Source organism: Pseudomonas sp. YuFO8 (assembly GCF_035065025.1).
In the GTDB taxonomy this organism is placed as follows: domain Bacteria; phylum Pseudomonadota; class Gammaproteobacteria; order Pseudomonadales; family Pseudomonadaceae; genus Aquipseudomonas; species Aquipseudomonas putida_AE.
The window spans coordinates 1-115,343 of record NZ_JAXDEQ010000013.1; the positions used below are offsets into that span (position 1 = coordinate 1).

Genomic DNA, 115,343 nt, shown 5'->3' on the forward strand with positions numbered 1-115,343 from the left:
GACTGCCACCGTGGCGCATTGACGCCTCGGCTGGGGCGAGTCCATCCAATTACAGAGAGCGCGCTGTACCTGTAGGAGCTGGCTTGCCAGCGATAAGGTCCGCAGGACCTTCAAAATCTCGCGGGCGGCGCTAACTTTTGTCCTTGCTCCACCGCCCACGCCACCACCTGCGTCGTGATCTGATCACTGGCCTGGCCAAACCCGGCCACCACCGCCGGCACCTTCAAATCGCTCAACGGCTGGCGCACTTCAAAGCGTTTGCTGGCGAGGATTCGCTGGTCATACCCACGCACCAACAAGGCATCCAGGCGCACGACCACGCTGGCGCTGGTGCCCTGATACTCAGTCTGAAACGCCTGCAAGCTGCCGCCCAGCTCCAGATCCGCCTGGAAGTTGCTGTCATCGGTACTCAGCAGCGTCACCCGACCATCACGCTGGAAACCATCGAGCAGCCGGTTGCGCAGCAATACCGGCGCCGGGTCGCTCCAGCGCGAGCCCTTGTAGCTGCTGATCACGTCGCCCTGGGGGATGACGGCAATGTTCGGGCTGTTCAACGCTTCGCTGGCCTGGGGTTTGTTCAGGCGCAACGACCAGCGCTGCGGTGTGACGTGACTGGCCGGTATGCTGCTTTGCGCCGACGGCAATCGATAAAGATCGAAGGGTTCCGACTTGGGCAGGATCGAGCACGCGCTGATCAGCGTGAAGCTGGCGAGGAGGGCGAGGCGGGTCAGCGTCATGGAGTGAATTCCTTACTCTTGTCACGGCCCAGCAGGTAGCCGCTGGGGTTGGATTCCAGGCGTTGGGAAATAGCCCGCAACGAGGTGAGGGTCTCGCGCAGCTCACGCACCGCCGGCGCCAGGCCATTGAGACCCTGCATGCCGTTGTTGAGCGACTCCTGATTGGTGCTCAGCAGCTGGTTGATGGTCGCGGTGCTCTGTTCCAGCGACTTCATGGCCTGTTCGGCGCTGCCGAACATCTGCTTGCCCTGGTCATTGAGCAAGCCGTTGGCGTTGCGCATCAACGCCGACGTCTGCTCCATCATGGTACCGGCCTGCTTGCCGACCGAGGCCAATTGCTGCATGGCCTGGCGAATGTCGCCGCGCTGGTCGGCAATGACCCCGGTGGTTTGCTCCAGATGCTCCAGGGTCTTGCTGATGCGCTCGATGTTTTCCGTGGAAAACATCAGGTTGGCGTTGTGCATCAAGGTGTTCACCCCGGCCATCAAGTCGTTGCTGTCATTGAGCAGGCGAGCGATGGGCGAGGGCGACGCAATGATGGTCGGCAGCTTGCCGTCCTTGCCCTTGAGCGTCGGGCTCTGAGGCGTACCGCCGCTGAGCTGGATGATCGAGGTGCCGGTGACCCCGGTCAGCGCCAGTTTGGCCTGGGTGTCTTCCTTGATCGGGGTATCGCCGCCCAGGCGGATCCGCGCCAGCACCCGGCGCGGGTCTTTCGGGTCCAGGCGCAGGGTCACCACGTCACCGACCTTGATCCCGCTGTACTGCACCGAACTGCCCTTGGACAGGCCGCTGACCGCCTCGTTGAACACGACTTCGTAATCCTTGAACTCGGTGTCGACACTGGATTTGGCCAGGAACAAACCAAAGAGAAGGGCGCCCGCCACCACGATCACAGTGAACAGGCCGATCAATACATGATGGGCTCGGGTTTCCATGTCAGACCTCGTTGAGCTGTTGAGCGGCACTCAGCGCCGCGCGGCCGCGAGGGCCATGGAAGTATTCGTGAATCCACGCGTCGTCGGTTTCCGAGACCACGTCAATGGCATCGGCCACCAGCACTTTCTTCTGCGCCAGCACCGCCACCCGGTCGGTGATGGTGTAGAGCGTGTCGAGGTCGTGGGTCACCAGGAAAACGCTCAGGCCCAGGGCATCACGCAGGGTCAGGATCAGTTGATCGAAGGCGGCCGCACCAATCGGATCGAGGCCGGCGGTGGGTTCGTCGAGAAACAGGATGTCCGGGTCCAGCGCCAGGGCCCGCGCCAGTGCTGCTCGCTTGATCATGCCGCCGGACAGGGACGCGGGGTACTTGTCCGCCGCCGACAGCGGCAAGCCGGCCAGGGCCAGTTTCACCGCCGCCAGGTGCTCGGCATCGTCGCGGCTCAGGCCGGCATGTTCGATCAGGGGCAGGGCGACGTTCTCGGTCACGGTCAGCGAAGAGAACAGCGCGCCTTTCTGGAACAGCACGCCGAAGCGCCGCTCGATCAGGGACCGCTCGTGCTCGGGCAGGCTCGGCAGGTTTTTCCCGAAGACTTTCACCACGCCCTCGCTGGGCTGGCGCAAACCGACAATGCTGCGCAGCAGCACTGATTTACCGCTGCCGGAACCGCCGACCACGGCAAGGATCTCGCCCTTGTACAGATCCAGGTCGAGGTTCTCGTGCACGCTCTGGCTGCCGAAACGATTGCACAGCCCACGGACTTCGATCACCGCCTCGGCGGGGGCTCGGGGTACTCGACTCACCAGCTCATCTCCATGAAAAACAGCGCGGCCACGGCGTCGAGCACGATCACCACGAAAATCGACTGCACCACGCTCGATGTGGTGTGGGCACCGACAGACTCGGCGCTGCCGCTGACCTTGAAGCCTTCCAGGCAACCTATCGCGGCAATGAGAAAGGCGAAGATCGGGGCTTTGACGATCCCCACCAGAAAGTGCTGAACGCCGATGTCCGATTGCAGCAGCGACAGAAACATTGCCGGCGAAATATCCAGCGATACCGCGCAGACCACGCCGCCGCCGATAATTCCCGAAACCATCGCCAGGAAGGTCAGCATCGGCAACGCGACCAGCAAGGCCAGGACCCGTGGCACCACGAGCAATTCCATCGGATCGAGGCCCAGGGTGCGGATGGCGTCGATTTCCTCGTTGGCCTTCATCGAGCCGATCTGCGCGGTGAACGCACTGGCGGTGCGCCCGGCCATCAGGATCGCGGTCAGCAGCACGCCGAATTCGCGCAGGAAGGCAAACGCCACCAGGTCCACCGTGAACACGCTGGCGCCGAAAGTGCTCAGCACCGTCGCCCCGAGAAATGCCACCACGGCGCCCACCAGGAAGGTCAGCAGGGCAACGATGGGCGCGGCGTCGAGGCCGGTCTGTTCGATGTGCGCCACCATCGGCGTAATGCGCCAGCGCTTGGGACGAAACAGGCCACGGACGATGGTTTCCAGGATCAGGCCGACGAACCCCAGCAGTTGCAGGGTGTCCTGCCAGACTGTGTCCACCGCACGGCCGATGCGGGTCAGCAATTGGATGCCGACGCTGATTTCCGGCTCCTTGATGGGCACGCAGAAATCCGTCAGCGATTGATAGACGGTTTGCAACAACGCGCGGTCGGCGGAGGAAAGGGTGCAATCAGGATGTTGCGCGGAGCGGCCCAGGCGTTCCGAGCCCAGCAGTTCCACCAGCAGCGAGGCGCCGGCTGTATCAAGGGCGCCGAGGCCGTTGAGATCGATGAGGGTGCTGTCGTTGTACTGGCCTTCGAGCTTTTCGCTCAGGTGCTTGAGGTCGGCGTAATGGGCGAGCGTCCAGTCTCCCGTCACCCGTATCTGAGGCGGGGAGTGCGAGGTGTCCAATTGGGCATTGCCGGCCATTGTGCTGCTGGTCATAAGCTCCGTGCTTTTTCGGCTGTTACGCAGAGCTACGTAATAGCACGAACTGCCTTACTTTTCTTTGACCGGTGTGCTGTCAGCCACCTTGAAGCGCAATACGCCGATCAATTGGCCGTCTTCGGTCAACACCCGAACCTGCCATTTGCCTGCCGGATTGCCCGGGAAATTCTGCTTGTGGGTCCAGGCCCGGTAGCCTTCCTTGCGACCGCCGTGGATATCGAGTGGGATGCGATCGACCTCTTTGCCGTTGAATTGCCAGACGTGATAGATCCGCTCGTCCAGGCCGCGCGGCGCATTGATCGCCGTATAGGCATAGAGGCCACCGCCGCGAATCTGCTCGGCGCTGACTTCATCGAGACTGGCGCCGGGGGTGCGATCCTGCATCTGCGTGCTGATGGCCACTTCGGTCATCCACAGGGTTGCCGGCGGCACCCACGAGCGCAGCACCCAACCGACACCGCCGATACCCACGGTAATGCTCAGGATCGCCAGGGCGTTGCGCAGGGTGCGGATCGGAAAGATCGATGCCAGGCTCGGAAACGACAACAGCACGGCGATGCCCAGCGCCCACTTGAAACTTTGCGCAGTGGTCAGGTGCATGATCACCGGCAGCGCGGTGAGCAGGGCGGCGAACAGGGTCAGGGTGTGCAGCGCCAGGAACGCCCAGCGCCGCGGCGCCAGCCACTTGTAGTAGAGCGGGTCGATGATGGAAATCAGCGCCGCGATGCCCAACAGCCCGGTAAAGAACAGCTGGCCGCTGTTCCAGGTCGTGGTGATGAAGAAGAACGGCAGGACGAAGAACAGGCTTTCCTGGTGAATCATCTGCGTCGCATAACGCAGCAAGGGCTGGGGGATCTCCCGCTTGAAGATTCGGGTGAATAGCTTGGTCAGGCTGTTTTCCAGCATCAGCCAGACCCAGCTGATCAGCATGATGGTGGTGATCCAGCTCGCCAGGCCCTGTTGGCGATCCACCAGGATGAAGCTGCCGATCCCGGAGACGAAACCACCGAGCGCAATGACCCCGGGGTAGCGTTTCATCAGCTCGAGGATGCGCTGGACGAATAGGGTCAGGGTCGGCATTCGGCGGTTCACAGTAGTCGTAGGAAAAATCCCTGACAGGTTACCGCCTCATCGGTGAAAGCGCTTACTTTCTGCGATGAAAACGCCATGCCGCCAGGCCCAACAGCAACAACCCCGACAGCCCGGCAATCGCCCACATCAATTGGTCATAACTGACCAGGGGTTTTTCGATCCGCACATACCCCGGCTGCAGGAGCAGTTCGCGCATGGCCTTGTTCGCTTGCGCCAGCGTGACCGCCTGCAACTCCTTGACCGGGTTGGCGAATCGGCCGTCTGCGTAGTCCCCCAGGGCACTCCAGTAGTAATCGGCCAGTGCGCTGTTGCCTTGCACCGCCCAGGACTGGCGGGCGATGGCGGCCTGTTTGAGGCGATTGAAGGTCTCGGCGTTGAGACCGTCCTTGAGCATACCGGCCTTCAAGTCATCCAGCACTTCCAGTGCCTGGCTCACGTCGTCGCGCTCCAGGTCGGCATTCAGGCTCATGAAGCCAACGCCGCCAAACACCTCGCGCTCGGCCCAGGGGCCATAGGACAGGCCGTGCGCCAGGCGCAGCTGGCGATAGAGCGCCCAGTCCAGATAGTCCTTGAGCAGGTCGAAGGTTTCGTCGTGCTGATCGTCCAGCACCGGCTCCGGTACCAGCCAGTGCAGCTTGGCCCCGCCACCGACGAAGCCATGGATCAGGCTGCGCTCATGGGCGGCGCTGGCCTGGATCTGGGGCAGGGGCGGGTGCTCTGTCGGAGTGATGGGGGCAAGCTCGCCATAAGTGCGATCCAGATAGGCCGGCAGTAAGCGGTCGAGATCGCCGACGACGATCAGCGTCATGTTGTTCGGCGCGTACCAGTCCTTGCGCACGTTCTCCAGCTGTTCGCGGGTCAGGTGATCGACTTCCGCGCGCTCAGGGCATTTGAGGCCCAGTTCCACGGCCAGTTGATTGCTGGCGGTATGACCCAAGTCCTGGCGATCCAGCCAGCGTTGCAGGTGCGTGTAGTGCCCGCCGTCCTCACGCTCGACCACTTGCTTGGCGGCGTTGATGGCATCGTCGTCGAAATGGGTCTGGGTCAGCAGCGCCAGCAGCAAATCCAGGACCTTGCGCTGGTTTTTCGCCGGGGCTTCGATCACGAAGGTGGTGTCGGCGTTGCTGGTGAAAGCGTTCCACTCGCCACCCAGCGCCTGCATGCGCTCCTCCAGGCCGCCTTCACCGCTGGCGTCGATGCCGCTGAACAGCAAGTGTTCGAGCAGGTGCGGCAGTTCTTTATCGGTGCAACCGAAATCATCCAGGCCTACCCCGACCACCAGCCGGATCGCCACGTGCCCGCGCTCGGTGCCGGGCTTGAGCAACATCTGCAAACCGTTGCGCAGGGTATAGCCCTCGACCTGGAAGCGATCCAGGGCAAACGAAGGGAGTGAACCAAGCAACAGACAGGCGAACAACAGACAACGCATAACGAGCTTCCCGGCAACCAATCGGAGATCCGTTTCGTCCTTCCGTCCGCCATCGCGAGCAAGCTCGCTCCCACAGAATCCGGGCTGATCCATTCATTGTGGTCAACTCGAAACCTGTGGGAGCGAGCTTGCTCGCAATAACGGCCTTGAGGCTGAATCAATGTTACTGACTGATCACCTTGCCAGACGTTCAAGGCGAATGCGTGATATCAGCCAAATCGTCCACAACCAGCGCGCCGGTGTCGGACGCTTCCAATACGACGTAGGCACTGCTGCAGAACAGCGAATTCAGACGCTTCATGTCGGCAATCAACTCCAGGTGCAGCGAACTGGTCTCGATACTCTGCACGATCTTACGTTGCAAACGGCTGACATGCGCGTGGGCCAGGCGGCGTTCCTGTGCGCGAAAGCGACGTTTTTCACGCAGCAACTGGCGGGCACTTTCCTTGTCGGCACTGAGAAAGACCGACAAGCCCAGGCGCAGGGTGGAAATCAACTGGCTGTGCAGCCCGGCCAGCTCTTCCAGGCCCACTTCGGAAAACGATCGGCGCTGGGAAGTTTTTTGCTGCTGGACTTTGCGCAGCATGCGTTCGATCAGGTCGCTGGCGAGCTTGAGGTTGATCGCCAGTTCGATGATTTCCGCCCAGCGCCGGCTGTCCTGATCACTGAGGTCTTCCCGGGGCATCTGCGCCAGATACAGCTTGATCGCGCTGTAGAGCGCCTCGACATCATCGGTCAGGCGCCGCATTTCCTGGGTCACGGCGGTTTGCTTGCCGTGCAGCACGTCGAGCATGGCCTCGAGCATGTTGTCGATCAGATCACCCATGCGCAGGGTTTCCCGGGCCGCGTTGGCCAACGCCAGGCTGGGCGTGACCAAGGCTGTCGGGTCAAGGTGCCGGGGCTTGGCCATGCCGTTGGTTTGCGGGCGCTCCGGCAGGATCCACGCGCAAAACCGGGCCATCGGCCCGACGGTGGGCAGCAGGATCAGGCAGCGTGCGGTGTTGTAGAGCAGGTGAAAGCCGATGACCATTTCCTGGGGGCTGAAGTCGAGGCTGTCGATCCAGTGCACCAGAGGGTCGAGCACCGGGATGATCAGCAACAGGCCGATCAGCTTGTACAACAGGCTGCCCAACGCCACCTGGCGACCGGCAGCGTTCTGCATGCTGGTGCTGAGGAACGCGAGAATGCCGCTGCCGATGTTGGCCCCGATCACCAGGCCGATGGCCACCGGCAGGCTGATCACGCTGGCGCCGGCCAGGGTCGCGGTCAGCAGGACCGCCGCCAGGCTGGAGTAGGAAATCATCGCGAACAACGCGCCGACCAAGGCGTCGAGCAGGATATCGCCGGTCAGCGAGGCGAAAATCACTTTTACCCCCTGGGCATGGGTGATCGGCGCGGCGGCCTCGACGATCAGTTGCAGCGCCAGGATGATCAAGCCCAGGCCGATGCTGACGCGGCCCATTTGCCCCAGCCGCGTCTGTTTGCGCGACAGGAAAAAAATCACCCCGAGAAAAATCAGCAGTGGCGAGAGCCATGACAGGTCGAAGGTCAGCACCCGCGCCATCAATGCCGTACCGACATCGGCCCCGAGCATGGTTGCCAGGGCAGGGGTCAGCGCCATCAGGCCCTGACCGACAAACGAGGTGACGAGCATCGCCGTGGCGTTACTGCTCTGGACCATCGCGGTCACGACGATCCCCGCGATGAACGCCAGCCAGCGCTTGGACATGTTCTGGCCGATGACGTGGCGCAGGTTGGAGCCGTACACCCGCAGGATGCCGGTTCGGACGATATGCGTGCCCCAGATCAGCAAGGCCACGGCTGAGAGCAAATTGAGCAGGGTGAGCATGCAGGCCCCCTGAGGTGGTAGCGCCCCAGAGGGGCAAGTTAGCGGTGCCGCGCGACGTTCTACGTTCTGTACTTAAGCTGTAGTTGGCTAACGGTCTGTGCGCCAGCATCGCATAGCTAAAGTGCTGATTGAAACAAAACTGTCATGAAACCAATGTGGGAGCGGGCTTGCTCGCGAAAGCGGTGTATCAGGCAACAATGATGTCGACTGACACTCCGTCTTCGCGAGCAAGCCCGCTCCCACAGGTTTTGCGTACATACCGCTTACGGGTTACTGCCCCGGAATGTCCTTGCGCAGTTTCACTGGATCCTGCCGCTTCTTCTTTTTCGCAATCGCGGTGCGCATCTTGATGTTGATCGCTTCCACCGCCAGCGAGAACGCCATGGCGAAGTAGACGTAGCCTTTTGGTACATGCACGTCCAGGGATTCGGCAATCAGCACCATACCGACGATCAACAGGAACGACAGCGCCAGCATCTTCAGCGAAGGGTGCTTGTCGATGAACGCGCTGATAGTGCCCGAGGCCAGCATCATCACCAGTACCGCCACGACGATTGCCGCGACCATGACCGGTACGTGGGACACCATGCCGACTGCAGTGATCACCGAGTCCAGGGAGAACACGATGTCGATGATCGCGATCTGGATGATGGTGTAGAGGAAGTTGCCACCCTTGAGGTTTGGCTCGTCGTCGGTTTCGTCTTCACCTTCCAGCGCGTGGTACATCTCTTGCGAGCTCTTCCACAGCAGGAACAAACCACCAAAGAACAGGATCAGGTCACGCCCGGAGATGCCCTGGCCGAACACTTCGAACAGGTCGGCGGTGAGGCGCATGACCCAGGTGATGGACAACAGCAACAGGATCCGCGTGACCATGGCCAGCGCCAGGCCGAAAATCCGGGTGCGCTGCTGCATGTGCTTGGGCATGCGGCTGACCAGGATCGAAATCATGATGATGTTATCGATACCCAGGACGATTTCCAGGGCGGTCAGGGTAAAGAAGGCAACCCAGATTTCAGGGTTGGTCAGCCATTCCATGTGTATTCCTTTGAGCGATTGTTAAACCAAAAAGGGCCCCGACTTCAAACCGCGAAGCCAGGACCCGAAATGGTGAGTCTTGGGCTTATAGAGTGCTGAACAGCGGAAAAATCCCCATCAGCAATGCGGCAACCAGTATGCACATGCACACCAGCACTGCCCACTTCAGGGTGAAGCGCTGGTGATCACCGAAGTCGATACCCGCCAAGGCCACCAACAGGTAGGTCGATGGTACCAGCGGGCTCAACAAGTGGACGGGCTGACCGACGATCGAGGCACGTGCCATTTCCACTGCGGTAATCCCGTAATGGCTGGCGGCTTCGGCCAGTACCGGTAACACGCCGTAATAAAATGCATCATTCGACATGAAGAAGGTGAACGGCATGCTCACCAACGCCGTGATCACTGCCAGGTACGGGCCGAGGAAATCCGGAATCACCGACAGCAGGCTCTTCGACATGGCATCGACCATGCCGGTGCCCGACAGGATACCGGTGAAGATGCCCGCGGCAAAGATTAGCCCGACCACCGCCAGCACGCTACCGGCGTGGGCCGCGACGCGATCTTTTTGCTGTTGCAGGCAAGGGTAGTTGACGATCATGGCGATACTGAACGCCACCATGAACAGCACCGGCAGCGGCAACAGGCCGGCGATCAGGGTGCACATCAGGGCCAGGGTCAGGGCGCCGTTGAACCAGATCAGGTTCGGACGACGGGCATCCGGGAATTGCGAAACGGTGATCTCGCTGTGATCAATCTCGTCACCCACCAGGTGCAACTCACCCAAACGCGCACGTTCACGCTTGCCGTAGAAGTAGGCAATGGCGAGGATGGCCAGGACACCGGCCGCCATCGCTGGAACCATCGGCACGAAGATGTCGGACGGGTCGACATGCAGAGCACTGGCCGCACGGGCGGTCGGGCCACCCCATGGGGTCATGTTCATCACGCCACCGGCGAGGATGATCAAGCCCGCCATGATCCGCGGGCTCATGCCGATGCGGCTGTAGAGCGGCAGCATGGCGGCCACGCAGATCATGTACGTGGTCGCGCCGTCACCGTCGAGGGAAACCACGAGCGCCAGTACCGCAGTACCGACCGACACTTTCAACGGGTCGCCCTTGACCATCTTGAGGATCTTGCGCACGGCCGGGTCGAACAGGCCGGAGTCGATCATCAGGGCGAAGTACAGGATCGCGAACATCAGCATCACGCCGGTCGGCGCGAGCTTGGTAATGCCTTCGAGCATCATCGGGCCGATTTTCGGGCCGAAACCGCCGAACAGGGCGAAAACGATCGGGATGATGATCAGGGCGATCAACGCGGACAGGCGCTTGGTCATGATCAGGAACATGAACGTGATGACCATGGCGAAGCCAAGGAAAGTCAGCATGGGAATACTCCAGGCGTATCGCGGCTAGGGAATGAGCGGATCGGACGGGATCAGCGCAGAACGGGAAGCACGAGACGTACGGGCGGAGTTGCAGCGAAGCGGCGGATAGAAGAGGACATCAGGGTCACCATTGTTGTTGTTAAATGGGCCGGGCGAACAATCGAACATTCGCTGTAGCCAACCGGTCTGTTGCCGGCAGTGAGGGCGATCCTAATCGGGGAAGCTTTCAGCCAGCTTTCGCCGATGAAAGCATTGACCGGATGTGCAACCGGTCGTCGGACCGAGTTGAGGCGTTCGCGAGCAAGCCCGCTCCCACAGTGGTTTTGTGTACGACATAGATCCAGTGTGGGAGCGGGCTTGCTCGCGAAGGCGTCAGTCAAGACGCATCAGGAGGAACAGCATGGTCGAATTCCACCCCGGCGGTTGCCATTGTGGACAACTGCGCTATCAATTCAGCGGGCCATTGCATGATATCGCCCACTGCCATTGCTCGATCTGCCGGCGAGTCAGCGGCGGGATCGTGACGACCTGGATCACCGTCCCGGCTTCAGCCTTTCAATGGCTGCTTGGGACACCGGCGCGATACGACTCTTCACCCACCTGCACGCGCTATTTCTGCGGCAACTGCGGGGCGCAACTGGCATTGGTGACTCACCTGAGCCCGGACAGCATCGACGTGACCATTGCCACCCTCGACCACCCGGAACAGGCCCCGGCCGAACGGCACATCTGGACCGACAGCCGCCTGCCGTGGCTGCACCTGGATGAGCATCTGCCGGGCGAAGCCGAAGAAACGCTCTGATCAGAAAATAGACAGGTCCAACGGCCGAACCGCGCCCATCCAGATCGCGTGATCGCGGTGATCCAGCAAGTCGTTGCCGGTGTCCGGATGCAGGAATACCACCAGCCCCTTGCGGTTGAGCGCCAGCCACGGCAGCACATCGCCGATCAGCTCGGGGCCGAACGCCAGCTGGCAGCTCCAGTCCGGGTGCGGGCCGACCGGGCGCTCATGTACGCGGCCCATCTGCAGCGGGAATAACTGTGCGGCTCGCTCACACAGGGTCCGCGCCTGGTCGATGGTGCTGGCGTCGAAATACACATGGGCGTGATAGCCCTTGATCCGTTGCATTTGAATCCCTCCAAACCGAGTCGAACCCTCACCGTTTCCGGCAGGTCACACGCCATATACCCCGCAACAACGGAGCCAGCCATGAAAAATGCCGAAACCCCGGTGGTGAAAGTGGTGCTTTATGGTGCCATGAGTAGCCTGGGCAGTGCGCTGATGGCTGAAATGCTGCGGCGTCAGCATGAAGTGATCGCCATTCTCGATGATCTGACGGCCCTGGCGCCGCGACCGGGTTTGCGTACCAAAACCGGCGACCTGTTCGATGCTGAGCGAGTGAAGCAAAGCGTGGCCGGCAGTTCGGCTGTCGTCTGCTTATTAGACGCACCGGGGCTGCCCTTCAACAGTGAGCATGTGGAAAAAACCATCGTGCCCGGCCCGGTCGAGCAAGTGCTGGCGGTGGATGCATTGATCGATGGCATGCAGGCGGCGGGCATTGCGCGGTTGTTTCTGGTGGGTGATTTCGAGATTCTGGACGATCCGGAGTTCGAGGACGGATTGGAACTGCACGCCGCCGAGGAAATCCGCGAAGCGCTACAAAGCAGTGCCTTGCACTGGACGATGGTGAATGCCCCGCGCGGAGTGCCGGGGCTGACCATTGAGCACTTCAGCCAGGTCAGCAGCAGTCTTGAGCCGGGGCTGGCCGAACCGCTCGCACGCCTGGCCCGCACGGCGGTGGGGATCGCTGATGAGTTGCAACTGAACCTGCATATCGGCGAGCACGTCAATTTCATCGCGACTTCTGAGCCGTAAAGCATGTCCCTGTAGGAGCTGCCGCAGGCTGCGATCTTTTGATCTTCAAACCGCAATCGAAGGAAACGACATTCCCGTCAACGATTGCGCACTGCTGGCCTGCTCAGCCATCAGCCAATCAACGAACTGTTGAATCAGCGCCCCACGTCGCTTGCGCTGGGGCAACACCACGTAGTAACCCAGCCTGGAAATCACCGTTTCGGCAATCGGCCGGCACAACAATCCCTGCGCCAACAAGTTATCCACAAGGTGCCGCCAGCCAATGGCCACGCCCTGTCCGCCAATGGCGGCCTGAATCAGCAAGGTGTAATTGTCGAAACGCAACTGGCCGGGGGCTGGGGCCGAGGTGATGCCCAGCTCGCGAAAGACACCGCTCCAGTCAAACCAATGACTGCTGTTTTCGCCACGCAGGTGCAGGAGCGGAAACTCCAGCAACGACTGGGCGGGCAGGGGCAGGGCACGATCATTCAACAACTGCGGGCTGCACACCGGGAACACTTCCTCGCTGAACAGCCAATGGCTCTCGCCCTGCTTGAAACGACCATCGCCGAACAGCACCGCTACGTCGATATCGCTGCGCAGCATGTTGTGGCTGCGCTCACTGGTCACCAGGCTGACGTCGACCTGTGGATTGGCCGCATGAAAGCGGTGCAACCGGGGCATCAACCAGTAGGCGGCGAAGGCGAAATCGGTGGCGACCTGCAGCACCTCGTGCTGGTGTTGCGCGCTGATTGCCGCCAATCCTGCGTCGATATTCTGCAAACCCAGCTGAACCTGCTCAAAAAGGATTACCCCGGCCTCGGTCAGTTCGATACCTCGATAGATTCGGTCGAACAGTCGAGTCGCCAGTTGCTCCTCCAGGCGCTTGATCTGTTGGCTGATCGCCGGCTGTGTGGTGCCCAGCTCGACCGCCGCCGCCGTGAAGCTGCGCTGACGGGCCGCCGACTCGAAAGCACGAAGTAAATCCAGAGAGAGGTCACCAAGTGCGTCATACATAAGCTGTGCTTATCCTAGTCATTGCCGGCCATGGGCTTTACCGCAAAGTGTGGGGGTTACATCCTCGATCCCAGCACTCTCGCATAAACATCCACTATGGAATGCCGCGAACACATGAAGCGCAAGAACATTCTTTTCATCATGGCCGATCAAATGGCCGCGCCAATGTTGCCCCTCTACGGCCCATCGCCCATCAAGCTGCCTAATCTGAGCCGCCTCGCCGCCGGCGGCGTGGTGTTCGACAGCGCCTACTGCAATAGCCCGCTTTGCGCGCCTTCGCGCTTTACCCTGGTCAGCGGCCAGCTGCCGAGCAAGATCGGCGCTTATGACAACGCGGCGGATTTTCCTGCCGATGTGCCGACTTATGCCCACTACCTGCGCCGCCTCGGCTACCGCACCGCGCTGTCGGGCAAGATGCATTTCTGTGGTCCGGACCAGTTGCACGGCTATGAAGAGCGCCTGACCAGCGATATCTACCCCGCCGACTATGGCTGGGCGGTGAACTGGGATGAACCTGACGTGCGTCCGAGCTGGTACCACAACATGTCGTCGGTGCTGCAGGCAGGCCCCTGCGTGCGCACCAATCAACTGGATTTTGACGAAGAGGTGGTGTTCAAGGCCCAACAGTACCTGTTCGACCACATCCGCGAAGATGGCGACCAGCCGTTTTGCCTGACGGTTTCGATGACGCACCCCCACGACCCGTACACCATTCCCAAGGCGTTCTGGGACCTGTACAACGACGCCGACATCCCGCTGCCGGTTACACCGGACCAAGCCGGACTCGATCCGCACGCCCAGCGATTGCTAAAGGTCTATGACCTGTGGGACAAGCCGCTACCTGTGGATAAAATCCGCGACGCGCGCCGTGCCTACTTCGGCGCCTGTAGCTATATCGACAGCAACGTCGGCAAACTCCTGCAAACTCTTGAGGATACGGGTCTGATCGATGACACCATCATCGTGTTCTCCGGGGATCATGGCGACATGCTCGGCGAGCGTGGACTCTGGTACAAAATGCACTGGTACGAGATGGCAGCTCGTGTACCGCTGTTGATAAGTGCACCAGGGCAATTCGGTGCCAGCAGGGTCAGCGCTTCGGTGTCAACCGCCGACCTGTTGCCGACCTTCGTAGAACTGGCCGGCGGCTTTCTGGAACCGGGCTTGCCTTTGGATGGTCGCTCGCTGGTGCCGCACCTGCAAGGGCAGGGCGGTCACGACGAAGTGTTCGGCGAATACATGGCCGAAGGCACCATCAGCCCGCTGATGATGATTCGCCGTGGCGCCTACAAATTCATCTACAGCGAAGACGACCCTTGCCTACTCTTCGATGTACACAATGACCCAAGAGAGCTGGAAGAACTCAGCCATTCGCCGCAACATCGCCAGCTGTTCGACGATTTTCTCACCGAAGCGAGGGCCAAATGGAATATTCCGGCGATCCACCAACAGGTGCTCGCGAGCCAGCGGCGCCGGCGTTTCGTTGCTGATGCCCTGACCATCGGCAAGCTGAAGAGCTGGGATCACCAGCCGCTGGTGGACGCCAGTCAGCAATACATGCGCAACCACATCGACCTCGACGATCTGGAGCGCAAAGCACGTTATCCACAACCCTGCCAAAATCAATAATCTCAAGGGGAAGTCCATGCAAAGGTTATCCACAGTACTGACGGTCGGGCTCCTGGCACTGGGCAGTGCGTCGGTCTATGCCGATCAGAGTTGCGAGACGGTGAAGATGGCCGACCCGGGCTGGAGCGACATCGCCGCGACCAACGCCATCACCGGGTTTCTGCTGGACGGCATGGGCTACAAGGCCAAGGTCGATACCCTCGCCGTGCCGATCACCTTTGGCGGGCTCAAGGACGGCCAGGTGGATGTCTTCCTCGGCAACTGGATGCCGGCGCAGCAGGGCTTCTACGACAAGTTCGTCGCCACCGGTGACGTCACGCAACTGGCGAAGAATCTCGACGGCACCGAGTTCACCCTCGCTGTGCCGGACTACGTTTGGGACGCCGGTGTGCATAACTTTGCCGACCTGAACAAGTACGCCGACAAGTTCGACCACAAGATCTATGGCATCGGCTCTGGCGCACCGGCCAACATCTCGCTGCAAGAGATCATCAAGAAAAATGATTTCGACATGGGTAAGTGGAAACTGGTCGAATCCAGCGAGCAAGCCATGCTGGCCGAAGTGTCTCGGGCGGTGAAGAAGCAGAAGTTCGTGACCTTCCTCGGCTGGACGCCGCACCCGATGAATGTGCAGTTGAAAATGCATTACCTGAAAGGCGGCGAGAAATATTTCGGTGACACCGGCAGCGTCCACACCCTGACCCGCAAAGGTTATGCACAGGCCTGCCCGAACGTCGGCAAGCTGCTCACCAACCTGAGCTTCACCCAGGAGATGGAGAACAGCATCATGGCCGAAGTGGTGAACAAGAAAGTCAGCAATGCCGATGCGGCCAAGGCGTGGATCAAGGCCAATCCGGCCGTGCTGGACAAGTGGCTCGATGGCGTGAAGACCGTGGATGGCAAGGATGCGTTGCCGGCCGTGAAAGCCAAGCTCTAATCCATGTGGGAGCGGGCTTGCTCGCGAATGCGGTGGATCAGTCGACATTGAAGTTGCCTGATCCACCGCATTCGCGAGCAAGCCCGCTCCCACAATGCGTGGTGCTGATACCCTTATGCAAAACCCAACCCGAGAGGACCCATGGCCCTTCCCAGCCGCCATTCACTCTTCCCATTCCTTTCATGGTTACCCCGGCAAACCCGCGCCAGCGTCGGTCGTGACCTGGTCGTCGGCCTCAGTGGCGCGATTCTCGCGTTGCCGCAATCCATCGCCTACGCACTGATTGCCGGCCTTCCACCGGAGTACGGCCTGTATGCGGCGATCATCCCGGTGTTGATCGCTTGCCTGTGGGGCTCGTCGTGGCATTTGATCTGCGGTCCTACGGCGGCCATCTCCATCGTCCTGTACGCCAGCGTCAGTCCACTGGCCGTGCCGGCGACGCAAGACTACGTCACCCTGATCCTGTTACTGACCTTCCTGGCCGGGATTTTCCAGTGGCTGCTGGGATTGCTGCGCTTTGGTGCGCTGGTCAATTTCGTCTCTCATTCAGTGGTGCTTGGCTTCACCCTCGGCGCGGCGGTGGTGATTGCCGTCGGCCAGTTGCCCAACCTGCTGGGCCTGGACCTGCCTAGCCAGGCCACCGCCCTGGACAGCTTCATCACCTTGTTCAAACACCTGGGTGAGGTGGATAAACCCTCGCTCATGCTCGGCTTGGCTACTGTCGTGGTCGGCGTGATTCTCAAGCTGTGCCTGCCGCGCTGGCCGACCCTGTTGATAACCCTGGTGCTGGCAGCCCTGCTGGTCTGGCTCTGGCCATCGATGTTTGGGCATGTGCGACTGGTCAGCGCCTTCACTGGCCAGCTGCCGCCCTTGAGCCCACTGCCGCTTGACCTGGACCTGATCCTGCGCCTGCTGCCCAGCGCCGTGGCAGTCGGCATGCTCGGGCTGGTCACCAGTTTGTCGATTGCCCGCTCGATATCTGCACGTTCGCAGCAACTACTCGACGCCAACCAGGAAGTTCGCGCCCAAGGCCTGTCCAATATCGTCGGTGCGTTTTTCTCCGGATCGCTCTCGGCCGGCTCGTTCACCCGTTCGGGGCTGAGCTACGAAGCGGGTGCCTGTTCGCCACTGGCGGGGATTTTTTCGGCATTGTGGGTGGCGCTGTTTGCGATTTTTGGCGCGAATCTGATCGCTCACATTCCTATCCCGGCCATGGCCGGCAGCATTGTGCTGATCGCCTGGGGCCTGGTGGATCATCGGGGTATTCGTGCGTTGCTGCGGGTCAGCCGCGCCGAGTTCATGGTCATGAGCCTGACCTGCATCGCCACGCTGCTGTTGGAACTGCAGACGGCGATCTATGCCGGGGTGTTGGCGTCGCTGTTCTTTTACCTCAAGCGCACCTCACAACCACGGGTGCAGCATTTACGCGACGGCGATGAGGACATTCTGCGGGTCGGCGGCTCGATCTTTTTCGGCGCCAGCCATTACCTGCAAGTTCGCCTGCAACGCATGCACGGCGCACGCGTGGTGATCGAGGCGCAGCAGATCAATTTCATCGACTATTCAGGGGTGGAGATGCTGCATCAGGAAGCGCGGCGGCTATTGCGCCAGGACCGCAGCCTGACCCTGCGCCGGGCCAGGCCGCAGGTGGTGGATGAATTGAGGAAGCTGGAAGGGGCAGAAAAATGCCCGATACGCTTTGAGGATTGAAATCCTTGTAGGAGCTGGCTTGCCAGCGAAGGCGTCCTTAAGTACGCCAAAAGCTTCGCGGGCAAGCCCGCTCCTACAGGGACTGTGTCAATTGCCGACGAAGCTCCGCCAACACCGGTGCCGTATCCGGGCGCACCCCGCGCCACAGGAAGAACGCTTCCGCCGCCTGCTCGGCCAGCATCCCCAGGCCATCCATCGACACCGCCGCGCCGTGTTCGCTGGCCCAACGGCAGAACGAAGTCGGCTCCTTGCCGTACATCATGTCGTAGCAAACCGTTTTGCCCGGCTCGATCAGGCTTGGCGCAATCGGCGGCACATCGCCCGTGAGGCTCGCGGACGTCGCATTGATGATCAGGTCCACCGACTCCTGCAGCCAGTCATAACCACTGGCCGCTACCGGGCCCAGATCGCAGAACAATTCCGCCAGTAATTCGGCCTTATCCACCGTGCGATTGGCGATGATCACCGACGCCGGTTGCTCGGCCAGCAACGGCTCCAGCGCACCGCGCACCGCGCCACCGGCACCCAGCAGCAGGATGCGTTTGCCCTTGAGGCTGAACCCGGCGTTGACCGTCAAATCCCGCACCAGCCCGGCGCCATCGGTGTTGTCCCCCAGCAAGGTGCCGTCGGCCAGCTTGCTCAGGGTGTTCACCGCACCGGCTCGTTGCGCCCGCGCCGTCAGGCTGTCCGCGAGGCGAAAGGCATCTTCCTTGAACGGCACCGTCACATTCGCACCACGACCTTCAAGGAAAAATGCCCGGGCGCAGCCGGAGAAGTCGTCGAGGGGCGCCAGCGAGGTGCTGTAGTCGAGTTTCTGCGCGGTCTGCTCGGCGAACAGGCGATGAATCAGCGGCGATTTGCTGTGGCCAATCGGGTTACCGAAAACGACATAACGGTCCATCAACATTCCTCTTCAGGCCTGGGCCAACCAATCGCGGTCTTGCAGGAAGTACTCGGTCAGGCGCGCTTCTTCGCTCCCAGGCTCGGCTTTCCAGTCGTAACCCCAGCGTACCTGCGGCGGCAGCGACATGAGGATCGATTCGGTACGGCCACCCGATTGCAGGCCGAACAAGGTGCCACGGTCATAAACCAGGTTGAACTCGACGTAGCGCCCACGGCGGAACTCCTGGAATTCCCGCTGTTTGGCGGTGTAGGCAGCGTTCTTGCGGCGTTGCACGATCGGCAGGTATGCCTCGATGAACGCATCACCGATGGCCCGCATGAACGCGAAGCTGGTGTCGAAGTCCCACTCGTTCAGGTCGTCGAAAAACAGGCCGCCGATACCCCGGGGCTCGTGCCGGTGCTTGATGTGGAAATAGCTGTCGCACCAGGCCTTGTAACGCGGGTAGACGTCCGCACCGAACGGCGCGCAGGCCTGCTCGGCGACGCGGTGCCAGTGCACGCAATCTTCTTCGTTACCGTAGTACGGCGTCAGGTCGAAACCGCCGCCAAACCACCAGACCGGCTCTTCACCTTCTTTTTCGGCGATGAAGAATCGCACGTTGGCGTGCGAAGTCGGTACATGCGGGTTGTGCGGGTGGATCACCAGCGACACGCCCAGGGCCTCGAAGCCACGCCCGGCCAGTTCCGGCCGATGGGCGCTGGCCGACGGCGGCAAACCGCTGCCGAAGACATGGGAAAAGTTGACGCCGCCCTTTTCGATGATCGTGCCATTTTCGACCACCCGCGTGCGCCCGCCACCGCCGGCGGGCCGGGTCCAGGCATCTTCGACGAAGCGCGTGCCGCCGTCTTCGGCCTCCAGGGCAGCGCAAATACGGTCTTGCAGATCGAGCAGGTAGGCTTTTACGGCCTCGGTGCGGGTAGTCATGGCATCACCTTGGATCGGGCAAAGCTACGCGGCGCTCCAGCGGAGCCGAGCCTGCGCAAATGGGCGCGTAGCATAACACCGCCGATGCGCTCGTCGCAGTTGACGAAGATCACGCTTCGGCGCCAGATAGCGCACTTGGTAAAACGATCTCAGGAGAGTGCAGATGGCAAAGCGTATCCAGTTCCGTACCCATGGCGGCCCGGAAGTACTTGAGTATGTGGACTACCAACCCGCCGAGCCCGGCCCGCAGCAGGTCCGCGTGACCAACAAGGCCATCGGCCTGAACTTCATCGACACCTATTACCGCAGCGGCCTCTACCCGCCACCGGCCCTGCCATCGGGTCTGGGTTCGGAAGCCGCGGGCGTGGTCGACGCGGTCGGCAGCGAAGTGACCCGGTTCAAGGTCGGCGATCGCGTGGCTTATGGCAGCGGCCCGTTGGGCGCTTACAGCGAAGTTCACGTGTTGCCCGAAGCCAACCTGGTGCGCCTGCCGGACGCCATCACTTTCGAACAGGCTGCCGGAGTGATGCTCAAGGGCCTGACCGTGCAGTACCTGCTGCGCCAGACCTATGAACTCAAGGGTGGCGAAACCATCCTGTTCCACGCCGCTGCGGGGGGTGTCGGCTCCCTGGCCTGCCAATGGGCCAAGGCCTTGGGCGTGAAGCTGATCGGCACGGTGAGTTCGCCAGAGAAAGCCGCGCTGGCCAAGGCCAATGGTGCCTGGGCGACCATCGACTACAGCCATGAAAACGTCGCGCAACGGGTACTGGAATTGACTGACGGCAAGAAGGTGCCGGTGGTGTACGACGGCGTCGGCAAGGACACCTGGCTGACTTCCCTCGATAGCGCGGCGCCCCGTGGGCTGGTGGTGAGCTTCGGTAATGCATCCGGGGCTGTGGACGGGGTGAACCTGGGGATTCTGGCGGGCAAAGGCTCGTTGTACGTCACCCGGCCGACGCTGGCGACCTACGCCAACAATGCCGAGAACCTGCAGCGCATGGCCGATGAGTTGTTCGAGATGATCATCAGCGGCAAGCTGACGGTGGACATCAGCCAGCGTTTTCCACTGGCGGATGCAGCGAAGGCGCAGACCGAGTTGTCGGCGCGGCGCACTACCGGGTCGGTTGTTCTGTTGCCCTGACTGACGCCATCGCCAGCAGGGCTAGCTCCCACATTGGATCTGTGGCGTTCACAAAACCAGTGTGGGAGCTAGCCTGCTGGCGATGGGCGCGCCTCGGTCTTAATCGGGGCGCACAACATGCCCGGTCGCCAGATCCCTAATAACACTCGGATTCTTGCGCCCACCCAGGTTCCCGCCCAACACCAGGTCAACCTGACCCCGGAAATACTGCTCGACGCGAATCCGCGTACGCGCCGCCGGCCGGCCCTGGGGGTTGGCGGACGTCGACACCAGCGGCCCGACCAACGCGCACAAATCCCGCACCTGAGGATGATCGCTGACCCGCAACGCCACCGTTTCATGCACCCCGGTAATCCACTCCGGCAACATGTTCTGATGGGGCACCAGCCAGGTGTTCGGCCCCGGCCAGGTACTGGCCATGCGGTCCATCCACAGTTCGGGGAAGTCTTCGAAGAGGAAGTCGAACTGGCGGATATTGTCGGCGACAAGGATCAGGCCCTTATCAACCGAGCGCCCCTTGATCAGCAGCAACCGATCCACTGCCTCTTCATCCCACGGGTCGCAACCCAGCCCCCAGACTGCTTCGGTTGGGTAGGCAATCACCGCCCCTGCGCGAATTGCTCGTGCGGCTTGCTGCACACGCCAACTGTTGACCATGAAAAACTCTCCAGAATAAGGCTCTGCGCAGTTTACCGTTCTTCCTCGTAAAACCTAGCTCACCCGCGCAAACCAGCGTCCGTTTTCACAGACAGCACGGCCGTCCATTTCCAGCTCCGTCAACGTCGCCAGGACCTTGGGCAAGGTCCAACCGCTGGCATCGGCCAGCGCTTCACTGGTGTGGGGGGCGGCGTGGAGCAGGGTCAGCAGCGGATGGCTCGATGTGGCCGCGGGTGTTTGCGTTGAAAAAGGCAGCTGCTGCCAGCCCCGCAAGCCTTCAAGGATATGCTCGATGGTTTCCACCAGCACGGCGCCGTCGCGGATCAGCTGATGGCATCCGCGGGCGCCGGGATGATGAATCGACCCGGGAATCGCATACACCTCGCGCCCCTGTTCCGCCGCCAGCCGGGCCGTGATCAATGAACCGCTGGCAACGCTGGCTTCGACCACTAGCACGCCCAGGGACAGACCGCTGATGATCCGGTTGCGTCGGGGGAAGTTGCCGGCGCTGGGCGCGGTGTCCAGCGGAAACTCCGAAAGCACCGCGCTACCCGACGCGATCATGGCGTCCGCCAGGCGCCGGTTGCGCTGTGGATAAAAGTTTTCAAGACCCGTGCCAAGTACCCCGACCGTTCGCCCGCCAACGTCCAGCGCCGCCTGATGCGCGGCGGCATCGATGCCCAGCGCCAGGCCGCTGGTGATGACGAACCCGGCACCAGCCAGGCTGCGGGAAAACGCGGTGGCGGTGTCCATGCCTGGCCGTGAAGCACGACGACTGCCGACCATCGCCAGCTGCGGTTTTTCCAGGATCTGCGGATCGCCGGCCACGAACAGCAACGGCGGCGCGTCGCTGATCTGCGCCAGCAACGCCGGGTAGTCAGGCTGGTCCCACATCAGTAAATGCTGGCCCTGACGCTCTAGCCAGGCCAATGCATGGCTGGCGCCGTCACGAATCTCCGGGGCGCGCCGGGCCTCGCAACACACCTGCGGCAAGCCCAGCGCTCGCCAGGCACTGGCCGGTGCGCTGATGGCTTTGGACGCCGAACCGAAGGCTTCCAGCAATTTCCTGAATCGCGCCGGGCCAAGTTCCGGTAGACGGTGCAGACGCAGACGCGCCTCCAGTTCCGCAGGGGAAACCGGTGTAACAGCGGGTATCGACATGGATCATCCTTGATCGTTATGAGCCCCCGTCGAAACGGGAATAAGCTGTGGATAACTCTGTTGGTAACTTGTGCAGTGAGCTAAGGATTTTGCACCTTGTCCAGCACTGCCAATGAACGTGACGCATGGAGCACCAGCCCATAGCTGAGCTTGTCGTAGGTGCGGAAAACCATCAGCAGGCCGGCGCGCTCATCCGGAATTTTCACTGGCTGGCCGGTGATCCGGTCGCGCACGGTTTCCCCGGTTTTCATCACCGCCAGCACATTCCCTTCGGTCAGGCCGTCGCGTTGCCCCTTGTTCAGGGTGACCACGTCCAGCGCACCGATCTGCGTGACCCCGCGTGGCACATCGATGATCAGGCCGTTGACCTGGGTCTCTGGGGCGCTGGGCATGAAGGTCGAATTGATCGAGCGTTCTTCGCCGCTGAACAGGCGGTCGCCGAGACGCACCTCCTGGGTCGTACGTTGCAGCGCCAGAGTCGTGACGTCGCCCTCGGTGGCGATGATCTCGCCGCCGCCAATGTCATCGGCGTTGATCCCGAGGAACTCGTGGGTCTGCGGATCGCTGTAGACCTTGCCCTGGCGGAAGATGCCATACACCGGCTGAGCCGGGTCAAAGTGGCCGCGGGCGAAGATACGGTCGCCGGTGCCACTGAGTACGCGCTCGGCATCACCGGCAACGATATAAGGCGCCTGGTCGAAATCCTCGGCCTTGTCGACGATGCGGTTGCTCAGCAAGAAGCTGTTGATCGATTTCAGCGGGATGCTCGGGATGGCGTCGGCCACCGGACTGCTGCGCACCCGTGGCGAAAGCTTGATGGTCCCCCGCGAGGCGCCGCGATCGAGGGTCAGGCGCGGCTGGCCGTTGACGTAGACCAGCGACAGGCTGTCACCGGGGTAGATGAGATCTGGATTTTCAACCTGGGGATTGGCCTGCCAGAGTTGCGGCCACTGCCATGGCTCACGAAGATATTTGGCCGAGATGTCCCAGAGTGTGTCGCCCGTTGCCACGGTGTATTGCTGTGGAAAACCCTCCCTGAGTTGCACTTGCCCGTGCGCAAAACCTGCCGAGGCCAGGAGTAGCAGGGCGAGTAGTGATTTCCTCATGCGATGAATCCCTTTATTATGTGAGTTCGCGTGAAACGCCAGAGCCCTCGGTGGCTCGCTCCCGGCTTGCTTATGAAGAGAAGGGAGCTACGTTTTACACCGGTAGCCTGCATCTTCGGATCGGCCAGGCCATCGACCCGACCTTACTTCACATGTGCAGTCATCAAAGCTTATGGCCATTTTAAACATCCTCGAATTCCCTGACCCGCGCCTGCGTACGATCGCCAAGACAGTGACCGTAGTGGACGACGAAGTGCGTCAGCTGGTCGATGATATGTTTGAAACAATGTATGAGGCGCCAGGCATCGGCCTCGCCGCGACCCAGGTCAACGTGCACAAACGTATCGTCGTGATGGACCTCTCCGAAGACCGCAGCGAACCCCGGGTGTTCATCAACCCCGAGTTCGAGTCCCTGACCGACGAGATGGAGCAATACCAGGAAGGCTGCCTCTCGGTGCCGGGTTTCTACGAAAACGTCGATCGCCCGCAGAAGGTCAAGGTCAAGGCCCTGGACCGCGACGGCCAGCCCTACGAACTGATCGCCGAAGGCCTGCTAGCCGTTTGCATCCAGCACGAATGCGACCACCTGAACGGCAAATTGTTCGTCGACTACCTGTCCACGCTCAAACGCGATCGCATCAAGAAGAAACTGGAAAAGCTTCACCGCCAGAACGCTTGATGCCCTCTTCAAAGGCTTGCCGCGGCAAGCCTTTTTCTTTTCAAGATGCTTTGTAATCGAGAGCTTTCATGACTGAGCCACTGCGCATTGTCTTTGCCGGCACCCCGGAATTCGCCGCCGAACACCTCAAGGCCCTGCTCGACAGCCCTTACGAGATCGTTGCGGTCTACACCCAGCCGGATCGTCCGGCGGGCCGCGGGCAAAAGCTGATGCCGAGCCCGGTCAAGCAGCTTGCCCTTGAAAATAACATTGCGGTGTTGCAACCGCCGACCCTGCGTAACGCAGACGCCCAGGCCGAATTGGCCGCGCTGAAGCCGGACTTGATGGTGGTGGTTGCCTACGGCCTGATCCTGCCGCAAGTGGTGCTGGATATTCCGCGCCTGGGCTGCATCAACAGCCACGCGTCCTTGTTGCCTCGCTGGCGCGGTGCGGCGCCGATCCAGCGCGCCGTCGAAGCCGGTGACAGCGAAAGCGGCGTGACCGTGATGCGCATGGAAGCCGGCCTCGACACCGGGCCGATGCTGCTCAAGGTCATCACCCCGATCAGCGCCCAGGACACCGGCGGCAGTCTGCACGACCGCCTGGCCGAAATGGGTCCGCCTGCCGTGGTCCAGGCGATTGCCGGCCTCGCCGCCGGTACGCTCGAAGGTGAAGTGCAGGACGACAGCCTGGCCACCTATGCACACAAGTTGAACAAGGACGAGGCGCGCATCGACTGGACGCGTCCAGCGGTTGAGCTGGAGCGTCTGGTTCGCGCTTTCAACCCTTGGCCGATCACCCACAGCACACTCAACGGCGAAGCGTTGAAGGTGCTGGCGGCAAACCTGGCCGAAGGGCAGGGCGCAGCGGGTGAAATCCTCGGCGCCAGCAAGGACGGGCTGATCGTCGCCTGCGGTGAGCAGGCCCTGTGCCTGACCCGCCTGCAATTGCCCGGTGGCAAGGCGCTGAACTTCAGCGACCTGTTCAACAGCCGTCGTGAAAAATTCGCCATCGGTACCGTCCTCGGTCAAGCGGTGGACGCTCAATGAACCCGCGTCTGGCCGCCGCCAAGGCACTCGCCGCTGTCCTGAACGGAAAAGCCTCGCTCAACAGTTCACTGCCGACGCAACTGGACAAGGTCGAAGACCGTGACCGCGGCTTCACCCAGGACCTGGCGTTCGGCACCGCTCGCTGGCAGCCGCGTTTGTCGGCGCTGGCGGCCAAGCTGCTGCAGAAGCCGTTCAAGGCGGCCGACGCCGACGTCGAGGCACTGTTGCTGGTCGGTCTGTACCAACTGCTCTACACCCGCGTCCCGCCACACGCCGCGATCGGCGAAACCGTGGGTTGCGCCGACAAGCTGAAAAAGCCCTGGGCCAAGGCCTTGCTCAATGCCGTGCTGCGCCGCGCGCAGCGGGAAAGCGAAACCCTGCTGGCCGAGCTGGAACACGACCCGGTGGTGCGTACCGCTCACCCGCGCTGGCTGCAAAAGTCGCTCAAAGCCTTCTGGCCCGAGCAGTGGGAAGCCATTTGCACGGCGAACAATGCGCACCCGCCCATGATCCTGCGGGTCAACCGCCGCCATCACAGCCGTGACGCCTACCTCGGGCTGCTGAGTGAAGCAGGCATTGCCGCCAGTGCCTGCGTCTACAGCCGCGACGGCATCATCCTCGAGGCAGCCGCCGACGTGCGCAGCCTGCCAGGCTTCGCCGAAGGCTGGATCAGCGTGCAAGACGAAGCGGCCCAACTGGCCGCCGACTTGCTCGACCTGGCGCCGGGCCAGCGCGTGCTCGATGCGTGCTGCGCCCCGGGCGGCAAGACCTGCCATATCCTTGAAGCCGAACCGAAACTGGCCGGCGTCGTCGCCGTGGACCTCGAAGCCAAGCGCCTGGTACGGGTCCGCGAGAACCTCGAACGCCTGAAACTGAGCGCCGAACTGATCGCCGCCGACGGCCGCGACACCGCCACCTGGTGGGACGGCAAGCCTTTCCAGCGCATCCTCCTCGATGCCCCGTGCTCGGCCACCGGCGTCATTCGTCGTCACCCGGACATCAAGCTGACGCGCCAGCCCGATGACATCGTCGCGCTCGCAGTGCTGCAAGGCGAGCTGCTCGACGCCATGTGGCATACCCTGGAAGTGGGCGGCATCCTGCTCTACGCCACCTGTTCCACGCTGCCGACCGAAAACACCGAAGTGATCGAGGCCTTCCTCGCTCGCACACCCGGTGCCCGCGAACTGGACCTGGCCACAACGGCCGGGATCAGGCAGCCCCATGGGCGGCAACTGCTGGCCCAGGAAGGCGGCCACGACGGGTTCTACTACGCCAAGCTGATCAAGATCGCCGCCGCACGCGGTTAAACGGATTCAACGGAGTGACTGGATGAAAATCATCATCCTCGGAGCAGGGCAGGTCGGCGGTTCGCTGGCGGAGCACCTGGCAAGCGAAGCGAATGACATCACCGTGGTCGACACCGACGGCGAACGCCTGCGTGACCTCGGTGACCGGCTGGACATCCGCACGGTGCAAGGGCGCGGTTCGCTGCCGAGCATCCTGCGCCAGGCTGGCGCCGACGACGCCGACATGCTGGTCGCCGTGACCAGCAGCGATGAAACCAACATGGTGGCCTGCCAGGTTGCCCACACCCTGTTCCACACGCCGACCAAGATCGCCCGCGTCCGTGAAGCGGCGTACCTGACCCGCACCGAACTGTTCGACAACGAAGCCATCCCGGTGGATGTGCTGATCAGCCCCGAGCAGGTAGTCACTAACTACATCAAGCGCCTGATCCAGCATCCGGGCGCCCTGCAGGTGATCGACTTTGCCGAAGGCAAGGCGCAGTTGGTTGCGGTGCGGGCCTACTACGGCGGGCCGCTGGTGGGGCAGCAACTGCGCCAGCTGCGCGAGCACATGCCGAACGTCGAAACCCGCGTGGCGGCGATTTTCCGTCGCGACCGGCCGATCCTGCCCCAGGGCGATACGGTGATCGAAGCGGACGACGAAGTGTTTTTCATTGCCGCACGGGCGAACATTCGGGCGGTCATGAGTGAAATGCGCCGTCTCGACGAGACCTACAAGCGCATCGTCATCGCCGGTGGCGGGCAGATCGGCGAGCGTCTGGCCGAGGCCATCGAAAGCCGTTACCAGGTGAAGATCATCGAGATGAACCCGGCGCGCTGCCGTCATCTCTCGGACACCCTCGACAGCACGGTGGTATTGCAGGGCAGCGCCTCCGACCGTGACCTGCTGCTGGAAGAGAACATCGCCGACGCGGACATCTTCCTGGCCCTGACCAACGATGACGAGGCCAACATCATGTCCTCGCTGCTGGCCAAGCGCCTGGGGGCGAAGAAGGTGATGACCATCATCAACAACCCGGCCTACGTCGACCTGATCCAGGGCGGTGACATCGATATCGCCATCAGCCCGCAACTGGCGACCATCGGCACCTTGCTGGCTCATGTGCGTCGCGGCGATATCGTCAGCGTGCACTCACTGCGCCGCGGCGCGGCGGAAGCCATCGAGGCCATTGCCCATGGCGATGCGAAATCGAGCAAGGTGATCGGCAAGGCCATCGAAAACATAGGCTTGCCGCCGGGTACTACGATTGGCGCCATTATTCGCGATGAAGAGGTCATTATCGCGCACGATGACACCGTGATCGCAGCGGGCGACCATGTGATCCTGTTCCTTGTGGATAAAAAGCATATTCGCGATGTGGAGAAACTGTTCCACGTAGGGCTGAGCTTCTTCTGATCCGAGTTTTTTGCTGCCAGCAAGGGCCTCTTCGCGAGCAAGCCCGCTCCCACATTTGATCTTTGGTGAACACAAAACCAATGTGGGAGCGGGCTTGCTCGCGAAGGCGGCCTCACTAATCCGGATGAACGCCTGACACCCCTAAGATAAGGAATCCACCATGCTCGAATCCCTGGAAAAAATGCTCGCCAAGGGTGTGGATAACTCGCTGCTGCGCTTCGGCCTGGGCAAGGGTTATCTGGATCTGGGGGAGAACGCCAAGGCGGCGGAGCATTTCCAGCGCTGCGTCGAATTCGATCCGAAATATTCGGCAGCCTGGAAATTGCTCGGCAAGGCCCATCTGGCCCTGACCGACTTTGCAGCCGCACGGCAGGCCTGGGAGCAAGGCATCGAGGCCGCCATCGCCCATGGCGACAAGCAAGCCGAGAAGGAAATGACGGTGTTTCTGAAAAAGCTCGACCGTCAGGCGCACTGATCAGAGATAACGCAAGCCAATGCCTTCGGCATACAGTTCACAGTTATCCACAGATCATGCCAATCGACTCAATACCAGCGCTCTTCGCCCGGTGGACGCTTCTTGAAGCGTTTCATGCTCCACATGTACTGGCTCGGATACGCCCCCACGTAACGCTCGACGACCTTGCTCATGGCAGCGCAGGAGGTGGCGGTATCGGTGCTGTACATCTCTTCGGGCGCGGCTTCCAGGATTACTTTGTAGCCTGAACCGTCCGGCAGCCGCAGGGCATGCAGGAACACGCCGACCGCCTTGCCGCCGGCGAGCATGTTCGGCACAAACTTGCTGGTCAGCGCCTGGGTGGCGAAAAACGGCACGAAGATCCCGGCGGATTCGGCCGGTTCCGGGTCGGCGGGAATACCCACCGCACCACCTTTGCGCACTTCCTTGATGACGCTGAGGATGCCTTCCTTGGTGGAAGCGGCCACCTTGTTGCCCAGTTGCACCCGTTGCTTTTGCAACAATTCATCCACCGCCTTCAATTTCGGCGGGCGATAGAAAATGATCGGTTTGCACTGGCTGCAATAAAAGTGGTTGAGCACTTCCCAGTTGCCCAGGTGACTGGTGATGCCGACCACGCCCTTGCCGGAGGCGAGGGCGTCCTTCAATACATCGAGGCCTTCCACTTCGCGGACCAGGTCGATGGAACGCTGGGCCGGCCAGATCCAGGCGCAGGCGCTTTCGGTCAGGGACTTGCCGATGTCTTTGAGGCTCTGGCCCACCAGGCGCTCACGCTCGGCGGGGTCCATGTCGGGAAAACACTTGGACAGATTGATCCGTACCACATCGCGGGAACGGTTCGGGGTTTTCCACATGACCCAGCCTATCGCCGAGCCTACGGCCTGAACGGCCCGCCACGGGAGCAGGGCAAACAGCCGCAGAGCGCCTACCAGCAAGGCGCCTTTCAACTTATCCACAGGTCACTCCTGATCTTGTGCTGTGCGCGAGGCGGCTATTCTAACCGCCGTTCGCCAGCAGCGCGTAGCGATCGCAATCCCGGGTGTGGTCCATGACCATGCCCGAGGCCTGCATCAGCGCGTAGCAAATGGTCGGGCCAACGAAGGTGAAACCGGCTTTTTTCAAGCCCTTGCTCATCTCCACCGCCTCGGGCGTGATGGCCGGCACTTCGGAGCGGTCCTTGAAATGATTGATCTTCGGCACACCGCCGACAAAGGACCAGAGAAACCCCACCGGGTCCTCCAGCGCCATCCAGGCCTGGGCATTGCGCCGGGCCGCGTTGAGCTTGAGGCGATTACGGATGATGCCCGGGTCGAGCATCAATTCATCGATTTCCGTGTCGCTCATCTGCGCCACGCGCTGCACGTCAAAGCCGTACAGCACCTGGCGATAGTGCTCGCGTTTGCGCAGCACAGTGATCCAGGAAAGGCCGGCCTGGAACCCTTCGAGCAAAAGCAACTCGAACAGTCCCTGCGCATCGCGTAGCGGCGTGCCCCACTCCTGATCGTGATAAGCCATGTACAGCGGATCTTCGGAACACCAAAAGCAGCGTGGCATAAGGCTCCAGGGGGCGTGCGCAGCAACGAATCGGGTATACTCCCGCTCTTTAAATCGCAGCCCAAGAAACAGGTGAATTTCGTGAGCCAGCCTACGCCAGCCGTGCGTACCTTCCAAGACTTGATCCTCGCCCTCCAGCAATACTGGGCCGAGCAAGGTTGTGTGGTACTTCAGCCCTACGATATGGAAGTAGGCGCCGGCACTTTCCACACTGCAACATTCCTGCGCGCCATTGGCCCGGAAACCTGGAACGCCGCTTATGTGCAGCCAAGTCGTCGCCCGACTGACGGCCGCTACGGCGAAAACCCGAACCGTCTGCAGCACTACTACCAGTTCCAGGTGGTGCTCAAGCCGAACCCGGACAACTTCCAGGAGCTGTACCTGGGCTCCCTCAAGCACGTTGGCCTGGACCCGTTGGTCCACGACATCCGCTTCGTCGAAGACAACTGGGAATCGCCGACCCTCGGCGCCTGGGGTCTGGGCTGGGAAGTCTGGCTCAACGGCATGGAAGTGACCCAGTTCACCTACTTCCAGCAAGCGGGCGGCATCGAGTGCTACCCGGTGACCGGCGAGATCACTTACGGCCTCGAGCGCCTGGCCATGTACCTGCAAGGCGTGGACTCGGTCTACGACCTGGTCTGGGCTGACGGTCCGTTCGGCAAAGTGACCTACGGCGACGTGTTCCACCAGAACGAAGTGGAGCAGTCGACCTACAACTTCGAACACGCCAACGTCGAGAAGCTGTTCGAACTGTTCGATTTCTACGAAAGCGAAGCCAAGCGCCTGATCGAACTCGACCAGCCGCTGCCGTTGCCGAGCTACGAAATGGTGTTGAAGGCATCCCATACCTTCAACCTGCTGGATGCGCGCCGGGCGATTTCCGTGACCGCGCGTCAGCAATACATCCTGCGTGTGCGCACCCTGGCGCGTTCCGTTGCGCAAGCCTACCTGCTGGCTCGCGCCAAGCTGGGCTTCCCGATGGCGACCCCGGACCTGCGTGACGAAGTACTGGCCAAGCTGGAGGCTGCACAATGAGTGCTCTGGATTTTCTGGTTGAACTGGGCACTGAAGAACTGCCACCCAAGGCCCTGAACACCCTGGCCGAGGCGTTTCTTGCCGGTATCGACAAGGGCCTGCAAGCTGCCGGCCTGAACTACGAGACCAAAACCGTTTATGCCGCGCCGCGCCGTCTGGCGGTGCTGATCACGTCACTGGCCACACAGCAGCCGGATCGCAGCATCAACCTCGATGGCCCGCCACGTCAGGCCGCGTTCGATGCTGAAGGCAACCCGACCCAAGCGGCACTGGGCTTTGCCAAGAAGTGCGGCGTCGACCTGAGCGAAATCGATCAGAGCGGTCCGAAACTGCGCTACAGCCAGAGCATCGCCGGCAAGCCGACCGCGAGCCTGCTGCCGACCATCGTCGAAGACTCGCTGAACGACCTGCCGATCCCGAAACGCATGCGTTGGGGTGCGCGCAAGGAAGAGTTCGTGCGTCCGACCCAATGGCTGGTGATGCTGTTCGGTGACCAGGTCATCGACTGCACCATCCTCGCCCAGAAGTCTGGCCGCGATTCCCGTGGTCACCGCTTCCATCACCCGGAAAACGTGCGCATCGGTTCGCCGTCCAGCTACCTGGCCGACCTGCGTGCCGCCTACGTGCTGGCCGACGCCAACGAGCGTCGCGACATCATCAGCAAGCGCACCGAAGAGCTGGCCACTCGCCAGGAAGGCACGGCGATCGTTCCGCCAGCCCTGCTCGACGAAGTGACCGCGCTGGTCGAGTGGCCGGTACCGCTGGTGTGCTCGTTCGAGGAACGTTTCCTCGACGTGCCGCAAGAAGCACTGATCACCACCATGCAGGACAACCAGAAGTACTTCTGCCTGCTGGATGCCGAAGGCAAGTTGCTGCCACGTTTCATTACCGTGGCCAACATCGAAAGCAAAGACCCGCAGCAGATCATCGCCGGTAACGAGAAAGTGGTTCGCCCACGCCTGACCGACGCCGAGTTCTTCTTCAAGCAAGACAAGAAGCAGAAGCTCGAAGACTTCAACCAGCGCCTGCAAAACGTGGTGTTCCAGGAAAAACTCGGCAGTGTCTACGACAAGGCCGAACGCGTTTCCAAGCTCGCCGCCTACATCGCTGCGCGCATTGGCGGCAACGCTTCGTGGGCCGCTCGCGCAGGCTTGCTGTCCAAGTGCGACCTGGCGACCGAAATGGTCGGCGAGTTCCCGGAGATGCAAGGTGTCGCCGGTTACTACTACGCCCTCAATGATGGCGAGCCAGAAGACGTCGCCCTGGCCCTGAACGAGCAGTACATGCCGCGCGGTGCCGGTGCCGAACTGCCAGCCACCCTGACCGGTGCGGCCGTGGCCATCGCCGACAAGCTCGATACCCTCGTGGGAATCTTCGGTATCGGCATGCTGCCGACCGGCAGCAAAGACCCGTACGCACTGCGCCGTGCTGCGTTGGGTGTGCTGCGTATCCTGATCGAGAAACAACTGGATCTGGACCTGAACGACGCCGTGGCCTTCGCCGTGAATGCGTTCGGTACCAAGGTCAAGGCTGTCGGTCTCAACGACGCCGTGCTGGAATTCATCTTCGACCGCCTGCGTGCGCGTTATGAGGATGAAGGCGTCGACGTGGCGACCTACCTGTCGGTGCGCGCACTGAACCCGGGCTCGGCCCTGGACTTCGACCAGCGCGTACAAGCGGTACAGGCCTTCCGCAAATTGCCGGAAGCCGCAGCCCTGGCGGCGGTGAACAAGCGCGTATCGAACTTGCTGAGCAAGGTCGAAGGCTCGGTGCCGACCGTGGTCGAAGCCAAGTATTTCGACAATGCCAACGAGTTCTCCCTGTACTCGGCGATCCAGCAGGCTGACCAGGCTGTCCAGCCTATGGCGGCGGCACGTCAGTACAGCGAATCGCTGGCACGCCTGGCCGCCTTGCGCGAGCCGGTCGACGCGTTCTTCGAAGCGGTGATGGTCAACGCGGAAGATGCCAATGTCCGCGCTAACCGTTATGCACTGCTGGCGCGCCTGCGTGGGCTGTTCCTCGGCGTCGCCGACATTTCGCTGCTGGGGTAAGACTGTTTGAAACTGCTGATTCTCGATCGGGACGGGGTGATCAATTACGACTCCGACGCTTACATCAAGTCGGTGGAGGAGTGGATCCCACTCCCCGGATCGATCGAAGCCATCGCGCAGTTGAGCAAGGCCGGCTGGACGGTGGCGGTCGCCACCAACCAGTCGGGCATCGCTCGCGGCTACTACGACCTCGCCACCCTGGACGCCATGCACGAGCGCTTGCGCTCGCTGGTGGCCGAGCAGGGTGGGGAAGTCGGGCTGATCGTCTACTGCCCGCACGGGCCGGACGAAGGCTGCGATTGCCGCAAGCCAAAACCCGGGATGCTGAAAAGCATCGCCGCACATTACAACGTATCGCTGACAAATCTATGGTTCGTCGGCGATAGTCTCGGTGACCTGGAAGCCGCCAAAGCCGTCGATTCTCAGCCAGTTTTGGTAAAGACCGGGAAAGGCGAAAAGACTTTGGGCAAGACCCTTCCGGTAGGCACATTGATTTTCGACGATCTGGCGGCGATTGCCGCAGAACTTATCCACAATTAGAGCTCTTTCGAAATCCTGACCAAGGAACGTTCGGGAGTGCGCTTGAACCGTTACGGTAAACGTCGCCATGTCGATACTGCAGGCCATCAGAACCTTCCTCTTTTACCTGCTGCTGGGCACCAGCTCCCTGCTGTGGTGCAGCCTGAGTTTTTTTATCGCGCCCTTTCTGCCATTCAAGGCGCGTTATCGCTTCATCAACGTCTATTGGTGCCGCTGCGCCTTGTGGCTGAGCAAGGTATTCCTGGGCATTCGCTACGAAGTGAAAGGTGCCGAGAACGTGCCGGCACAGCCCTGCGTGATCCAGTCGAACCACCAGAGCACCTGGGAGACCTTTTTTCTCTCGGCCTATTTCTCGCCATTGAGCCAGGTGCTCAAGCGCGAACTGCTGTACGTGCCATTCTTCGGTTGGGCCATGGCCATGCTGCGTCCCATCGCCATCGACCGGGACAACCCGAAAGCGGCACTCAAGCACGTCGCCAAGAAAGGCGATGAGTTACTAAAGGACAACGTCTGGGTGCTGATTTTCCCCGAAGGCACCCGCGTTCCCTACGGCACCATCGGCAAATTCTCCCGCGGCGGTACTGCGCTGGCAGTGAATGCCGAGCTGCCGGTGCTGCCGATTGCGCATAACGCTGGCAAGTTCTGGCCAAAAACCGGTTGGAGGAAGAAGCAGGGTGTCATCACCGTGATCATCGGTGCACCGATGTATGCCGAAGGTAGCGGACCACGCGCTATCGCCGAATTGAACGACCGAGTCCAGGCTTGGAACGAGCAGATGCAGCGTGAAATGGGCTCTCTGCCACCGGCTCCGCAGGCGCCGGTTACCAACGATCAGGTGGTTGTCTGAGCTTCTGTGGATAAGCTGTGTACCGTTTGTGAGAAAAGCGTCGAAATCGTCTCCTAACTTAATGATTTATATAGATATTTCTTAAGCGCTTAAAAAACCAAAAAACGTGCATAAGTTTTTTTCGGGCGCAAAAAAACCGGCTGATATAGCCGGTTTTTTTATGCCTGTAATGTGGGTGTTTCACTGGACACAAAAAAGGCCAACGCAAGCGTTGGCCTTTTTGGTCCAGCGGGTTAACCGGGATCAGAAGTCCAGGTTGGAAACCGCCAGGGCATTGCTTTCGATGAAGTCACGACGAGGTTCGACCGCATCACCCATCAGGGTGTTGAAGATCTGGTCCGCGCCAATGGCGTCTTCGATGGTCACTTTCAGCATCCGGCGAACGCTCGGATCCATGGTGGTTTCCCACAGCTGATCCGGGTTCATTTCACCCAGACCTTTGTATCGCTGGATGGTGTGGCGCTTGGTGCTTTCCGCCATCAACCAGTCCAGGGCTTCCTTGAACTCGGTGACCGCTTTCTTGCGCTCGCCGCGCTGGATGTACGCGCCCTCGTCCAGCAGGGTGCTCAGCTGGGCGCCCAGGGACACGACGGTCTTGTAGTCGTTGCTGCCGAAGAAGTCACGGTTGAAGGTGACGTAGTTCGACAGGCCGTGGGAGATCAGTTCGACCTCTGGCAGCCAGACATTACGTTCACGGTCTTCGCGCAGGCTGGCCTTGTAGACCAGGCCGGACTTCTCGACGGTGCGCAGGCGCACTTCGTACTGGGCCAGCCAATCCTGCATCGCAGCGTGATCGGACAGTTGCTCCAGGCTGACGGCCGGCAGGTAGATGAAGTGCTCGGTCAGTTCCTGTGGGTACAGGCGCGACAGACGCTTGAGGGTCTTCATCACCAGGCGGAAGTCATTCACCAGACGCTCAAGGGCTTCGCCAGAGATACCTGGTGCCTCTTCGTTCAGGTGCAGGCTCGCATCTTCCAGGGCCGACTGCGTCATGTACTCTTCCATGGCGTCGTCGTCTTTGATGTATTGCTCTTGCTTGCCTTTCTTCACCTTGTACAGCGGCGGCTGGGCGATGTAGATGTAGCCACGCTCGATCAGCTCCGGCAGCTGACGGAAGAAGAAGGTCAGCAGCAGGGTACGAATGTGCGAACCGTCGACGTCAGCATCGGTCATGATGATGATGTTGTGATAACGCAACTTGTCGATGTTGTACTCTTCGCGACCGATGCCGCAGCCCAGCGCGGTGATCAAGGTGCCCACTTCCTGGGAAGAGATCATCTTGTCGAACCGTGCCTTCTCGACGTTCAGGATTTTACCCTTGAGCGGGAGAATCGCCTGGGTCTTGCGGTTACGTCCCTGCTTGGCAGAGCCGCCCGCGGAGTCACCTTCCACCAAGTACAGTTCGGAGAGGGCAGGGTCCTTTTCCTGGCAGTCAGCCAGTTTGCCCGGCAGGCCAGCGATGTCCAGCGCGCCTTTACGACGGGTCATCTCACGGGCCTTGCGCGCGGCTTCACGGGCACGTGCCGCGTCGATCATCTTGCCGACGACCAGCTTGGCTTCGTTCGGGTTTTCCAGCAGGAAGTCGGAGAAGTATTTGCCCATTTCCTGTTCGACCGCGGTCTTCACTTCGGAAGAGACCAGCTTGTCCTTGGTCTGGGAGCTGAACTTCGGATCCGGCACCTTCACCGAAATGATCGCGGTCAGGCCTTCACGGGCATCGTCACCAGTGGTGGCGACTTTGTGCTTCTTCGCCAGGCCTTCAGCTTCGATATAGGTGTTGAGGTTACGCGTAAGGGCCGAACGGAAGCCCACCAGGTGGGTACCGCCGTCGCGCTGCGGAATGTTGTTGGTGAAGCACAACAGGTTCTCGTTGAAGCTGTCGTTCCACTGCAGGGCGATTTCCACGCCGATGCCGTCTTCACGCTGGATGTTGAAGTGGAACACCTGGTTGACCGGGGTCTTGTTGGTGTTCAGGTATTCAACGAACGCACGCAGGCCGCCTTCGTACTTGAACAGCTCTTCCTTGCCGCTGCGCTCATCCTTGAGGACGATGCCGACACCGGAGTTGAGGAAGGACAATTCACGAATCCGCTTGGCCAGGATGTCCCAGCTGAAGTGGATATTCTTGAAGGTTTCGCTGGAAGCCTTGAAGTGGATCTGGGTACCCGTGGTTTCGCTGTCGCCAACGATCTTCATCGGTTCCTGAGGAACACCGTGTACGTAGGTCTGTTCCCAGATCTTGCCACTACGGCGCACCGTCAGAACAAGCTCTTCAGACAGTGCGTTCACTACCGACACGCCTACGCCGTGCAGGCCGCCGGATACCTTGTAGGAGTTGTCATCGAACTTACCGCCGGCGTGCAGCACGGTCATGATGACCTCGGCTGCCGAAACGCCTTCTTCTTTGTGCACGTCTACCGGGATGCCACGACCGTTGTCTTTAACGGTGATGGATTCGTCCGGGTGGATGATGATGCTGATGTCGTCGCAGTGGCCGGCGAGCGCTTCGTCGATCGAGTTATCGACCACCTCGAACACCATGTGGTGCAGACCGCTGCCATCGTCGGTGTCACCAATGTACATACCGGGACGTTTGCGTACGGCATCCAGGCCTTTCAGCACTTTAATGCTCGTTGAGTCGTACGTATTTTCTTCGCTCAATGCCTTCACTCCCGATGGTCGTGGGTCTGGGTGATACGGCCCTGTTCCACGTGGAACAGGGCGACTGGCGTTTCCGTCTGCCAGCCTTCCCTCAATAATTCGTGGTCTACACAGGTGATGAACACCTGGCAGCGTAAGTCTTCCAGCAAGCGGCAAAGCGCACGGCGGTGCTGCTCGTCCAGTTCGGACGGCAAGTCATCCACCAGATAAATACACTGACCGCGTCGGGCCTGGCTCACCAGGTGCCCTTGGGCAATCCGCAATGCACAGACCACAAGCTTTTGCTGACCCCGGGACAAAATGTCCGCGGCGTTGTGTGCGCCCAATCTAAGACGCAAATCAGCCCGTTGCGGTCCGGCCTGGGTATGACCCATTTGCTGATCCCGTTGCAGGGACCCGGCAAGTACGGCGCTCAATTCCCGGTCCTTGTCCCAGCCTCGGTAATAGCTGAGCGTCAAACCTTCGAGCTCAACCAGTTCGCTCAAGGTTTGTTCAAAGACTGGCTTCAAGGCTTTGATGTAAGCGCGGCGGTATTCATCGATTTCAGCGCTGGCCTGGCACAGTTCCCTGTCCCAAACCGCTTGCGAAACGGCGTCAAGTGTACCATGCCGCAGCCAAGAGTTTCTCTGGCGCAGGGCCTTCTGCAGGCGTTGCCAGGTGGACATGAATCGGGGTTCCACGTGGAACACGCCCCAGTCGAGGAACTGACGGCGAATCTTCGGCGCACCTTCCAGCAAGCGGAAGCTGTCCGGGTTGATCAACTGCAGCGGCAGAATCTCGGCCAGTTGTGCGGCACTGCGCGCGTTTTGTCCGTCGATGCGGATCTGAAACTCCCCCTGGCGATCCCGGGAGATGCCAAGGGCGCTGTGTCCGCCTTCAGCCAACTCGACCTGGCCAAATACCGTGCACGCCAATTGCTCGTATTGAATAACGGGCAACAACCGGGTGCTACGAAACGAACGCGCAAGCCCCAGCAGGTGAATGGCTTCCAGGACACTGGTTTTGCCGCTGCCGTTGGCGCCGTAAAGAATATTGATTCGGGGGGAGGGGGAGAAGGTCACCGGGTGCAGATTGCGCACCGCGGTGACCGAGACGCGACTGAGGGACATCTAGCTTCTGCTGAACATGATTACAGACGCATCGGCATGACGACGTAGGCCGAGTCGTCGTTGTCGGACTCTTGCACCAGCGCACTGCTGTTGGAGTCGGACAGGATGAGTCGCACCTGCTCTGTGGTCATCACGCCCAGTACGTCGAGCAAGTAGCTGACGTTGAAGCCGATTTCCAGGGAGCCGCCGTTGTACTCAACGCCAACCTCTTCTTCCGCTTCCTCCTGCTCCGGGTTGTTCGCCTGGATCTTCAGCTGGCCAGGAGCCAGTTGCAGACGGATGCCGCGGTACTTTTCGTTGGACAGAATCGCCGTACGGCTGAAAGCCTCACGCAACGCCTGACGATCACCGAGCACCAGCTTGTCGCCGCCTTTTGGCAGAACGCGCTCGTAGTCCGGGAATTTGCCGTCGACCAGTTTCGAGGTGAAGGTGAACTCACCGGTGGTCGCGCGAATGTGGTGCTGGCCCAGGACGATAGTGACGATGCCGTCTGGCTCGGTCAGCAAACGCGCCATTTCAAGGATACCCTTGCGCGGCACGATGACCTGGTGGCGATCCGGCTGGCCGATATCAGCCTGCATCGAGCACATTGCCAGACGGTGGCCGTCGGTGGCCACGGCACGAATGACGCCCGCCGAGACTTCCAGCAGCATGCCGTTGAGGTAGTAACGCACGTCCTGCTGGGCCATGGCGAAACTGGTGCGCTCTATCAGGCGACGCAGCTTGCTCTGTTCGAGACTGCAGGTCAGCGAGCCCGGGCCTTCTTCCACGGTGGGGAAATCGTTGGCCGGCAAGGTCGAGAGGGTGAAGCGGCTACGGCCAGCCTTCACCACCAGCTTCTGTTCATCGACCTTGATATCGATCAGCGCGTCGTTCGGCAGGCTTTTGCAGATGTCCATCAGTTTACGTGCAGGCACGGTGATGGAACCTGTTTCAGCAGGCTCTTCGAGTTGCACGCGACCGACCAGCTCGACTTCCAGGTCGGTACCGGTCAGCGACAACTGCTGGCCTTCGACAACCAGCAGCACGTTGGAGAGAACCGGCAAGGTCTGTCGGCGCTCGACGACGCCTGCGACCAGTTGCAGGGGTTTCAACAGGGCTTCGCGTTGAATGGTGAAATGCATGGTCTAGTCCCTTGCCTTAAAAGCTGCGCTGGTGTTCATCAAGTGGTCAGTGTACGCAGCAGGTTCTTGTAGTCCTCGCGGATGTCCGCGTCGGATTCCTTAAGTTCGTTGATCTTGCGGCAGGCGTGCAAAACAGTCGTGTGGTCACGCCCACCAAACACATCACCGATTTCCGGCAGGCTGTGGTTGGTGAGTTCCTTGGACAACGCCATGGCGACCTGACGTGGACGGGCAACCGAACGCGAACGACGTTTGGACAACAAATCGGAGATCTTGATCTTGTAGTACTCGGCGACCGTGCGCTGAATGTTATCCACAGAGACCAGTTTGTCTTGCAGCGCCAACAGGTCCTTCAGGGACTCGCGAATCAACTCGATGGTGATATCGCGCCCCATGAAGTGCGAATGGGCGATGACGCGCTTGAGCGCACCTTCCAGTTCACGGACGTTGGAGCGAATGCGTTGGGCAATGAAGAACGCGGCATCGTGTGGCAGTTCGACCTTGGCCTGGTCGGCCTTCTTCATCAGGATCGCGACACGGGTTTCCAGTTCCGGCGGCTCTACGGCCACCGTGAGGCCCCAGCCGAAGCGGGACTTCAGTCGTTCTTCAAGGCCTTCGATTTCTTTCGGATAGCGGTCACTGGTGAGAATGACCTGCTGGCCACCTTCAAGCAGGGCGTTGAAGGTGTGGAAAAACTCTTCCTGGGAGCGCTCTTTGCGAGCGAAAAACTGAATATCGTCGATCAGCAATGCATCCACCGAACGGTAGAAGCGCTTGAATTCGTTGATCGCGTTCAGTTGCAGCGCCTTGACCATGTCGGCCACGAAGCGCTCGGAATGCAGGTACACGACCTTGGCATTCGGGTTCTTCTTTAATAGGTGGTTACCCACAGCATGCATCAAGTGGGTTTTACCCAGACCTACACCACCATAAAGGAAGAGCGGGTTGTATCCGTGCTTGGGGTTGTCCGCCACTTGCCAGGCCGCAGCCCGGGCCAGTTGGTTGGACTTGCCCTCAACGAAGTTTTCGAAGGTAAAGGTGCGGTTCAGGTAGCTGGTGTGCTTGAGGGCGCCTTCAACCTGAACAGTGCGTTGCTCGGCGCGCACCGGTGCCTGTTGCGAACTGGCGCCGGCCATTGGGTCGAAGCTGTCACGAGAAGGCTCTTGCTCAGCCACTTCAGCGGTTTTTTGCGTCGCACGCTTGGCCGGTGATGGGGCGGGGGCCGCAGGCGCGGCAGCAGCTGCAGCCGCCTGAACCTGGGACGCCGCGGCGGCAGCCAGCGGCGCATTCGGTGCAGCACGCGGAGCTGAGCTGCGTTTGCTGCCTATTAATAAGGAAAGCGCAGGCGCCATGCCGTTGCCGTGCTCGTCGAGCAATTCCAGCACGCGGCTCAGGTATTTCTCGTTGACCCAGTCCAGGACAAAACGATTGGGTGCATAGACACGCAACTCGTCGCCTTCGGCTTCGACCTGTAGTGGACGGATCCAAGTGTTGAATTGTTGGGCAGGCAGCTCATCGCGCAAAAGCTCCACGCACTGCTGCCAAAGTTCCACTGACACGGATATCCCCTAAGTTGAAAGCCGGTGAGGCAAAAACAAGCGGCCATTGTAACGGCCAGACGCCGACTTATCCACACGTAGGTGGGTCATGAACCGAGAACAATCAGCGTTTTATACGCAAAAAAGACGACCAATGGTCTGTGCATAAGCCCTGTGGATAACCACCTCTAAGCTCATTGCACAAGTGGGGGCGAAACTCGGTGGATAACCTGCCTGTGGATAACAGCGCTTTCCACACACAGGTTATCCGACCGCGCAGCACAGCCTGAACACCGTTTTCCACTGTAGTTGTCATTCGCTGTACATGCGATGAAACAAGGGCTCTAGGCACTTATCCACAGATACCCGCGCCCTAAGCTTTTATAAGCTTTACAGAAAAGCTTTAAATACTTTCCTTTCTTATTTTTATATTTGCCTGAGGATCCTGACCAGGCAAAACCTCCGGAGATCTATTTATAAGGAAACGTTGGTTGGAAATTGACCTAGAGGCTTGCTTTCTCTAGAATCCCCGGTCTCTTAAAACGGGGGCCATTCCGGCCCGTTGTGGACGAACCAGGTAACACGACAATGAAACGTACTTTCCAACCAAGCACTATCAAACGCGCTCGTACCCACGGTTTCCGTGCTCGCATGGCTACCAAGAACGGTCGTGCCGTCCTGTCGCGTCGTCGCGCCAAAGGTCGTGCGCGTCTGGCAGTTTGATAATCCGGCACTGGAGGTGAGTCAGGACTTCAGTCGGGAAAAGCGTCTGCTTACCCCCCGGCATTTCAAGGCGGTCTTTGACTCCCCTACCGGCAAGGTTCCGGGGAAAAATCTCCTGCTCCTTGCGCGCAAAAACGATCTTGATCACCCCCGTCTCGGGCTGGTTATCGGGAAAAAGAGCGTAAAGCTCTCCGTCGAGCGCAATCGCCTCAAACGTCTGATGCGCGAATCGTTTCGCCTGAACCAGGATTTACTGGCAGGCTGGGACATCGTTATCGTCGCGCGCAAAGGTTTGGGTGACGTAGAAAACCCCGAATTGATTCAGCATTTCGGCAAACTCTGGAAGCGTCTGGCACGCAGCACGCCAGTACCAGCAGTCAAAACCGAAACTGTAGGGGTAGACAGTCCCGATGCGTAAACTGGCACTCGTTCCGATCCAGTTTTATCGCTACGCCATTAGTCCCCTGATGGCCAGTCACTGTCGTTTCTACCCCAGTTGTTCCTGCTACGCGTTAGAAGCCATTGAAAATCATGGCCTTCTTCGCGGTGGCTGGCTGACCTTTCGTCGTTTAGGTCGCTGTCATCCGTGGAATCCCGGTGGTTATGACCCGGTTCCATCTATCCCTACCTCCCGTTCTTCTTCGATGGCCGAGTAATCATGGATATCAAACGCACGATCCTGATCGTCGCCCTGGCAATCGTGTCCTACGTTATGGTTCTTAAATGGAACCAGGACTATGGCCAGGCTGCCTTGCCGACTCAGAATGTTGCTTCCAGTACGACCGCACCGGGCCTCCCGGATACGGCCACTGGCAATAAAGCGTCCGTCAGTGACGACATTCCGCACGCCGCAAACGATACCAGCGCACCTGCCGAAACTCCGGTAGCGGCGAGCACGGACCTCATCCAGATCAAAACGGATGTGCTCGATCTGGCCATCGATCCACAGGGTGGTGATGTTGCCCAACTGAAATTGCCGCTGTATCCACGTCGTCAAGACCATCCGGAAATTCCATTCCAGCTGTTCGACAACGGCAACGAACGGACTTATCTGGCGCAAAGTGGCCTGATTGGCAACAACGGCCCGGATGCAAGTCCTGCCGGTCGTCCGATTTACTCGGCAGAGAAGAAGGTTTATCAGCTGGCTGACGGTCAGGACCAATTGGTCGTGGACCTGAAGTTCAGCAAGGACGGCGTCAACTACATCAAGCGTTTCACTCTGAAACGCGGACTGTACGACGTAACCGTGTCCTACCTGATCGACAACCAGAGCGCACAGCCCTGGTCCGGTGCAATGTTTGCGCAATTGAAGCGTGACGCCAGCTCCGATCCGTCTTCCAGCACCGCCACCGGTACCGCGACTTACCTGGGCGCCGCCCTGTGGACAAGTTCGGAGCCGTACAAGAAAGTGTCCATGAAGGACATGGACAAGGCGCAGCTGAAAGAAACCGTTACCGGCGGTTGGGTTGCCTGGTTGCAACACTACTTCGTGACCGCGTGGATTCCGGCGAAGGGCGAAAACAACGTCGTCCAGACCCGTAAAGACAGCAAAGGCAACTACATCATCGGTTACACCGGTCCTTCGTTGACCGTTGCTCCGGGTGCCAAGGCTGAAACCAGCGCTACTCTGTACGCCGGTCCGAAAAGCCAGGCTGTGCTCAAAGAGTTGTCCCCAGGTCTGGAACTGACTGTCGACTACGGCATCCTGTGGTTCATCGCTCAACCGATCTTCTGGTTGCTGCAACACATCCACGCCATTGTGGGTAACTGGGGCTGGTCGATTATCTTCCTGACCATGCTGATCAAGGGGATCTTCTTCCCGTTGTCGGCCGCCAGCTACAAATCCATGGCGCGCATGCGTGCAGTGGCTCCGAAACTGGCTGCGCTGAAAGAGCAACATGGCGATGACCGGCAGAAAATGTCGCAAGCCATGATGGAGCTGTACAAGAAAGAGAAGATCAATCCGCTGGGTGGTTGCTTGCCAATCCTCGTGCAGATGCCGGTATTCCTTTCGTTGTACTGGGTTCTGCTGGAAAGCGTTGAAATGCGCCAAGCGCCGTTCATGCTGTGGATAACCGACCTGTCGATCAAGGATCCTTTCTTCATCCTGCCGATCATCATGGGTGCAACCATGTTCATCCAGCAGCAGTTGAACCCGACTCCACCGGATCCGATGCAGGCCAAGGTGATGAAGCTGATGCCAATCATCTTCACCTTCTTCTTCCTGTGGTTCCCGGCTGGTCTGGTGCTGTACTGGGTAGTGAACAACTGCCTGTCGATCGCCCAACAGTGGTACATCACTCGTAAGATCGAAGCAGCTGCCAAAGCGACTGCCTGACTTACACTGTGGGTAACCACTCAAAACGCCCCCTAGTGGGGCGTTTTGCTATCTGTCACTTTTGTCTGGATACCGGTTTATGAGCGCTCCTCGTGAAACCATTGCCGCCGTCGCCACAGCCCAGGGTCGTGGCGGTGTCGGCATCGTGCGTATTTCCGGGCCTTTGGCCAGCATTGCGGCCAAGGCCTTCAGCGGTCGTGAACTCAAGCCGCGGTTCGCTCACTACGGTCCGTTCCTGGGTGATAAGGACGAGGTGCTCGATCAGGGCATCGCGCTGTATTTTCCCGGACCGAACTCGTTCACCGGCGAAGATGTACTGGAATTACAGGGGCACGGTGGCCCGGTCGTCCTGGATATGCTGCTGCAGCGCTGCCTTGAACTGGGTTGCCGCCTGGCCCGGCCGGGTGAATTCAGTGAACGGGCATTTTTGAACGACAAGCTCGACCTGGCCCAGGCCGAAGCCATCGCCGACCTGATCGAAGCCAGTTCTGCACAAGCAGCTCGCAACGCATTGCGCTCCTTGCAAGGCGCCTTTTCGGCGCGTGTGCATAACCTCACGGAACAACTGATCGGCCTGCGGATTTATGTCGAAGCGGCGATCGACTTTCCGGAGGAAGAAATCGACTTCCTGGCCGATGGCCACGTATTGAGCATGCTCGACAAAGTTCGCGACGAGTTATCCACCGTCATGCGCGAAGCCGGGCAGGGTGCCTTGCTGCGCGATGGCATGACGGTGGTCATCGCCGGTCGTCCGAATGCTGGAAAATCCAGCCTGCTCAATGCACTGGCCGGTCGCGAAGCGGCCATCGTCACCGAGATCGCCGGCACCACGCGGGACGTCCTGCGCGAACATATCCACATCGATGGCATGCCCCTGCATGTGGTGGATACCGCCGGGCTGCGCGATACCGATGACCATGTGGAAAAGATTGGTGTGGAGCGGGCGTTGAAAGCCATTGGCGAGGCCGATCGGGTCCTGCTGGTGGTCGATGCGACCGCGCCGGAAGCCCTCGATCCTTTTGCGCTATGGCCTGAGTTCCTCGAAACCCGTCCTGATCCGGCGAAAGTCACGCTGATCCGTAACAAGGCCGACCTCACCGGTGAAGCCATGGCCCTGGAAGTCAGCGATGACGGGCACGTCACCATCAGCCTCAGCGCCAAGTCTGCAGGGGTTGGCCTTGAGCTGCTGCGCGACCACTTGAAGGCATGCATGGGCTATGAACAAACCTCGGAAAGCAGCTTCAGTGCGCGCAGGCGCCACCTGGAAGCATTGCGTCATGCGAGTGCGTCCCTTGAGCATGGCCGCGCGCAGCTGACCCTGGCGGGTGCCGGTGAGTTGCTGGCCGAGGATTTGCGCCAAGCTCAGCAGTCCCTGGGCGAAATCACCGGTGCGTTCAGCTCCGATGACCTGTTGGGTCGAATCTTCTCCAGCTTCTGCATCGGTAAGTAGGAGCAAGCTTGCTCGCGATGGACGTTAACGATGACGCGTGTATTGCTGGTTAAACGTGTCGCCCTTAGCTCCATCGCGAGCGAGCTCGCTCCTACAAGGGTCTGCTTTTAAGCCTGTCTGTTTCTTCCTTTCTCTTGATTTCGTCCAGTGCCGAGCAGATTTCCCCCTGCTTGAGCGGATTTTCTGTGCCCAGGATCTGACTGATCCACGTTTTCCTGTGGATTAAGCCCTGTGAATAACCGCAGCTAAGGCCAGTTGATAACAGGGCCTCAAAACTGAAGATAACCACCCCTGTGGATAAGCACCCCATTCATCCACAGGCTTAAACCGGTTATCCAAGGGCCTCATAGGCACATGACCACAGGGTTTTGAATCTCTGTACACATTGAATTTAAAGGCCTGTAACAATCTATCCACAGAAAGGCATGTCAGTAGAAATAAACATAAAAACAAAGATTTAATAAATTTCTCTCTTTTTAATTTCTATAACCGCCACTTCTCCACAGCTGGTTAAATTTTGTGCAAAGGGTTCTTTAGGAAGGGCGAAGTCCCTATACTTGTCGACCAGGTCCAAAAACCTGAGCTCAAACTATTCCTGAATTACCTACTTAAGCAGGCACGAGGTGCGTGGTGGATTTCCCTTCCCGTTTTGAAGTGATCGTCATCGGCGGCGGTCATGCCGGTACCGAGGCAGCACTGGCCTCAGCACGTATGGGAGTCAAGACCCTGTTGCTGACGCATAACGTGGAAACCCTCGGTGCCATGAGTTGCAACCCGGCCATTGGCGGGATCGGCAAAAGTCATCTGGTCAAGGAAATCGACGCCCTGGGCGGCGCGATGGCCATTGCTACCGATAAAGGCGGCATCCAGTTTCGCGTGTTGAACAGCCGCAAAGGCCCAGCCGTACGGGCGACTCGTGCGCAAGCCGACCGGGTTCTATACAAGGCCGCTGTCCGCGAAATCCTGGAAAACCAGCCGAACCTGTGGATATTTCAACAGGCTGCAGACGACCTGATCGTCGAGCAGGAACAAGTGCGCGGCGTTGTCACCCAAATGGGCCTGCGTTTCCTGGCCGATTCCGTGGTTTTGACCACCGGTACCTTCCTCGGTGGACTTATCCACATCGGTTTGCAGAACTTTTCCGGCGGGCGCGCGGGTGATCCGCCGTCGATCGCCCTGGCTCAACGCCTTCGTGAATTGCCGCTGCGGGTCGGTCGCCTGAAAACCGGAACGCCGCCGCGTATCGACGCCCGGTCTGTGGATTTCTCGGTGATGACCGAGCAGGCCGGCGATACGCCGATTCCAGTGATGTCGTTCATGGGCTCCAAGGAGCAGCACCCACGACAGGTCAGCTGCTGGATCACCCACACCAACGCGCGCACTCACGAAATCATTGCCGCGAACCTCGACCGTTCGCCGATGTATTCGGCTGCGGGTGAAATCGAAGGCATCGGCCCGCGTTACTGCCCGTCGATCGAAGACAAGATCCATCGTTTTGCCGACAAGCAAAGCCACCAGGTTTTCATCGAACCGGAAGGCTTGACCACCAACGAGCTGTACCCGAACGGAATTTCCACTTCCTTGCCGTTCGACGTGCAATTGCAGATCGTGCAGTCGATCCGCGGCATGGAAAACGCACACATCGTGCGCCCGGGCTACGCCATCGAATACGACTACTTCGACCCGCGTGACCTGAAGTACAGCCTGGAAACCAAAGTCATCGGCGGCCTGTTCTTTGCCGGGCAAATCAACGGCACCACCGGTTACGAAGAAGCCGGCGCCCAGGGTTTGCTGGCCGGAACCAACGCCGCGCTGCGTGCTCAAGGCAAAGATGCCTGGTGTCCGCGTCGCGACGAAGCCTACATCGGCGTTCTGGTTGACGACCTGATTACCCTCGGCACCCAGGAGCCGTACCGGATGTTCACATCCCGTGCCGAATACCGCCTGATCCTGCGCGAAGACAACGCCGACCTGCGCTTGACCGAAAAAGGTCGCGAATTGGGTCTGGTCGATGACGCGCGCTGGGCAGCGTTCTGCAAAAAGCGCGAAAGCATCGAACTGGAAGAGCAGCGTCTGAAAAGTACCTGGGTACGCCCGGGCACCGAGCAGGGCGATGCGATCGCGGAAAAATTCGGCACGCCGCTGACTCACGAATACAACCTGCTCAATCTGCTGAGCCGTCCGGAAATCGACTACGCTGGTCTGATCGCCGTCACCGGTGGTGGCGCGGAAGATCCACAGGTGGCCGAACAGGTCGAAATCAAGACCAAATACGCCGGCTACATCGATCGTCAACAGGATGAAATCGCGCGTCTGCGGGCCAGCGAAGACACCAAACTGCCTGTGGATATCGATTACACGAACATTTCCGGTCTCTCCAAAGAGATCCAGAGCAAGCTCGGCGCGACCCGTCCAGAGACATTGGGTCAGGCATCACGTATCCCGGGCGTGACACCGGCAGCCATTTCCCTGTTGATGATTCATTTGAAAAAACGCGGCGCGGGCCGTCAGTTGGAGCAAAGCGCTTGAGTTCGTTGGTCACCCCGCAACACGCAGAAGAGTTATCCACAGGTGCTCGCGAGCTCGGTGTGGCTTTGAGCGAAACCCAGCAGGCACAACTGCTGGGTTATCTGGCCCTGTTGATAAAATGGAACAAGGCCTACAACCTCACGGCCGTGCGCGATCCCGATGAAATGGTGTCGCGTCATTTGCTCGATAGCCTGAGCGTGATGTCGTTCGTCGAAAACGGTCGCTGGCTCGATGTTGGCAGCGGTGGCGGCATGCCGGGCATTCCCCTGGCCATCCTGTTTCCCGAGTCGCAAGTGACCTGTCTGGACAGCAACGGCAAGAAGACCCGCTTCCTGACCCAGGTCAAACTCGAGCTGAAACTGGACAACCTGCAAGTTATCCACAGTCGCGTCGAAGCGTTCCAGCCTGCACAGCCCTTCAACGGGATCATTTCCCGGGCCTTCAGCAGCATGGAGAACTTCAGCAACTGGACGCGCCACCTTGGTGACACCGATACGCGCTGGCTGGCAATGAAGGGCGTTCATCCCGCCGATGAGCTGGTAGCATTGCCGACAGACTTCCACCTCGATAGCGAACACGCCCTGGCCGTACCTGGTTGCCAAGGCCAACGCCATCTGCTGATACTGCGCCGCACGGCATGATTGGGAACACAAGCAAGAATGGCTAAGGTATTCGCAATAGCGAACCAAAAGGGTGGTGTGGGCAAGACCACCACCTGTATCAACCTCGCAGCATCCCTGGTCGCGACCAAGCGTCGGGTATTGCTGATCGATCTCGATCCACAGGGCAACGCCACCATGGGTAGCGGTGTGGACAAACACGGCCTGGAAAACTCGGTCTATGACCTGCTGATCGGGGAGTGCGACCTGGCCCAGGCCATGCATTTCTCCGAGCACGGCGGTTACCAGCTGTTGCCGGCCAACCGTGACCTGACCGCGGCCGAAGTGGTTCTGCTGGAAATGCAGATGAAGGAAAGCCGCCTGCGCAGTGCGCTGGCGCCGATCCGTGAAAACTACGACTACATTCTGATCGACTGCCCGCCATCGCTGTCGATGCTGACCTTGAACGCACTGGTTGCCGCCGACGGGGTGATTATCCCCATGCAGTGCGAGTACTTCGCACTCGAAGGCTTGAGCGACCTTGTGGATAACATCAAGCGCATCGCCGAGCTGCTCAATCCGAACCTCAAGGTCGAAGGCCTTTTGCGCACGATGTACGACCCGCGCCTGAGCCTGATGAACGACGTATCGGCCCAGCTCAAGGAACACTTCGGCGACCAGCTGTACGACACGGTCATTCCGCGCAACATTCGCCTGGCCGAAGCGCCGAGCTACGGCATGCCGGCGCTGGCGTACGACAAATCATCGCGCGGTGCCGTGGCCTATCTGGCCCTGGCGGGCGAGATGGTCCGTCGTCAACGCAAAAACTCACGCATCGCCGCTGCTCAGGCAACTTAAGGAATCCCCATGGCCGTCAAGAAACGAGGTCTCGGACGTGGACTGGATGCACTGCTGAGTGGTCCGAGTGTCAGTGCGCTGGAAGAACAGGCGGTGCAAGCCGATTCGCGCGAGCTGCAACACCTGCCGCTGGACCTGCTGCAGCGCGGCAAGTACCAGCCGCGTCGCGACATGGATCCCCAGGCGCTCGAAGAGCTGGCGCAATCGATCAAGGCCCAGGGCGTGATGCAGCCGATCGTGGTGCGGCCGATCGGTAGCGGCCGTTACGAAATCATTGCCGGTGAACGCCGCTGGCGCGCCAGCCAGCAAGCTGGCAAGGAAACCATTCCGGCGATGGTGCGCGATGTCCCGGATGAAACCGCGATCGCCATCGCGCTGATCGAGAACATCCAGCGCGAAGACCTCAATCCGATCGAAGAAGCGGTGGCCTTGCAGCGCCTGCAAACGGAATTCCAGCTGACCCAGCAACAAGTCGCCGAAGCCGTGGGCAAGTCCCGGGTCACCGTGGCCAACCTGCTGCGCCTGATTTCCCTGCCGGAAGTCATCAAGACCATGCTTTCCCATGGCGACCTGGAAATGGGGCATGCTCGTGCATTGCTCGGTTTGCCGGAAAATCAACAGGTTGAAGGGGCGCGACATGTTGTCGCACGCGGACTGACCGTGCGCCAGACTGAAGCACTGGTTCGCCAGTGGTTGAGTGGCAAACCGGAGCCTGTGGAAACCCCAAAACCGGACCCGGATATTGCCCGCCTGGAACAGCGCCTGGCCGAGCGCCTAGGCTCTGCGGTGCAGATTCGCCATGGAAAGAAGGGTAAAGGGCAACTGGTCATTGGTTACAACTCCCTGGATGAACTTCAGGGTGTGCTCGCACACATTCGCTGAAACATTTCCTCATGTAGCGCGCAGTCGGAAATCACTACCTGACAGTTGAATAGGGGCTGAACCGCCCCTATACTCTGCGCGCATTTTGTCGGCACAAATTATGCCAAGTTATTGAATTCTGGCAGCCGACCATTGGAGAGCAAAAGTGATGGAAACCCGCACGCCAAACCGCTTGCCCTTCCATCGCCTGGCAGTTTTTCCGGTGTTAATGGCTCAATTTGTCGTTTTGCTGATCGCTGCTTTGGCGCTCTGGCAATGGCGGGGAGTCGTTGCCGGGTACTCGGGACTTTGCGGAGGCCTGATAGCCTTGCTGCCCAATGTTTATTTCGCTCACAGGGCATTTCGGTTTTCCGGCGCCCGGGCAGCCCAGTCCATCGTCCGGTCTTTTTATGCCGGCGAGGCAGGCAAACTGATTTTGACGGCAGTGCTGTTTGCACTGGTGTTTGCAGGTGTGAAGCCATTGGCACCGATTGCAGTATTCGGTGTCTTCGTGCTGACTCAGTCAGTCAGCTGGTTCGCTCCCCTGCTGATGAGAACAAGACTTTCGAGACCTTAGGGCGTTTGAGGCAACCATGGCAGAAACAACCGCTTCGGGCTATATCCAGCACCACTTGCAGAACCTGACCTTCGGTCAGCACCCTACCGGCGGCTGGGGCTTTGCCCACACCGCAGCAGAAGCCAAGGAAATGGGCTTCTGGGCTTTCCACGTCGATACTCTCGGCTGGTCGGTCGCATTGGGTCTGATCTTCGTTCTTCTTTTCCGCATGGCGGCGAAGAAAGCGACTTCCGGTCAACCAGGTGCTTTGCAGAACTTCGTTGAAGTATTGGTCGAATTCGTCGATGGCAGCGTGAAAGACAGCTTCCATGGCCGTAGCCCGGTGATTGCACCGCTGGCACTGACCATCTTCGTCTGGGTGTTCCTGATGAACGCCGTCGACCTGGTACCGGTCGACTGGATTCCTCAGCTGGCCATCCTGATCTCCGGTGACCCTCACATCCCGTTCCGCGCCGTGTCGACCACCGACCCGAACGCGACCCTGGGCATGGCGTTGTCGGTTTTCGCACTGATCATTTTCTACAGCATCAAGGTCAAGGGTATCGGCGGCTTCATCGGCGAACTGACCCTGCACCCGTTCGGCAGCAAGAACATCTTCGTTCAGGCCCTGCTGATCCCGGTGAACTTCCTGCTGGAATTCGTGACCCTGATCGCCAAGCCGATCTCCCTGGCTCTGCGTCTGTTCGGCAACATGTATGCCGGCGAGCTGGTCTTCATCCTGATTGCTGTGATGTTCGGCAGCGGTCTGCTCTGGCTTAGTGGCCTGGGCGTTGTTCTGCAGTGGGCGTGGGCTGTGTTCCACATCCTGATCATCACCCTGCAGGCGTTCATCTTCATGATGCTGACCATCGTCTACCTGTCGATGGCGCACGAAGAAAACCATTAAGACCAGTCTCGACTAGTCTGATGTCCCTCCCGGTCAAACGGGAGGGTGCTCCTCACGGGGCATCTGAAACGATTTGTTTTACCGCTTTAAATTAAAAAAACCTAAACCATACGACGTAAAAGTCGGGAGGAAAGATGGAAACTGTAGTTGGTCTAACCGCTATCGCTGTTGCACTGTTGATCGGCCTGGGCGCACTGGGTACCGCAATTGGTTTCGGCCTGTTGGGCGGCAAGTTCCTGGAAGGCGCAGCGCGTCAGCCAGAAATGGTTCCAATGCTGCAAGTCAAAATGTTCATCGTTGCCGGTCTGCTCGACGCCGTAACCATGATCGGTGTTGGTATCGCTCTGTTCTTCACCTTTGCGAACCCGTTCGTTGGTCAGATCGCTGGCTGATTACTCGGATATTCCGGGTAATTTGGTGTGATGGACAACGTAACTGCGAGGTGTTGGCGTGAACATTAATGCGACCCTGATTGGCCAGTCCGTTGCGTTCCTGATTTTTGTACTGTTCTGCATGAAGTTCGTATGGCCTCCGGTCATCGCGGCTCTGCACGAACGTCAAAAGAAGATCGCTGATGGTCTGGACGCTGCCAGCCGTGCAGCTCGCGACCTGGAGTTGGCCCAAGAGAAAGCGGGTCAGCAACTGCGCGAAGCGAAAGCTCAGGCAGCTGAAATCATCGAGCAAGCCAAGAAACGCGGTAACCAGATCGTTGAAGAGGCTGTTGAAAAAGCCCGTATCGACGCTGACCGTGTGAAGGTTCAGGCTCAGGCCGAGATCGAACAGGAACTGAACAGTGTCAAAGACGCGCTGCGTGCCCAAGTGGGTACTCTGGCCGTTGATGGTGCTTCGAAGATCCTGGGCAAAGCAATCGATCAAAACGCGCACGCAGAGCTGGTTAACCAACTGGCTGCTGAAATCTAAGCGAGGGCGATCATGGCAGAACTGACCACGTTGGCCCGACCTTACGCTAAGGCGGCCTTCGAGCACGCTCAGGCCCACCAGCAACTGGCCAATTGGTCAGCCATGCTCGGCCTGGCAGCAGCGGTGTCGCAAGACGACACCATGCTGCGCGTGCTCAAGGCCCCGCGACTGACGAGCGCAGAAAAGGCCGCCACGTTCATTGACGTGTGCGGCGACAAGTTCGATGCCAAGGCACAGAATTTCATCAATGTCGTTGCCGAAAACGACCGTCTCCCGCTGTTGCCGGAGATCTCCGCTCTGTTCGACCTGTACAAGGCCGAGCAAGAGAAGTCGGTAGACGTTGAAGTGACCAGTGCTTTTGCATTGAACCAAGAACAGCAAGACAAACTCGCCAAGGTTCTCAGTGCACGACTCAACCGGGAAGTGCGCCTGCAAGTTGCGGAGGATGCTGCCCTGATAGGTGGTGTCGTAATCCGCGCCGGCGACCTGGTTATCGATGGCTCGATTCGCGGCAAAATCGCGAAACTTGCCGAAGCATTGAAATCTTGAGTTTGAAGGGGCAGCAGAGCAATGCAGCAACTCAATCCTTCCGAAATAAGTGAAATTATCAAGGGCCGCATCGACAAGCTCGATGTGACCTCCCAAGCCCGTAACGAAGGCACTGTCGTCAGCGTATCTGACGGTATCGTGCGGATTCACGGTCTGGCCGACGTAATGTACGGCGAGATGATCGAGTTTCCGGGCGGCGTCTTCGGTATGGCTCTCAACCTGGAGCAAGACTCCGTAGGTGCCGTAGTACTGGGCGCTTACCAGTCTCTGGCTGAAGGCATGAGCGCCAAGTGCACCGGCCGCATCCTCGAAGTTCCGGTTGGTAAGGAACTGCTGGGTCGCGTAGTCGACGCACTGGGTAACCCTGTTGACGGCAAAGGTCCACTGGGCAACACCGAGACCGACGCGGTCGAGAAAGTTGCTCCAGGCGTGATCTGGCGTAAGTCGGTAGACCAGCCTGTACAGACTGGCTACAAGGCTGTCGATGCCATGATCCCTGTCGGCCGTGGCCAGCGTGAGCTGATCATCGGTGACCGTCAGATCGGTAAAACCGCTCTGGCGATCGACGCGATCATCAACCAGAAAGACAGCGGCATTTTCTGCGTCTACGTAGCCATCGGTCAGAAACAATCGACCATCGCCAACGTGGTTCGCAAGCTGGAAGAAAACGGCGCCCTGGCCAACACGATCATCGTGGCTGCCAGTGCTTCGGAATCTCCTGCACTGCAATTCCTGGCACCGTACTCCGGTTGCACCATGGGCGAATACTTCCGCGACCGCGGTGAAGACGCGCTGATCGTTTATGACGATCTGTCCAAGCAAGCAGTGGCTTACCGCCAGATTTCCCTGCTGCTGCGCCGTCCACCAGGCCGTGAAGCTTACCCAGGCGACGTGTTCTATCTCCACTCCCGTCTGCTGGAGCGCGCATCCCGCGTTTCGGAAGAGTACGTAGAGAAGTTCACCAACGGCGCAGTGACCGGCAAAACCGGTTCCCTGACCGCACTGCCGATCATCGAAACCCAGGCTGGCGACGTTTCCGCGTTCGTTCCGACCAACGTGATTTCCATCACCGACGGTCAGATCTTCCTGGAATCGGCCATGTTCAACTCGGGCATCCGTCCTGCAGTGAACGCCGGTGTTTCGGTATCCCGTGTGGGTGGTGCCGCTCAGACCAAGATCATCAAGAAGCTGTCCGGTGGTATCCGTACCGCTCTGGCTCAGTACCGTGAACTGGCGGCATTCGCCCAGTTCGCTTCTGACCTGGACGAAGCGACCCGTAAGCAACTTGAGCATGGTCAGCGCGTTACCGAGCTGATGAAGCAGAAGCAATACGCCCCAATGTCGATCGCTGACATGGCGTTGTCGCTGTATGCCGCTGAGCGTGGGTTCCTGACTGACGTCGAAATCACCAAGGTCGGCAGCTTTGAACAAGCGCTGATTGCTTACTTCAACCGCGATCACGCCGATTTGATGGCGAAGATCAACGTTAAAGGTGACTTCAATGACGAAATCGACGCTGGCATGAAAGCCGGTATCGAGAAGTTCAAGGCCACCCAAACCTGGTAAGCCGCAGCGGGAGCCGCAAGGCTCCCGCTTGCTAACCTGATAGGTGTTACATGGCAGGCGCAAAAGAGATTCGCAGTAAGATTGCGAGCATCAAAAGCACGCAAAAAATTACCAGCGCCATGGAAAAAGTGGCGGTCAGCAAAATGCGCAAGGCACAAATGCGCATGGCAGCTAGCCGTCCTTATGCGGAGCGCATCCGCCAGGTTATTGGGCATCTGGCCAACGCCAACCCGGAATACCGCCACCCGTTCATGATCGACCGCGAAATCAAGCGCGTTGGTTATGTCGTAGTGAGCAGTGACCGTGGTCTGTGCGGTGGCTTGAACACCAACCTGTTCAAGGCCCTGGTCAAGGACATGGCGGTAAACCGCGAGAAAGGCGTCGAGATTGATCTGTGTGTAGTGGGTAGCAAGGGTGCGGCCTTTTTCCGCAACTTCGGCGGCAACGTCGTAGCAGCTATCAGCCACCTGGGTGAAGAGCCGTCGATCAACGACTTGATCGGTAGCGTCAAAGTGATGCTGGATGCTTACCTGGACGGCCGTATTGACCGCCTGTCCGTGGTGTCCAACAAGTTCATCAACACCATGACGCAACAGCCTACCGTGGAGCAATTGATTCCACTGGTGGCAACCCCGGATCAGGACCTCAAGCACCACTGGGACTATCTCTACGAACCGGATGCCAAAGAGCTGCTTGACGGCTTGATGGTCCGCTACGTTGAGTCGCAGGTCTACCAGGCGGTGGTCGAGAACAACGCGGCTGAACAAGCTGCGCGGATGATCGCGATGAAGAACGCTACCGACAACGCCGGTGATTTGATCAGCGATTTGCAGCTGGTCTACAACAAGGCGCGTCAGGCTGCGATCACCCAAGAGATCTCGGAAATCGTCGGCGGCGCTGCCGCGGTTTAACGGTTCAAATATTCAGAGGATCCAGCTATGAGTAGCGGACGTATCGTTCAAATCATCGGCGCCGTTATCGACGTGGAATTTCCACGCGACAGCGTACCGAGCATCTACAACGCGCTGAAAGTAGTGAGCGCGGCCGAAACCACCCTGGAAGTTCAGCAGCAGCTGGGCGACGGCGTGGTTCGCACCATTGCGATGGGTTCCACCGAGGGCTTGAAGCGCGGTCTGGAAGTTACCGATTCTGGCGCAGCCATCTCCGTACCAGTCGGTAAAGCGACCCTGGGCCGGATCATGGACGTACTGGGCAACCCGATCGACGAAGCTGGCCCAATCGCCACCGACGAGCGTTGGGGCATCCACCGTGCAGCGCCTTCGTTCGCTGAACAAGCGGGCGGCAATGACCTGCTGGAAACCGGCATCAAGGTTATCGACCTGGTTTGCCCGTTCGCCAAGGGTGGTAAAGTTGGTCTGTTCGGTGGTGCCGGTGTAGGCAAAACCGTAAACATGATGGAACTGATCCGTAACATCGCCATCGAGCACAGCGGTTATTCCGTGTTCGCCGGTGTGGGTGAGCGTACTCGTGAGGGTAACGACTTCTACCACGAGATGAAGGATTCCAACGTTCTGGACAAAGTGGCACTGGTTTACGGTCAGATGAACGAGCCGCCGGGAAACCGTCTGCGCGTAGCACTGACTGGCCTGACCATGGCCGAGAAGTTCCGTGACGAAGGTAACGACGTTCTGCTGTTCGTCGACAACATCTATCGTTACACCCTGGCCGGTACTGAAGTATCCGCACTGCTGGGCCGTATGCCTTCGGCAGTAGGTTACCAGCCGACCCTGGCTGAAGAGATGGGCGTTCTGCAAGAACGTATCACTTCGACCAAGGAAGGTTCGATCACCTCGATCCAAGCGGTATACGTACCTGCGGACGACTTGACCGACCCGTCGCCAGCGACCACCTTCGCCCACTTGGACGCCACCGTCGTTCTGTCCCGTGACATCGCTTCCCTGGGTATCTACCCAGCGGTAGACCCACTGGACTCGACTTCGCGCCAGCTGGACCCGAACGTAATCGGCCAGGACCACTACGACACCGCTCGCGGCGTCCAGTACGTTCTGCAGCGTTACAAAGAACTGAAGGACATCATTGCGATCCTGGGTATGGACGAGCTGTCGGAAGCCGACAAGCAGTTGGTAAACCGTGCTCGTAAGATCCAGCGTTTCTTGTCGCAGCCGTTCTTCGTGGCTGAAGTCTTCACCGGTGCATCGGGTAAATACGTTTCCCTGAAAGACACCATTGCTGGCTTCAAAGGCATCCTCAACGGTGACTACGACCACCTGCCAGAACAAGCGTTCTACATGGTTGGCGGCATCGAAGAAGCGATCGAGAAAGCCAAGAAACTGTAATCCCGGCGCCCGGAAACGGGCGCTAATTTAGGTTGAGGCAATCAGATGGCTATGACAGTCCATTGCGATATCGTCAGCGCGGAAGGGGAAATCTTTTCCGGTCTGGTCGAGATGGTGATTGCGCACGGTGCACTGGGTGATCTTGGTATCGCTCTGGGTCACGCGCCGCTGATCACTAATCTCAAGCCAGGTCCGATCCGCCTGGTCAAGCAGGGCGGGGAAGAGGAGGTGTATTACATCTCCGGTGGTTTCCTCGAGGTTCAGCCGAACATGGTCAAGGTTCTTGCCGACACCGTGCAACGTGCTGCCGACCTGGATGAAGCCTCTGCTCAGGAAGCCGTCAAGGCTGCCGAGAAGGCCTTGCATGAACGTGGCGCGGAATTCGATTACGGCTCCGCTGCCGCACGCCTGGCCGAGGCCGCAGCTCAGCTGCGCACCGTCCAGCAGATCCGCAAGAAGTTCGGCCACTAAGGCTGCGCTTGTTGTGTGATTGATTAAAAAGGGTAGCCTCGGCTACCCTTTTTTCTTTCCGAAATTCATCACGTTGGTCGCAGCCGCTGACCACCCAGGATTGGTAGCCAGTCATGTCTCTTGAAATCGTTATCCTCGCTGCTGGCCAAGGCACCCGCATGCGTTCGGCCCTGCCGAAAGTCTTGCACCCGATTGCCGGCAATTCGATGCTTGGCCATGTTATCCACAGCGCCCGACAACTTGATCCACAGCGCATTCACGTGGTGATCGGCCATGGTGCGGATGTGGTGCGCGAGCGCCTGGCCGCTGACGATCTGAACTTCGTCCTCCAGGACAAACAATTGGGCACCGGCCATGCCGTGGCCCAGGCAGTTCCCTTCATCAAGGCCGACACCGTGCTGGTGCTTTACGGTGATGTACCGTTGATTGAAATCGAAACCCTGCAGCGCTTGCTCAAGCTGGTAGTGCCAGGGCAGATGGGCCTGCTCACCGTCGAGCTGGATGATGCAACCGGTTACGGCCGAATCGTTCGCGACGCTGACGGAAAGGTCTGCGCCATCGTCGAGCACAAGGACGCCACTGAAGCTCAGCGCGCCATCAACGAAGGCAACACCGGCATTCTTGCGGTACCCGCCGATCGCCTGGCCGACTGGACCGGTCGTCTGTCGAACAACAACGCCCAGGGCGAGTATTACCTGACCGACGTCATCGAAATGGCGGTTAACGATGGTCTGGTGGTGGCCACCGAACAACCCCACGACGCCATGGAAGTGCAGGGCGCCAACGACCGCAAGCAGCTTTCCGATCTTGAGCGTCATTATCAGCTGCGCGCCGGCCGTCGCTTGATGGCTCAAGGCGTAACCCTGCGCGACCCGGCCCGATTTGATGTTCGCGGTGAAGTCAGCGTGGGTCGCGATGTGCTGATCGATATCAACGTGATCCTCGAAGGCAACGTCCTCATCGAAGATGACGTGGTGATCGGCCCGAACTGCGTGATCAAGGACAGCACCCTGCGTAAAGGCGTGGTGATCAAGGCCAACAGCCATATCGAAGGCGCTATTCTCGGCGAAGGCAGCGATGCCGGCCCGTTCGCGCGTTTGCGTCCAGGCACTGTGCTCGAAGCGCGGGCGCATGTGGGTAACTTTGTCGAACTGAAAAATGCTCATCTGGGCGAAGGTGCCAAGGCCGGCCACCTGACCTATTTGGGCGATGCCGAAGTGGGTGCGCGCACCAACATTGGCGCCGGCACCATCACCTGCAACTATGATGGCGCCAACAAGTGGAAAACCGTGCTGGGAGAAGACGTATTTATCGGTTCCAACAACTCTTTGGTTGCACCTGTGGATATCCTGGACGGTGCGACCACCGCGGCCGGCTCTACTATTACTTCAACTGTGGATAAAGCGCAGTTGGCGGTTGGTCGGGCTCGCCAGAAGAATATCGATGGCTGGAAGCGCCCGGTAAAGATCAAGAAGAGCTAAGTTATCCACACCTGAATGATGGGTAGCAGTTATTCACAGGCTGTCAATTATATTAATCGGCAAGTCTCGCTAGCTCAGGAGGCTTGCCGTTAATGTTTTTATCCACAGGTCTTTTTATTGTTAGTCGCTTGACGAAGTTTCCCTGATAGGGTTTGATTGCTTTCGTTATCTTTCGAATCGAAACTTACCAAATCATGTCGAAGCGCAACACGCCCCAGAGACGCCACAACATTCTTGCCTTGCTCAATGAGCAGGGTGAAGTCAGTGTGGATGAGCTTGCCAAGCGTTTCGAAACCTCTGAAGTTACGATTCGCAAGGATCTGGCGGCCCTTGAGAGCAACGGCCTGCTGCTGCGTCGTTATGGCGGTGCGATCACCCTGCCTCAGGAGTTAGTTGCCGACCTGAGTCAACCCATCTCCAGCTATAAACAGGCCATCGCCCGCGCAGCCGTCACTCGCATTCGCGAACATGCACGTATCATCATAGACAGTGGCAGCACGACTGCCTCGATGATTCCGCAATTGGGCCAGCAACCGGGCCTGGTGGTGATGACCAACTCCCTGCACGTCGCCAACGCCTTGAGCGAACTCGAGCATGAGCCGGTGCTGTTGATGACCGGCGGCACCTGGGACCCGCATTCTGAATCCTTTCAGGGACAGGTCGCCGAGCAGGTCCTACGCTCCTACGACTTCGATCAATTGTTCATCGGTGCCGATGGTATTGATCTGGTCCGCGGTACAACCACCTTCAACGAATTGCTGGGACTGAGCCGGGTCATGGCCGAAGTCGCCCGTGAAGTGGTCGTGATGGTGGAGGCCGACAAGATCGGTCGCAAGATTCCCAACCTGGAGCTGCCCTGGAGCAGCGTCCATACCCTTATTACCGATGATCGCCTGTCGCTCGAAGCGCGGGATCAGATACAAGCCCGCGGTATCACTTTGATTTGCGCGGCTGTCAGTCAGGAGAAATAACATGTGTGGAATTGTCGGCGCAGTCGCAGAACGTAACATCACCGCCATCCTGGTCGAAGGCCTCAAGCGTCTGGAATACCGTGGGTATGACAGCGCGGGCGTGGCGGTGTACACCAACGATCAGAAGCTCGAGCGCGTGCGTCGCCCGGGCAAGGTCAGCGAGCTCGAGCAGGCACTGGCCGAAGAAGCGCTGGTCGGTCGCCTGGGCATTGCCCACACCCGCTGGGCCACTCACGGTGCACCCTGCGAGCGCAACGCGCACCCGCACTTCTCGGGCGATCTGGCCGTGGTGCACAACGGCATCATCGAAAACCATGAAGCCCTGCGTGAACAACTGAAAGCCTTGGGTTACGTGTTCACCTCGGACACTGACACCGAAGTCATCGCTCACCTGCTGAACCATAAACTCAAGGATATCGCCGACCTGACCGAGGCCCTCAAGGCAACGGTGAAGGAGCTGCACGGTGCTTACGGCCTGGCGGTGATCAGCGCGCATCAACCGGATCGCCTGGTAGCGGCCCGCAGTGGCAGCCCTCTGGTGATCGGCCTGGGCCTGGGTGAGAATTTCCTGGCGTCCGACCAATTGGCGCTGCGTCAGGTGACTGACCGTTTCATGTACCTGGAAGAGGGCGACATCGCCGAAATTCGCCGCGACAGCGTGCAGATCTGGGATATCAGCGGCAAGGCTGTCGAGCGTGAGAGCGTGCAGTATCGCGACGGCGCCGAAGCGGCGGAAAAAGGTGAATTCCGCCATTTCATGCTCAAGGAAATCCACGAGCAACCGTCCGTGGTGCAGCGCACCCTGGAAGGTCGCTTGAGCCCGAACGGCGTGCTGGTCCAGGCTTTCGGCCCACAGGCCGCTGAGCTGTTCGCCAAGGTGCGCAATGTGCAGATCGTCGCCTGCGGCACCAGCTACCACGCCGGCATGGTTGCCCGTTACTGGCTGGAAGAACTGGCGGGCATCCCGTGCCAGGTCGAAGTCGCCAGCGAGTTCCGCTACCGCAAAGTCGTGGTGCAACCCGACACGCTGTTCGTGACCATCTCCCAGTCCGGCGAAACCGCCGACACCTTGGCGGCGCTGCGCAATGCCAAGGAACTGGGTTTTCTCGCCAGCCTGGCCATCTGCAACGTCGGCATCAGCTCGCTGGTGCGTGAATCCGACCTGACCCTGCTGACCCAGGCCGGTCGCGAAATCGGCGTGGCGTCTACCAAAGCCTTCACCACGCAATTGGTCGGTCTGTTGTTGCTGACCCTGTCCCTGGGCCAGGTTCACGGCTCGTTGGCCAAAGGCGTTGAAGCAACGCTGGTCGAAGAGCTGCGTCGCTTGCCAACCCGTCTGGGTGAAGCGCTGGCGATGGACAGCACTGTGGAAAAAATAGCGGAGCTGTTCGCCGAGAAGAACCACACCCTGTTCCTGGGCCGTGGCGCACAATTCCCGGTCGCGATGGAAGGGGCGCTCAAGCTCAAGGAAATTTCCTACATCCACGCCGAAGCCTACCCTGCAGGCGAGTTGAAACACGGCCCGTTGGCGCTTGTGGATAACGACATGCCAGTGGTGACAGTGGCGCCGAACAACGAACTGCTGGAGAAACTGAAGTCCAACCTCCAGGAAGTTCGTGCGCGTGGCGGCGAACTTATCGTCTTCGCTGACGAGAAGGCCGGCATGACCAATGGTGAAGGCACGCACGTGGTGCAGATGCCGCATATCCACGACATCCTGTCGCCGATCCTCTACACCATCCCGCTGCAGTTGCTGTCGTACTACGTGGCCGTGCTGAAAGGCACCGACGTCGACCAGCCGCGCAACCTGGCGAAATCGGTGACTGTAGAATAAGTTATCCACAGCTGATCGAACCTTAAAAATCGCAGCCATCTGGTTGCGATTTTTTTTATCTGAATCGAGGACTCACCCATGGACCGCTTCCAGGAAATGCAGGTCTTCGCCGCCGTCGCCCAGGACCAGGGCTTTTCGGCGGCGGCCCGGCGTTTGGGCATGTCCGCCGCCAGTGTCACCCGGGCAGTGGCGGCGCTGGAGAAGCGAATCGGCACGCAGCTGTTCACGCGCACTACGCGCACTGTGTACTTGACCGAGGCGGGTCAGCGCTATCTGGAGGACTGTCGGAGAATTCTCGCCGAGGTGCAGGAAGCTGAGGACTCAGCGGCGGGAAGTCACGCCCAGCCCCGTGGGCAACTGACGATCACGGCGCCGGTTTTATTCGGTGAGTTGTTCGTCACTCCGCTGATGGTGAGTTTTCTCACACAATTTCCCGACGTGACGATCAATGCACTGCTGGTAGACCGGATAGTGAGTGTGGTGGAGGAGGGCGTCGATGTGGCTATACGCATCGGTGGGTTGCCTGACAGCAACCAGCACGCAATTAGAGTAGGCGAAGTGCGGCGTGTGATCTGTGCATCGCCGCAACTTCTGGCCACCTATGGTCGGCCAAAACATCCGCAAGAGCTGGCTCAGGCGCCGATTATTGCGACTTCCGCCATTGGCCAGTTAAAACACTGGCCGTTCCTCGAGCGGGGTGAGCCATTGAGTGTCCGAGCAGAACCGCGCCTGACAGTGACGGCGAATCAGGCGGCCATTAATGCCGCCGCGCTCGGGCTGGGCTTCACCAGGGTGCTGTCCTATCAGTCGGCGAGTAAAGTGGCGGCCGGGGAGCTTGAGGTCGTTCTGGCGGAGTTCGAAATGCCGCCATTGCCCATTCATGTGCTCTACCAGGGTGGGCGCAAGGCCGCGGCGCGAGTTCGCAGTTTTGTCGACTTTACGGTGAAGACACTTCGAGAGCATCCGGCACTGCAGGAGTGATGTTTGTTTCAGTGGGTGAAATAATGGATTGCGTTCGCTGGTTATTCTGTTGTTTTGGTGGCTAGTGGAAGATGACCGCCATCGGTGCTGATCTCTCCTGACAGCGCCACTGACCTGCGGAGTCGACCATGCAAGCAATCAAGCTCTACAACTTCCCACGTTCCGGCCACGCTCATCGTGTGGAACTGATGCTGTCGCTGCTGCAACTGCCGACTGAGCTGATCTTCGTCGACCTGGCCAAGGGCGAGCACAAAAAACCGGAGTACCTGGCGCTCAACGCCTTTGGACAGGTTCCGGTGCTGGACGATCAGGGTGTGGTGCTGGCGGACTCCAATGCCATCCTGGTCTACCTGGCGCAAAAATACGGTAACGGTCGCTGGCTGCCAGCCGATCCGGTCGGTGCCGCCAAAGTGCAGCGCTGGTTGTCGGTCGCTGCCGGGCCCATTGCTTTTGGCCCCGCCCGGGCTCGACTGATCACGGTGTTTGGGGCGCCGTACAACCCCGATGAAGTGATTCCATACGCCCACAGCGTGCTCAAGGTGATCGATCACGAACTGGCCAACACGCCTTTCCTGACCGGCAGCGAGCCGACCATCGCCGACGTGGCGGCCTACAGCTACATCGCCCATGCACCGGAGGGCAATGTGTCGCTGGACGACTACGCCAACATCCGCGCCTGGCTGGCACGGGTCGAAGCCTTGCCCGGTTTTGTCGGCATGCCACGCACTGTCGCCGGCCTGCAAAAAACTGCCTGATATTTTTCGCCCGACCTTGTCGGGCCTTCACGCTGTGCCGATGGCGCAGGGGAGACGCCGCAATGGACCATTCACCTTGGCATGCTGGCGAAAAAGAGTTGCAGGCGCATATTGGCGTCAGCGAGCGAATGGACGTTCTCGGTCGCAGGGTGATTCGCGACCATATGCCGGATCAACATCGCAGCTTCTATCAGCAGCTTCCGTTCATGGTGTACGGCGCGGTCGATGCCCACGGTCATCCCTGGGCCAGCGTGCTTGAAGGTGAACCGGGCTTCGCCCATTCACCTGAACCGGGATTGTTGCAGTTCAGCAGCTTGCCGGCTGGTGATGATCCTGCGCAGTTGAGCGCGGGTGCGGCGATCGGTCTGCTGGGCATTGAGCTGCATACCCGCCGGCGCAATCGCATCAATGGGCATATCGGCGCGATGACCGCGAGCGGATTTGCCGTGACAGTGGATCAGTCCTATGGCAACTGCCCGCAATACATCCAACTGAGGCAGTATCAAACGGTCCCCCTGGAGGATCCTGCAACACGTCCGGCCCAGCTCTTCAATGAACTGGATGATGCGGCCAAGGCCATGATCGCCGAGGCGGACACCTTCTTTGTCGCCAGTTATGTGGATGTCGATGGCGTGCGTTCGGTGGACGTTTCCCACCGTGGCGGCCAGTCGGGTTTCGTCCAGGTGGAAGGCAATCGCCTGACCATCCCCGACTTCGCCGGTAACCTTTTTTTCAATACTTTGGGCAACCTGCTGGTCAATCCCAAGGCCGGTTTGTTGTTCATTGATTTTAATTCCGGTGAGCTGTTGCACCTCAGCGGGCGCACCGAAATCATTCTTGAAGGCCCACAGGTTGAAGCGTTTCAGGGTGCCGAACGTTTGTGGATGTTCCACGTGGAACAGGTTGTTCGTCGTCCCGCCGCCCTTGCTTTACGCTGGCGCTTTGAAGGTGTTTCACCCACCAGCCTGCTGACGGGAACTTGGGCCCAAGCCGCGGCACGCCTGCAAGCCAAGGCTCTGGGTGATCAATGGCGACCGCTGCGGGTGGTGCGGATCGAGGCGGAAAGCCAGCACATCCGCTCGATCTACATGGAGCCAGCCGACGGCGCCGGATTGCCGTTGTTCCACGCCGGGCAGCATTTACCGTTGCGCTTCAACATCGATGGCGAAACGCATATCCGCACCTACAGCCTGTCGAGTGCACCTTCGGATGACTTTTTCCGTATCAGTGTGAAGCGTGACGGTCGGGTGTCTTCGCACCTGCATGAACAGGTTAGCGTCGGTGACGTTTTGGAGGCCCGGGCGCCCCAGGGGCATTTCACCGTTGAACCCCATGAACGTCGGCCGTTGGTGTTGTTGGCTGCGGGCGTGGGAATTACGCCGCTGCTGTCGATGTTGCGTGAGGTGGTCTACCAAGGCTTGCGCACCCGCCGTATCCGCCCGACCTGGTTCTTCCAGAGTTCGCGCACGCTGGCCGATCAACCGTTTCGTCCAGAGGTGAACCGCTTGCTCGAGGATGCCGGCGACGCGGTCAGGGTAGTGCGCCTGCTCAGTCAACCGGAGCCGGAGGCTCGGGAGGGCGAAGATTTCGATTTGACGGGACGTATCGATGTTCCACGGCTCTCGGAATTGCTTGAGGTCGAGGACTACGATCAGCTGGATTTTGTCCTCTGCGGCCCCGGCAGTTTTACCCAGGCGATGTATGACGCCCTGCGCGAACTGGATATTCGCGACGCCAGAATTCATGCCGAAACCTTCGGTCCCTCAACGTTACGCCGTCGGCCCGACCCTGACGCCGTAGTCATCGAACAACCGCCAGCGGCCACCACCTCGGTGCCGGTGGTGTTCCAGCGCTCGGCCAAGGAGGCTCGCTGGCAACCGGACGGTGGCAGTCTGCTGGAGCTGGCGGAAAGCCGCGGATTGCATCCGGAATTCAGTTGCCGTGGCGGCTCTTGCGGGACCTGCAAGACCCGGTTGATCAGTGGCCAGGTCAACTATCCACAGCCCCCAGCGGAGGTCCCGGATGAAGGTGAGGTGCTGATCTGTTGCGCAGTGCCGGCTCAGGGCACGCAGCCTTTGGTCCTGGACCTCTGAGGGATCATCACGGAAACCATTGCCTGCAGATCGATGGCTGAGTAGGGTAGGGGCAGAACGAAAAAGGGCCGAGAAGGCCCTTTGTGCATTTCAGGGACAGGCGTTTTCTCATGGTTTTCCTCACTCGCGTGATCGTCTCACTGATGACGCTGGCGCTGCTCGGTGGTTGCGAACAGCAGGACGCACCGCCACTCGATCAACAACTCTATGTCTGGCAACGACAATGGACCCCCGCGCACGAAGCGGCGTTGCAGGACAGTCGCGCCGATTTTTCCACCTTGCGAGTGCTGGCATTACAGGCATTCCCTCAGGCAGGCTGGAGTCGGGCGCGGATCGATCCGGCACTGCTCAAGCGTGATGGCCGGTCGTTGATTGCAGTAATTCGCCTTGATGGCCAGCTTCAGTCGCTGAACCAGGACGAGGTCACGCAACAGATCCAACAACTGATCAGCGATTGGCAGGAGCAGGGGTTGGCCCTCGCCGGCGTGGAAATCGACCACGATGCGGGTAATGCCCGGCTAGCTGACTATCGTGAATTTCTTGTGCACCTGCATTCTGTTCTACCGCCGTCCATGGCCTTGAGCATCACTGCATTGCCAGCGTGGCTCGACAGTCCAGAGTTGCCGGCCTTGTTATCCACCGTCGATAGCAGTGTGTTGCAGGTACATGCCGTGAGCGATCCCCGCCGCGGCTTGTTTGATCCCGACCGCGCTCGACAATGGGCAATGGCCTGGAGCCGCATCACCTCGAAACCTTTTTTTCTGGCCCTGCCGGCTTACGGGGTAGCGTTGTTGCCGAGTGTGGATGGTGCGCCCGTCGTGGAAAGCGAAGTAACAATTGAAAGCAACGGCCAGCGTCAGGAGTTGTTGGCTGATCCACTGCAATTGAGCAAACTTGCTGCCCTGTTGCGCGCGGATCCGCCGGCGCATCTGGCCGGTCTGATCTGGTTCCGCCTGCCTTTGGCCAACGACCGTCGAGCCTGGAGCCTGACAACCTTGCGCGCGGTGTCCCGTGGCGAGGTCCTTAGCAGTCATCTGGCGCTCAACCTCACGCAGCACGAACGCCTCTTTGATATCGCTATCAGCAGTGAGGGCAACCTCGACAGCGCCTGGCCCGGGCGCGTGACCCTGGCGGTAGAGGGTTGCGAGGGGGCCGATGCGCTAGCCGGGTATACGTTGCAACAAGACCCGAATCTGCTTACCTTCACCCGCCTGCGCGAAGGTCGGATTGCGGCTGGCGGACAGCGCGCCATTGGTTGGGCACGCTGCGAAAAAATTGATCAAGGAGCTTCGAATGTTCACCCGTAACTGGCCCCGTCATCTGCTCAGTCTGAGCCTCAGCCTGCCATTGGCGGCCATGGCGTGCGGGCCGGATTTCCCCATGCGGCTGCTGGACAATCGAGGTCAATCCCTGGCGGAGTTGCCGGAAGGCAATTTCCGTTTCGAGGTGAGTCGCCTCGGTCATGCGATTGCCGGTCTCAAGCCTGTCACGGTAGCCACCCTTGTCCCGGGCCAATCATATGGTGAAGTCTCCGAACATGCCGAGCAGCGGGATCAGGCCGAGCAGACGGGTTTGACGAATGAACAGCAGGCGCTGGTGAAACAATTGCGTGGTCTGGCCGATACCCGTCAGGTTGAAGCACAGGGCGCGAGCCTGCCCGCCGAGCTCAAGTTCTATCTGGCGGGCGCGGTGGCCTTCAATGCCGGCGATCAAACGCTGGCCGCCGAATACTTCCGTCAGGTGCTGGCGCTGCCCGCAGATCAACGGGCCTTGCGCAGTACCTGGGCTGCCTACTCATTAGGTCGCGCGTTGTTTGCCATGAGTTCGCAGGCTGATGCTGCTCCGGACCTGCTGGATCAATCCCGAAAAGCCTTTGAGCAAACGCGTCAGCTGAGCATCGATGGCTTCAGCGACCCGCTGGAACTGGGCGTCGCCAGCCTCGGCGAAGAGGCCCGAGTGGCTCGCACGGTCGGTGACTGGAATCGCGCCATCGAACTCTATGCCACGCAAAACCTTCTGGGTTCGGCAGTGGGTTACACCTCGTTGAAGCTGTTGATGGCCGATCTGGCGGCGATGCCGGAGGATCAACTGGTCGGATTGCTCAAGGGCAAACCGGTGCAACAGCTGGTGACGGCGTCGTTGATCAGCCGACTCGGATGGTCATTCGGTGATCAACCGCCGAACGAGCTGAAACTGATCAAACTGCTGCAAAACAGCACGCGCGGTAGCCTCGATAACGCCGATCGCCTGGCGGCAATGAACTATCAACAAGGTGATTACGCCAGCGCCCAGGCCTTCCTTGAACATGCCGGGGAGGGCGGGCTGGCTTGGTGGCTGCGGGCAAAACTGGCGGTGCGCGCAGGCGATAAAGCCGCTGCAGCCGCTGCCTATGCCAAGGCCGCCCAGGCCTTCCCGCAGAATGAAACCTGGGGCGATCGCAGAACGCCGGACTACGATTACGAAACACTCCAGCCCAAGTGCCGCGTCGAGGGCGAAAGCGCGATTCTTGCGCTGCAACGCGGGGATTATCTGCAAGCGTTCGATCAGTTGTATCGCAGCCAGGACATCTATTGGCTGGACGCGGCCACCGTTGCCGAGCGAGTGCTGACGGTGGATGAGCTCAAGCAATACGTCGACACCCAGGTACCGGCGCCGCCAGCGCTGAGCCAGCAGGACCGCGATAACTATGTGCCATTGCCGGTGGCGGCGAAGCTGCGCAATTTGCTTGGGCGGCGATTGTTGCGCGAAGAGCGATACGACGAAGCAGCGCCTTACTTCGACAGCGTCGAGTTACAACAAAAGGCCACGTGGTACGGGCAGCTACGCAACGATGCCGAATCCAAATGGTGGCCGAGTAAAAGGGCGTTCGCCTACTTCCACGCAGCAACAGTGGCTCGCTACGATGGCATGGCGCTGCTGGGCTACGAGATGGCGCCTGATTATGCGACCTTCGACGGCAACTACAGTCTTGCCGTTAGTGAGCTGAAGGTTGGCCCTGTGGTGACCGAGGATGAAGTCCGTCGCCAGCAAGCGAGCGCTGCACAGCCCGATCAACGCTACCACTATCGATTTGTTGCCACCGCATTGGCCAGTCGCGCCGCCGACCACCTGCCTCATACCAGCCAGGCTTTTGCAGCCGTGCTGTGTGCTGCATCGTCGTGGAACTCCAGCCCTGAAGAGCAGAGGGCTTTCTATCAACGCTATGTGAAGGAAGGTCCCTATGTGAGCTGGGCGGCTGGCTTTGGACATCATTGCCCTTATCCCGACTTCCCGAACGCTGACAAGCGCTATGTCACCCAAGCGACAGATTCCGTGCGTGCGGTGCTGCGTCCCTACAAAAAACCTTTGCAATACGGTGGCGTAATTGGGGTAACGGCAGTGGCGCTGCTGCTGATCATCCGCCGTCGCAAGGCGCAATAAGGTTCAAGCCTGTTGAACAAAGGTCAGCCGCACGGCGAAACCGATCAGCAGGCTACCGAACAGCCATTGTTGCAGGCGCTGGGCGCCGGGGCTGCGTTGCAGCCAACGACCCAGCGCGGCACCGGTCAATGCGTAGGTACTGTCGAACAGCAAACCGACACCGACCAACACCAGACCCAGTACCGCAAATTGTGCGAGCACCGGCCCCTTGAGTGGATCGATGAACTGCGGCAGCAACACCGAGCAGAACAGCAGCGCCTTGGGGTTGAGCAGATTGGTCAGCAGGCCGCGACGGATCGCTTCGCCCCAGCGTGGTTTTTCATCCGTCGCACCTGGACCGTTCAGGCTAGGCAGCATCGTCGTGCGCAGACATTGGATACCGATCCATAGCAGGTAGGCCGCACCGAGCAGGCGCACCAGGTCAAAGGTCCAGGGAGCCGCCTTGAACAATGCCGCCAACCCCAACGCCGCGAGCACCACATGACAACCGCGGGCGATACCCAGGCCGACCGCCGTGGCCAACGCGGCACGTTTGCCCTGACGGGCACCTGTTTGCAGCAGCAGGATCATGTCCGGGCCCGGTAACAGATAGACCACTGCCAGCGCCATGAAAAACAGCCACAGTCCCGCCATGTTGCACCCCTGTTCGTTGTCGATTCAGTAGCGCCAGTCTAGGGGCGGAGGGCAGGGCATGTGCTTGCGTAGTTTGCTTCTAACGCGGCCAGTTTTGGCATAACCTGCCAATAAATCACAGCTCAACCAGCGGGATCTGCCAAACGATGAAACTGGACGCCTACGACCGCAAGATTCTCGCCGCGCTGCAACGGGACGGTCGCCTGAGCAATGTGCAACTGGCTGAAGAAATCGGTCTGTCTGCCTCACCCTGTTTGCGACGGGTGCGGATGCTGGAAGAGGCCGGCGTGATTCGTGGCTATCAGGCCAGTCTGGATCGGGATGAAGTCGGGCTCGGGCTGACCGTGTTCGTCGGGGTGAAAGTCGAGCGCCATAACGACGAGCAGGCCGAAGCCTTTCGCCTTGCGGTGACCGCGTTGCCGGAAGTTGTTTCGGCGTTTCTGGTGTCGGGGGAATCGGATTTTCTTCTGCAGGTGGTGGTACCGGATCTACGCGCCTACGACCGATTTCTCACCGGGTGTTTGTTGACGCTGCCGGGTGTGAGCGATATTCGCAGCAACTTTGCGATCCATACGGTTAAAACACCGGGGGCGCTGCCGTTAGGACATTTACCGCTTTAGATCGGAGCGACCTCTTCGCGAGCAAGCCCGCTCCCACGTTGGATCTGTGGCGATCACAAATCCCCTGTAGGAGTGAACTTGCTCCGGGCGGCGTTCCGACGATGGTGATAGATCGATCGCCGCCAATCTCCAGGCTTACATCTGCGTCGCCATCCCCTCTACATTCATCGCCGCCTGACGCAAGGCTTCGGACCGGGTTGGGTGTGGATGACAGGTCAGGGCAATGTCTTCGGCGGACGCGCTGAACTCCATGGCCACACAATATTCGCCAATCATTTCACTGACGCTCGGCCCCACAAGGTGCACACCGAGCACTTCGTCGGTACGCTCATCGGCCAACACTTTGGCGAAGCCTTCGGTTTCGTGATTGATCTTCGCCCGGCTATTGGCGGTAAAGGGAAACTTGCCGACCTTGAAGGCACGGCCTTCGGCCTTCAGTTGCTCTTCGGTCTTGCCGACGCTGGCCAGCTCGGGTTTGGTGTAGATCACGTTGGGAATCAAGTCGTAATTGACCTCGCCGGCCTTGCCGACGATCTGCTCGATGCAGGCCATGGCTTCGTCTTCAGCCTTGTGCGCGAGCATCGGGCCGGACGTCACGTCGCCAATTACCCAGACACCCGCGGCTTCGGTGCGATGCCCCTTGTTGGCGAGCATGCCGCGTTTGTCCGTGGCGAGACCGACGTTCTCCAGCCCCAGGCCTTGTGTATAAGGCCGGCGTCCGATCGCCACCAGTACGTAATCGGCTTCCAGCGATTCGGCGGTACCGCCCGCGGCGGGCTCGATGCTGAGCTGAACACCGGTGACAGAGGTTGTGGCGCTGGTCACTTTTGAACTCAACTTGAAACTTATGCCTTGCTTGCTCAATGAACGTTGCAGGGTCTTGCCTGCTTCGCCGTCCACCCCCGGGCAGATCCGATCAAGGTATTCGACCACGGTCACTTGCGCCCCCAGGCGCCGCCAGACCGAACCCAGCTCCAGGCCGATCACCCCGGCGCCGATCACCACCAGGTGTTTCGGTACTTGCGTCAGTGACAGTGCGCCGGTGGAATCGAGGATGCGTTGGTTATCGATGTCCACGCCGGGCAGGGGAGTGGGTTCGGAGCCGGTGGCGATGATGATGTCTTTGCAGCTCAGTTCGGTCTTGCCCCCGGCGCTGTCCGTCACGGTGACTTTGCCCGGCCCGTCGATGTGCCCCCAGCCCTTGATCCAGTCGACCTTGTTTTTGCGAAAGAGAAACTCGATGCCCTTGGTCAGCCCGGTCACGCTTTCATCTTTCTGTTTCATCATCTGGGCGAGATTGAGCGTGGGTTTGACCTCGATACCCAGGTTGGCGAATTCCGCACCCATGGCCGCATCGTAGAGTTCAGACGCGTGCAGCAAAGCCTTGGAGGGCATGCAACCGACGTTCAGGCAGGTGCCGCCGAGCGTGGCGCGTCCTTCTACGCAGGCCGCCTTCAATCCCAGTTGGCCCGCACGGATCGCTGCGTTGTAGCCACCGGGGCCACCACCGAGTATCACGACGTCATAAGTGCTCATGGATGTACTCCTGGATTAAAAGCGGTTTGGGGAGGGATAAAAGTAGTCTTTGAATAATATTACGAGCGTAATATGAGCCTTCCGATGCATTTCGGTCAAGGCTTCAGCCTAGCGACAGGTAATGCATCTTTAGATAGGGCGACTTGAGTACGAAAATTTCACCAGTACTGTTATATCGTAACTAGATGGGGCAAAGATAAACACTGGGGTGATATGCAAGTCGATCTCGAAGAGGGTGATGATGGAGCGCAGGTAGCCAGGCTGCCGCGCTTTCAGCAGGCGGTTTTTCAAAGGCAACGATTGCGCCGATTCGCCATCGGCCTGGGTACGCTCGCGGCTCTGGGCCTGGTGCTGGGTTTTTTTATCGGGTTGTTTGCGCCGCAAACCCTTTGGCCTGCTTTGTTGTTCAATCAGAGCGCGGCGTTGCTGGTATTGGTCGCTGGCTTGCAATCCGCCTGGTGGGTAACGCAATGGCGTGCGCGCGCGATGAATCCCTTGGCACCGGTGGCCGACGCTGATGAGGCTGAAGTTCCTGAGGGCTGGTACGAACGGCTGCTGGAGGATTTCAGTCAGCGTTGGCTGATGCTACTCAGGAAAATCGGTGCCCCGACGCTGTGGCTGGGTGGTTGGGTGTTGCTGGCATTGCTGTGCGTCGAACAGGCATGGAACCTTGATTTGCCGCCCGCGGCGCTGGGAGTGTCGGCCACTATCGGTGCGACCGTGGCGTTAACGCTGGCCTTTGGTTTGCTGGTTCTGGAGCGTCAGCTGGCTCAGGAAAACGGCGCTCAATGGCCCGAGGCAGGCACCTTGGCGCAACTGACTCGCATGGTCATCGTCAGCCTGGTACTGGGCGCGGCATGCCTGTTCTTCGTCAAGGAAACGTCGGTTTGGCCGGTGCGCCTGGTGGTACTGATCGGCCTGCTGCCGGGGTTCGTTGCCTTCGAGTTACTGCTGCGTGCCGTGCTGTCACTGTTCAGCCCTCACCGCGAACAATTGGAACCTCCTTTGCTGGCGCGTAGTTTTGGCGCCGACTTGTTGCGCTGGCCGCCGCAGCCGTTGCTGGCGCTGCAACACGAATTGCACCATCGCTTCGGCATCGACCTTCGGCAGGTCTGGGCTTTCACTTACATGCGCCGGGCATTTATACCTGTGCTGGGCGTCGTGGCCTTCGTCGGTTGGTCACTGACCGGTGTCCACGAAATACCGCTGCAAGGGCGGGGTATCTACGAGCGCTTCGGCAAACCGGTAACCGTGTTGGGGCCAGGTTTGCACGCAGGTTTACCGTGGCCGTTGGGCCGGGTGTTGGCTGTCGAAAACGGAGTGGTTCACGAGTTGGCCACCAGTGTCGGCGAAACGTCGGTACCGGTGCAGGCAGACCCCGCCGACGGCCCGGCACCAATGACCGCCAACCGGTTGTGGGACGCCAGCCATGTGAATGACAAATCCCAGGTGATTGCCAGCAGCCGTGCCGACAAGCAGAGCTTCCAGATCGTCAACATGGACGTGCGTTTTGTTTATCGCATCGGTTTGAGCGATCAGGCGGCATTGGCGGCGACCTACAACAGCGCCGATGTGCCGACCCTGATTCGCAGTACCGCCAGCCGCATTCTGGTCCACGACTTTGCCTCACGAACCCTCGACGGTTTGCTCGGTGAGGATCGGGTAGGGCTGGCCGAAGAGATTGGCCGTGCCGTTCAGGCCGACCTGGAAAAACTCGACAGCGGTGTGGAAATTCTCGCCACGGTAGTCGAAGCCATTCATCCCCCTGCGGGGGCCGCCAATGCCTATCACGGTGTGCAAGCAGCGCAGATCGGCGCGCAGGCCTTGATCGCCCGTGAACGTGGAGCTGCCGCTGAGGCCACCCACCAGGCGCAGTTGCAAGCGAGCATTGCCCGAGACCAGGCCATGGCGACTGCCCATGAAATCAACGCGACGGCCAAAGCCACCGACTTGAAATTTACCGCCGAACAAAAGGCCTGTGCGAATGCCGGCCAGGCCTTCGTGCTGGAGCAATACCTCAGTCAACTTTCCCAGGGCCTGACCAATGCCAGGCTGTTGGTCCTCGATCATCGCCTGGGCGGCAACAACAATGCGCCGACCATCGATCTCCGTACGTTCACGTTGCCGGCAGACCCTGCGCTGTCGCGTAAAACTGCTCAGCCAGGAGCCGCCCATTGAGCCAGCTACCTACTCATGATCACGATCACAGTGGCCACGATCACGGCCATGGCGGACATCACCACGGTCATCACCATCACCACCACGGCGATCCACAGGAAGCCGGCCCATTCCCTTGGCGACGCATGGGCTGGGCAGTTTTATTGGTGGCGTTTGCCGTGGCGGCCGCGAGCCTGGTGCAGGTACGATCGGGGGAAGCCACGGTCATCACGCGTTTCGGCAACCCCTCGCGAGTGTTGTTGGAACCGGGCCTTGGCTGGCGCTGGCCGGCGCCGTTCGAAGCAGCGATCCCTGTGGATCTTCGGTTGCGCACGACATCCAGTGGTTTACAGGATGTGGGTACGCGCGATGGTTTGCGCATCATCGTTCAGGCTTATGTGGCCTGGCAGGTGCAGGGTGATCCGGACAATGTGCAGCGCTTCATGCGCGCCGTGCAAAACCAGCCGGACGAAGCGGCACGGCAGATTCGCACCTTCGTTGGCTCGGCCCTGGAAACGACGGCCAGCAGTTTCGATCTGGCTAACCTTGTGAACACCGACGCCAATCAGGTGCACATCGCCGATTTCGAAGCGCAGTTGCGTAAGCAGATTGATCAGCAGTTGCTGGCCACCTATGGCGTGCGAGTGCTGCAAGTGGGCATCGAGCGCTTGACCTTGCCATCGGTCACGCTCACGGCGACGGTCGATCGCATGCGTGCCGAGCGTGAAACCATCGCCACTGAACGCACCGCCATCGGCAAGCGCGAAGCGGCGCAAATTCGCTCTGCCGCTGAACGTGATGCGCGAATCATCCAGGCCGATGCCACGGTGAAGGCGGCTGACATCGAGGCGCAATCCCGGGTCGAAGCTGCGCAGATTTATGGTCGCGCCTACGCCAGCTCACCAGAGCTTTACAACCTGCTGCGCTCGCTCGACACCCTTGGCACCGTGGTCACGCCGGGGACGAAATTGATCCTGCGTACCGACGCCGCGCCTTTCCGCGCGCTGGTTGAAGGTCCGCCTACGCTCGAAAACAGACCCGGATCGAAGCCATGAATTTGGTTCCACGTGGAACAATTGAGATGAGCAGCCCGTGGATTCAGGCCGGACGCTTGGCGTTTCTCGCCCTGTATGCGGTAACGGTGTTGGCCGCTTTGGTGTGGGCGTTTTCCAATGTGCGGCAGATTGATCCACAGAATCGCGCGGTGGTTTTGCACTTCGGCGCGCTGGATCGCATCCAGAATGCCGGTTTGCTTTTGGCTTGGCCGCAACCGTTTGAACAGGTTGTTTTGTTGCCGGCGGCGGATCGGGTAATCGAGCGTCGGGTGGAAAACCTGCTGCGCACTGACGCCGCCTTGCAGGCGGATCGCGTGGCCAGTTTTGCCACGCCGATCAGTGATGCACTGGCAGGTTCCGGTTATTTGCTGACGGGGGATGCCGGTGTGGTGCAACTGGATGTACGGGTTTTCTACAAAGTCACGCAGCCCTATGCCTTCGTGCTTCAAGGCGAGCATGTGCTGCCGGCCCTGGATCGTTTGGTGACCCGCTGCGCCGTGGCGCTCACCGCTGCAAGAGATCTGGACACTATCCTGGTCGCACGACCGGAGTTGATCGGTGCTGATAATCAGGCAGCCGAAAGGCGCGAGCGTTTGCGGGGTGACTTGGTACAAGGCATCAACCAACGCCTCGCGCAATTGGCTGCGACGGGGCAGGGGCTGGGGATCGAAGTGGCGCGGGTCGATGTGCAATCGAGTCTGCCGGGTCCTGCAGTCAACGCCTTCAACGCCGTACTGACCGCCAGCCAGCAAGCCGACAAAGCCGTGGCCAACGCGCGCACTGAAGCCGAGAAGCTGATCCAGGCCGCCAACGAACAAGCCGACCGCACACTGCAAGTCGCCCACGCCCAGGCGAGTGAACGGCTGGCGAAAGCGTCTGCCGATACCGCCACGGTGACGAGTCTGGCCAGCACGCAACAAACGGGTGTGGACCCGCAAATGTTGCTGCGAATCTACCGGGAGCGGATGCCGAAAATTCTCGGTCAGGCCGGCTCAGTCACCACGGTTGATCCGAAAGACGATTCCCGCCTGATCATCCAGGGGGCTGCACAATGACCGGTCAATCCGCCGCTGCACCGAGCCTGTTGTCCTCGGCCGAACAGCGCAGCGCCGCGCGCCAACTAACACTGGCCATGCTCGCACTCGGCTTGCTCACGCTGGGCCTCGTATGGCGCTGGCTGTCGCCGGAACAGACCGGGGTCAGTCAATTGCTGCTGGGTTTTGCTTCCGTGCTGGTGGCCGTGCCCGTGATGCGTTCGGCCTGGTACAGCTTGCGGTATCCGAGTCTGCACGGCATCACCGATCAATTGATCGCCTTGGCCATGCTCGGCGCGTGGGCAACAGGCGATTTGCTGACTGCAGCATTGCTGCCGATCATCATGATCTTCGGCCATGTGCTGGAAGAGCGCAGCGTGATCGGTTCCCAGGAAGCCATTCATGCCCTCGGCAAACTGACACGCAGCCACGCGCGCAAGGTTCAGGCTGACGGCTCCGTCGTCGAGGTCGACAACGCTACGCTGAGGGCGGGCGATCGGGTGGAAGTCCGAGCGGGTGATCGGGTACCGGCGGATGGCCGGGTGCTGTCCGGCCAGGCGAGCCTGGACACCGCATCCATTACCGGCGAGTCAGTGCCGATGGAGGCGGGCATCGGCATGGCCGTATTTGGTGGGGCGATCAATCTCGACGGCCTGCTGCGCATTGAAGTGACTCGAACCGGCGACGAATCGACCCTCGGCAAAGTGATCGCGCTGATGCAGAACGCCGAGCGATCCAAGCCGCCGATCACCCGGTTGCTGGAGCGTTACGCTGGCAGCTATCTGGTGCTGGTGTTGCTGTTGGCCGCTGTTACCTGGTTCATCACCAACGATGCCCAGGCCATGCTCGCAGTGTTGGTGGCTGCCTGTCCTTGTGCGTTGGTGTTGTCGGCACCCGCAACGGCCATTGCCGGGGTAGCGGTGGCAGCGCGACACGGCATTCTGATTCGCAGCTCGGCGTTTCTCGAGGAGCTGGCAGATCTGACATCGCTGGTGGTCGACAAGACCGGAACACTGACCTTTGGCACCTTGCGCCTGCAATCCATCGACAGCCCGTTGGCGGATCGCAACCACGTCCTGAAACTCGCCGCCAGCCTCGGTTCCGCCAGCAGTCACCCGGTCAGCCGGGCGCTGTCCGGGCTGGTGACACCAGAGCATTTTCTGCCGCTGGCGGATATTCACGAGCGTCAGGGGCTGGGGGTGGTGGCCATGACGGTGCAGGGCGAGGCCGCGCTTGGGCGGCCGGAGTTGTTCGCCCAGTTGGGTATAACGACCTCAGACGTCCCTGGGCACGACGGCCCCATTGCCGGGCTGGCGCTCAACGGTGAGTTTCTCGCCTGGCTGTTGTTGGCCGACAGCGTCAAACCCGAAGCGAAGTTTGCCTTGGGCGAGCTCAGGGACCTTGGCTTGGGTCGCCAGCTGTTACTCACCGGCGACCGGCACAGCGTTGCTCACGCGCTCGCTCGGGATGTCGGCATCAGTGAAGTCGAGGCGCAGGCCATGCCCGAGGACAAACTGAATCGCGTGCTGAAAGAAATCAGTAACGGTTTTCGTCCCATGGTGGTGGGCGATGGCATCAACGATTCCCTGGCGCTCAAGGCTGGCGTTGTTGGTGTGGCGATGGGCGCGGGCGGGGCAGACATCGCGCTGGCTTCCGCAGATATCGTGTTGATAGGCAGCGACCTGCGTCGCCTCGGCACCTGCGTGCGCTTGAGTCGTCAGTGTCGTCAGACCTTGCAAGTCAACGTGATCATCGGTCTGGGCTGGACCTTGGCAATCGTGGCTTTCGCGGCGTTTGGCTGGCTCGGGGCAGCCGGTGCGATGATCGCGGCGTTGCTGCATAACCTCAGTACGTTGTTGGTGTTGGGCAATGCCGGGCGTTTACTGCGCTTTCAGGAGCCTTTGCTCAAGCTCAAGGACGGGTTCTGAGAAATTCAGAACTGTACGCCGGATTTGCAGTCACTTTAGGTGAGAGCGGTCATTTCTGTGAATTCAGGCCAGTCTTGGACTCATAGGGGACCGCTATCCAATCGATAGCCAGCTATTTTTCAAGGATGGACTAATCTCACAGCAGACGTCTGAAACAAGGGGGATTTTCCATGCTCGCGCAACTTCCACCGGCCTTACAGAATCTGCAGTTACCGTTACGCCTGCGACTCTGGGACGGCCACGAATTCAATCTGGGGCCGACGCCCAGTGTCACAATTGTGGTCAAGGACCCACAAATGGTGTCCCAGTTCACCCACCCTAGCCTGGACGCGCTCGGGGCGGCGTTCGTCGAGGGCAAACTCGAGCTGGAAGGTTCCATCAGTGACGTGATCCGCGTCTGTGATGAGTGGAGTCATGCATTGCTCGGTGATCTCGACAGCCAGCCTGTGCGCACCGCCCACGACAAGGAGACGGATGCCAAGGCGATTTCCTACCACTACGACCTGTCCAACGCGTTTTATCAGCTGTGGCTCGACAGCGACATGGCCTATTCCTGCGCCTATTTCGAGACCGGCAGCGAAACCCTTGAGCAAGCCCAGCAAGCAAAATTCCGCCACCTGTGTCGCAAGTTGCGGCTGCAACCTGGCGAGTATTTGCTGGATGTCGGTTGCGGGTGGGGCGGGTTGGCGCGGTATGCGGCTCGTGAATTCGGTGCGAAAGTTTTCGGGATTACCCTCAGTAAAGCGCAACTGGACCTGGCACGTGAGCGTGTTAAAGAGGAAGGCCTGGAGGACCTGGTCGAGCTGCAGTTACTCGACTACCGCGACCTGCCTCAGGACGGGCGCTTCGACAAGGTGGTCAGCGTCGGCATGTTCGAACACGTCGGTCATGCGAACTTGGCCGAGTACTGCAAAACCCTGTTCGGCGCGGTGAAAGAGGGCGGCCTGGTGATGAACCACGGGATCACCGCCAAGCACACCGATGGGCGTCCCGTTGGGCGCGGTGCGGGTGAGTTCATCGAGAAATACGTGTTCCCCAACGGCGAGCTGCCGCACCTGTCGATGATCTCTGCCGAGATCAGTGAAGCAGGGCTGGAAATCGTCGACGTCGAGAGTTTGCGCCTGCATTACGCGCGGACCCTGGATCACTGGAGCGAACACCTGGAAGACAACCTTGAGGCCGCTTCGAAACTGGTGCCTGATCAAGCCTTGCGTATCTGGCGCCTGTACCTGGCCGGCTGTGCCTACGCCTTCGCCCGTGGCTGGATCAACCTGCACCAGATTCTCGCGGTGAAGGCCCACGCCGATGGCAGCCATGAGCTGCCGTGGACGCGAGACGATATCTACAATCCCTAGAGGATGGGTGAAATAAGCCGGGCGACCCGCATGCCGACCTGCTGCAAGCGGCGGGTCTCCCGGCCTTCATCCTTGGCGATTTCGTGTGCCAGGTCGAAGTCGTCATTGAGCATCTGCTCCACCTGTGCGGCAAACGCCCTGTCGACCGTCAGCAGCATCACTTCGAAATTCAAGCGAAACGAACGGTTGTCCATGTTGGCGCTGCCAATGGCGCTGATTTCACTGTCGATCAGCACCACTTTCTGATGCAGGAACCCGGGTTCGTAGCGGAACACCCGCACACCCGCGCGCACGGCTTCGAAGGCATAGAGGCTGGAAGCGGCGTAGACGATGCGGTGGTCGGGCCGCGACGGCAGCAGGAGCCGCACATCGACGCCGCGCAAGACCGCCAGGCGCAACGCCGCGAGGACCGCTTCGTCGGGGATGAAATAAGGGCTGGTGATCCACACGCGTTCGGTCGCTGCATGGATCGCTTCGACGAAGAACAGCGAGCAGGTTTCGTAGGCGTCCGCCGGGCCGCTGGCGAGCATTTGGCAAAGCACTCCGTCGTCCGGATACACCTCCGGGAGAATCAGCTGTGGTAATTCCCGGGCCGCCCAGAACCAGTCTTCGGCGAAGGACTCCTGCATGCAGGCCACCACCGGCCCCCGTACCTGCACATGGGTATCGCGCCACGGTGCCAGGGGTGGTTTCTCGCCCATGTATTCGTCGCCTACGTTGTGGCCACCGACAAAGCCAAGAATGCCGTCGACGACCACGATCTTGCGGTGGTTGCGAAAGTTGACCTGGAAGCGATTGAGCCAGCCGCTGCGGGTGGCGAAGGCTTTGACCGCAACGCCGCCATCGCGCAGCGACTGGACATAACCATGGGGCAGGGAGTGGCTGCCGATACGGTCGTAGAGCAGGTAAATCGACACGCCTTCGCTGGCTTTTTGCAGCAGCAGGTCGCGCAGGCGTCGGCCCAGGCGGTCATCGTGGATGATGAAGAACTGGACCAACACAGCTTCTCTGGCCTGGCTGATGGCGTGGAAAATCGCCTCGAAGGTCGCCTGGCCATTGATCAGCAAGTGCACTTCATTGTTTGCCAGGCAGGGCATGCGTCCCAGCTTCGGCATCGCCCTTAGCGATGCGTAGGCGCTGGAAGCGCGGGCGGTGAGGGCTTCCTCCACCCATGGCCGCCAGTTGAGTTCAGAGACAGCCTTGCGCATCTCCTCGTTGGCTTGGCGCCGTGCCTTGATATAAGCGTCGAAGGAGCTGCGGCCGAATACCAGATAGGGGATGAGTGTCAGGTAGGGCATGAACAACAATGACAAAGCCCAGGCAATCGAGCCTTGGGCGGTGCGGACGGTCAATACGGCGTGGATTGCCGCAATCAAGCCCAATGAGTGCAACAGGGCGATGACGTAGCCAAAAACATGCGGTCCAAAATAATCCATGGGGGCAGCCTTGCTCCTGAAGATTCAATGCTTAACAGACCATGTTCCGTGCAGAATGTCGCTATTTAATTGGCCCATGAACCGAAGCCCGCCGGCGACGTCTAACGGCCACTACTGATCAGGAGTTACTCGATGAACGTTCGTCTGCTGGGTTTGGCCATGGCATTTGGTTTGGTACTTCCTGTGGCGGCTCAGGCGCAGATGCTGCAGCCAGGTTTGTGGGAATTGACCTCGAGCAACATGAAAGTCGATGACCAGAACCTGCCGGATTTGCAACTGATCCTTGGCCAGATTCAAAGCCAGATGACCCCTGAACAGCGCGCGCAGCTGGAGAAACAGGGCATCACCATGGGCGGCAAAGGGATTCGGGCGTGCCTGACGCCAGAGCAGGTCAAGAGCGACAACATTCCCCTGACCGACCCGCAATCGGGCTGCACCCAGCAAATCACCGAGCGCACCGGTAACCAGTGGAAGTTCCGTTTCAGCTGCCCGAAAGCCCAGGGCACGGGTGTTGCCACGTTCCTCAGCGATCGCGAGTTCACCACCAAGGTCAATGGTACGTTCAACGCCACCGGCATCCAGCAGAAGGGTAGCCTCGATACCCGCGCGGTCTGGTTGGGTCAGGACTGCGGGACTGTGAAGCCACGGGCCTAAACGTTATCGGGCAAGCCTGGCCTTGTAGGAGCGAGGCTTGCCCGCGAAGACGTTCGTTCAGGCACCAGCAATTCCCGGCTGACCCAGCCACTCACACACTGCCTCAACCTTCATCCTGCCAAAATCCTCCCCGTTGCGATTGCGCACGCTGACATACCCGCCAGCCCTTTCCTTTTCACCGACCACCACCAGGTACGGCACCGTCTGACTGTGATGGCGAATCTTGTGGCGAACCTTTTCGTTACGCAGATCCGCCAGGGCACGCACGCCACTGCGGCGCAAACGTTCGGTCACTGCGTGGGCATAGCTTGTCTGACGGTCATCCATGCTGACCACCACCACATGGGCCGGCAGGCGCCAATGCTGCAACTCCTGGTGACTGGACCAACAGGTGCCATAGATGCGTTGCTGCAAGGTGCCGTTGATGTGATCGAGGGCAAAGGCCTGCAGGACCCTGGTGGTCGGGACATGCGGGCCGCTGGTCAAATAGTCGGAGTCGCCGAGGCGGTACAGCGACAGATTGGGGGAAGACGGGGAGTGGCTCTGACTGCGGCGGATCGAATGGTTGGTCGCTGCCAATGATTGCATGCGCGCTTCGATCAGCGGCAGATCAGTGCTCATCATTGGGCGCTCGACACTGAACTCGCAAAAGAACCCGTCACCCAGCGCCGAGCCGGTGCGCAATTGAGCATGGGCGTGCAGTTGCTTGACCGCCATTGCCAGCATCAGCGAACAGGAGCGCCGGAGGATCTCCAGTCCATCGGGTTCCTGCGGCGTCACGATGCTGACCCGGGCACTGGCCCGGATCATGAATTCACAGTCCACCAACAGGCCGTCCACCCGGCCCGCTACCGCAGCGTTGGCCAGCCCGGGGCCAATACTTGCGGCAACCTCATGCACGGACAGCGGTTGATCGTATTCACGCATTGAACCATCGGGCAAGGTGATCTGGATCATGATTGTTGTTCTCGAATGCTTCGATCACATGCGTAGCGGATAAACCTTAGATCCATCCCCGGTCGCTGTCATCTAGACGTTTGTCGTGTCCATTCGAAACTCGTGCTGCAGGGCCCTTGTAGTCGCGTACCAGACCGATATGGGTATACACCACGTTCACGGTAAATACCTTAAAGAAACGCCCCTGAACGCATCAGGCGGCCTCCCAGTTCCAGCGGCTTTCGGCGACGGCATCGTGGGCATGCAGACTTTCAGCATGGATGACCCGTATCTGGAAGCCGCGGATGCCGGGTGAGCGTTTCAGGGCCAGGTTCAAGCGCCGAGCGGCATCTTCGCAGAACATCAGGTTCTGTCCGTTTGCCAAGGCGAATGCCTGCTCATCAGCGCGCTTGACGGCGGTTTGTACGGCGGTGCCGAGGGCTGCTTCGGCGTCGTTGATGACTGCGATCAGTGGCAGCTCATCCAGATACTCGTGCAGACGCAGACTCAATTGCGCCGTGCTGCGTTGGCTGTGGGGTGTCGCGACGATGCCTTCGGCGGAGCCGAGCCAAGCCAGTACCTCGGTGCGATGCAAAGCCCGACCAGCAAAGTCATCGACGAATTGCTGTTGAATCAGTTGTCGGGATAGCGCGGCTGAACAAGGGCATGTTGAGGAATAAGGCAGGGCTATTTTTAGTTCCACGTGGAACATCGCGTTTTTCAAACGTGCTTCTATGCTCACGGGATAGCTTTTCCAGCCAGCCAATGGACTGATGAGTGCCGGTCTTTTCAACAGCAGATCGGTGTGAATGTTCAGGTAAGCGCTGTTGGACAGACCTTCGTGACTGTTCAGGAAGCTGCGCAAAACTCGCCGCAGCAGATCCGGCGAGAGCGTTTCGTGCTCAAGCATTTCCAGCGCCAGGTACAGCCGCGACATGTGAATACCCCGAGCCTCGCCATTATCGAGGCTCACTCCAGCATCAGCCGTTGCAGACAATAGTTTGCCATCGAGTAAAACAGGAAGTGCAATGCCACACATGCCCACCCACTCCAGTGGCAGGGCTTGGCGTGAGGCCTGCGCGGCGATGTCCGGCAGAGTCAGCGCGTTCATGGGGTCGATCCATCGTTGAAGTGTTAATGTAATGTTATATGATAACATTCGAGCAGCGATAGATTTTTTATGAATGGCCCTGTGAGGAACACCTGATGCCCAATCGCCTTCCCGTGACAGTCCTGTCGGGCTTTTTAGGTGCTGGAAAAAGTACACTTCTTAATTACATATTACGTAATAGAGATGGCCTGAGAGTCGCCGTTATCGTCAACGACATGAGTGAAATCAACATAGACGGTAGCGAGGTCCAGCGCGATGTCAGTCTCAATCGTGCAGAAGAGAAGCTCGTGGAAATGAGCAACGGCTGCATCTGTTGCACGTTGCGCGAAGACTTGCTGGAGGAGGTTGGCGCACTCGCCCGAGACGGTCGTTTCGATTACCTGTTGATCGAATCCACCGGCATTTCAGAACCGCTGCCCGTGGCGGAGACCTTCACTTTCCGTGACGAAAACGGCCAGAGCCTCTCCGACATCGCCCGGCTCGACACCATGGTCACCGTGGTCGATGGCATGAATTTCCTGCTCGACTTCCAGGCCGCCGAAAGCCTGGCTTCCCGTGGCGAGACACTGGGCGAGGGGGATGAGCGCGCGATCACCGAGCTGTTGATCGAGCAGGTCGAGTTCGCCGACGTCATCCTGATCAGCAAGATCGACTTGATCAGCCGCCGTGAACGCGAGGAGTTGATGGCGATCCTCGAACGGCTCAACGCGCAGGCACAGATCATCCCCATGGTCATGGGCGAAGTGCCCCTGGAGAAGATCCTCGATACCGGTTGCTTCAACTTCGAGAGGGCGGCGCAAGCGCCGGGCTGGTTGCAGGAGTTGCGCGGCGAACATGTGCCTGAAACCGACGAATACGGCATCGCGTCCTTTGCCTATCGCTCGCGTCGTCCCTTCCATCCGCAGCGGTTCTTCAACTTCATCAACGGTCCATGGCTCAATGGCCGGCTACTGCGCTCCAAGGGCTTCTTCTGGCTGGCAAGCAAACACAAGGAGGCCGGCAGCTGGTCCCAGGCCGGCGGGATGATGCGTTATGGTTTTGCCGGGCGTTGGTGGCGTTTCGTGCCGAAGGAGCAGTGGCCACAGGACCCGGAAAGCAGCGCCGCCATCCTGAAGAACTGGGAAGCTGCCAGCGGCGATTGCCGGCAGGAACTGGTGTTCATCGGCCAGAACATCGATTTCGTACTACTCAACGCAGAGCTCGACGACTGCCTGCTGAACGATGAGGAAATGCTGCTGGACGCAGAGGGTTGGGGCTTGTTGCCTGATCCGTTCGGCCCTTGGCATGAAGACGCCGCCTGATCCTCAAGGCTTGAGCCAGGTTCCCTGGCTCCGGGTTTCGCAAAACGGCTTCAAGTACGCCGCATCCGTGGCAACGCCGTAATAGTGAATATCCTGCCGGTAGGGCATATTGGCGACTTGGGCGTTGCTGCACACACCGAACGCCCCACCAGGGCAATGGTCGACGTACTGCACCTCGACTTTCTGCCCTGCAAGGTTTGGCTGGCAGAATCCGTCGGCGAAGAGTTTTTCTGGAATATTGCGGTTCTGCTGGCAGACTTTCACGTCGAGCCGTTCCGCCTGACTGTGGACCACGCACGCCTGGGCCAGCGCCTCGCTGCCATTGAGCGCCAGCAGCAACGACCATCCTATCCACCGCATCCTGACCTCCTCAGACACCTTCGACCATGTTGCAGAACATACCCACCCATGTCATCGCCGGGCCATTGGGCGCCGGCAAGACCAGCCTGATCAAGCACCTGCTGGCACAACGTCCCGCTGGCGAGCGCTGGGCGGTGTTGATCAACGAGTTCGGTCAGATCGGTATCGATGCCGCGTTGTTGACCCGTGATGCCGATGGTATCGCACTGGGTGAAGTGGCCGGGGGCTGTTTATGTTGCGTCAACGGTGCGCCGTTTCAGGTCGGTCTCGGCCGTTTGCTGCGCAAGGCGCGACCGGATCGACTGTTCATCGAGCCGTCCGGGCTGGGGCACCCGGCGCAGTTGCTCAGGCAGTTGCGCGAAGCGCCGTGGCAAGGTGTCCTGAGCGTTCAACCCTGTGTTCTGGTACTGGACGCCCAGGCGCTTGCCGCGGGCAAGCCGCTACCGGCGGCACAACAGGACGCGCTGGAGAGTGCCGGCCTGTTGTTGATGAACAAGTCGGAACACCTTGATGAGATCGCTCGTCAGCAACTCGCCGCGCAATTGCCGAGGCGCCCGTTGTACTGGACGCACCAGGCGGCCATGCCTTTGAGCCAATTGCCGGGGCTGGACGCTCGGGCGGTGGCGGGTGTGGATAACTTCGTGACGCCCAAGGGGCTGGCACAGTTGCCAGCGATCTGGACAGATCCGGCGCTGCCGATTTGCCTGAGCCAGGAGCAGGAGGGCGGGTGGAGCATTGGCTGGCGCTGGCATCCGAGCCAGGCGTTCGACACTGACAGGATCTCTCGGTGGCTCGTTGGCCTTGAATGGCGGCGCGCCAAGTTGGTTATCCACAGCGCCGGGGGGTGGGTGTCGGCGAATGCGTTGGATAACGCGGTGCTGGAATGGAGAAGTAGTGAATGGCGGCAGGATTCGCGGATTGAGCTTATTTTCAGTGAGTTGCAGGATGTTGAGGTGCTGCAAAAAGGTCTGGACGGGTGTCGGTTGGGGTGAAGATCAAAAGATTGCAGCCTGCGGCAGCTCCTACAGGGATCGTGGGATCTGTTGATTCAAGGCCGCCACTTGGTGTGTTCCTGACGCCACTGGCTCAGCTCGATCACCTCGGCACGTGGCTTGACCACGTCCACCACCGTGGAAGTGTCGTCGAATGGCACGGGATAAGGCGCCAGCTCGATCTGTGCGCTGTGTGGGCCGAACTGGGTGATGGTACCGTTGTGGCGGGTTTCGCCGGTCACGGTAAATTCGAAGTTGTACACTCGGGCCAAACGTCGCCGACCATTGGCGTCCTTGATGAACGCGATTTTTTTCAAGGCCACGTTGCCATCCAGCAGCTCGATCCCGAGCTTGGCGCAATGCTGCTTGACCCGCTCCAGTGCGTGTTCGCGCAAGCCATGATTGTGCCACAGCCAGGCCCCCGCGGTGGCGAACAGCATCAGCACTAAAATATTTCCAAGGGTCAGCATCAACAGGGTGCTCCAACAAGATAGTGTCAGCTTAACTGTGTCGCCGGTCTGTCGTACAGGCTGCGTTTAGTCGCATACTGCGCGGCTCGAATTTCAATCGTTTTACGGATAACTCACCGCATGAAACGTACGCCCCATCTGCTCGCTATCCAGTCCCACGTGGTGTTCGGTCACGCCGGCAACAGTGCCGCGGTTTTCCCGATGCAGCGGGTCGGGGTGAATGTCTGGCCGCTCAATACCGTGCAGTTCTCCAATCACACCCAATATGGCCAGTGGGCCGGTGACGTGCTGGCGCCGCACCAGATTCCCGATCTGGTCGAAGGTATCGCGGCCATTGGCGAGCTGGGAAATTGCGATGCGGTGCTGTCCGGTTATCTCGGCAGTGCGGCCCAGGGCAGGGCGATACTGACGGGGCTGGAGCGAATCAAATCGATCAACCCCAAGGCGCTGTACCTGTGTGACCCGGTGATGGGTCATCCGGAGAAGGGCTGCAGCGTACCGGCGGAAGTCAGCGATTTCCTGCTGGAGGAGGCCGCCAGCGTGGCCGACTTCATGTGCCCCAATCAACTGGAGCTCGACAGTTTCTCGGGGCGCAAGCCGCAGTCACTGTTCGACTGCCTGGCGATGGCGCGTGCGCTCCTGGCACGTGGGCCGAAGGCGGTACTGGTCAAGCACCTGGACTACCCGGGCAAAAAGGCCGATGTCTTCGAGATGTTGCTGGTGACGGCCGAAGGCAGCTGGCATCTGCAGCGTCCGCTGCTGGCGTTTCCGCGTCAGCCGGTGGGTGTTGGCGACCTGACGTCCGGATTGTTCCTGGCTCGCGTCCTGTTGGGCGACAGCCTGGTGGCGGCGTTTGAATTCGCCGCGTCGGCGGTGCATGAGGTGTTGCTGGAAACCCAGGCCAGCGCCAGTTATGAACTGGAGCTGGTTCGGGCGCAGGACCGGATCGCCCATCCGCGGGTGCGGTTCGAGGCGACTCCGATCAGTTTGTAACCGCGTTGCGGCAAAAAGATCGCAGCCTGCGATCTTTGTTGCTTCAGGCGTCGCCCTTGATTTCCTGATAACGCTTTTCCAGCTCCTGACGAATCTGGCGACGTTGCTGGGCCTGCATGTAACGGCGCTTGTCTTCACTGTTTACAGGTTGCAGCGGTGGCACCGGGGCGGGTTTGCGCTGGTCATCCACCGCGACCATGGTGAAGAAGCAGCTGTTGGTATGGCGTACCGAGCGCTCACGGATATTCTCGGTCACCACCTTGATGCCCACCTCCATGGAGGTGTTGCCGGTGTAGTTGACCGATGCAAGGAAGGTCACCAGTTCACCGACATGGATCGGCTCTCGGAAAATCACCTGGTCCACCGACAGGGTCACCACGTAGCGGCCGGCATAACGGCTGGCGCAGGCGTAGGCCACTTCGTCGAGGTACTTGAGCAGGGTGCCGCCGTGCACGTTGCCAGAGAAATTGGCCATGTCGGGGGTCATCAATACTGTCATCGACAGTTGGGCGTTTCCGGGTTCCATAGCGTTCTCACGGGTCAAGGCAAGGTTTGAGGGACGCACCTCTGCGGGCGCTTCAGCGGTTTTTTCAAACCAACAGATATCGGGACGCCGCGCGGGCGACCGCCGTCACGCCCAATCGATCTGTTTCCATATATTGCACCGCCTTTGCACCCGTAGTCGCGGTGTTACCCTGCAAAAGCCCAGACCAAAGGGAAAAGTCCTACACGAAAAGCGCCATGTCACCCAAGGAGCCCCACGCCATGCATGCCATCAGTTTTATTCAGGATCTGGCAGTGATCATGTTGGTTGCGGGCGTGGTGACCGTGCTTTTCCATCGTTTCAAGCAACCGGTGGTGCTGGGTTACATCGTGGCGGGCTTCATCATTGGCCCGCACACGCCGCCGTTCGGCCTGATCCACGACGAAGAAACCATCAAGACCCTGGCTGAGCTGGGGGTGATTTTCCTGATGTTCTGCCTGGGCCTGGAGTTCAGCCTGCGCAAGCTGTTCAAGGTCGGTGCCACGGCGTTTATCGCGGCGTTCCTGGAAATCGTCCTGATGATCTGGATCGGCTACGAAATCGGCCGCTGGTTCGATTGGAACACAATGGACTCGCTGTTCCTCGGGGCGATCCTGGCCATTTCCTCGACCACCATCATCGTCAAGGCGCTCAATGACCTGAAGATGAAAAACCAGCGTTTTGCGCAGTTGATATTCGGCGTACTGATCGTCGAAGACATCCTGGGCATCGGCATCATCGCCTTGCTGTCGAGCATCGCGGTCAGCGGCACGGTCAGTTCGGGCGAGGTATTCTCCACCGTCGGCAAGCTGTCGCTGTTCATGATCGTCGCGCTGGTCATCGGCATCCTGCTGGTGCCGCGCCTGCTGGCCTATGTGGCCAAATTCGAAAGCAATGAAATGCTGCTGATCACCGTGCTGGGCCTGTGTTTTGGCTTCTGCCTGCTGGTGGTCAAGCTTGAGTACAGCATGGTGCTCGGTGCGTTCCTGATTGGCGCGATCATGGCTGAGTCGCGGCAGTTGCTGAAAATCGAGCGCCTGATCGAACCGGTTCGCGACCTGTTCAGTGCGATTTTTTTCGTCGCCATCGGCCTGATGCTCGACCCGAAGATCCTGCTGCAATACGCCTGGCCCATTGCCGTGATCACCCTGGCGGTGGTGCTCGGCAAGATGCTGTCCTGCGGCATTGGCGCCTTTATCGCCGGCAACGACGGACGGACCTCACTGCGCGTCGGCATGGGTCTGTCACAGATTGGCGAATTTTCTTTCATCATCGCTTCGCTGGGCATGACCCTGCAGGTCACCAGTAACTTCCTCTATCCGGTGGCCGTGGCGGTTTCAGTGCTCACGACGTTAATGACGCCGTACCTGATCCGGGCAGCAGACCCGCTGTCGATCAAGCTGGCGGCCGTGATGCCGCAGCGCCTGGGCCGCGTATTGGGCATGTATGGCGAATGGCTGCGCAGCATCCAGCCGCAAGGCCAGGGGGCATTGCTGGCCTCGATGATTCGGCGGATCTTGCTGCAGGTGGGGGTCAACCTCGCGCTGGTCATCGCGATCTTCTTTTCCGGCGCGTACTTCGCCGAAGGCATATCCACTTACCTGCAAGGCTGGATCGGCGACCCGAGCTGGCAGAAAGCGTTGATCTGGGGCGGGGCACTGCTGCTGTCGCTGCCATTCCTGATTGCCGCGTATCGCAAGCTCAAGGCATTGTCGATGTTGCTGGCGGAAATGGGCGTCAAACCGGAGATGGCGGGCCGTCACACGCAGCGAGTGCGCCGGGTGATCTCCGAAGTGATCCCGATCCTCTCGCTGCTGGTGATTTTCCTGCTGTTGGCAGCCTTGTCGGCCAGTATTCTGCCGACCAACAAGTTGCTGGTCCTGATCGCCGTGGTCGCGGCCGCCGTAGCGGCGCTGCTGTGGCGCTGGTTCATCCGCGTGCACACGCGGATGCAGGTGGCCTTGCTCGATACCCTGGAAAACCACAAGGATTCGCCGGGGCATTGACCAGGTGGGGCGAAGGACTCAGCTTTCCAGCCAGACGTCCCGCGCCCAGTGCCATACCGATTCCCAGGTCTCTTCGGCGATCAGCTCTTCTTCGGCCTGCCAAAGCACCACGGTGCCGTCTTCTTCGACGCAGTAGTAGTCGTCGCCATCCTGGCAGATCGGGATCAGGCTGCGATCGACGCCTGCATCCCAGGCGTTGGCGGCAACGTCCGGCAGGTAGGTGTGGGATTGCGGGTCAGTCACGGTGACTGGTTCCAGGCTGCCATAGACCACGTCGCTGACGGTCAGCAGGAATTCTCTGAAGACGAATGGAATGTCGATGAACAATTGTTCTTCGATCTCGACCAGCAGATCTTCGTCGGGCAACTCCAAGGGGACCGGTACCGGTTCGTTGGCTTCACGCAGTTGTTCGATGATTTCTTCCACGTCCGGGATCCTCTTGCATGTATGGCGCGGTTTATATGGGGCGGTTTATACAGTAGCTCGCTATAGATGCAACCGCGAAATAGAAAACCCCAGCCGAGGCTGGGGTTTTTATTACAGCAAGTGAAGCGCGGAGGGGAATCAGCCGTTCTGGCGGATACCGGCCACCAGCCAAGGCTGGTTTTCGCCCTGTGCACGTTCCATGTTCCAGCTTTCGCTGAACACTTCGCCCTGGTCGAAACGCGAGGTTTTCGACACGCCGCTGAAGGTCAGGGTGGCGATGGTCTTGTCGGCGCGATCATCCACGCCGTCCAGTTGCACAACGAGGTTATCGATGTAGGTGGACTGGAAGCCGTCACCCAGGTCGGCGCGTTCGCGCTTGAGGAACTCCAGCATCTGCGGGGTCACGAACTCGGAGATCTTGTCCATTTCGTTGGCGTCCCAGTGCTGCTGCAGGGACTGGAAGTGGTTACGGGCCGCTTCAATGAAGTTCTTCTCATTGAACCAGGCTGGCGCATTGATTACCGGACGAGCGGCAACCGGTGCAGCCGAACCGCCGAAGATCGAACCACCAGCAGGTTTCTGTTCGAAGGCTTCACGCTGCATCGGCGGGGCATAGCCAGCCGGAGCCATGTGCGCCTGCTGCTTGCGACGACGAGCGGCGATGAAGCGGAAGACCAGGAACGCGATGACCGCCATGATCAGGATGTCGAAGATCTGCATGCCCTGGAAACCGTCGCCCATGAACATGGAAGCCAGCAGGCCACCGGCGGCGATACCGGCCAGAGGGCCGAGCCAGCGCGAAGCGCCACCGGCCTTGGCGGCGGCGCCAGCGGCACCGGCTGCACCAGCGGTCGCAGCTGCGCCGCCCATGCCTGGAGAAGAAGGAGCCATCTGGCTGGTTTGATGTGTCGGCGCAGCGCCTGCGCTTTTGCCACCACCAAAGCGCTTGGCGGCATTGGCGTCGAGGCTCATCGTCAGGCCGATGCACAACGCCATGGCGATGCTAAGAAAACGTTTCATATAGGGAATTCCCATTTGTGGAAGGCACGCGCGCCATGTTGCACAGCTGAAGTGTTACTGGCTAGCGGCAGAGTGTTTCGGGCTTTTGCCTGACAGGTTGCATTCAGCTTCAATCAGCGCAATAGGGCCTGTTAACTTTGGTCTGTAGGATAAGTAAATAAGTTCTGTAGGAAATGATACCTGGCGTCGCAGCGCGAGCAGGATGACGCCCGCCGTGATCAGGCCTATGCCAGCGCCGCGTAACCTTGTGGGAGCGGGCTTGCTCGCGAAGAACGATAACGCGGTGTTCCTGACGAACCGCGGTGCGACCTTCGCGAGCAAGCCCGCTCCCACATGGATTCTCTGGCGTTCTTTAGATCGCTTCCAGCTTCGCGTACCCCAGCATCAACCACTTGCTGCCTTCGCTGAAGTTCACCTGGACCCGAGCCGCCGCACCGGCGCCTTCGAAGTTGAGGATCACGCCGTCACCGAAGATCGAGTGGCGCACAGTCTGGCCCAGGCTGAAGCCGGTCTGCGGAATCTCGCTGCCGCTGAACAGGTTGCTGCCGCTCATCGACTGGTTGCCCCCGAACGGACGGCTGACGCTGTTGGACAGCCGCACCTCCTGAATCAGGCCCTTGGGCACTTCGCGTACGAAGCGCGACACCTTGTTGTAGGTCTCGCTGCCGTACAGGCGTCGGGTTTCAGCATAAGTCATCACAAGGTTCTGCATGGCCCGAGTGATGCCTACATAGGCCAGGCGACGCTCTTCCTCAAGACGGCCGGGCTCTTCCAGGCTCATCTTGTGCGGGAACAGGCCTTCTTCCATGCCCACCAGGAACACATAGGGGAATTCCAGGCCCTTGGCACTGTGCAGGGTCATCAGCTGAATGCTGTCTTCGTGTTCGTCGGCCTGGGTATCGCCGGCTTCCAGTGAGGCGTGACCGAGGAAAGCCGCCAGTGGCGTCAGGTCCTCGTCCTCTTCGCTGTTTTCGAAGTTGCGCGCGGCGCTGACCAGTTCCTCAAGGTTTTCTACCCGTGCCTGGCCTTTCTCGCCTTTTTCCGCTTCGTGGTAGGCGATCAGTCCCGACTGCTCGATGACGGTTTGGGTCATCAGGTGCAACGGCATGTCCATGCACTTGGCGGCGAGGTTCTCGATCAACTCGACAAACGCCCCCAGCGCGCTGGCTGCGCGGCCGGTAACGCCTTTGTTGGCCACCAGTTGGCGCATCGCTTCCCACATCGACACATCGCTGTGGCGGGCATGGTCGCGGATCGCTTCGACGGTTTTTTCGCCGATGCCCCGGGCCGGCACGTTGATCACCCGCTCCAGCGCGGCATCGTTGCCACGGCCTTCGAGCAGGCGAAGGTAGGCCATGGCGTTCTTGATTTCAGCGCGTTCGAAGAAGCGCTGGCCGCCATAGATGCGGTACGGAATGCGCTCGCGCAGCAAGGCTTCCTCCAACACGCGCGATTGGGCGTTGGAACGGTACAGGATCGCGATATCGCTGCGAGCCAAGCCGGTTTTCAGCGCACTTTCGATGGTTTCGACAACGTAGCGAGCTTCATCGTGTTCGTTGAACGCGGCGTACAGGTTGATGGCTTCGCCGTCGCCGCCATCGGTCCACAGCTCTTTGCCCAGGCGCCCGGTGTTGTTGGCGATCAAGGCGTTGGCGGCCTTGAGGATGCCGGCGGTGGAGCGGTAGTTCTGTTCCAGGCGAATGGTTTCAGCGTCCGGGAAATCTTCGGAGTACTGGTAGATGTTCTCGATTTTCGCGCCACGCCAGCCATAGATCGACTGGTCGTCGTCGCCGACCACCATCAGGCTGTCGCCACCTTTGGCCAGCAGGCGCAACCAGGCGTACTGCACGGCGTTGGTGTCTTGGAACTCGTCCACCAGAATGTGCCGGAAGCGCTTCTGATAATGCGCCAGCAGGCCAGGGTGATCACGCCACAGGTCGAGGGCGCGCAGCAGCAATTCGGAGAAGTCGATCACACCGGCGCGCAGGCAAGCGGCCTCGTAGGCCTCATAGATGCCGCGCATGGTCGCCAGGAACAGATCGCCGCTGGCTTGAATGTGTTGTGGGCGCAGGCCTTCGTCTTTCTGTCCGTTGATGAACCACTGGGCCTGACGGGCGGGCCAGCGTTGTTCGTCCAGGCCGAGCTCGCGGATCACTCGCTTGACCAGGCGTTGCTGGTCGTCGCTGTCGAGAATCTGAAAGGTCTGGCTCAAGCCCGCTTCCTGCCAGTGCGCCCGCAGCAAGCGGTGCGCCAGGCCGTGGAAGGTGCCGACCCACATACCGGCCGGGTTGATACCCATCAGCTGCTCGATGCGATGGCGCATCTCGGCAGCAGCCTTGTTGGTAAAGGTCACCGACAGGATGGAGTGGGGCGAGGCGTTTTCGACCTGGATCAACCAGGCGATACGGTGCACCAGCACTCGGGTTTTACCGGAACCAGCACCGGCCAGGACCAACTGACGACCCACGGGGGCAGCTACGGCCTGGCGTTGGGCATCGTTGAGGGAGTTCAGCAGAAGGGAGAGATCATCGCGCATCGGGGCATTCTAGGGGGCCGCGTCAGCTCGGGCAAACCCCGCTTTGCTTTAGCCGATGAAAGTTACCCATGGACGACCGGTCGGTCATCGGCTGCAAGCGTTGGCCGGCCCCGCTTGAAGGCATTCTGCCACGTCTGGCAGTCGACAATTTTTGTCTGTTTTTTGATCGGTAGCGGTTTGGTCCGGGCATTGCGTTGTGTATGCTCCGTCGACGTTTCGGGCTCATGCTCATCATTATAAGAACAAGAACACTGCCTATGACCCTCAGCTTCGACCTGTCGGGCCCTACTGTGGAGCCCCGGGTTATTCGTAAACGATACGCCATGGAAATGGCGGTCGAACGCACGCGTCTGCTGTACCAGGGTTCCTTGCTGCCCACACTGTTCATGTTGATCAATGGCCTGGTGTGCGCCGGTTTGCTCTGGAGTCCGCAGCGTTACTTCCTGGTCAGTGTCTGGCTGGTGTGGTTGCTGTCGCTGGTGGCATTGCGGGTGATCCAGGTGGCGGCCTTCGATTCGGCGATTCCCAACCGCCAGGCGCATCCGATCTGGCGACGCATGTTTCTGCTGGGCTCGGGTCTCACTGGCCTGACCCTGGCCGGTGCCGGTATTGCCCTGGTTCCCGCCGATAACTTCATTCAACAAGCGTGGGTCTTCGGCCTGATCGGTGCCGCGGCGCTATCGGCCAGCGTGGCCTACGCGGTGAGTTTGCCGGCGTTCCTGTCCTTCACCTTGCCCTGCCTGTTGCCGGCCATCGCCTATATGTTCTGGGGCGGGGACGACCAGCAACACGGTTGGGGCTGGTTCGGCCTGATTTTGCTCGGCGCTTTGAGTGTGGTCGCCTGGCAAGTGAATCGGTTGATCGATCGTGGGATGTTGCGACGCTTTCAGAATCAGGCGCTGATCGAGCATCTGCAGCAAGTGCAGAACTGCAGCGACCAGCTCAATCAGAAGCTGACCCGGGAAATCGACCAGCGTCGGCGTGCCGAAGACGAATTGCGCGAGATCCAGGTCGATCTGGAAAGCCGTGTCGCCCAGCGCAGTCTGGAGCTGGACGCGGCCAACCAGGCGCTGAGCAAGAGTGAGGCGCGCCTTGCGCTGGCATTGAAGGCCAGCGAACTGGGGCTGTGGGACTGGAACCTGCAAACCGACGAGGTCCATCACACGCAGATCCAGGAATTGTTCGGTCTGGAGCCGGAACAGGTGACGGCTATCCTGCGCCACCTCAAGCCCCGCCTGCACCCCGACGATCTGCCTGCATTGAAAAGGGCGTTGGTCGAGCATTTGAAGGGCCGCACCGAGGACTACCAGATCGAGTATCGCGTGCGGCATGGCGCTGGCCACTGGGTGTGGATCGAAGACCGTGGGCGGGCGGTCGAACGTGCCGACAACGGGCGGGTGGTTCGCATGGTGGGCACGCGGCGCGATATCAGTGCCAGCAAGGCCCAGGAGGAGCAACGGCAGTTGGCGGCGACGGTGTTCGAGGCCGCCAGCGAAGGTATCGTGATTTTCGATCCGGGTTATGCCCTGCTTGCGGTCAATCAAGCCTTCAGCCGGGTCACTGGCTATAAAATCGAGGAGATGCTTGGGCGCAACGTGGTCGAGTTGCCCTGCAGTCGCGATGCGCGACGGCATTACGGCGCGATCCATCAAGCGCTGGAGCAGCACGGCAGTTGGCAGGGTGAACTGGTGGAAACCCGCAAGAACGGCGAGATGTATCCACAATTTCTGCAATTGAATGCAGTACGCGATGTGCGGGGCAATGTCAGTCATATCGTGGGCTTCTTCGCCGATCTCTCGGCACGGCGAGAATCCGAAGAGCGCATGCGCTACCTGACCCATTACGACGAACTCACGGGGCTGGCCAATCGCTCGATGTTCCGCGAACGGCTGGGCGAGGCGCATCAGCGGGTGCGTCAGGGCGGTTATCGCAGCCTGGCGTTGTTGCACATCAATCTGGATCGTTTCAAGCAGCTCAACGACAGCCTGGGGCACGAAGTGGCCGATCAACTGTTGCAGAAAATGGCCCGGCGCCTGGTCAATGCATTACCTGAGGCAGACACCATCGCGCGCTTGTCCGGCGATGAATTCGCCGTGCTGTTCAATGCCTACGGTAACCTTTCCAGCCTGGCGCGGGTGGCCACGCGCCTGTCGGCCAAATTGCGCTTGCCGGTGACCGTCGAGGGTCATGAGCTGGTGGTCAGTGCTTCCATGGGCATCAGCCTGTTGCCGGATAACGCCCGGGAAATATCCGCATTGGTCAGTCAGTCGAACATGGCCATGCAGCACGCCAAGCATTTGGGCGGTAACAATTTCCAGTTCTACACCGATAGCTTGCAAACCAGCACCCTTGAGCGCTTGCAGCTGGAAAACCATCTGCGTAAAGCGGTTGAAGAGAAACAGCTGAAGGTGTTCTACCAACCAAAACTGTGCCTCGCCACGGGCAGGCTCAATGCCGCCGAGGCCCTGGTGCGCTGGGACCACCCGACCATGGGGCGGGTGCCGCCGGGGGATTTCATCGGTCTGGCGGAGGAGACCGGGTTGATCGGCCCGATCGGCGAGTTCGTCTTGCGCCAGGCCTGCTGGCAAGCCTGTGAGTGGCAACGCCTGGGACTCGAGGCGATTCGGGTGTCGGTCAATCTGTCGGTGCATCAATTGCGCCAGGGCAAGCTGGTCAGCCTGGTACGTCAGGTCCTGGAAGAAACCGGATTGGCGCCGCATTACCTTGAACTGGAACTTACCGAAAGCCAGTTGCTCGACAGCGTCGAGCACATTATCGCGACGTTCCAGCAACTGCGTGATCTGGGGGTGAAGCTGGCGATCGATGATTTTGGCACCGGCTATTCATCCCTGAGCTACCTCAAGCGCATCCCCGTGGATTACGTGAAGATCGATCAGGCGTTTATTCGCGGCTTGGGAGAGGGCACGGAAGATGCGGCGATTACCCGGGCGATTATTGCCATGGCCCACGGCTTGAAATTGAAAGTGGTGGCTGAAGGCGTGGAGCGACTGGAGCAGCTGGAGTTTTTGCAGGCTGAACGCTGTGATGAAGTGCAGGGCTATCTGATCAGCCGGCCGGTTGAGGCGCAGGCTCTGGCGGATTTGCTACGAGCGCAAGGCGTAAGTTAGCGACGAAGTTTCCCGCCATGCACTTGGCGTGTCTGGCGGGAAATTCTATAGCGTGGGAAATACACTGCTCTTAATGGGTAATCATTACTTCACTTATATGGTGCAGTAATTTTCCATCATGGAAGATGCTGACGCCGGTGACGTTTGAGTTGCCCATTTCCTTGTACTCGACAAACTTGTCTGTTAGAGCCTGCAGCGACATGTCGCTTGATTCTTCGAGTAGCAGGTCCAGGCGTATATTAGTGGTCTTGTCTTGCCGTGCACTCAGGACCAGCGTTGGTGTAATGCCACTATTGGCGACCGTTACGGTGCCGTAGGTGCGGAAAGAAGCAGCGCCCGGCATCCGGTCTATTTGTGCGGTCCAGCCTTTGGATGAAATGCTCATTATATGTAACTCCTGTAATCAAGTTTAGGTGCGTCCTGCCTGAGCAAAGGTATCTAACTTGACTTTGTTGTGGGAGTTATAATTGCATCGTATTTGTAAAGTTGTATGTTCGAAGTGGCGGCTCAAGTTCTCGAAAAGAACTTGAGTGCACTCATTATGAGGGATGTATATATCAAGCCAGCTCGCCACACAGGTCCCATTCGACCAGTCGCCGAACCTCGGAAGGTTCAAGTCCTGCACCTAGCAAGCCATGCAGTTTGCCGAACGCTGCTTCACGGGTCATGCCGCCACCTGAAAGCACACCGGCCACCCGCAAACGACTACCCGCCTCATAAACGTCCAGCTCTACGCCGCCTTCGTGGCACTGCGTGACTGCCACCACCACGACGCCCGCGTCCCGTGCCCGTTCCAGGCTGGCGAGAAAACCCGGGTTGTCGCTCGGACCGGTACCGCTGCCATAGCACTCCAGCACAAGGCCCTGAATGCCGCTGTCGATCAGGCCATCCAGAATTTCGGCGTCGATCCCAGGGAACAACGGCAGCACGCCGACTTTCGCCAGTTGCTTGCCCTGGTTGTAATTCAGCTGTGGCGGCAGGGAGTCGACCTTCACGCCACCACCCTGACGTTCCAGGCGCTTGAACGGATGCCGGCCGAAACTGCGCACTTTGGCGCAACGGGTCGGGTCCAGCAGTTCGCCGTGGAAGTACAAGTGCACCCCCGGCGCCAGGCCTTGGCCTAACGCAACCAGTGCGCCACCCAGGTTTTCCCAGGCGTCGCTGTCGGTTACGCCGGCCGGCAGCATCGAGCCGGTAAAGCACACGCGGGCGTGCAGGCCGAGCAATTGAAAACTCATGGCGGCGGCGCTGTAGGCCAGGGTGTCGGTGCCGTGCAGGATCAGCACGCTGTCGCAACCCTGCACGTCTACGGCATCGACCACCGCTTCGCGCAATTGCTGCCAATACGCCGGGGTCATGTTGGCGCTGTCGATCAGCGGCGACATCTCGCGAAAGCGCCATTGCGGTACCACCAGATCAGGCTGGCTGTGCAGGTATTCGCGCATCCGCGCTTCGAAACCGGATGCCGGCGCCAGGCCGTGTTCGCTGGCTTGCATGCCAATGGTGCCGCCGGTGTAGAGCACCATGACGTGCTGGGCGGCAGGGTAGGTCGAGGAATTCATGGGGGTGCTCCGATAACGATGAGTTCCTGTGTGGGAGCGGGCTTGCTCGCGAAGAGGGAGTGTCAGTCAGCATTGATGTTGCCTGACACACCGCTTTCGCGAGCAAGCCCGCTCCCACAAGGGATAACGCACTTTAACCGATCAGCGTTGCGCTGCGGGCACGCCCTGTGACTCGGCTTCAGCCTTGGTGATGGCGGCTGGCGGATTGGCTGGCCAGGCCTGGCGATCCAGGTCCAGGTCGGGGAACTTGCTCGAGTCGAACACCGGGGTCTTGATCCCGGCCGCGCGCTGGTCATCGTAGTCACGCAGGATGCGCATGCCGACCTTGAACAGCAGGAACAGCGCGATCAGGTTGACGAACGCCAGCATCGTCATGGTGATGTCGGCAAAGGCGAACACGGTCCCGAGGTTTTCGATGGCGCCCCAGAAAATCAGGACCAGCACCAGCGCACGGTAGCCCATCAGTGCCTTGCGGTTTTCACCGATCAGGAAGCGCAGGTTGCTCTCGCCCAGGTAGTAGTTGTAGAGGATCGAGGTGAACACGAACAACGCCAGCGCCACGGAAATGAACATCCGGCCCCAGTCACCGACCACGGCGGCGAGGGAGTTCTGGGTCAGGGCTATGCCGTCGCCTTCGAAACCCGGGGTATAGAAGCCCGACAGCAGGATCAGCAAGGCCGTGCAGGTGCAGATCACGAAGGTGTCAAGGAACACACTGAACGCCTGGACCACCCCTTGTGCGACCGGATGCTCGACCGCAGCCACCGCGGCCACGTTCGGCGCGCTGCCAAGGCCGGCCTCGTTGGCGAACACGCCGCGCTTGACTCCCATGATGATGGCGCTGCCGATCAGGCCGCCAAACGCCTGGTCCAGGCCGAAGGCGCTCTTGACGATGGTCATCAGCATGCCCGGCACCTGATCGAACTGCAGCACGATCACGTAGATGGTCACGCCGATGTACACCAGGGTCTTCACCGGTACCAGCAGGTCAGCGACCTTGGCGATGCGCTTGATCCCGCCGATGAACACCAGGCCCAGCAGCACGGCCAGGCCAAGGCCGGTCCAGGTGGTGTCGAGGCCGAACGCGTTGTTCAGAGAGTGGGTCACGGCATGGGATTGCAGGCCGTTGAAGGCGAAGCCGAAGGTAACCAGCAGCAGGAACGCCATGATCATCCCCAGCCAGCGCTTTTGCAGGCCGTGCTGGATGTAGTAGGAAGGGCCGCCACGGAACTGGCCTTCACTGTCGCAGCGCTTGTAGAGCTGGCCGAGGGAGCATTCGAAGAAGCTGCTCGACATGCCGACCAGTGCGGTTACCCACATCCAGAATACGGCACCGGGGCCACCCAGTGTCACGGCAATGCCGACACCGGCAATGTTGCCTGCACCGACACGCCCGGCCAGGCTGAGCATCAAGGCCTGGAACGAGCTGAGTTGACCGGCGCTGCTTTTGAGGCTGTCGCGGAAGACCGCGAACATATGGAAGAAGTGACGCAATTGAACGAAACGCGAGCGGATCGTGAAGTAGCTACCGAGCCCGACAATGAGCACGATCAGTACTTTGCCGGAGAGGAAGTCGTTGATGACTTCGAGCATGGATATTCCTCGCTGTTTTTTGTGGGGGCAGATGCTGGCCGGACAGAAACATCTCGTTACACCAGCGGGCGCACGGCACAACAGGTGGGTCGATGTTCGTCCCGGTTTCATATCGCGGGTTTGTTATTAGTTCGGGTTTCGCATGGGTTGTGGTCTCGCTACCGACGACCGCCTACGCGAAGAGGGGCGGCACTATACCGATGAGAGTGCCGTCCGTCTGCACGGTTGTGGTGCATGCGGTGAAACGAAGGGGATTTCGAAGGGTCTTGAGGGCCTCTTCGCTGGCAAGCCAGCTTCTACAGGTGGTTGGTGTTCACCCTGTCCTTGCAGGCGATGGCTTGCCAGCGAAAAGGCCAGCAAAAGCACCACAAGTTCCGAGTAAAAAAAAGGGCCTGGAGAATGATCTCCAAGCCCTCAAAAGGTGAGAGGTGTCTAGTCCCTCGACCTGGTGAGCGGTGGCTCTTGGTTAAAGAGCTGACGTTTGGTCAGGCTTTAAGCGGGACCAGACGCGGGGCAATCATGTTTTCCGGGCGCAGGATGTCGGCGAGCATGGCGTCGTCGAGCAGGCCTTCTTCACGCACCAGTTCCAGCACGCCGCGGCCGCTTTCGAGGGCGATACGGGCGATGCGGGTGGCGTTTTCATAACCGATGTACGGGTTCAGCGCGGTGACCAGGCCGATCGAGTGCTCGACCAGTTCACGGCAGCGTTCTTCGTTGGCGGTGATGCCGGTGATGCAATGCTCGCGCAGCATGTCCATGGCGCGTTGCAGCAGGCGGATCGAGTCGAAGATCTTGAAGGCGATCAGCGGCTCCATCACGTTCAATTGCAGCTGGCCGCCTTCGGCCGCGATGGTCAGGGCCAGGTCGTTGCCGATGATCTGGAATGCCACCTGGTTCACGGCTTCCGGGATAACCGGGTTGACCTTGCCTGGCATGATCGAGCTGCCTGGCTGACGCGCCGGCAGGTTGATTTCGTTGATGCCGGTGCGTGGGCCGCTGGACAGCAGGCGCAGGTCGTTACAGATCTTCGACAGCTTGACCGCGGTACGCTTGAGCATGCCGGAGAACAATACGAAGGCGCCCATGTCCGAGGTGGCTTCGATCAGGTCGGCCGCCGGTACCAGCGGGTGACCGCTGATGGTGGCCAGGCGCTGAACGGCCAGGTGCTGGTAACGCGGGTCGGCGTTGATGCCGGTGCCGATCGCGGTGCCGCCCAGGTTCACTTCGGTCAGCAGTTCGGGTGCCAGCGTCTTCAGGCGTGCCAGGTCTTCGCCCAAAGTGGTGGCGAAGGCGCGGAATTCCTGGCCAAGGGTCATCGGCACGGCGTCTTGCAGCTGGGTACGACCCATCTTCAGGACGTGGCTGAATTCTTCACCTTTGGCGGCGAACGACTGGATCAGGCTGTCGAGGCTGGCCAGCAGCGCGTCGTGACCCAAGAGCAGACCCAGGCGAATTGCCGTCGGGTAGGCGTCGTTGGTCGACTGCGCCATGTTCACGTCGTTGTTCGGGTGCAGGTACTGGTACTCGCCTTTCTCGTGACCCATTGCTTCGAGAGCAATGTTGGCAATCACTTCGTTGGCGTTCATGTTGGTGGAAGTACCGGCGCCGCCTTGAATCATGTCCACCACGAATTCTTCGTGGAAATCGCCGCGGATCAGACGGGCACAGGCTTCGCTGATGGCAGCGTGCTTGGCTTCGCTCAGGTGACCCAGCTCGCGGTTGGCGTCAGCGGCAGCTTGCTTGACCATGGCCAGGCCGACTACCAGCTTCGGGTAATGCGAAATCGGAACGCCCGAGAGACGGAAGTTGTTCACCGCTCGCAGGGTCTGGATGCCGTAATACGCTTGAGCCGGTACTTCGAGTACGCCAAGCAGGTCTTTTTCTGTGCGGAATGATGCAGCGGAGGACATGATAGAAATCATCTCAATATGGACCCGGGCTGTGCCGGAACACTGCAAATGCTAGGCTTGTGGAGAATTTTGGGCCAATGCTATTAAACACTGGCCTATGCATATTCGGCATAATGTCGATGTGACGCCGTGTTCGCGGTGAGCGTGTGACCTAAATTGGTGCGTTCCGGGAGGACGTGATGAATCTGGAAAGTAAATGGCTGGAGGACTTCAGTGCCCTGGCCGCCACCCGCAGTTTCTCCCAGGCAGCGGAACGCCGTTTCGTGACTCAACCGGCCTTCAGCCGCCGGATCCGTAGCCTTGAAGCCGCGCTGGGGCTCACCTTGGTCAACCGCTCGCGCACGCCGGTGGAGCTGACGGCGGCGGGCCAGCTGTTCCTGGTCACCGCGCGCACCGTGGTCGAGCAGCTCGGTGAAGTGCTGCGACACCTGCATCATCTGGAAGGCGGGCAGGGCGAAGTGATGCAGGTCGCGGCGGCGCACTCACTGGCACTGGGTTTTTTCCCGCGCTGGATCGCGCAACTGCGCAATGAAGGGTTGAACATCGCTACACGGCTGGTGGCGACCAACGTCGGCGACGCCGTGCACGCGCTGCGCGAAGGTGGATGCGACCTGATGCTGGCGTTCTACGATCCGGATGCCGCCATGCAGATGGACCCTGAGATCTTTCCTTCCCTGCACCTTGGGCATACCGAAATGCTCCCGGTGTGCGCGGCAGATGAGCAGGGCAAGCCCCTGTTCGATCTGGAGGGCGAGGCCAGCGTGCCGTTGCTGGCCTACAGCGCGGGAGCGTTTCTCGGGCGTTCGGTCAATGGCTTGCTGCGCCAACGCGCGCTGCGCTTTACCACGGTGTATGAAACCGCCATGGCCGATAGCCTCAAGAGCATGGCGCTGGAAGGGCTGGGGATTGCCTGGGTGCCGCAACTGAGTGTGCGCGCCGAGCTGGCGCGCGGTGAACTGGTGGTGTGTGGTGGGCCTCAGTGGCATGTGCCGTTGGAGATTCGCCTGTATCGCTGCGCGTTGGTGCGCAAGGCGAATGTGCGGTTGTTGTGGCGCAAACTGGAAGGCGGCGCTGCCCAAAGTACCTGAGACCGCGGAAACTCAAATGTGGGCTTGCTCGCGAATGCGGTATGTCAGGCAGCATTGATGTTGACTGACCCACCGCTTTCGCGAGCAAGCCCGCTCCCACAGGAGATTTGTGCTGTATTCCATTGACCTGGGAGTCAATAAAACCGGGACTTTGCGCCGTATGACAGATGGTCGCAACAGGGGCTGTTTATCTGCTGTATTGAGGTATACTGCGCGGCCTTCGGCCGGTTACGACCGGCCATAATTCGTACAATCAAGCCACGCATTTTGCGTGGCTTGTTGTTTTTTGATGCGCCTGCGGGCGCCCAGAGAGAAGAGGCACGACGATGAGTGCATTGGTTGGCGTGATCATGGGCTCCAAGTCCGATTGGTCCACCCTTAGCCACACCGCCGATATGCTGGAAAAGCTCGGCATCCCCTACGAGGTGAAAGTGGTCTCTGCCCACCGCACCCCGGACCTGCTCTTCCAGTACGCTGAAGAAGCCGAGGCGCGTGGCATCGAGGTGATCATCGCCGGTGCCGGTGGCGCAGCCCACTTGCCTGGCATGTGTGCGGCCAAGACCCACCTTCCGGTGCTGGGCGTGCCGGTGCAGTCGGCGATGCTCTCGGGCGTCGATTCGCTGCTCTCGATCGTGCAGATGCCAGCAGGTATTCCGGTCGCCACCCTGGCCATCGGCAAGGCCGGTGCGATCAACGCAGCCCTGCTGTCGGCGAGTATCCTGGGCGCCAAGCACCCGCAGTTCCACGAAGTACTGAAAACCTTCCGTGCTGAGCAGACAGACAGCGTCCTGGAAAATCCAGACCCACGCATCGCCTGAGGTTGTTGACGATGAAGATCGGTGTAATCGGTGGCGGCCAGTTGGGTCGCATGTTGGCGCTGGCGGGCACTCCGCTGGGCATGAACTTCGCTTTCCTCGACCCGGCGCCGGACGCTTGCGCCGCCGCGTTGGGCGAACACCTGCGGGCCGATTACGGCGATCAGGATCACCTGCGTCAGCTGGCTGATGAGGTCGATCTGGTGACCTTCGAATTCGAGAGCGTCCCGGCGGAAACCGTGGCGTTCCTGTCGCAGTTCGTGCCGGTTTACCCGAGCGCCGAAGCCCTGCGCATCGCCCGTGATCGCTGGTTCGAAAAGAGCATGTTCAAAGACCTGGGGATTCCGACCCCGGCATTTGCCGACATTCAGTCTCAGGCTGACCTCGACGCCGCCGTGGCTTCCATCGGCCTGCCCGCCGTACTGAAAACCCGCACCCTGGGTTACGACGGCAAGGGCCAGAAAGTCCTGCGCACACCGGAAGATGTCGTGGGTACCTTCGCCGAACTGGGCAGTGTGGCTTGCCTGCTGGAAGGCTTCGTACCCTTCACCGGCGAAGTCTCGCTGATCGCCGTGCGTGCCCGCGATGGCGAAACCAGGTTCTACCCGCTGGTGCACAACACCCACGACAGCGGCATCCTCAAGCTGTCCGTGGCCAGCACCGACCACCCGTTGCAGGCCTTGGCCGAGGATTACTCCAGCCGAGTGCTCAAGCAGCTGAATTATGTGGGCGTGATGGCGTTCGAGTTCTTTGAAGTCGACGGCGGCCTGAAAGCCAACGAAATCGCCCCTCGTGTGCACAACTCCGGGCACTGGACCACCGAAGGCGCCGAGTGCAGCCAGTTCGAAAACCACCTGCGGGCGGTCGCCGGCCTGCCGCTGGGTTCGACCGCCAAGGTCGGCGAAAGCGCGATGCTCAACTTCATCGGTAAAGTGCCGGAGACTGAAAAAGTCCTGGCCATTGCTGATTGCCATCTGCACCACTACGGCAAGGCGTTCAAGGTCGGCCGCAAGGTCGGTCACGCCAACCTGCGTTGTGCAGATCGCGAAACCCTCGCCGCGCAGATCCTCAAGGTCGAAGCGCTCATCGCCGAGTAAAACAGTTTCATGTGGCAGCGGCGGAACCATTCAGGGGCCGCCGTTCTCTCATGGCAGGATGCCAAAGTCTGACTAGGCTTTCGCATAACCAACCAAATCAGAGGGAAATGCCATGGGAATTATCGGAACCATCTTTATCGGCTTGATCGTCGGCCTGCTGGCACGGTTCCTCAAACCGGGCGATGACAGCATGGGCTGGATCATGACCATCCTGCTCGGTATTGGCGGTTCGCTGGCGGCTACTTATGGCGGCCAGGCCCTGGGTTTCTACCAGGCGGGCGAAGGTGCAGGCTTCCTCGGGGCGCTGGTGGGCGCTGTGATCTTGCTGGTGATCTACGGCCTGATCAAAAAGAACTGATTCAAGCGACAAAGTCCTCTCGGCGGCGCAGCCCGGGAGGACTAGAATGCCCGGCGATTTCCTTATCCCTACCGAGCATTTTCATGCGCCGTCTTCTGCTGACTCTTGTTTTACTGAGTACGGGCCTTGCCCATGCCGGCGAGCTGCCGGAAACCGACTGGCTCGAACTGATGCCCAAGTCGGACCAGAAAGCCCTCGAGGCCATGCCCGAAATCGACCACGACTCCCCGGAAGCCAATGGCACCTTCACTGAAAAAGGTGGCATGAAGCAGAGCAAGGGTTTGCCCGCGGTGATGTATTCGACCAGGACCGTAGCGTCGATGAACGACAAGGACATCCGTATCGGTGGTTACCCGGTACCGCTGGAGTCTGACGCCAAGGGCCGTAGCACCTTGTTTTTCCTGGTGCCTTACCCGGGCGCCTGCATCCACGTTCCACCTCCGCCACCCAATCAACTGGTGCTGGTGCGTTATCCCAAGGGCTTGAAGCTGGAGGATATCTACACGCCGCTGTGGGTGACCGGCACGCTGAAGATCGAGAAGGTCAGCAATGACCTGGCGGATGCGGCCTATGCGCTGGATGCGGCGAAGGTGAGGGTGGTGCAGGAGTCGGATTTGTAACTCGCCGGTTGGCATGGCACAGCCAAATGTGGGAGCGGGCTTGCTCGCGAAGGCGATATGTCAGGCAACATTTATGTCAACTGACACTCCCTCTTCGCGAGCAAGCCCGCTCCCACATTGGTTTCATGGTGCTACAGAGATTTGCTGCCGATGCTTACGCCCAAGGTGTGGCTGGCACCCGGTGCCAAAGTCACCACATCCCCCAAGACGTTCGCCGTTTCAATGCACAGCATGCGCTGCCAGCCATCGTCGGCCATGTCGCTGAATGCCGCGGCGCGTTCGGTCCACGGGTTCCAGATTACTGCTGAACGTGAGCCGGTACTGGTCAGCTCGATTCGCCGTTCCCAGGCCGGGTCGACAATGCTCAGCCGGCTCGGTGTATCGAGGTAGATGCGATCGGTTTCGCCGGTAAAGCGCAAGTCACCGGCCTGGGTCACGGTTTTCCAGTCGTCCAGGGTCTCGATATAGCTCAAGCCGTCCAGCCCTTCGACATGCACTTCGCGCACATCGCTGACCGCGAAATAGCTGTGCAGCGCCTGGCTGATCGTAACGGTGTCGGTGCCCTGGTTGTGGCTGGTCAGGCTGATATGCAACTGCTCATCCAGACGAATGCTCAACTTCAGGTCGACCTGGTGTGGCCAGCCTGGCAAGCCGTCTTCGGGGCAGGGCAAGAGGAATTCGATCTTCAGGCTTTCACCCTCGGCCTCGATGCCGCCCAACTCCCAGTCCATCGTCCGCACCAGCCCATGGGCAGTGGCGGGTTCGTTGCTGACGCGCATCGCCTGGACGCTCTGCGGGTTGCGCGCCAGGTTGCCGAACCACGGCCAGCACACCGGCACGCCGGCACGGATGCTTTTGCCGGCCTTGAACACGGCCTCGTCGTTGAGCCAGATCAGCGGCGGTTGCCCAGCCAATTGATAGCTGAGGATGTGCGCACCTTGCTGGGCCACCAGCAATTCGGCCTGACCGTGGCGGATGCGCCAGCAGTTCAGTTCATCCAGTTTGACGGCTTCAACGTTGGGCGTGCTCATGGGACAGCTCTCGATCAGTAACAATGACTGCAATGGACCGCAAAACGCCTGGCGGGTTTAACGCAGCCGGGTTTTAACGAGCCCGGGGCGGAACAGAACGGGTACGGCCGCTGCCATCGATGGCGACAAACACGAACACCGCTTCAGTGACTTTGCGCCATTCGCTGGACAGTGGATCGTCGCTCCAGACCTCGACCATCATCTGGATCGAGCTGCGGCCGATTTCCAGGGCCTGGGTATAAAAGGAGAGCTGGGCGCCCACGGCGACCGGAACCAGGAAGGCCATGCGGTCGATCGCGACAGTGGCCACGCGACCGCCGGCCACCTTGCTGGCCATCGCGGTACCGGCCAAATCCATCTGCGCTACCAGCCAGCCGCCGAAAATATCGCCAAAGCCGTTGGTTTCGCGAGGAAGCGCGGTGATTTGCAGGGCCAGGTCGCCTTGCGGGATCGGATCTTCTTGTTCGAGCTCTATCATGCCGGGGGTGCCTCTGACCCGTGACTCTTCGTAGGTATAGCGGGTGAATAGCCGTCTCGGAAAAACGATTCATCCCCGAACATACTGCGTTCGTCACGTTTTTCGTAAGGCGCCTAAAGGGAAACTCTGCGAAATCGCCTGTGAACCTGAGGCGTTTTCGCACAGCAACCCTTGTTAGCTATCGCTCACTTGCGAGTATATCGGTCGGTAGACTCCGATACGACCGTCGGGTTCTCATTTTGACCATCAAATACGCGCCTCTATGTGCTTTTTCGAACAATTTGCTATCGTGCCGGTCCTGCCCGAGCCCTTGCCAGCGTTGTTGGGGCGGCAGACCTGACTATAAGAGAAGCCCTTGCCATGACCACAGCGCCCTCGAGTATCGCGCAGCCTTCCCAATCCGCACGTCCGCTGACCCGCAACGATTACAAGACGCTATCGCTGTCGGCCCTGGGCGGGGCGCTGGAATTCTACGATTTCATCATCTTCGTGTTCTTCGCCACGGTGGTGGGCAAGCTGTTCTTCCCGGCGGACATGCCCGAGTGGCTGCGCCTGATGCAGACCTTCGGCATCTTCGCCGCCGGTTACCTGGCGCGACCGCTGGGCGGCATCGTGATGGCGCACTTCGGCGACCTGCTGGGGCGCAAGAAGATGTTCACCCTGAGCATCTTCATGATGGCGGTGCCGACCCTGATCATGGGCCTGCTGCCGACTTATGCGCAGATCGGCATGTGGGCGCCGATCCTGTTGCTGCTGATGCGGGTGATCCAGGGCGCGGCGATTGGCGGTGAGGTGCCGGGTGCTTGGGTTTTCGTGTCTGAACACGTCCCGCAGCGGCATGTCGGTTATGCCTGCGGCACCCTGACCAGCGGCCTGACGGCGGGCATCCTCCTGGGTTCGCTGGTCGCCACGGCGATCAACAGCGTCTATACCCCGGTTGAAGTAGCGGATTACGCCTGGCGGATCCCGTTCCTGTTGGGTGGCGTGTTTGGCTTGTTCTCGGTGTACCTGCGCCGCTGGCTGCACGAAACTCCGGTGTTTGCAGAGCTGCAACAGCGCAAGGCCCTGGCCGAAGAAGTGCCATTGCGTGCGGTGCTGCGTGACCATCGTGGCGCGATTGCCATTTCGATGCTGCTGACCTGGCTGTTGTCCGCCGCCATCGTGGTGTTGATCCTGATGACCCCGACCGTGCTGCAGACGGTCTATCACTTCTCGCCAACCATCTCGTTGCAGTCCAACAGTGTGGCCATCGTGTTCCTGAGCATTGGCTGCATCATTGCCGGCGCCCTGGCGGATCGTTTTGGCGCGGGGCGCGTGTTCGTGGTCGGTTGCACGGCATTGCTGGCCAGTTCCTGGACCTTCTATCACAGCCTGGCCGACCATCCTGACTGGTTGTTCCCGCTGTACGCCCTGACCGGCCTGCTGGTGGGCACCATCGGTGCGGTGCCGTACGTGATGGTCAAGGCGTTCCCGCCGGTGGTGCGTTTCAGCGGCCTGTCGTTCTCCTACAACGTGGCCTATGCGATTTTCGGTGGGTTGACGCCGATGATCGTCAGCCTGTTGCTCAAGGAGAGCCCGATGGGGCCTGCCTATTATGTGGCGGTGCTTTGCGGAGTCGGGATTCTGGTGGGTGCTTATCTGTGGAAGAAGGGTCGATAATTTTCGACTTTCCTATCGTCTGTACCGTCCCAATCGCCAGCAGGCTGGCTCCCACATTGAAATGCATTCCAATGTGGGAGCCAGCCTGCTGGCGATTGGGGCGCCATAAATCATGTTCTAAAAACTCGAATACTGGCCTTTCATCCAATTGTCATATTTCAGCCATAGAGTGTTCACACGGCCTGCTGATACTTGGCCCCGAATAACACACCCTATCTGCTAGGAGTAAGGCATGAAACTGAAGCGTTTGATGGCGGCAATGACTTTTGTCGCTGCTGGCGTTGCGACTGCCAACGCGGTTGCCGCTGTTGACCCTGCTATCCCGAGCTACACCAAGACCACTGGTGTGTCGGGCAACCTGTCCAGCGTCGGTTCCGATACCCTGGCCAACCTCATGACCCTCTGGGCCGAGAACTACAAAAAAGAATACCCGAACGTCAACATCCAGATTCAGGCCGCCGGTTCGTCTACCGCGCCACCTGCGCTGACCGAAGGCACCGCTAACCTGGGCCCGATGAGCCGCAAGATGAAGGACAACGAGCTGCAAGCCTTCGAAACCAAGTATGGCTACAAGCCAACCGCTATCCCGGTTGCCGTGGACGCCTTGGCTGTATTCGTGCACAAGGACAACCCGATCAAGGGCCTGACCATGGCTCAGGTCGACGCGATTTTCTCCTCGACTCGCCTGTGCGGCGCCAAGACCGACGTCAAGACCTGGGGTGACCTGGGCGTGACCGGTGACCTGGCCAACAAGCCCCTTCAACTGTTCGGTCGTAACTCGGTATCCGGTACTTACGGCTACTTCAAGGAAGAAGCCCTGTGCAAAGGCGACTTCAAGCCAAACGTCAACGAACAGCCAGGTTCGGCTTCGGTTGTGCAGTCGATCAGCAGCTCGCTTAACGGCGTCGGCTACTCGGGCATCGGCTACAAGACTGCCAGCGTGAAAACCGTTGCCCTGTCCAAGAAAGAAGGCGGCGAGTTCATCGAAGACACCGAAGAAAACGCCCTGAACGGCAAGTACCCGCTGTCGCGCTTCCTGTACGTCTACGTCAACAAGGCCCCGAACAAGCCTCTGGCCCCGCTGGAAGCCGAGTTCGTGAAGCTGGTTCTGTCCAAGCAGGGCCAGGAAGTCGTGGTGAAAGACGGCTACATCCCGCTGCCAGCCAAGGTTGCAGCAAAAGCACTGGCTGACCTGGGTCTGCAGGAAGGCGGCGCAGAAGTCGCAAAAAAGTAAAACCCTAGGTCCGGGGCACGCCCCGGACCTGTGTAGGAGCGAGCTTGCTCGCGAAGCTAGGTCAGGCACAGAAAATGTGTCGGATGTACCCTCTTCGCGAGCAAGCTCGCTCCTACACAACCCCCAAATTCTCGCTCCGCTGCCGGTTTCACCAGGCGGCGGATTTGTTGCGTCACTGCACTGTCATCTTTCTGTCATACAGGATCGCTAGGGTGTGCGAATGAATGATCTGGCCAATTCCACAATGACTACAAATCCCCCCAAGCGAATTGATTTCAATACGCCTGAGCTGCAACGCAAGCGCCGCATCCGCGCGCTCAAGGATCGCCTGACCCGCTGGTACGTCCTGGTGGGCGGCCTTGCCGTTCTCGGTGCGATCACCCTGATCTTTTTCTTCCTCGCCTACGTCGTTGCGCCCCTGTTCCAGGGTGCCAGCCTGACGTCCAGCGACGCCATCACGCCGGCGTGGATGCAAGACGCCGGCAAGCCGTTGATGATCTCCCTGGAAGAGCAGAACCAGGTCGCCATGCGGGTTTCCGACAAGGGCCAGGCACTGTTTTTCGATATCGACAATGGCGCTGAACTCAAACGCGTCGATCTGCCGGTCCCGGTGGGTGCCACTGTGACGTCGATTGGTGACGACCAGCCAGGTCAACCGCTGGTGGCGGTGGGTTTCTCCAACGGCCAGGCACTGGTATTCCGTCACACTTACAAAGTCAGCTACCCGGACGGCAAGAAAACCATTACGCCGGCCATCGAGTACCCGTACGGCGAAACGCCAATCGCGCTGAATGAAGCCGGCGGTGCCCTGGAGCACGTCAGCCTCAACGCCAACGATTCGACCCTGATGCTGGTCGGTGCCACCGGTTCGCAACTCAATGTTCTGTCGCTGACCAGCGAAGAAAACATGATGACCGGCGAGATCACCAACGAGCAGAAGCGCATCGACCTGCCGCAAATGACCGAGCCGGTGAAGAACATCTTCGTCGACCCGCGCCAGCAATGGTTGTACGTGATCAACGGTCGCGCCCAGGCCGATGTGTTCAGCCTGCGCGACAAGAGCCTCAACGGTCGCTACAAACTGCTGGAAGACGGCGAAGCGCAAATCACCGCCAGTACCCAACTGGTGGGTGGCATCTCGCTGATCCTCGGCGACTCCAAGGGTGGCCTGGCCCAGTGGTTCATGGCTCGCGACCCGGATGGCGAGCAGCGCCTGAAGCAGATCCGTACCTTCCAGATGGGCACCACGCCTATCGTTGAAATCACCGCTGAAGAGCGCCGCAAGGGCTTCGTTGCCCTCGATGCCGCCGGCAAGCTCGGCGTGTTCCACAGCACCGCGCACCGTACCTTGCTGGTCGACCAGGTGGTCGAGGGCCAGGGCGTGTTCGGTCTGTCGCCACGGGCCAACCGTGTGATCGTCGAAGCCGGCGGCAAGCTGCAACCGTTGCTGCTCGACAACCCGCACCCGGAAGTGTCGTGGAGCGCGTTGTGGAGCAAGGTCTGGTACGAAAACTACGACGAGCCTAAATACGTCTGGCAATCGACCGCCGCCAACACCGACTTCGAACCGAAACTGAGCCTGTCGCCACTGACCTTCGGTACCCTCAAGGCCGCGTTCTACGCCATGCTGCTGGCCGCTCCACTGGCCGTCGCGGCTGCGATCTACACCGCGTACTTCATGGCCCCGGGCATGCGCCGCAAGGTCAAGCCGGTGATCGAGCTGATGGAAGCGATGCCGACGGTGATCCTCGGTTTCTTCGCCGGCCTGTTCCTCGCGCCATATGTAGAAGGGCACCTGCCGGGCATCTTCAGTCTGCTGATGTTGCTGCCGATCGGCATCCTGGTTGCCGGTTTCACCTTCAGCCGCCTGCCTGAGTCGATCCGCCTGAAAGTCCCGGATGGCTGGGAAAGTGCGCTGCTGATTCCAGTGATCCTGTTCGTGGGCTGGCTGTCGCTGTACATGAGCCCGTTCATGGAAAACTGGTTCTTCGGCGGCGACATGCGCATGTGGATCTCCCACGACCTGGGGATTACCTACGACCAGCGCAACGCACTGGTGGTCGGCCTGGCCATGGGCTTCGCGGTCATCCCGAACATCTACTCCATCGCCGAAGACGCCGTGTTCAGCGTGCCTCGCGGCCTGACCCTGGGCTCCCTGGCCCTTGGTGCAACGCCGTGGCAGACCATGACCCGCGTAGTGATTCTCACCGCCAGCCCGGGCATCTTCTCGGCACTGATGATCGGCATGGGCCGTGCGGTCGGTGAAACCATGATCGTGTTGATGGCCACCGGTAACACCCCGGTCATGGAAATGAACCTGTTCGAAGGCCTGCGTACCCTCGCCGCCAACGTCGCGGTGGAAATGCCGGAGTCGGAAGTCGGCGGCAGCCACTACCGCGTGCTGTTCCTCTCGGCGTTGGTGCTGTTGCTGTTCACCTTCGTCATGAACACCCTCGCAGAACTGATTCGTCAGCGTCTGCGCAAGAAATACTCGTCGCTTTAAGAAAGGTAGAAGTCTGTGAAACAGAACTCCCTGAAAGGATGGTTCAAGAGCGGCGCCCCAGGCGTCTGGATCAGCGGTGGCGCGGTGTCCATCGCGGTCATCATGACCATTGGCCTGCTGGCGGTGATTGCCGTGCGCGGCCTGGGTCACTTCTGGCCGGCGGACCTGATCCACGCCAGCTACGACGTGCCGGGCCAGGCCAATCACCTGGTCGTCGGCGAAGTGGTGCAGAAGGAAGAAGTGCCGCGTGCACGTCTGAAGAGCGCCGGCCTGCCGGTGCCCGAGGATGGCCCGGAGTTCATGACCCGCGAGCTGATCAAGGTCGGCAACCGAGACCTGAACGGCAACGACTTCACGTGGATCGTCGGCGAGTGGCTGACCAACCAGAAGACACCGCCAGAGCTGATGGCGATCGAGCGTCGCGAGTGGGGCAATTTCTACGGCTACCTGGTCAACGTCAAGCAGGACGGCAAGGTCATTGCCGAGGGCGAGGCTGCATGGCCTGAGCTGCAGGCGCGGATCAACCGCGTGAATCAACTGGCCGCGCAACTCAAGACCCTGGAAAAAACCGATATCGGCGCGATCAACGCCGGTCTCGAGCGGATCCGCTTGCACGGTCGCAAACTGGAGCTGGACGGCAAGCTCGACGCGGCCGCGCAAGCGGACATGGAATCCGATCGCGCCGAACTCAATGCCCGTTATCAGGACATCGAAGCACGCCTGGGTGACCTGCACGCGCAGTTCAATCGCGACAGCCTCACCGCCCGCGATGCCAACGGCAAGGAAATCGAAATCGGCCTGGGTAAAGTGGTTCACGCCTACCAGCCGAACGCCATGGGCACCTTCACCAAGATCGGTTTCTACTTCAGCAAGGTCTGGGAATTCCTGAGCGACGACCCCCGTGAAGCCAACACCGAAGGCGGGATTTTCCCGGCGATCTTCGGCACCGTGATGATGACCCTGATCATGGCGATGATCGTGACCCCGTTCGGCGTGCTGGCGGCGGTGTACCTGCGCGAATACGCCAAGCAGAACACTCTGACCCGGGTGATCCGTATTGCGGTGAACAACCTGGCGGGTGTTCCGGCGATCGTTTACGGCGTGTTCGGCTTGGGCTTCTTCGTCTATGTGCTGGGTGGCTCGCTCGACCGGTTGTTCTTCCCTGAAGCCTTGCCGGCGCCGACCTTCGGTACACCGGGCTTGATGTGGGCTTCGTTGACCCTGGCGCTGTTGGCGGTGCCGGTGGTGATCGTGGCCACCGAAGAAGGCCTGGCGCGGATTCCTCGCACCGTGCGCGAAGGCTCGTTGGCCCTCGGCGCGACCAAGGCGGAAACCTTGTGGAAGATCGTGCTGCCAATGGCCAGCCCGGCGATGATGACCGGCATGATCCTCGCCGTGGCCCGCGCCGCCGGTGAAGTGGCGCCATTGATGCTGGTGGGTGTGGTGAAACTGGCGCCGTCGTTGCCGGTGGACGGCAACTACCCGTACCTGCACCTGGACCAGAAGATCATGCACCTGGGCTTCCACATCTATGACGTAGGCTTCCAGAGCCCGAACGTCGAAGCCGCGCGGCCGCTGGTGTATGCCACGGCGCTGCTGCTGGTGCTGGTGATCGCCACGTTGAACCTGTCGGCGGTGTACATCCGTAACCACCTGCGCGAGAAGTACAAGGCGCTGGATAGCTAATCACCGCGGCCCCTGTAGGAGCTGGCTTGCCAGCGAAGCTTTTGGCGTCAGTGAGTACGCCTTCGCTGGCAAGCCAGCTCCTACAGGGGACCGGCGCAACACACAGAATTTGAGTAACCCGCAGGCCCGGCCTGCGGCCCCGAACCGAATTTGTTAGCACAGGGAGCCTCCCATGCAGCACGAAGCACATACCCACGGCATCAACATGTCGGCCCTGGGTCGCGACAAACAGAGCCTGAGCCTCGAGCAGGAAACCGTAGCCATCGAAGTGCCGGGCCTGAGCCTGTTCTACGGCGACAAACAAGCGCTGTACGACGTCAGCATGAACATCCCGAAACAGCGCGTGACCGCCTTCATCGGCCCGTCCGGCTGCGGCAAGTCGACGCTGCTGCGCACCTTCAACCGCATGAACGACCTGGTGGACGGTTGCCGTGTCGAAGGCGCGATCAACCTGTACGGCAACAACATCTACCGCAAGGGCGAAGACGTGGCCGAGCTGCGTCGTCG

At 60.0% G+C, this 115,343-nt stretch carries 102 protein-coding genes (1 of these 102 running past the window's edge); 63 read left to right on the top strand and 39 right to left on the bottom strand.

All coding sequences use genetic code 11. The features are described 5' to 3' along the window. Positions 1–110 precede the first annotated feature (110 nt). From SOP95_RS13650 to SOP95_RS13690, 9 genes are all read right to left on the bottom strand, one after another. On the bottom strand, positions 111–737 hold the full coding sequence (locus SOP95_RS13650) for an ABC-type transport auxiliary lipoprotein family protein (RefSeq protein WP_323607354.1): 627 nt from the start codon (positions 735–737) through the stop codon (positions 111–113). Further along, positions 734–1,672 carry an MlaD family protein gene (locus SOP95_RS13655; protein WP_274073812.1) on the bottom strand — a complete coding sequence of 313 codons (939 nt, stop codon included), beginning with the start codon at positions 1,670–1,672 and terminating at the stop codon, positions 734–736. The genes SOP95_RS13650 and SOP95_RS13655 overlap by 4 nt, the downstream gene beginning before the upstream one ends. Position 1,673: 1 nt before the next feature. Continuing rightward, positions 1,674–2,477 (bottom strand): ABC transporter ATP-binding protein, encoded by an 804-nt coding sequence (locus tag SOP95_RS13660; protein WP_323607355.1) that lies wholly within the window; start codon positions 2,475–2,477, stop codon positions 1,674–1,676. Then, positions 2,474–3,622 (bottom strand): ABC transporter permease, encoded by a 1,149-nt coding sequence (locus SOP95_RS13665; RefSeq protein WP_274073810.1) that lies wholly within the window; start codon positions 3,620–3,622, stop codon positions 2,474–2,476. The genes SOP95_RS13660 and SOP95_RS13665 overlap by 4 nt, the downstream gene beginning before the upstream one ends. Before the next feature lie 54 nt (positions 3,623–3,676). Further along, a complete protein-coding gene (locus tag SOP95_RS13670; protein ID WP_323607356.1) occupies positions 3,677–4,705 on the bottom strand; it encodes a DUF5924 family protein in 1,029 nt (342 codons plus the stop codon). 64 nt (positions 4,706–4,769) lie between these two features. Further along, on the bottom strand, positions 4,770–6,146 hold the full coding sequence (locus SOP95_RS13675; protein WP_323607357.1) for a M16 family metallopeptidase: 1,377 nt from the start codon (positions 6,144–6,146) through the stop codon (positions 4,770–4,772). Between the two features lie 190 nt (positions 6,147–6,336). Further along, on the bottom strand, positions 6,337–7,995 hold the full coding sequence (locus tag SOP95_RS13680; RefSeq protein WP_274073807.1) for a Na/Pi cotransporter family protein: 1,659 nt from the start codon (positions 7,993–7,995) through the stop codon (positions 6,337–6,339). Between the two features lie 270 nt (positions 7,996–8,265). Continuing rightward, positions 8,266–9,033: a TerC family protein gene (locus SOP95_RS13685; RefSeq protein WP_274073806.1), complete on the bottom strand. Its 768-nt coding sequence runs from the start codon at positions 9,031–9,033 to the stop codon at positions 8,266–8,268. A gap of 85 nt (positions 9,034–9,118) precedes the next feature. Next, the gene (locus SOP95_RS13690) at positions 9,119–10,426 is read right to left on the bottom strand and encodes a CitMHS family transporter (protein ID WP_274073805.1); all 1,308 of its coding nucleotides are present in this window, start codon (positions 10,424–10,426) and stop codon (positions 9,119–9,121) included. Between the two features lie 400 nt (positions 10,427–10,826). Between SOP95_RS13690 and SOP95_RS13695 the strand changes: the two genes are divergently transcribed. Continuing rightward, positions 10,827–11,228, top strand: a complete 402-nt coding sequence (locus SOP95_RS13695) for a GFA family protein (protein ID WP_274073804.1) — start codon at positions 10,827–10,829, stop codon at positions 11,226–11,228. On the opposite strand, the gene SOP95_RS13700 is transcribed toward SOP95_RS13695, so the two are convergent. Continuing rightward, positions 11,229–11,555: a DOPA 4,5-dioxygenase family protein gene (locus SOP95_RS13700; RefSeq protein WP_323607358.1), complete on the bottom strand. Its 327-nt coding sequence runs from the start codon at positions 11,553–11,555 to the stop codon at positions 11,229–11,231. It lies immediately after the preceding gene. Positions 11,556–11,636: 81 nt separating this feature from the next. Between SOP95_RS13700 and SOP95_RS13705 the strand changes: the two genes are divergently transcribed. After that, positions 11,637–12,302 carry an NAD(P)-dependent oxidoreductase gene (locus SOP95_RS13705; RefSeq protein WP_323607359.1) on the top strand — a complete coding sequence of 222 codons (666 nt, stop codon included), beginning with the start codon at positions 11,637–11,639 and terminating at the stop codon, positions 12,300–12,302. Positions 12,303–12,347: 45 nt separating this feature from the next. Here SOP95_RS13705 and SOP95_RS13710 read toward each other — a convergent pair whose 3' ends face one another. After that, positions 12,348–13,298, bottom strand: coding sequence for a choline sulfate utilization transcriptional regulator (locus tag SOP95_RS13710; protein ID WP_274073801.1), 951 nt, complete (start codon positions 13,296–13,298; stop codon positions 12,348–12,350). A gap of 114 nt (positions 13,299–13,412) precedes the next feature. On the opposite strand from SOP95_RS13710, the gene betC reads away from it, so the two are divergent. From betC to SOP95_RS13725, 3 genes are all read left to right on the top strand, one after another. After that, positions 13,413–14,927, top strand: coding sequence for a choline-sulfatase (gene betC, locus SOP95_RS13715; RefSeq protein ID WP_323607360.1), 1,515 nt, complete (start codon positions 13,413–13,415; stop codon positions 14,925–14,927). Between the two features lie 16 nt (positions 14,928–14,943). Then, a complete protein-coding gene (choX, locus tag SOP95_RS13720) occupies positions 14,944–15,864 on the top strand; it encodes a choline ABC transporter substrate-binding protein (protein WP_274073799.1) in 921 nt (306 codons plus the stop codon). A 141-nt stretch (positions 15,865–16,005) separates the two neighbouring features. Next, entirely contained in the window at positions 16,006–17,574 is a 1,569-nt protein-coding gene (locus tag SOP95_RS13725) for a SulP family inorganic anion transporter (protein WP_323607361.1), read from the top strand. Between the two features lie 73 nt (positions 17,575–17,647). On the opposite strand, the gene aroE is transcribed toward SOP95_RS13725, so the two are convergent. Both aroE and hemF read right to left on the bottom strand, forming a co-directional pair. Beyond that, on the bottom strand, positions 17,648–18,475 hold the full coding sequence (aroE, locus tag SOP95_RS13730) for a shikimate dehydrogenase (protein WP_323607362.1): 828 nt from the start codon (positions 18,473–18,475) through the stop codon (positions 17,648–17,650). A 12-nt stretch (positions 18,476–18,487) separates the two neighbouring features. Then, positions 18,488–19,402: an oxygen-dependent coproporphyrinogen oxidase gene (gene hemF, locus SOP95_RS13735; RefSeq protein ID WP_323607363.1), complete on the bottom strand. Its 915-nt coding sequence runs from the start codon at positions 19,400–19,402 to the stop codon at positions 18,488–18,490. A gap of 163 nt (positions 19,403–19,565) precedes the next feature. Between hemF and SOP95_RS13740 the strand changes: the two genes are divergently transcribed. Beyond that, on the top strand, positions 19,566–20,543 hold the full coding sequence (locus SOP95_RS13740; protein WP_323607364.1) for an NADPH:quinone reductase: 978 nt from the start codon (positions 19,566–19,568) through the stop codon (positions 20,541–20,543). 99 nt (positions 20,544–20,642) lie between these two features. Here the strand turns inward: SOP95_RS13740 and SOP95_RS13745 are convergent, their stop codons facing one another. The 3 genes from SOP95_RS13745 to SOP95_RS13755 all read right to left on the bottom strand — a co-directional run bounded on the left by SOP95_RS13745 (position 20,643) and on the right by SOP95_RS13755 (position 23,467). Then, positions 20,643–21,200 carry an L-threonylcarbamoyladenylate synthase gene (locus SOP95_RS13745; RefSeq protein ID WP_008064654.1) on the bottom strand — a complete coding sequence of 186 codons (558 nt, stop codon included), beginning with the start codon at positions 21,198–21,200 and terminating at the stop codon, positions 20,643–20,645. Between the two features lie 54 nt (positions 21,201–21,254). Further along, positions 21,255–22,361, bottom strand: coding sequence for a DNA-processing protein DprA (gene dprA, locus SOP95_RS13750; protein ID WP_323607365.1), 1,107 nt, complete (start codon positions 22,359–22,361; stop codon positions 21,255–21,257). 80 nt (positions 22,362–22,441) lie between these two features. After that, the gene (locus SOP95_RS13755) at positions 22,442–23,467 is read right to left on the bottom strand and encodes a LysM peptidoglycan-binding domain-containing protein (protein ID WP_323607366.1); all 1,026 of its coding nucleotides are present in this window, start codon (positions 23,465–23,467) and stop codon (positions 22,442–22,444) included. Between the two features lie 172 nt (positions 23,468–23,639). Here SOP95_RS13755 and def point away from each other — a divergent pair, with 172 nt between their 5' ends. The 5 genes from def (at position 23,640) to SOP95_RS13780 (ending at position 28,352) form a co-directional block, all read left to right on the top strand. Then, a complete protein-coding gene (gene def, locus SOP95_RS13760; RefSeq protein ID WP_046818630.1) occupies positions 23,640–24,146 on the top strand; it encodes a peptide deformylase in 507 nt (168 codons plus the stop codon). A 68-nt stretch (positions 24,147–24,214) separates the two neighbouring features. Beyond that, complete coding sequence (gene fmt, locus SOP95_RS13765; RefSeq protein ID WP_274073792.1) at positions 24,215–25,174, top strand: methionyl-tRNA formyltransferase; 960 nt, start codon at positions 24,215–24,217, stop codon at positions 25,172–25,174. Beyond that, the gene (rsmB, locus tag SOP95_RS13770; RefSeq protein WP_323607367.1) at positions 25,171–26,481 is read left to right on the top strand and encodes a 16S rRNA (cytosine(967)-C(5))-methyltransferase RsmB; all 1,311 of its coding nucleotides are present in this window, start codon (positions 25,171–25,173) and stop codon (positions 26,479–26,481) included. The genes fmt and rsmB overlap by 4 nt, the downstream gene beginning before the upstream one ends. Positions 26,482–26,503: 22 nt before the next feature. Beyond that, positions 26,504–27,877, top strand: a complete 1,374-nt coding sequence (gene trkA / locus SOP95_RS13775) for a Trk system potassium transporter TrkA (RefSeq protein WP_046818627.1) — start codon at positions 26,504–26,506, stop codon at positions 27,875–27,877. A gap of 160 nt (positions 27,878–28,037) precedes the next feature. Next, on the top strand, positions 28,038–28,352 hold the full coding sequence (locus SOP95_RS13780) for a tetratricopeptide repeat protein (protein WP_274073790.1): 315 nt from the start codon (positions 28,038–28,040) through the stop codon (positions 28,350–28,352). Between the two features lie 68 nt (positions 28,353–28,420). Here SOP95_RS13780 and SOP95_RS13785 read toward each other — a convergent pair whose 3' ends face one another. Beyond that, entirely contained in the window at positions 28,421–29,308 is an 888-nt protein-coding gene (locus SOP95_RS13785; RefSeq protein ID WP_274073789.1) for a lysophospholipid acyltransferase, read from the bottom strand. Positions 29,309–29,348: 40 nt separating this feature from the next. Next, entirely contained in the window at positions 29,349–29,906 is a 558-nt protein-coding gene (tag, locus tag SOP95_RS13790) for a DNA-3-methyladenine glycosylase I (RefSeq protein WP_274073788.1), read from the bottom strand. Positions 29,907–29,987: 81 nt separating this feature from the next. On the opposite strand from tag, the gene glyQ reads away from it, so the two are divergent. The 4 genes from glyQ (at position 29,988) to SOP95_RS13810 (ending at position 34,379) form a co-directional block, all read left to right on the top strand. Beyond that, the gene (gene glyQ, locus SOP95_RS13795; RefSeq protein WP_003213601.1) at positions 29,988–30,941 is read left to right on the top strand and encodes a glycine--tRNA ligase subunit alpha; all 954 of its coding nucleotides are present in this window, start codon (positions 29,988–29,990) and stop codon (positions 30,939–30,941) included. Then, on the top strand, positions 30,938–32,992 hold the full coding sequence (gene glyS / locus SOP95_RS13800) for a glycine--tRNA ligase subunit beta (RefSeq protein ID WP_323607368.1): 2,055 nt from the start codon (positions 30,938–30,940) through the stop codon (positions 32,990–32,992). Before glyQ ends, glyS begins: the two co-directional genes overlap by 4 nt. A gap of 6 nt (positions 32,993–32,998) precedes the next feature. Next, positions 32,999–33,532, top strand: a complete 534-nt coding sequence (gmhB, locus tag SOP95_RS13805; protein ID WP_323607369.1) for a D-glycero-beta-D-manno-heptose 1,7-bisphosphate 7-phosphatase — start codon at positions 32,999–33,001, stop codon at positions 33,530–33,532. A gap of 67 nt (positions 33,533–33,599) precedes the next feature. Then, positions 33,600–34,379, top strand: a complete 780-nt coding sequence (locus SOP95_RS13810) for a lysophospholipid acyltransferase family protein (RefSeq protein ID WP_274073785.1) — start codon at positions 33,600–33,602, stop codon at positions 34,377–34,379. A gap of 243 nt (positions 34,380–34,622) precedes the next feature. Here the strand turns inward: SOP95_RS13810 and gyrB are convergent, their stop codons facing one another. Genes gyrB through dnaA form a run of 4 tightly spaced genes read right to left on the bottom strand, consistent with a single transcriptional unit; the run spans position 34,623 to position 40,832 of the window. Further along, the gene (gene gyrB, locus SOP95_RS13815) at positions 34,623–37,040 is read right to left on the bottom strand and encodes a DNA topoisomerase (ATP-hydrolyzing) subunit B (protein WP_077185067.1); all 2,418 of its coding nucleotides are present in this window, start codon (positions 37,038–37,040) and stop codon (positions 34,623–34,625) included. Between the two features lie 5 nt (positions 37,041–37,045). After that, positions 37,046–38,149, bottom strand: coding sequence for a DNA replication/repair protein RecF (recF, locus tag SOP95_RS13820; RefSeq protein WP_008064628.1), 1,104 nt, complete (start codon positions 38,147–38,149; stop codon positions 37,046–37,048). A gap of 20 nt (positions 38,150–38,169) precedes the next feature. Then, positions 38,170–39,273 carry a DNA polymerase III subunit beta gene (gene dnaN, locus SOP95_RS13825; RefSeq protein ID WP_274073784.1) on the bottom strand — a complete coding sequence of 368 codons (1,104 nt, stop codon included), beginning with the start codon at positions 39,271–39,273 and terminating at the stop codon, positions 38,170–38,172. A 38-nt stretch (positions 39,274–39,311) separates the two neighbouring features. Then, a complete protein-coding gene (dnaA, locus tag SOP95_RS13830; protein WP_274073783.1) occupies positions 39,312–40,832 on the bottom strand; it encodes a chromosomal replication initiator protein DnaA in 1,521 nt (506 codons plus the stop codon). Positions 40,833–41,399: 567 nt separating this feature from the next. Between dnaA and rpmH the strand changes: the two genes are divergently transcribed. The 26 genes from rpmH (at position 41,400) to SOP95_RS13960 (ending at position 68,992) form a co-directional block, all read left to right on the top strand. Continuing rightward, a complete protein-coding gene (rpmH, locus tag SOP95_RS13835; protein ID WP_003213577.1) occupies positions 41,400–41,534 on the top strand; it encodes a 50S ribosomal protein L34 in 135 nt (44 codons plus the stop codon). Positions 41,535–41,550: 16 nt separating this feature from the next. Beyond that, entirely contained in the window at positions 41,551–41,952 is a 402-nt protein-coding gene (gene rnpA, locus SOP95_RS13840) for a ribonuclease P protein component (RefSeq protein ID WP_323607406.1), read from the top strand. Then, positions 41,945–42,190: a membrane protein insertion efficiency factor YidD gene (gene yidD, locus SOP95_RS13845; protein ID WP_080725322.1), complete on the top strand. Its 246-nt coding sequence runs from the start codon at positions 41,945–41,947 to the stop codon at positions 42,188–42,190. The genes rnpA and yidD overlap by 8 nt, the downstream gene beginning before the upstream one ends. A gap of 2 nt (positions 42,191–42,192) precedes the next feature. Beyond that, positions 42,193–43,872 (top strand): membrane protein insertase YidC, encoded by a 1,680-nt coding sequence (gene yidC, locus SOP95_RS13850; protein WP_323607370.1) that lies wholly within the window; start codon positions 42,193–42,195, stop codon positions 43,870–43,872. Positions 43,873–43,951: 79 nt separating this feature from the next. Then, positions 43,952–45,322 carry a tRNA uridine-5-carboxymethylaminomethyl(34) synthesis GTPase MnmE gene (gene mnmE, locus SOP95_RS13855; protein WP_323607371.1) on the top strand — a complete coding sequence of 457 codons (1,371 nt, stop codon included), beginning with the start codon at positions 43,952–43,954 and terminating at the stop codon, positions 45,320–45,322. Between the two features lie 630 nt (positions 45,323–45,952). Next, positions 45,953–47,851: a tRNA uridine-5-carboxymethylaminomethyl(34) synthesis enzyme MnmG gene (gene mnmG, locus SOP95_RS13860; protein WP_110748358.1), complete on the top strand. Its 1,899-nt coding sequence runs from the start codon at positions 45,953–45,955 to the stop codon at positions 47,849–47,851. Continuing rightward, positions 47,848–48,492 carry a 16S rRNA (guanine(527)-N(7))-methyltransferase RsmG gene (gene rsmG / locus SOP95_RS13865; protein ID WP_274073780.1) on the top strand — a complete coding sequence of 215 codons (645 nt, stop codon included), beginning with the start codon at positions 47,848–47,850 and terminating at the stop codon, positions 48,490–48,492. Before mnmG ends, rsmG begins: the two co-directional genes overlap by 4 nt. Positions 48,493–48,510: 18 nt before the next feature. After that, a complete protein-coding gene (locus SOP95_RS13870) occupies positions 48,511–49,308 on the top strand; it encodes a ParA family protein (RefSeq protein WP_008064610.1) in 798 nt (265 codons plus the stop codon). Between the two features lie 9 nt (positions 49,309–49,317). Continuing rightward, positions 49,318–50,190, top strand: a complete 873-nt coding sequence (locus SOP95_RS13875; protein ID WP_323607372.1) for a ParB/RepB/Spo0J family partition protein — start codon at positions 49,318–49,320, stop codon at positions 50,188–50,190. 148 nt (positions 50,191–50,338) lie between these two features. Further along, a complete protein-coding gene (locus SOP95_RS13880) occupies positions 50,339–50,746 on the top strand; it encodes a F0F1 ATP synthase subunit I (protein ID WP_007969901.1) in 408 nt (135 codons plus the stop codon). A 16-nt stretch (positions 50,747–50,762) separates the two neighbouring features. Then, a complete protein-coding gene (atpB, locus tag SOP95_RS13885; protein ID WP_274073779.1) occupies positions 50,763–51,632 on the top strand; it encodes a F0F1 ATP synthase subunit A in 870 nt (289 codons plus the stop codon). Positions 51,633–51,766: 134 nt separating this feature from the next. Continuing rightward, complete coding sequence (gene atpE / locus SOP95_RS13890; RefSeq protein ID WP_003097235.1) at positions 51,767–52,024, top strand: F0F1 ATP synthase subunit C; 258 nt, start codon at positions 51,767–51,769, stop codon at positions 52,022–52,024. A gap of 58 nt (positions 52,025–52,082) precedes the next feature. Next, on the top strand, positions 52,083–52,553 hold the full coding sequence (locus SOP95_RS13895; RefSeq protein WP_274073778.1) for a F0F1 ATP synthase subunit B: 471 nt from the start codon (positions 52,083–52,085) through the stop codon (positions 52,551–52,553). A gap of 12 nt (positions 52,554–52,565) precedes the next feature. Continuing rightward, positions 52,566–53,102 (top strand): F0F1 ATP synthase subunit delta, encoded by a 537-nt coding sequence (locus tag SOP95_RS13900; RefSeq protein ID WP_274073777.1) that lies wholly within the window; start codon positions 52,566–52,568, stop codon positions 53,100–53,102. Positions 53,103–53,123: 21 nt separating this feature from the next. Further along, a complete protein-coding gene (gene atpA, locus SOP95_RS13905) occupies positions 53,124–54,668 on the top strand; it encodes a F0F1 ATP synthase subunit alpha (protein WP_274073776.1) in 1,545 nt (514 codons plus the stop codon). 50 nt (positions 54,669–54,718) lie between these two features. Further along, a complete protein-coding gene (gene atpG / locus SOP95_RS13910) occupies positions 54,719–55,579 on the top strand; it encodes a F0F1 ATP synthase subunit gamma (RefSeq protein WP_008064595.1) in 861 nt (286 codons plus the stop codon). A gap of 27 nt (positions 55,580–55,606) precedes the next feature. Continuing rightward, the gene (atpD, locus tag SOP95_RS13915) at positions 55,607–56,986 is read left to right on the top strand and encodes a F0F1 ATP synthase subunit beta (protein WP_020797984.1); all 1,380 of its coding nucleotides are present in this window, start codon (positions 55,607–55,609) and stop codon (positions 56,984–56,986) included. 45 nt (positions 56,987–57,031) lie between these two features. After that, on the top strand, positions 57,032–57,457 hold the full coding sequence (locus SOP95_RS13920) for a F0F1 ATP synthase subunit epsilon (RefSeq protein ID WP_007969909.1): 426 nt from the start codon (positions 57,032–57,034) through the stop codon (positions 57,455–57,457). Positions 57,458–57,570: 113 nt separating this feature from the next. Continuing rightward, positions 57,571–58,938 carry a bifunctional UDP-N-acetylglucosamine diphosphorylase/glucosamine-1-phosphate N-acetyltransferase GlmU gene (glmU, locus tag SOP95_RS13925; protein ID WP_323607373.1) on the top strand — a complete coding sequence of 456 codons (1,368 nt, stop codon included), beginning with the start codon at positions 57,571–57,573 and terminating at the stop codon, positions 58,936–58,938. Positions 58,939–59,129: 191 nt separating this feature from the next. Beyond that, positions 59,130–59,909 carry a DeoR/GlpR family DNA-binding transcription regulator gene (locus tag SOP95_RS13930; protein WP_274073873.1) on the top strand — a complete coding sequence of 260 codons (780 nt, stop codon included), beginning with the start codon at positions 59,130–59,132 and terminating at the stop codon, positions 59,907–59,909. Between the two features lies 1 nt (position 59,910). Further along, positions 59,911–61,743 (top strand): glutamine--fructose-6-phosphate transaminase (isomerizing), encoded by a 1,833-nt coding sequence (gene glmS, locus SOP95_RS13935; protein ID WP_323607374.1) that lies wholly within the window; start codon positions 59,911–59,913, stop codon positions 61,741–61,743. Positions 61,744–61,821: 78 nt separating this feature from the next. After that, a complete protein-coding gene (locus tag SOP95_RS13940; RefSeq protein ID WP_323607375.1) occupies positions 61,822–62,724 on the top strand; it encodes a LysR family transcriptional regulator in 903 nt (300 codons plus the stop codon). A gap of 128 nt (positions 62,725–62,852) precedes the next feature. Next, positions 62,853–63,479 (top strand): glutathione S-transferase family protein, encoded by a 627-nt coding sequence (locus SOP95_RS13945; RefSeq protein ID WP_274073772.1) that lies wholly within the window; start codon positions 62,853–62,855, stop codon positions 63,477–63,479. A gap of 62 nt (positions 63,480–63,541) precedes the next feature. Next, positions 63,542–65,572, top strand: a complete 2,031-nt coding sequence (locus SOP95_RS13950) for a 2Fe-2S iron-sulfur cluster-binding protein (RefSeq protein WP_274073771.1) — start codon at positions 63,542–63,544, stop codon at positions 65,570–65,572. A gap of 110 nt (positions 65,573–65,682) precedes the next feature. Next, complete coding sequence (locus tag SOP95_RS13955) at positions 65,683–66,879, top strand: DUF3142 domain-containing protein (protein WP_323607376.1); 1,197 nt, start codon at positions 65,683–65,685, stop codon at positions 66,877–66,879. Then, a complete protein-coding gene (locus SOP95_RS13960) occupies positions 66,866–68,992 on the top strand; it encodes a hypothetical protein (RefSeq protein ID WP_323607377.1) in 2,127 nt (708 codons plus the stop codon). Before SOP95_RS13955 ends, SOP95_RS13960 begins: the two co-directional genes overlap by 14 nt. 3 nt (positions 68,993–68,995) lie before the next feature. Here SOP95_RS13960 and SOP95_RS13965 read toward each other — a convergent pair whose 3' ends face one another. After that, positions 68,996–69,625, bottom strand: coding sequence for a LysE family translocator (locus SOP95_RS13965; RefSeq protein ID WP_323607378.1), 630 nt, complete (start codon positions 69,623–69,625; stop codon positions 68,996–68,998). Between the two features lie 146 nt (positions 69,626–69,771). Between SOP95_RS13965 and SOP95_RS13970 the strand changes: the two genes are divergently transcribed. Next, positions 69,772–70,245, top strand: a complete 474-nt coding sequence (locus SOP95_RS13970) for an Lrp/AsnC family transcriptional regulator (protein WP_274073767.1) — start codon at positions 69,772–69,774, stop codon at positions 70,243–70,245. A 135-nt stretch (positions 70,246–70,380) separates the two neighbouring features. Here SOP95_RS13970 and lpdA read toward each other — a convergent pair whose 3' ends face one another. After that, the gene (lpdA, locus tag SOP95_RS13975; protein WP_274073766.1) at positions 70,381–71,781 is read right to left on the bottom strand and encodes a dihydrolipoyl dehydrogenase; all 1,401 of its coding nucleotides are present in this window, start codon (positions 71,779–71,781) and stop codon (positions 70,381–70,383) included. Positions 71,782–71,994: 213 nt separating this feature from the next. Between lpdA and SOP95_RS13980 the strand changes: the two genes are divergently transcribed. From SOP95_RS13980 to cfaB, 5 genes are all read left to right on the top strand, one after another. After that, the gene (locus SOP95_RS13980) at positions 71,995–73,959 is read left to right on the top strand and encodes a protease modulator HflK (RefSeq protein ID WP_323607379.1); all 1,965 of its coding nucleotides are present in this window, start codon (positions 71,995–71,997) and stop codon (positions 73,957–73,959) included. Further along, the gene (gene hflC / locus SOP95_RS13985; protein WP_323607380.1) at positions 73,956–74,993 is read left to right on the top strand and encodes a protease modulator HflC; all 1,038 of its coding nucleotides are present in this window, start codon (positions 73,956–73,958) and stop codon (positions 74,991–74,993) included. Before SOP95_RS13980 ends, hflC begins: the two co-directional genes overlap by 4 nt. Continuing rightward, entirely contained in the window at positions 74,990–76,048 is a 1,059-nt protein-coding gene (gene hflK / locus SOP95_RS13990; RefSeq protein WP_323607381.1) for a protease modulator HflK, read from the top strand. The genes hflC and hflK overlap by 4 nt, the downstream gene beginning before the upstream one ends. Next, entirely contained in the window at positions 76,045–77,955 is a 1,911-nt protein-coding gene (locus SOP95_RS13995) for a heavy metal translocating P-type ATPase (RefSeq protein WP_323607382.1), read from the top strand. Before hflK ends, SOP95_RS13995 begins: the two co-directional genes overlap by 4 nt. A gap of 170 nt (positions 77,956–78,125) precedes the next feature. Continuing rightward, entirely contained in the window at positions 78,126–79,310 is a 1,185-nt protein-coding gene (gene cfaB / locus SOP95_RS14000) for a C17 cyclopropane fatty acid synthase CfaB (protein WP_274073761.1), read from the top strand. Here cfaB and cls read toward each other — a convergent pair. Further along, on the bottom strand, positions 79,307–80,746 hold the full coding sequence (cls, locus tag SOP95_RS14005) for a cardiolipin synthase (protein ID WP_274073760.1): 1,440 nt from the start codon (positions 80,744–80,746) through the stop codon (positions 79,307–79,309). The two genes, cfaB and cls, sit on opposite strands and share 4 nt — an antisense overlap. Before the next feature lie 132 nt (positions 80,747–80,878). Here cls and SOP95_RS14010 point away from each other — a divergent pair, with 132 nt between their 5' ends. Continuing rightward, positions 80,879–81,400 (top strand): DUF3617 domain-containing protein, encoded by a 522-nt coding sequence (locus SOP95_RS14010; RefSeq protein ID WP_323607383.1) that lies wholly within the window; start codon positions 80,879–80,881, stop codon positions 81,398–81,400. Positions 81,401–81,457: 57 nt separating this feature from the next. On the opposite strand, the gene SOP95_RS14015 is transcribed toward SOP95_RS14010, so the two are convergent. Continuing rightward, positions 81,458–82,357: a His/Gly/Thr/Pro-type tRNA ligase C-terminal domain-containing protein gene (locus SOP95_RS14015; RefSeq protein WP_274073758.1), complete on the bottom strand. Its 900-nt coding sequence runs from the start codon at positions 82,355–82,357 to the stop codon at positions 81,458–81,460. A gap of 193 nt (positions 82,358–82,550) precedes the next feature. Beyond that, positions 82,551–83,447: a GTP cyclohydrolase FolE2 gene (folE2, locus tag SOP95_RS14020; RefSeq protein ID WP_323607407.1), complete on the bottom strand. Its 897-nt coding sequence runs from the start codon at positions 83,445–83,447 to the stop codon at positions 82,551–82,553. Between the two features lie 95 nt (positions 83,448–83,542). Here folE2 and zigA point away from each other — a divergent pair, with 95 nt between their 5' ends. After that, on the top strand, positions 83,543–84,748 hold the full coding sequence (gene zigA / locus SOP95_RS14025) for a zinc metallochaperone GTPase ZigA (protein WP_323607384.1): 1,206 nt from the start codon (positions 83,543–83,545) through the stop codon (positions 84,746–84,748). A 3-nt stretch (positions 84,749–84,751) separates the two neighbouring features. Here the strand turns inward: zigA and SOP95_RS14030 are convergent, their stop codons facing one another. Continuing rightward, positions 84,752–85,108, bottom strand: a complete 357-nt coding sequence (locus tag SOP95_RS14030; protein WP_274073756.1) for an NADH:ubiquinone oxidoreductase — start codon at positions 85,106–85,108, stop codon at positions 84,752–84,754. Positions 85,109–85,134: 26 nt separating this feature from the next. Here SOP95_RS14030 and SOP95_RS14035 point away from each other — a divergent pair, with 26 nt between their 5' ends. After that, the gene (locus SOP95_RS14035; protein ID WP_323607385.1) at positions 85,135–86,100 is read left to right on the top strand and encodes a CobW family GTP-binding protein; all 966 of its coding nucleotides are present in this window, start codon (positions 85,135–85,137) and stop codon (positions 86,098–86,100) included. 56 nt (positions 86,101–86,156) lie between these two features. Here the strand turns inward: SOP95_RS14035 and SOP95_RS14040 are convergent, their stop codons facing one another. Beyond that, a complete protein-coding gene (locus SOP95_RS14040) occupies positions 86,157–86,570 on the bottom strand; it encodes a DUF3301 domain-containing protein (protein WP_323607386.1) in 414 nt (137 codons plus the stop codon). Positions 86,571–86,690: 120 nt separating this feature from the next. On the opposite strand from SOP95_RS14040, the gene pdxY reads away from it, so the two are divergent. Beyond that, a complete protein-coding gene (gene pdxY / locus SOP95_RS14045; protein ID WP_274073753.1) occupies positions 86,691–87,563 on the top strand; it encodes a pyridoxal kinase PdxY in 873 nt (290 codons plus the stop codon). 43 nt (positions 87,564–87,606) lie between these two features. On the opposite strand, the gene SOP95_RS14050 is transcribed toward pdxY, so the two are convergent. After that, positions 87,607–88,089, bottom strand: coding sequence for an acyl-CoA thioesterase (locus tag SOP95_RS14050; protein WP_020797950.1), 483 nt, complete (start codon positions 88,087–88,089; stop codon positions 87,607–87,609). Between the two features lie 239 nt (positions 88,090–88,328). Between SOP95_RS14050 and SOP95_RS14055 the strand changes: the two genes are divergently transcribed. Beyond that, positions 88,329–90,092 (top strand): cation:proton antiporter, encoded by a 1,764-nt coding sequence (locus tag SOP95_RS14055; protein ID WP_274073752.1) that lies wholly within the window; start codon positions 88,329–88,331, stop codon positions 90,090–90,092. An 18-nt stretch (positions 90,093–90,110) separates the two neighbouring features. Here the strand turns inward: SOP95_RS14055 and SOP95_RS14060 are convergent, their stop codons facing one another. From SOP95_RS14060 to uvrD, 3 genes are all read right to left on the bottom strand, one after another. Beyond that, complete coding sequence (locus SOP95_RS14060) at positions 90,111–90,518, bottom strand: SMI1/KNR4 family protein (protein WP_003187120.1); 408 nt, start codon at positions 90,516–90,518, stop codon at positions 90,111–90,113. Between the two features lie 138 nt (positions 90,519–90,656). Next, entirely contained in the window at positions 90,657–91,538 is an 882-nt protein-coding gene (locus tag SOP95_RS14065; protein ID WP_274073751.1) for a Tim44 domain-containing protein, read from the bottom strand. Between the two features lie 352 nt (positions 91,539–91,890). Further along, a complete protein-coding gene (gene uvrD / locus SOP95_RS14070; protein WP_274073750.1) occupies positions 91,891–94,074 on the bottom strand; it encodes a DNA helicase II in 2,184 nt (727 codons plus the stop codon). A 257-nt stretch (positions 94,075–94,331) separates the two neighbouring features. Between uvrD and SOP95_RS14075 the strand changes: the two genes are divergently transcribed. Continuing rightward, a complete protein-coding gene (locus tag SOP95_RS14075) occupies positions 94,332–97,202 on the top strand; it encodes an EAL domain-containing protein (RefSeq protein ID WP_323607387.1) in 2,871 nt (956 codons plus the stop codon). A 70-nt stretch (positions 97,203–97,272) separates the two neighbouring features. On the opposite strand, the gene SOP95_RS14080 is transcribed toward SOP95_RS14075, so the two are convergent. The 4 genes from SOP95_RS14080 to aspA form a co-directional block, all read right to left on the bottom strand. Beyond that, positions 97,273–97,587 carry a hypothetical protein gene (locus SOP95_RS14080; protein WP_323607388.1) on the bottom strand — a complete coding sequence of 105 codons (315 nt, stop codon included), beginning with the start codon at positions 97,585–97,587 and terminating at the stop codon, positions 97,273–97,275. 172 nt (positions 97,588–97,759) lie between these two features. Then, on the bottom strand, positions 97,760–98,764 hold the full coding sequence (locus SOP95_RS14085) for an asparaginase (protein ID WP_323607389.1): 1,005 nt from the start codon (positions 98,762–98,764) through the stop codon (positions 97,760–97,762). 141 nt (positions 98,765–98,905) lie between these two features. Then, entirely contained in the window at positions 98,906–100,357 is a 1,452-nt protein-coding gene (locus SOP95_RS14090) for an alanine/glycine:cation symporter family protein (protein ID WP_323607390.1), read from the bottom strand. A 485-nt stretch (positions 100,358–100,842) separates the two neighbouring features. Further along, a complete protein-coding gene (gene aspA, locus SOP95_RS14095) occupies positions 100,843–102,267 on the bottom strand; it encodes an aspartate ammonia-lyase (RefSeq protein WP_274073745.1) in 1,425 nt (474 codons plus the stop codon). 179 nt (positions 102,268–102,446) lie between these two features. Between aspA and SOP95_RS14100 the strand changes: the two genes are divergently transcribed. The 5 genes from SOP95_RS14100 (at position 102,447) to SOP95_RS14120 (ending at position 106,245) form a co-directional block, all read left to right on the top strand. Then, the gene (locus tag SOP95_RS14100; RefSeq protein WP_046818579.1) at positions 102,447–103,355 is read left to right on the top strand and encodes a LysR substrate-binding domain-containing protein; all 909 of its coding nucleotides are present in this window, start codon (positions 102,447–102,449) and stop codon (positions 103,353–103,355) included. Positions 103,356–103,681: 326 nt separating this feature from the next. Beyond that, positions 103,682–104,173 carry a 5-(carboxyamino)imidazole ribonucleotide mutase gene (purE, locus tag SOP95_RS14105; RefSeq protein ID WP_034149342.1) on the top strand — a complete coding sequence of 164 codons (492 nt, stop codon included), beginning with the start codon at positions 103,682–103,684 and terminating at the stop codon, positions 104,171–104,173. Between the two features lie 11 nt (positions 104,174–104,184). Then, the gene (locus SOP95_RS14110; RefSeq protein WP_180202118.1) at positions 104,185–105,267 is read left to right on the top strand and encodes a 5-(carboxyamino)imidazole ribonucleotide synthase; all 1,083 of its coding nucleotides are present in this window, start codon (positions 104,185–104,187) and stop codon (positions 105,265–105,267) included. A 112-nt stretch (positions 105,268–105,379) separates the two neighbouring features. After that, on the top strand, positions 105,380–105,625 hold the full coding sequence (locus SOP95_RS14115; protein WP_045057799.1) for a GlsB/YeaQ/YmgE family stress response membrane protein: 246 nt from the start codon (positions 105,380–105,382) through the stop codon (positions 105,623–105,625). 83 nt (positions 105,626–105,708) lie between these two features. Further along, on the top strand, positions 105,709–106,245 hold the full coding sequence (locus SOP95_RS14120) for a DUF3299 domain-containing protein (protein WP_274073744.1): 537 nt from the start codon (positions 105,709–105,711) through the stop codon (positions 106,243–106,245). 131 nt (positions 106,246–106,376) lie between these two features. Here the strand turns inward: SOP95_RS14120 and SOP95_RS14125 are convergent, their stop codons facing one another. After that, complete coding sequence (locus tag SOP95_RS14125) at positions 106,377–107,276, bottom strand: D-hexose-6-phosphate mutarotase (protein WP_323607391.1); 900 nt, start codon at positions 107,274–107,276, stop codon at positions 106,377–106,379. Between the two features lie 73 nt (positions 107,277–107,349). Continuing rightward, entirely contained in the window at positions 107,350–107,754 is a 405-nt protein-coding gene (locus SOP95_RS14130) for an acyl-CoA thioesterase (protein ID WP_007896491.1), read from the bottom strand. A gap of 360 nt (positions 107,755–108,114) precedes the next feature. Here SOP95_RS14130 and SOP95_RS14135 point away from each other — a divergent pair, with 360 nt between their 5' ends. The 5 genes from SOP95_RS14135 to pstB all read left to right on the top strand — a co-directional run. Then, a complete protein-coding gene (locus SOP95_RS14135) occupies positions 108,115–109,413 on the top strand; it encodes an MFS transporter (RefSeq protein ID WP_274073742.1) in 1,299 nt (432 codons plus the stop codon). 232 nt (positions 109,414–109,645) lie between these two features. Continuing rightward, positions 109,646–110,647, top strand: a complete 1,002-nt coding sequence (locus tag SOP95_RS14140; protein WP_274073741.1) for a phosphate ABC transporter substrate-binding protein PstS — start codon at positions 109,646–109,648, stop codon at positions 110,645–110,647. A 220-nt stretch (positions 110,648–110,867) separates the two neighbouring features. Then, positions 110,868–113,150 (top strand): ABC transporter permease subunit, encoded by a 2,283-nt coding sequence (locus tag SOP95_RS14145; protein WP_274073740.1) that lies wholly within the window; start codon positions 110,868–110,870, stop codon positions 113,148–113,150. Positions 113,151–113,165: 15 nt separating this feature from the next. Beyond that, positions 113,166–114,836 carry a phosphate ABC transporter permease PstA gene (pstA, locus tag SOP95_RS14150; RefSeq protein ID WP_274073739.1) on the top strand — a complete coding sequence of 557 codons (1,671 nt, stop codon included), beginning with the start codon at positions 113,166–113,168 and terminating at the stop codon, positions 114,834–114,836. 172 nt (positions 114,837–115,008) lie between these two features. Then, positions 115,009–115,343, top strand: the 5' end (the start) of a protein-coding gene (pstB, locus tag SOP95_RS14155; RefSeq protein WP_008064516.1) for a phosphate ABC transporter ATP-binding protein PstB. It continues 499 nt past the right edge of the window; only the first 335 of its 834 coding nucleotides appear in the window; it begins with the start codon at positions 115,009–115,011; its stop codon lies off the right edge, out of view.

What these genes read in the sequence shown, in the direction of transcription:
- SOP95_RS13650 (WP_323607354.1), bottom strand. Translation starts at nt 737, where the DNA reads ATGACGCTGACCCGCCTCGCCCTCCTCGCCAGCTTCACGCTGATCAGC.
- SOP95_RS13655 (WP_274073812.1), bottom strand. Translation starts at nt 1,672, where the DNA reads ATGGAAACCCGAGCCCATCATGTATTGATCGGCCTGTTCACTGTGATC.
- SOP95_RS13665 (WP_274073810.1), bottom strand. Translation starts at nt 3,622, where the DNA reads ATGACCAGCAGCACAATGGCCGGCAATGCCCAATTGGACACCTCGCAC.
- SOP95_RS13670 (WP_323607356.1), bottom strand. Translation starts at nt 4,705, where the DNA reads ATGCCGACCCTGACCCTATTCGTCCAGCGCATCCTCGAGCTGATGAAA.
- SOP95_RS13675 (WP_323607357.1), bottom strand. Translation starts at nt 6,146, where the DNA reads ATGCGTTGTCTGTTGTTCGCCTGTCTGTTGCTTGGTTCACTCCCTTCG.
- SOP95_RS13680 (WP_274073807.1), bottom strand. Translation starts at nt 7,995, where the DNA reads ATGCTCACCCTGCTCAATTTGCTCTCAGCCGTGGCCTTGCTGATCTGG.
- SOP95_RS13685 (WP_274073806.1), bottom strand. Translation starts at nt 9,033, where the DNA reads ATGGAATGGCTGACCAACCCTGAAATCTGGGTTGCCTTCTTTACCCTG.
- SOP95_RS13690 (WP_274073805.1), bottom strand. Translation starts at nt 10,426, where the DNA reads ATGCTGACTTTCCTTGGCTTCGCCATGGTCATCACGTTCATGTTCCTG.
- SOP95_RS13695 (WP_274073804.1), top strand. Translation starts at nt 10,827, where the DNA reads ATGGTCGAATTCCACCCCGGCGGTTGCCATTGTGGACAACTGCGCTAT.
- SOP95_RS13700 (WP_323607358.1), bottom strand. Translation starts at nt 11,555, where the DNA reads ATGCAACGGATCAAGGGCTATCACGCCCATGTGTATTTCGACGCCAGC.
- SOP95_RS13705 (WP_323607359.1), top strand. Translation starts at nt 11,637, where the DNA reads ATGAAAAATGCCGAAACCCCGGTGGTGAAAGTGGTGCTTTATGGTGCC.
- SOP95_RS13710 (WP_274073801.1), bottom strand. Translation starts at nt 13,298, where the DNA reads ATGTATGACGCACTTGGTGACCTCTCTCTGGATTTACTTCGTGCTTTC.
- betC (WP_323607360.1), top strand. Translation starts at nt 13,413, where the DNA reads ATGAAGCGCAAGAACATTCTTTTCATCATGGCCGATCAAATGGCCGCG.
- choX (WP_274073799.1), top strand. Translation starts at nt 14,944, where the DNA reads ATGCAAAGGTTATCCACAGTACTGACGGTCGGGCTCCTGGCACTGGGC.
- SOP95_RS13725 (WP_323607361.1), top strand. Translation starts at nt 16,006, where the DNA reads ATGGCCCTTCCCAGCCGCCATTCACTCTTCCCATTCCTTTCATGGTTA.
- aroE (WP_323607362.1), bottom strand. Translation starts at nt 18,475, where the DNA reads ATGGACCGTTATGTCGTTTTCGGTAACCCGATTGGCCACAGCAAATCG.
- hemF (WP_323607363.1), bottom strand. Translation starts at nt 19,402, where the DNA reads ATGACTACCCGCACCGAGGCCGTAAAAGCCTACCTGCTCGATCTGCAA.
- SOP95_RS13740 (WP_323607364.1), top strand. Translation starts at nt 19,566, where the DNA reads ATGGCAAAGCGTATCCAGTTCCGTACCCATGGCGGCCCGGAAGTACTT.
- SOP95_RS13745 (WP_008064654.1), bottom strand. Translation starts at nt 21,200, where the DNA reads ATGGTCAACAGTTGGCGTGTGCAGCAAGCCGCACGAGCAATTCGCGCA.
- dprA (WP_323607365.1), bottom strand. Translation starts at nt 22,361, where the DNA reads ATGTCGATACCCGCTGTTACACCGGTTTCCCCTGCGGAACTGGAGGCG.
- SOP95_RS13755 (WP_323607366.1), bottom strand. Translation starts at nt 23,467, where the DNA reads ATGAGGAAATCACTACTCGCCCTGCTACTCCTGGCCTCGGCAGGTTTT.
- def (WP_046818630.1), top strand. Translation starts at nt 23,640, where the DNA reads ATGGCCATTTTAAACATCCTCGAATTCCCTGACCCGCGCCTGCGTACG.
- fmt (WP_274073792.1), top strand. Translation starts at nt 24,215, where the DNA reads ATGACTGAGCCACTGCGCATTGTCTTTGCCGGCACCCCGGAATTCGCC.
- rsmB (WP_323607367.1), top strand. Translation starts at nt 25,171, where the DNA reads ATGAACCCGCGTCTGGCCGCCGCCAAGGCACTCGCCGCTGTCCTGAAC.
- trkA (WP_046818627.1), top strand. Translation starts at nt 26,504, where the DNA reads ATGAAAATCATCATCCTCGGAGCAGGGCAGGTCGGCGGTTCGCTGGCG.
- SOP95_RS13780 (WP_274073790.1), top strand. Translation starts at nt 28,038, where the DNA reads ATGCTCGAATCCCTGGAAAAAATGCTCGCCAAGGGTGTGGATAACTCG.
- tag (WP_274073788.1), bottom strand. Translation starts at nt 29,906, where the DNA reads ATGCCACGCTGCTTTTGGTGTTCCGAAGATCCGCTGTACATGGCTTAT.
- glyS (WP_323607368.1), top strand. Translation starts at nt 30,938, where the DNA reads ATGAGTGCTCTGGATTTTCTGGTTGAACTGGGCACTGAAGAACTGCCA.
- SOP95_RS13810 (WP_274073785.1), top strand. Translation starts at nt 33,600, where the DNA reads ATGTCGATACTGCAGGCCATCAGAACCTTCCTCTTTTACCTGCTGCTG.
- recF (WP_008064628.1), bottom strand. Translation starts at nt 38,149, where the DNA reads ATGTCCCTCAGTCGCGTCTCGGTCACCGCGGTGCGCAATCTGCACCCG.
- dnaN (WP_274073784.1), bottom strand. Translation starts at nt 39,273, where the DNA reads ATGCATTTCACCATTCAACGCGAAGCCCTGTTGAAACCCCTGCAACTG.
- rpmH (WP_003213577.1), top strand. Translation starts at nt 41,400, where the DNA reads ATGAAACGTACTTTCCAACCAAGCACTATCAAACGCGCTCGTACCCAC.
- yidD (WP_080725322.1), top strand. Translation starts at nt 41,945, where the DNA reads ATGCGTAAACTGGCACTCGTTCCGATCCAGTTTTATCGCTACGCCATT.
- yidC (WP_323607370.1), top strand. Translation starts at nt 42,193, where the DNA reads ATGGATATCAAACGCACGATCCTGATCGTCGCCCTGGCAATCGTGTCC.
- mnmE (WP_323607371.1), top strand. Translation starts at nt 43,952, where the DNA reads ATGAGCGCTCCTCGTGAAACCATTGCCGCCGTCGCCACAGCCCAGGGT.
- SOP95_RS13870 (WP_008064610.1), top strand. Translation starts at nt 48,511, where the DNA reads ATGGCTAAGGTATTCGCAATAGCGAACCAAAAGGGTGGTGTGGGCAAG.
- SOP95_RS13875 (WP_323607372.1), top strand. Translation starts at nt 49,318, where the DNA reads ATGGCCGTCAAGAAACGAGGTCTCGGACGTGGACTGGATGCACTGCTG.
- SOP95_RS13880 (WP_007969901.1), top strand. Translation starts at nt 50,339, where the DNA reads ATGGAAACCCGCACGCCAAACCGCTTGCCCTTCCATCGCCTGGCAGTT.
- atpB (WP_274073779.1), top strand. Translation starts at nt 50,763, where the DNA reads ATGGCAGAAACAACCGCTTCGGGCTATATCCAGCACCACTTGCAGAAC.
- atpE (WP_003097235.1), top strand. Translation starts at nt 51,767, where the DNA reads ATGGAAACTGTAGTTGGTCTAACCGCTATCGCTGTTGCACTGTTGATC.
- SOP95_RS13900 (WP_274073777.1), top strand. Translation starts at nt 52,566, where the DNA reads ATGGCAGAACTGACCACGTTGGCCCGACCTTACGCTAAGGCGGCCTTC.
- atpA (WP_274073776.1), top strand. Translation starts at nt 53,124, where the DNA reads ATGCAGCAACTCAATCCTTCCGAAATAAGTGAAATTATCAAGGGCCGC.
- atpG (WP_008064595.1), top strand. Translation starts at nt 54,719, where the DNA reads ATGGCAGGCGCAAAAGAGATTCGCAGTAAGATTGCGAGCATCAAAAGC.
- atpD (WP_020797984.1), top strand. Translation starts at nt 55,607, where the DNA reads ATGAGTAGCGGACGTATCGTTCAAATCATCGGCGCCGTTATCGACGTG.
- SOP95_RS13920 (WP_007969909.1), top strand. Translation starts at nt 57,032, where the DNA reads ATGGCTATGACAGTCCATTGCGATATCGTCAGCGCGGAAGGGGAAATC.
- glmU (WP_323607373.1), top strand. Translation starts at nt 57,571, where the DNA reads ATGTCTCTTGAAATCGTTATCCTCGCTGCTGGCCAAGGCACCCGCATG.
- glmS (WP_323607374.1), top strand. Translation starts at nt 59,911, where the DNA reads ATGTGTGGAATTGTCGGCGCAGTCGCAGAACGTAACATCACCGCCATC.
- SOP95_RS13940 (WP_323607375.1), top strand. Translation starts at nt 61,822, where the DNA reads ATGGACCGCTTCCAGGAAATGCAGGTCTTCGCCGCCGTCGCCCAGGAC.
- SOP95_RS13945 (WP_274073772.1), top strand. Translation starts at nt 62,853, where the DNA reads ATGCAAGCAATCAAGCTCTACAACTTCCCACGTTCCGGCCACGCTCAT.
- SOP95_RS13950 (WP_274073771.1), top strand. Translation starts at nt 63,542, where the DNA reads ATGGACCATTCACCTTGGCATGCTGGCGAAAAAGAGTTGCAGGCGCAT.
- SOP95_RS13955 (WP_323607376.1), top strand. Translation starts at nt 65,683, where the DNA reads ATGGTTTTCCTCACTCGCGTGATCGTCTCACTGATGACGCTGGCGCTG.
- SOP95_RS13960 (WP_323607377.1), top strand. Translation starts at nt 66,866, where the DNA reads ATGTTCACCCGTAACTGGCCCCGTCATCTGCTCAGTCTGAGCCTCAGC.
- SOP95_RS13965 (WP_323607378.1), bottom strand. Translation starts at nt 69,625, where the DNA reads ATGGCGGGACTGTGGCTGTTTTTCATGGCGCTGGCAGTGGTCTATCTG.
- SOP95_RS13970 (WP_274073767.1), top strand. Translation starts at nt 69,772, where the DNA reads ATGAAACTGGACGCCTACGACCGCAAGATTCTCGCCGCGCTGCAACGG.
- lpdA (WP_274073766.1), bottom strand. Translation starts at nt 71,781, where the DNA reads ATGAGCACTTATGACGTCGTGATACTCGGTGGTGGCCCCGGTGGCTAC.
- SOP95_RS13980 (WP_323607379.1), top strand. Translation starts at nt 71,995, where the DNA reads ATGCAAGTCGATCTCGAAGAGGGTGATGATGGAGCGCAGGTAGCCAGG.
- hflK (WP_323607381.1), top strand. Translation starts at nt 74,990, where the DNA reads ATGAATTTGGTTCCACGTGGAACAATTGAGATGAGCAGCCCGTGGATT.
- SOP95_RS13995 (WP_323607382.1), top strand. Translation starts at nt 76,045, where the DNA reads ATGACCGGTCAATCCGCCGCTGCACCGAGCCTGTTGTCCTCGGCCGAA.
- cfaB (WP_274073761.1), top strand. Translation starts at nt 78,126, where the DNA reads ATGCTCGCGCAACTTCCACCGGCCTTACAGAATCTGCAGTTACCGTTA.
- cls (WP_274073760.1), bottom strand. Translation starts at nt 80,746, where the DNA reads ATGGATTATTTTGGACCGCATGTTTTTGGCTACGTCATCGCCCTGTTG.
- SOP95_RS14010 (WP_323607383.1), top strand. Translation starts at nt 80,879, where the DNA reads ATGAACGTTCGTCTGCTGGGTTTGGCCATGGCATTTGGTTTGGTACTT.
- SOP95_RS14015 (WP_274073758.1), bottom strand. Translation starts at nt 82,357, where the DNA reads ATGATCCAGATCACCTTGCCCGATGGTTCAATGCGTGAATACGATCAA.
- folE2 (WP_323607407.1), bottom strand. Translation starts at nt 83,447, where the DNA reads ATGAACGCGCTGACTCTGCCGGACATCGCCGCGCAGGCCTCACGCCAA.
- zigA (WP_323607384.1), top strand. Translation starts at nt 83,543, where the DNA reads ATGCCCAATCGCCTTCCCGTGACAGTCCTGTCGGGCTTTTTAGGTGCT.
- SOP95_RS14030 (WP_274073756.1), bottom strand. Translation starts at nt 85,108, where the DNA reads ATGCGGTGGATAGGATGGTCGTTGCTGCTGGCGCTCAATGGCAGCGAG.
- SOP95_RS14035 (WP_323607385.1), top strand. Translation starts at nt 85,135, where the DNA reads ATGTTGCAGAACATACCCACCCATGTCATCGCCGGGCCATTGGGCGCC.
- SOP95_RS14040 (WP_323607386.1), bottom strand. Translation starts at nt 86,570, where the DNA reads ATGCTGACCCTTGGAAATATTTTAGTGCTGATGCTGTTCGCCACCGCG.
- pdxY (WP_274073753.1), top strand. Translation starts at nt 86,691, where the DNA reads ATGAAACGTACGCCCCATCTGCTCGCTATCCAGTCCCACGTGGTGTTC.
- SOP95_RS14050 (WP_020797950.1), bottom strand. Translation starts at nt 88,089, where the DNA reads ATGGAACCCGGAAACGCCCAACTGTCGATGACAGTATTGATGACCCCC.
- SOP95_RS14055 (WP_274073752.1), top strand. Translation starts at nt 88,329, where the DNA reads ATGCATGCCATCAGTTTTATTCAGGATCTGGCAGTGATCATGTTGGTT.
- SOP95_RS14065 (WP_274073751.1), bottom strand. Translation starts at nt 91,538, where the DNA reads ATGAAACGTTTTCTTAGCATCGCCATGGCGTTGTGCATCGGCCTGACG.
- uvrD (WP_274073750.1), bottom strand. Translation starts at nt 94,074, where the DNA reads ATGCGCGATGATCTCTCCCTTCTGCTGAACTCCCTCAACGATGCCCAA.
- SOP95_RS14075 (WP_323607387.1), top strand. Translation starts at nt 94,332, where the DNA reads ATGACCCTCAGCTTCGACCTGTCGGGCCCTACTGTGGAGCCCCGGGTT.
- SOP95_RS14080 (WP_323607388.1), bottom strand. Translation starts at nt 97,587, where the DNA reads ATGAGCATTTCATCCAAAGGCTGGACCGCACAAATAGACCGGATGCCG.
- SOP95_RS14085 (WP_323607389.1), bottom strand. Translation starts at nt 98,764, where the DNA reads ATGAATTCCTCGACCTACCCTGCCGCCCAGCACGTCATGGTGCTCTAC.
- SOP95_RS14090 (WP_323607390.1), bottom strand. Translation starts at nt 100,357, where the DNA reads ATGCTCGAAGTCATCAACGACTTCCTCTCCGGCAAAGTACTGATCGTG.
- aspA (WP_274073745.1), bottom strand. Translation starts at nt 102,267, where the DNA reads ATGTCCTCCGCTGCATCATTCCGCACAGAAAAAGACCTGCTTGGCGTA.
- SOP95_RS14100 (WP_046818579.1), top strand. Translation starts at nt 102,447, where the DNA reads ATGAATCTGGAAAGTAAATGGCTGGAGGACTTCAGTGCCCTGGCCGCC.
- purE (WP_034149342.1), top strand. Translation starts at nt 103,682, where the DNA reads ATGAGTGCATTGGTTGGCGTGATCATGGGCTCCAAGTCCGATTGGTCC.
- SOP95_RS14110 (WP_180202118.1), top strand. Translation starts at nt 104,185, where the DNA reads ATGAAGATCGGTGTAATCGGTGGCGGCCAGTTGGGTCGCATGTTGGCG.
- SOP95_RS14115 (WP_045057799.1), top strand. Translation starts at nt 105,380, where the DNA reads ATGGGAATTATCGGAACCATCTTTATCGGCTTGATCGTCGGCCTGCTG.
- SOP95_RS14120 (WP_274073744.1), top strand. Translation starts at nt 105,709, where the DNA reads ATGCGCCGTCTTCTGCTGACTCTTGTTTTACTGAGTACGGGCCTTGCC.
- SOP95_RS14125 (WP_323607391.1), bottom strand. Translation starts at nt 107,276, where the DNA reads ATGAGCACGCCCAACGTTGAAGCCGTCAAACTGGATGAACTGAACTGC.
- SOP95_RS14130 (WP_007896491.1), bottom strand. Translation starts at nt 107,754, where the DNA reads ATGATAGAGCTCGAACAAGAAGATCCGATCCCGCAAGGCGACCTGGCC.
- SOP95_RS14135 (WP_274073742.1), top strand. Translation starts at nt 108,115, where the DNA reads ATGACCACAGCGCCCTCGAGTATCGCGCAGCCTTCCCAATCCGCACGT.
- SOP95_RS14140 (WP_274073741.1), top strand. Translation starts at nt 109,646, where the DNA reads ATGAAACTGAAGCGTTTGATGGCGGCAATGACTTTTGTCGCTGCTGGC.
- SOP95_RS14145 (WP_274073740.1), top strand. Translation starts at nt 110,868, where the DNA reads ATGAATGATCTGGCCAATTCCACAATGACTACAAATCCCCCCAAGCGA.